Origin of the sequence: Collimonas antrihumi (genome assembly GCF_018304965.1) — a bacterium.
GTDB classification, from domain to species: Bacteria; Pseudomonadota; Gammaproteobacteria; order Burkholderiales; family Burkholderiaceae_D; genus Collimonas; species Collimonas antrihumi.
In genome coordinates this window covers 285,628-400,970 of sequence record NZ_JAGQED010000001.1, presented here as the reverse complement: position 1 = coordinate 400,970, position 115,343 = coordinate 285,628, and the positions used below count along the sequence as shown (strand labels likewise).

The 115,343-nt window shown below is 55.9% G+C and carries 102 protein-coding genes and 2 tRNA genes (1 of these 104 running past the window's edge); 41 read left to right on the top strand and 63 right to left on the bottom strand.

Annotated elements, in window-relative coordinates; genetic code table 11:
* From KHU29_RS01785 to KHU29_RS01765, 5 genes are all read left to right on the top strand, one after another.
* Positions 1-810: the 3' portion of a sensor histidine kinase gene (locus tag KHU29_RS01785; RefSeq protein WP_211450968.1), read on the top strand. Its footprint begins 600 nt before the window's first position; 810 of the gene's 1,410 nt are visible here — the last part of the coding sequence; its start codon lies beyond the left edge, outside the window; its stop codon occupies positions 808-810.
* A gap of 127 nt (positions 811-937) precedes the next feature.
* Positions 938-1,420, top strand: a complete 483-nt coding sequence (locus KHU29_RS01780; RefSeq protein ID WP_092412142.1) for a MarR family winged helix-turn-helix transcriptional regulator — start codon at positions 938-940, stop codon at positions 1,418-1,420.
* A gap of 130 nt (positions 1,421-1,550) precedes the next feature.
* Positions 1,551-3,068 (top strand): efflux transporter outer membrane subunit, encoded by a 1,518-nt coding sequence (locus KHU29_RS01775; RefSeq protein WP_246541334.1) that lies wholly within the window; start codon positions 1,551-1,553, stop codon positions 3,066-3,068.
* 68 nt (positions 3,069-3,136) lie between these two features.
* Positions 3,137-4,336, top strand: coding sequence for an HlyD/EmrA/EmrK family protein (locus KHU29_RS01770; RefSeq protein ID WP_211450966.1), 1,200 nt, complete (start codon positions 3,137-3,139; stop codon positions 4,334-4,336).
* Between the two features lie 73 nt (positions 4,337-4,409).
* Positions 4,410-5,987, top strand: a complete 1,578-nt coding sequence (locus tag KHU29_RS01765) for a DHA2 family efflux MFS transporter permease subunit (RefSeq protein ID WP_281416046.1) — start codon at positions 4,410-4,412, stop codon at positions 5,985-5,987.
* A 47-nt stretch (positions 5,988-6,034) separates the two neighbouring features.
* Here KHU29_RS01765 and tssJ read toward each other — a convergent pair whose 3' ends face one another.
* The 14 genes from tssJ to tssB all read right to left on the bottom strand — a co-directional run bounded on the left by tssJ (position 6,035) and on the right by tssB (position 25,949).
* A complete protein-coding gene (gene tssJ / locus KHU29_RS01760) occupies positions 6,035-6,565 on the bottom strand; it encodes a type VI secretion system lipoprotein TssJ (protein WP_211450965.1) in 531 nt (176 codons plus the stop codon).
* A gap of 14 nt (positions 6,566-6,579) precedes the next feature.
* Positions 6,580-7,671, bottom strand: coding sequence for a type VI secretion system baseplate subunit TssG (gene tssG / locus KHU29_RS01755; protein ID WP_211450964.1), 1,092 nt, complete (start codon positions 7,669-7,671; stop codon positions 6,580-6,582).
* Positions 7,668-9,443 carry a type VI secretion system baseplate subunit TssF gene (tssF, locus tag KHU29_RS01750; protein WP_246541332.1) on the bottom strand — a complete coding sequence of 592 codons (1,776 nt, stop codon included), beginning with the start codon at positions 9,441-9,443 and terminating at the stop codon, positions 7,668-7,670. Before tssF ends, tssG begins: the two co-directional genes overlap by 4 nt.
* Positions 9,444-9,453: 10 nt before the next feature.
* Positions 9,454-11,052 carry a type VI secretion system protein TssA gene (tssA, locus tag KHU29_RS01745; protein WP_425514440.1) on the bottom strand — a complete coding sequence of 533 codons (1,599 nt, stop codon included), beginning with the start codon at positions 11,050-11,052 and terminating at the stop codon, positions 9,454-9,456.
* Between the two features lie 7 nt (positions 11,053-11,059).
* The gene (locus KHU29_RS01740; RefSeq protein ID WP_211450962.1) at positions 11,060-12,079 is read right to left on the bottom strand and encodes a hypothetical protein; all 1,020 of its coding nucleotides are present in this window, start codon (positions 12,077-12,079) and stop codon (positions 11,060-11,062) included.
* 17 nt (positions 12,080-12,096) lie between these two features.
* A complete protein-coding gene (locus KHU29_RS01735; RefSeq protein WP_211450961.1) occupies positions 12,097-15,363 on the bottom strand; it encodes an ImcF-related family protein in 3,267 nt (1,088 codons plus the stop codon).
* A 363-nt stretch (positions 15,364-15,726) separates the two neighbouring features.
* The gene (locus KHU29_RS01730) at positions 15,727-16,017 is read right to left on the bottom strand and encodes a PAAR domain-containing protein (RefSeq protein ID WP_211450960.1); all 291 of its coding nucleotides are present in this window, start codon (positions 16,015-16,017) and stop codon (positions 15,727-15,729) included.
* A 102-nt stretch (positions 16,018-16,119) separates the two neighbouring features.
* Positions 16,120-17,370 carry a hypothetical protein gene (locus KHU29_RS01725; RefSeq protein WP_211450959.1) on the bottom strand — a complete coding sequence of 417 codons (1,251 nt, stop codon included), beginning with the start codon at positions 17,368-17,370 and terminating at the stop codon, positions 16,120-16,122.
* A gap of 11 nt (positions 17,371-17,381) precedes the next feature.
* A complete protein-coding gene (locus tag KHU29_RS01720; protein ID WP_211450958.1) occupies positions 17,382-18,437 on the bottom strand; it encodes a T6SS immunity protein Tli4 family protein in 1,056 nt (351 codons plus the stop codon).
* A gap of 75 nt (positions 18,438-18,512) precedes the next feature.
* The gene (locus KHU29_RS01715) at positions 18,513-19,583 is read right to left on the bottom strand and encodes a T6SS immunity protein Tli4 family protein (protein WP_211450957.1); all 1,071 of its coding nucleotides are present in this window, start codon (positions 19,581-19,583) and stop codon (positions 18,513-18,515) included.
* A complete protein-coding gene (locus tag KHU29_RS01710) occupies positions 19,583-21,169 on the bottom strand; it encodes an esterase/lipase family protein (protein ID WP_211450956.1) in 1,587 nt (528 codons plus the stop codon). Before KHU29_RS01710 ends, KHU29_RS01715 begins: the two co-directional genes overlap by 1 nt.
* 81 nt (positions 21,170-21,250) lie before the next feature.
* Positions 21,251-23,734: a type VI secretion system Vgr family protein gene (locus tag KHU29_RS01705; RefSeq protein ID WP_211450955.1), complete on the bottom strand. Its 2,484-nt coding sequence runs from the start codon at positions 23,732-23,734 to the stop codon at positions 21,251-21,253.
* Positions 23,735-23,852: 118 nt separating this feature from the next.
* Positions 23,853-25,397 (bottom strand): type VI secretion system contractile sheath large subunit, encoded by a 1,545-nt coding sequence (gene tssC / locus KHU29_RS01700; protein WP_211450954.1) that lies wholly within the window; start codon positions 25,395-25,397, stop codon positions 23,853-23,855.
* 39 nt (positions 25,398-25,436) lie between these two features.
* Positions 25,437-25,949 carry a type VI secretion system contractile sheath small subunit gene (gene tssB / locus KHU29_RS01695; RefSeq protein ID WP_211450953.1) on the bottom strand — a complete coding sequence of 171 codons (513 nt, stop codon included), beginning with the start codon at positions 25,947-25,949 and terminating at the stop codon, positions 25,437-25,439.
* 493 nt (positions 25,950-26,442) lie between these two features.
* Here tssB and tssK point away from each other — a divergent pair, with 493 nt between their 5' ends.
* The 6 genes from tssK to tssE all read left to right on the top strand — a co-directional run bounded on the left by tssK (position 26,443) and on the right by tssE (position 34,022).
* Positions 26,443-27,792: a type VI secretion system baseplate subunit TssK gene (gene tssK / locus KHU29_RS01690; RefSeq protein ID WP_211450952.1), complete on the top strand. Its 1,350-nt coding sequence runs from the start codon at positions 26,443-26,445 to the stop codon at positions 27,790-27,792.
* Positions 27,789-28,469, top strand: a complete 681-nt coding sequence (locus KHU29_RS01685) for a DotU family type IV/VI secretion system protein (protein WP_246541329.1) — start codon at positions 27,789-27,791, stop codon at positions 28,467-28,469. Before tssK ends, KHU29_RS01685 begins: the two co-directional genes overlap by 4 nt.
* Positions 28,469-30,148, top strand: coding sequence for an OmpA family protein (locus KHU29_RS01680; RefSeq protein WP_211450951.1), 1,680 nt, complete (start codon positions 28,469-28,471; stop codon positions 30,146-30,148). Before KHU29_RS01685 ends, KHU29_RS01680 begins: the two co-directional genes overlap by 1 nt.
* A gap of 57 nt (positions 30,149-30,205) precedes the next feature.
* Positions 30,206-30,691 carry an Hcp family type VI secretion system effector gene (locus tag KHU29_RS01675; protein ID WP_211450950.1) on the top strand — a complete coding sequence of 162 codons (486 nt, stop codon included), beginning with the start codon at positions 30,206-30,208 and terminating at the stop codon, positions 30,689-30,691.
* A gap of 172 nt (positions 30,692-30,863) precedes the next feature.
* Positions 30,864-33,605 carry a type VI secretion system ATPase TssH gene (tssH, locus tag KHU29_RS01670; protein WP_211450949.1) on the top strand — a complete coding sequence of 914 codons (2,742 nt, stop codon included), beginning with the start codon at positions 30,864-30,866 and terminating at the stop codon, positions 33,603-33,605.
* 9 nt (positions 33,606-33,614) lie between these two features.
* On the top strand, positions 33,615-34,022 hold the full coding sequence (tssE, locus tag KHU29_RS01665) for a type VI secretion system baseplate subunit TssE (protein ID WP_211450948.1): 408 nt from the start codon (positions 33,615-33,617) through the stop codon (positions 34,020-34,022).
* 110 nt (positions 34,023-34,132) lie between these two features.
* Here the strand turns inward: tssE and KHU29_RS01660 are convergent, their stop codons facing one another.
* From KHU29_RS01660 to rpsF, 7 genes are all read right to left on the bottom strand, one after another.
* Positions 34,133-35,143: an inorganic phosphate transporter gene (locus KHU29_RS01660; RefSeq protein ID WP_211450947.1), complete on the bottom strand. Its 1,011-nt coding sequence runs from the start codon at positions 35,141-35,143 to the stop codon at positions 34,133-34,135.
* 3 nt (positions 35,144-35,146) lie between these two features.
* Positions 35,147-35,773 (bottom strand): DUF47 domain-containing protein, encoded by a 627-nt coding sequence (locus KHU29_RS01655; RefSeq protein ID WP_014006461.1) that lies wholly within the window; start codon positions 35,771-35,773, stop codon positions 35,147-35,149.
* Between the two features lie 193 nt (positions 35,774-35,966).
* The gene (locus KHU29_RS01650) at positions 35,967-37,367 is read right to left on the bottom strand and encodes a replicative DNA helicase (RefSeq protein WP_211450946.1); all 1,401 of its coding nucleotides are present in this window, start codon (positions 37,365-37,367) and stop codon (positions 35,967-35,969) included.
* A 130-nt stretch (positions 37,368-37,497) separates the two neighbouring features.
* Positions 37,498-37,950, bottom strand: coding sequence for a 50S ribosomal protein L9 (gene rplI, locus KHU29_RS01645; protein WP_092432494.1), 453 nt, complete (start codon positions 37,948-37,950; stop codon positions 37,498-37,500).
* Positions 37,951-37,976: 26 nt separating this feature from the next.
* Positions 37,977-38,261 carry a 30S ribosomal protein S18 gene (gene rpsR, locus KHU29_RS01640; protein ID WP_038488337.1) on the bottom strand — a complete coding sequence of 95 codons (285 nt, stop codon included), beginning with the start codon at positions 38,259-38,261 and terminating at the stop codon, positions 37,977-37,979.
* Between the two features lie 33 nt (positions 38,262-38,294).
* Complete coding sequence (gene priB / locus KHU29_RS01635) at positions 38,295-38,639, bottom strand: primosomal replication protein N (RefSeq protein ID WP_343216015.1); 345 nt, start codon at positions 38,637-38,639, stop codon at positions 38,295-38,297.
* 62 nt (positions 38,640-38,701) lie between these two features.
* Positions 38,702-39,070, bottom strand: coding sequence for a 30S ribosomal protein S6 (gene rpsF / locus KHU29_RS01630; protein WP_038488331.1), 369 nt, complete (start codon positions 39,068-39,070; stop codon positions 38,702-38,704).
* Between the two features lie 371 nt (positions 39,071-39,441).
* On the opposite strand from rpsF, the gene lexA reads away from it, so the two are divergent.
* Positions 39,442-40,092, top strand: coding sequence for a transcriptional repressor LexA (lexA, locus tag KHU29_RS01625; protein ID WP_211450945.1), 651 nt, complete (start codon positions 39,442-39,444; stop codon positions 40,090-40,092).
* Between the two features lie 27 nt (positions 40,093-40,119).
* Here the strand turns inward: lexA and KHU29_RS01620 are convergent, their stop codons facing one another.
* Positions 40,120-40,896, bottom strand: a complete 777-nt coding sequence (locus KHU29_RS01620; protein ID WP_211450944.1) for an RNA methyltransferase — start codon at positions 40,894-40,896, stop codon at positions 40,120-40,122.
* A gap of 150 nt (positions 40,897-41,046) precedes the next feature.
* On the opposite strand from KHU29_RS01620, the gene KHU29_RS01615 reads away from it, so the two are divergent.
* From KHU29_RS01615 to KHU29_RS01605, 3 genes are all read left to right on the top strand, one after another.
* The gene (locus KHU29_RS01615; RefSeq protein ID WP_092351569.1) at positions 41,047-41,850 is read left to right on the top strand and encodes an inositol monophosphatase family protein; all 804 of its coding nucleotides are present in this window, start codon (positions 41,047-41,049) and stop codon (positions 41,848-41,850) included.
* Positions 41,851-42,014: 164 nt separating this feature from the next.
* A complete protein-coding gene (locus KHU29_RS01610) occupies positions 42,015-42,473 on the top strand; it encodes a VOC family protein (protein WP_211450943.1) in 459 nt (152 codons plus the stop codon).
* 307 nt (positions 42,474-42,780) lie between these two features.
* A complete protein-coding gene (locus KHU29_RS01605) occupies positions 42,781-44,127 on the top strand; it encodes a DEAD/DEAH box helicase (protein WP_211450942.1) in 1,347 nt (448 codons plus the stop codon).
* Positions 44,128-44,553: 426 nt separating this feature from the next.
* On the opposite strand, the gene KHU29_RS01600 is transcribed toward KHU29_RS01605, so the two are convergent.
* The 8 genes from KHU29_RS01600 to KHU29_RS01565 form a co-directional block, all read right to left on the bottom strand.
* Positions 44,554-44,630, bottom strand: a tRNA-Arg gene (locus KHU29_RS01600).
* A gap of 114 nt (positions 44,631-44,744) precedes the next feature.
* Positions 44,745-44,821: transfer RNA gene (locus tag KHU29_RS01595), tRNA-Pro, on the bottom strand.
* 332 nt (positions 44,822-45,153) lie between these two features.
* Positions 45,154-46,473: a phosphate regulon sensor histidine kinase PhoR gene (gene phoR, locus KHU29_RS01590; protein WP_211450941.1), complete on the bottom strand. Its 1,320-nt coding sequence runs from the start codon at positions 46,471-46,473 to the stop codon at positions 45,154-45,156.
* Entirely contained in the window at positions 46,470-47,168 is a 699-nt protein-coding gene (locus KHU29_RS01585) for a winged helix-turn-helix domain-containing protein (RefSeq protein WP_211450940.1), read from the bottom strand. Before KHU29_RS01585 ends, phoR (KHU29_RS01590) begins: the two co-directional genes overlap by 4 nt.
* Positions 47,169-47,238: 70 nt before the next feature.
* Positions 47,239-48,576 carry a phosphoglucosamine mutase gene (gene glmM, locus KHU29_RS01580; RefSeq protein ID WP_211450939.1) on the bottom strand — a complete coding sequence of 446 codons (1,338 nt, stop codon included), beginning with the start codon at positions 48,574-48,576 and terminating at the stop codon, positions 47,239-47,241.
* A 66-nt stretch (positions 48,577-48,642) separates the two neighbouring features.
* Entirely contained in the window at positions 48,643-49,488 is an 846-nt protein-coding gene (folP, locus tag KHU29_RS01575; protein WP_211450938.1) for a dihydropteroate synthase, read from the bottom strand.
* Between the two features lie 155 nt (positions 49,489-49,643).
* Positions 49,644-51,530: an ATP-dependent zinc metalloprotease FtsH gene (ftsH, locus tag KHU29_RS01570; RefSeq protein ID WP_211450937.1), complete on the bottom strand. Its 1,887-nt coding sequence runs from the start codon at positions 51,528-51,530 to the stop codon at positions 49,644-49,646.
* 136 nt (positions 51,531-51,666) lie between these two features.
* Positions 51,667-52,311, bottom strand: a complete 645-nt coding sequence (locus KHU29_RS01565) for an RlmE family RNA methyltransferase (RefSeq protein WP_211450936.1) — start codon at positions 52,309-52,311, stop codon at positions 51,667-51,669.
* Positions 52,312-52,342: 31 nt separating this feature from the next.
* On the opposite strand from KHU29_RS01565, the gene KHU29_RS01560 reads away from it, so the two are divergent.
* The gene (locus KHU29_RS01560; protein WP_211450935.1) at positions 52,343-52,813 is read left to right on the top strand and encodes a YhbY family RNA-binding protein; all 471 of its coding nucleotides are present in this window, start codon (positions 52,343-52,345) and stop codon (positions 52,811-52,813) included.
* Between the two features lie 160 nt (positions 52,814-52,973).
* Here KHU29_RS01560 and KHU29_RS01555 read toward each other — a convergent pair whose 3' ends face one another.
* From KHU29_RS01555 to KHU29_RS01535, 5 genes are all read right to left on the bottom strand, one after another.
* On the bottom strand, positions 52,974-53,435 hold the full coding sequence (locus KHU29_RS01555; protein WP_211450934.1) for a DUF4149 domain-containing protein: 462 nt from the start codon (positions 53,433-53,435) through the stop codon (positions 52,974-52,976).
* A gap of 96 nt (positions 53,436-53,531) precedes the next feature.
* Positions 53,532-54,008 (bottom strand): transcription elongation factor GreA, encoded by a 477-nt coding sequence (greA, locus tag KHU29_RS01550; RefSeq protein WP_092412172.1) that lies wholly within the window; start codon positions 54,006-54,008, stop codon positions 53,532-53,534.
* 218 nt (positions 54,009-54,226) lie between these two features.
* A complete protein-coding gene (gene carB / locus KHU29_RS01545) occupies positions 54,227-57,448 on the bottom strand; it encodes a carbamoyl-phosphate synthase large subunit (protein WP_211450933.1) in 3,222 nt (1,073 codons plus the stop codon).
* A complete protein-coding gene (gene carA, locus KHU29_RS01540; RefSeq protein ID WP_211450932.1) occupies positions 57,441-58,619 on the bottom strand; it encodes a glutamine-hydrolyzing carbamoyl-phosphate synthase small subunit in 1,179 nt (392 codons plus the stop codon). Before carA ends, carB begins: the two co-directional genes overlap by 8 nt.
* A 471-nt stretch (positions 58,620-59,090) precedes the next feature.
* Positions 59,091-59,498 carry a GlcG/HbpS family heme-binding protein gene (locus KHU29_RS01535; RefSeq protein ID WP_211450931.1) on the bottom strand — a complete coding sequence of 136 codons (408 nt, stop codon included), beginning with the start codon at positions 59,496-59,498 and terminating at the stop codon, positions 59,091-59,093.
* 324 nt (positions 59,499-59,822) lie between these two features.
* On the opposite strand from KHU29_RS01535, the gene KHU29_RS01530 reads away from it, so the two are divergent.
* Positions 59,823-60,389 carry a C40 family peptidase gene (locus KHU29_RS01530; protein WP_211450930.1) on the top strand — a complete coding sequence of 189 codons (567 nt, stop codon included), beginning with the start codon at positions 59,823-59,825 and terminating at the stop codon, positions 60,387-60,389.
* 189 nt (positions 60,390-60,578) lie between these two features.
* Complete coding sequence (locus KHU29_RS01525) at positions 60,579-60,938, top strand: hypothetical protein (RefSeq protein WP_211450929.1); 360 nt, start codon at positions 60,579-60,581, stop codon at positions 60,936-60,938.
* A gap of 64 nt (positions 60,939-61,002) precedes the next feature.
* Here KHU29_RS01525 and KHU29_RS01520 read toward each other — a convergent pair whose 3' ends face one another.
* The 8 genes from KHU29_RS01520 to pstS form a co-directional block, all read right to left on the bottom strand.
* Positions 61,003-61,932 (bottom strand): patatin-like phospholipase family protein, encoded by a 930-nt coding sequence (locus KHU29_RS01520; protein ID WP_211450928.1) that lies wholly within the window; start codon positions 61,930-61,932, stop codon positions 61,003-61,005.
* Positions 61,933-62,111: 179 nt separating this feature from the next.
* Positions 62,112-63,416 carry a phosphate regulon sensor histidine kinase PhoR gene (gene phoR, locus KHU29_RS01515; protein WP_211450927.1) on the bottom strand — a complete coding sequence of 435 codons (1,305 nt, stop codon included), beginning with the start codon at positions 63,414-63,416 and terminating at the stop codon, positions 62,112-62,114.
* An 83-nt stretch (positions 63,417-63,499) separates the two neighbouring features.
* Complete coding sequence (locus tag KHU29_RS01510) at positions 63,500-64,189, bottom strand: winged helix-turn-helix domain-containing protein (protein ID WP_092351539.1); 690 nt, start codon at positions 64,187-64,189, stop codon at positions 63,500-63,502.
* Between the two features lie 75 nt (positions 64,190-64,264).
* Positions 64,265-64,969, bottom strand: coding sequence for a phosphate signaling complex protein PhoU (gene phoU / locus KHU29_RS01505; RefSeq protein WP_211450926.1), 705 nt, complete (start codon positions 64,967-64,969; stop codon positions 64,265-64,267).
* A 105-nt stretch (positions 64,970-65,074) separates the two neighbouring features.
* A complete protein-coding gene (gene pstB / locus KHU29_RS01500) occupies positions 65,075-65,860 on the bottom strand; it encodes a phosphate ABC transporter ATP-binding protein PstB (RefSeq protein ID WP_211451128.1) in 786 nt (261 codons plus the stop codon).
* A 114-nt stretch (positions 65,861-65,974) separates the two neighbouring features.
* A complete protein-coding gene (pstA, locus tag KHU29_RS01495) occupies positions 65,975-66,856 on the bottom strand; it encodes a phosphate ABC transporter permease PstA (RefSeq protein ID WP_211450925.1) in 882 nt (293 codons plus the stop codon).
* Complete coding sequence (gene pstC, locus KHU29_RS01490; RefSeq protein WP_211450924.1) at positions 66,853-67,881, bottom strand: phosphate ABC transporter permease subunit PstC; 1,029 nt, start codon at positions 67,879-67,881, stop codon at positions 66,853-66,855. Before pstC ends, pstA begins: the two co-directional genes overlap by 4 nt.
* 172 nt (positions 67,882-68,053) lie before the next feature.
* The gene (gene pstS, locus KHU29_RS01485; RefSeq protein ID WP_211450923.1) at positions 68,054-69,097 is read right to left on the bottom strand and encodes a phosphate ABC transporter substrate-binding protein PstS; all 1,044 of its coding nucleotides are present in this window, start codon (positions 69,095-69,097) and stop codon (positions 68,054-68,056) included.
* A gap of 370 nt (positions 69,098-69,467) precedes the next feature.
* Between pstS and ppk1 the strand changes: the two genes are divergently transcribed.
* The 7 genes from ppk1 (at position 69,468) to KHU29_RS01450 (ending at position 76,221) form a co-directional block, all read left to right on the top strand.
* Positions 69,468-71,612: a polyphosphate kinase 1 gene (ppk1, locus tag KHU29_RS01480; protein ID WP_211450922.1), complete on the top strand. Its 2,145-nt coding sequence runs from the start codon at positions 69,468-69,470 to the stop codon at positions 71,610-71,612.
* Positions 71,613-71,645: 33 nt separating this feature from the next.
* Positions 71,646-72,104 (top strand): SixA phosphatase family protein, encoded by a 459-nt coding sequence (locus KHU29_RS01475; protein ID WP_211450921.1) that lies wholly within the window; start codon positions 71,646-71,648, stop codon positions 72,102-72,104.
* Positions 72,105-72,314: 210 nt separating this feature from the next.
* Positions 72,315-73,550: a polyhydroxyalkanoate depolymerase gene (locus KHU29_RS01470; RefSeq protein WP_211450920.1), complete on the top strand. Its 1,236-nt coding sequence runs from the start codon at positions 72,315-72,317 to the stop codon at positions 73,548-73,550.
* A 113-nt stretch (positions 73,551-73,663) separates the two neighbouring features.
* The gene (gene rsxB, locus KHU29_RS01465; protein ID WP_211450919.1) at positions 73,664-74,416 is read left to right on the top strand and encodes an electron transport complex subunit RsxB; all 753 of its coding nucleotides are present in this window, start codon (positions 73,664-73,666) and stop codon (positions 74,414-74,416) included.
* Positions 74,413-75,063: an endonuclease III gene (nth, locus tag KHU29_RS01460; protein WP_211450918.1), complete on the top strand. Its 651-nt coding sequence runs from the start codon at positions 74,413-74,415 to the stop codon at positions 75,061-75,063. Before rsxB ends, nth begins: the two co-directional genes overlap by 4 nt.
* Before the next feature lie 4 nt (positions 75,064-75,067).
* Positions 75,068-75,790 carry a VIT1/CCC1 transporter family protein gene (locus KHU29_RS01455; protein ID WP_211450917.1) on the top strand — a complete coding sequence of 241 codons (723 nt, stop codon included), beginning with the start codon at positions 75,068-75,070 and terminating at the stop codon, positions 75,788-75,790.
* A gap of 5 nt (positions 75,791-75,795) precedes the next feature.
* Complete coding sequence (locus KHU29_RS01450; protein ID WP_211450916.1) at positions 75,796-76,221, top strand: DUF1841 family protein; 426 nt, start codon at positions 75,796-75,798, stop codon at positions 76,219-76,221.
* Between the two features lie 126 nt (positions 76,222-76,347).
* Here KHU29_RS01450 and KHU29_RS01445 read toward each other — a convergent pair whose 3' ends face one another.
* The 3 genes from KHU29_RS01445 to KHU29_RS01435 all read right to left on the bottom strand — a co-directional run bounded on the left by KHU29_RS01445 (position 76,348) and on the right by KHU29_RS01435 (position 79,831).
* A complete protein-coding gene (locus KHU29_RS01445; RefSeq protein ID WP_211450915.1) occupies positions 76,348-76,701 on the bottom strand; it encodes a c-type cytochrome in 354 nt (117 codons plus the stop codon).
* 12 nt (positions 76,702-76,713) lie between these two features.
* The gene (locus KHU29_RS01440; protein ID WP_211450914.1) at positions 76,714-77,034 is read right to left on the bottom strand and encodes a c-type cytochrome; all 321 of its coding nucleotides are present in this window, start codon (positions 77,032-77,034) and stop codon (positions 76,714-76,716) included.
* 499 nt (positions 77,035-77,533) lie between these two features.
* The gene (locus tag KHU29_RS01435; RefSeq protein ID WP_211450913.1) at positions 77,534-79,831 is read right to left on the bottom strand and encodes a site-specific recombinase; all 2,298 of its coding nucleotides are present in this window, start codon (positions 79,829-79,831) and stop codon (positions 77,534-77,536) included.
* 155 nt (positions 79,832-79,986) lie between these two features.
* Between KHU29_RS01435 and KHU29_RS01430 the strand changes: the two genes are divergently transcribed.
* The gene (locus KHU29_RS01430; protein WP_211450912.1) at positions 79,987-80,841 is read left to right on the top strand and encodes an AAA family ATPase; all 855 of its coding nucleotides are present in this window, start codon (positions 79,987-79,989) and stop codon (positions 80,839-80,841) included.
* 39 nt (positions 80,842-80,880) lie between these two features.
* Positions 80,881-82,050, top strand: coding sequence for a vWA domain-containing protein (locus tag KHU29_RS01425; RefSeq protein ID WP_211450911.1), 1,170 nt, complete (start codon positions 80,881-80,883; stop codon positions 82,048-82,050).
* A 105-nt stretch (positions 82,051-82,155) separates the two neighbouring features.
* On the opposite strand, the gene KHU29_RS01420 is transcribed toward KHU29_RS01425, so the two are convergent.
* Positions 82,156-82,995: a response regulator gene (locus KHU29_RS01420; protein ID WP_211450910.1), complete on the bottom strand. Its 840-nt coding sequence runs from the start codon at positions 82,993-82,995 to the stop codon at positions 82,156-82,158.
* A gap of 304 nt (positions 82,996-83,299) precedes the next feature.
* Between KHU29_RS01420 and KHU29_RS01415 the strand changes: the two genes are divergently transcribed.
* The 3 genes from KHU29_RS01415 (at position 83,300) to parC (ending at position 88,726) form a co-directional block, all read left to right on the top strand.
* Positions 83,300-85,291, top strand: a complete 1,992-nt coding sequence (locus KHU29_RS01415) for a DNA topoisomerase IV subunit B (RefSeq protein WP_211450909.1) — start codon at positions 83,300-83,302, stop codon at positions 85,289-85,291.
* Positions 85,292-85,476: 185 nt separating this feature from the next.
* Positions 85,477-86,382 (top strand): lytic transglycosylase domain-containing protein, encoded by a 906-nt coding sequence (locus KHU29_RS01410; protein ID WP_211450908.1) that lies wholly within the window; start codon positions 85,477-85,479, stop codon positions 86,380-86,382.
* 25 nt (positions 86,383-86,407) lie between these two features.
* A complete protein-coding gene (gene parC, locus KHU29_RS01405; protein ID WP_211450907.1) occupies positions 86,408-88,726 on the top strand; it encodes a DNA topoisomerase IV subunit A in 2,319 nt (772 codons plus the stop codon).
* Positions 88,727-88,866: 140 nt separating this feature from the next.
* Here the strand turns inward: parC and KHU29_RS01400 are convergent, their stop codons facing one another.
* The 5 genes from KHU29_RS01400 to KHU29_RS01380 all read right to left on the bottom strand — a co-directional run bounded on the left by KHU29_RS01400 (position 88,867) and on the right by KHU29_RS01380 (position 92,681).
* A complete protein-coding gene (locus KHU29_RS01400) occupies positions 88,867-90,060 on the bottom strand; it encodes an aminotransferase-like domain-containing protein (RefSeq protein WP_211450906.1) in 1,194 nt (397 codons plus the stop codon).
* A gap of 163 nt (positions 90,061-90,223) precedes the next feature.
* Positions 90,224-90,682 (bottom strand): RidA family protein, encoded by a 459-nt coding sequence (locus KHU29_RS01395; protein ID WP_092412242.1) that lies wholly within the window; start codon positions 90,680-90,682, stop codon positions 90,224-90,226.
* Positions 90,683-90,829: 147 nt separating this feature from the next.
* The gene (locus tag KHU29_RS01390; RefSeq protein ID WP_211450905.1) at positions 90,830-91,708 is read right to left on the bottom strand and encodes a DMT family transporter; all 879 of its coding nucleotides are present in this window, start codon (positions 91,706-91,708) and stop codon (positions 90,830-90,832) included.
* Positions 91,709-91,767: 59 nt separating this feature from the next.
* On the bottom strand, positions 91,768-92,361 hold the full coding sequence (locus KHU29_RS01385) for a LysE family translocator (RefSeq protein WP_211450904.1): 594 nt from the start codon (positions 92,359-92,361) through the stop codon (positions 91,768-91,770).
* Positions 92,361-92,681 (bottom strand): DUF2917 domain-containing protein, encoded by a 321-nt coding sequence (locus KHU29_RS01380; protein WP_211450903.1) that lies wholly within the window; start codon positions 92,679-92,681, stop codon positions 92,361-92,363. The genes KHU29_RS01385 and KHU29_RS01380 overlap by 1 nt, the downstream gene beginning before the upstream one ends.
* Before the next feature lie 146 nt (positions 92,682-92,827).
* Here KHU29_RS01380 and KHU29_RS01375 point away from each other — a divergent pair, with 146 nt between their 5' ends.
* The 4 genes from KHU29_RS01375 (at position 92,828) to KHU29_RS01360 (ending at position 97,270) form a co-directional block, all read left to right on the top strand.
* Positions 92,828-94,306 (top strand): aminotransferase-like domain-containing protein, encoded by a 1,479-nt coding sequence (locus tag KHU29_RS01375; RefSeq protein ID WP_425514435.1) that lies wholly within the window; start codon positions 92,828-92,830, stop codon positions 94,304-94,306.
* 264 nt (positions 94,307-94,570) lie between these two features.
* Entirely contained in the window at positions 94,571-96,484 is a 1,914-nt protein-coding gene (htpG, locus tag KHU29_RS01370; protein ID WP_211450902.1) for a molecular chaperone HtpG, read from the top strand.
* A 153-nt stretch (positions 96,485-96,637) separates the two neighbouring features.
* Positions 96,638-96,856 (top strand): FitA-like ribbon-helix-helix domain-containing protein, encoded by a 219-nt coding sequence (locus tag KHU29_RS01365; protein WP_211450901.1) that lies wholly within the window; start codon positions 96,638-96,640, stop codon positions 96,854-96,856.
* 3 nt (positions 96,857-96,859) lie between these two features.
* A complete protein-coding gene (locus tag KHU29_RS01360) occupies positions 96,860-97,270 on the top strand; it encodes a type II toxin-antitoxin system VapC family toxin (protein ID WP_211450900.1) in 411 nt (136 codons plus the stop codon).
* Between the two features lie 53 nt (positions 97,271-97,323).
* Here KHU29_RS01360 and KHU29_RS01355 read toward each other — a convergent pair whose 3' ends face one another.
* Together KHU29_RS01355 and kbl are read right to left on the bottom strand one after the other, a co-directional pair.
* Positions 97,324-98,286, bottom strand: coding sequence for an NAD-dependent epimerase/dehydratase family protein (locus KHU29_RS01355; protein ID WP_211450899.1), 963 nt, complete (start codon positions 98,284-98,286; stop codon positions 97,324-97,326).
* A 24-nt stretch (positions 98,287-98,310) separates the two neighbouring features.
* A complete protein-coding gene (kbl, locus tag KHU29_RS01350; protein ID WP_211450898.1) occupies positions 98,311-99,546 on the bottom strand; it encodes a glycine C-acetyltransferase in 1,236 nt (411 codons plus the stop codon).
* A 92-nt stretch (positions 99,547-99,638) separates the two neighbouring features.
* Here kbl and KHU29_RS01345 point away from each other — a divergent pair, with 92 nt between their 5' ends.
* Entirely contained in the window at positions 99,639-100,229 is a 591-nt protein-coding gene (locus tag KHU29_RS01345; protein WP_092351750.1) for a helix-turn-helix domain-containing protein, read from the top strand.
* 190 nt (positions 100,230-100,419) lie between these two features.
* Here the strand turns inward: KHU29_RS01345 and KHU29_RS01340 are convergent, their stop codons facing one another.
* Positions 100,420-100,875 (bottom strand): outer membrane lipoprotein, encoded by a 456-nt coding sequence (locus KHU29_RS01340; protein WP_211450897.1) that lies wholly within the window; start codon positions 100,873-100,875, stop codon positions 100,420-100,422.
* 385 nt (positions 100,876-101,260) lie between these two features.
* On the opposite strand from KHU29_RS01340, the gene KHU29_RS01335 reads away from it, so the two are divergent.
* The 4 genes from KHU29_RS01335 to KHU29_RS01320 are packed head-to-tail and all read left to right on the top strand — an operon-like array spanning position 101,261 to position 104,580.
* On the top strand, positions 101,261-101,515 hold the full coding sequence (locus KHU29_RS01335; protein WP_211450896.1) for a hypothetical protein: 255 nt from the start codon (positions 101,261-101,263) through the stop codon (positions 101,513-101,515).
* Positions 101,512-102,279, top strand: a complete 768-nt coding sequence (locus KHU29_RS01330) for a prolipoprotein diacylglyceryl transferase (RefSeq protein WP_211450895.1) — start codon at positions 101,512-101,514, stop codon at positions 102,277-102,279. Before KHU29_RS01335 ends, KHU29_RS01330 begins: the two co-directional genes overlap by 4 nt.
* Complete coding sequence (locus KHU29_RS01325; protein ID WP_211450894.1) at positions 102,260-103,114, top strand: sel1 repeat family protein; 855 nt, start codon at positions 102,260-102,262, stop codon at positions 103,112-103,114. Before KHU29_RS01330 ends, KHU29_RS01325 begins: the two co-directional genes overlap by 20 nt.
* Positions 103,111-104,580, top strand: coding sequence for a radical SAM protein (locus tag KHU29_RS01320; protein ID WP_211450893.1), 1,470 nt, complete (start codon positions 103,111-103,113; stop codon positions 104,578-104,580). The genes KHU29_RS01325 and KHU29_RS01320 overlap by 4 nt, the downstream gene beginning before the upstream one ends.
* On the opposite strand, the gene KHU29_RS01315 is transcribed toward KHU29_RS01320, so the two are convergent.
* The 8 genes from KHU29_RS01315 to KHU29_RS01280 form a co-directional block, all read right to left on the bottom strand.
* Positions 104,577-105,326, bottom strand: a complete 750-nt coding sequence (locus KHU29_RS01315; RefSeq protein WP_211450892.1) for an SDR family oxidoreductase — start codon at positions 105,324-105,326, stop codon at positions 104,577-104,579. The genes KHU29_RS01320 and KHU29_RS01315 overlap by 4 nt on opposite strands.
* A 12-nt stretch (positions 105,327-105,338) precedes the next feature.
* The gene (locus KHU29_RS01310; protein ID WP_211450891.1) at positions 105,339-106,598 is read right to left on the bottom strand and encodes a phenylacetate--CoA ligase family protein; all 1,260 of its coding nucleotides are present in this window, start codon (positions 106,596-106,598) and stop codon (positions 105,339-105,341) included.
* 59 nt (positions 106,599-106,657) lie between these two features.
* Complete coding sequence (locus tag KHU29_RS01305; protein WP_211450890.1) at positions 106,658-107,461, bottom strand: ABC transporter ATP-binding protein; 804 nt, start codon at positions 107,459-107,461, stop codon at positions 106,658-106,660.
* 65 nt (positions 107,462-107,526) lie between these two features.
* On the bottom strand, positions 107,527-108,849 hold the full coding sequence (locus KHU29_RS01300) for an ABC transporter substrate-binding protein (RefSeq protein ID WP_211450889.1): 1,323 nt from the start codon (positions 108,847-108,849) through the stop codon (positions 107,527-107,529).
* Positions 108,850-108,916: 67 nt separating this feature from the next.
* Complete coding sequence (locus tag KHU29_RS01295) at positions 108,917-109,993, bottom strand: branched-chain amino acid ABC transporter permease (RefSeq protein ID WP_211450888.1); 1,077 nt, start codon at positions 109,991-109,993, stop codon at positions 108,917-108,919.
* A gap of 60 nt (positions 109,994-110,053) precedes the next feature.
* The gene (locus KHU29_RS01290) at positions 110,054-110,968 is read right to left on the bottom strand and encodes a branched-chain amino acid ABC transporter permease (protein WP_211450887.1); all 915 of its coding nucleotides are present in this window, start codon (positions 110,966-110,968) and stop codon (positions 110,054-110,056) included.
* Positions 110,969-110,989: 21 nt separating this feature from the next.
* Complete coding sequence (locus KHU29_RS01285) at positions 110,990-111,862, bottom strand: ABC transporter ATP-binding protein (RefSeq protein ID WP_425514434.1); 873 nt, start codon at positions 111,860-111,862, stop codon at positions 110,990-110,992.
* Positions 111,863-111,879: 17 nt separating this feature from the next.
* A complete protein-coding gene (locus KHU29_RS01280) occupies positions 111,880-113,847 on the bottom strand; it encodes an AMP-dependent synthetase/ligase (protein WP_211450885.1) in 1,968 nt (655 codons plus the stop codon).
* A 249-nt stretch (positions 113,848-114,096) separates the two neighbouring features.
* Between KHU29_RS01280 and KHU29_RS01275 the strand changes: the two genes are divergently transcribed.
* Together KHU29_RS01275 and KHU29_RS01270 are read left to right on the top strand one after the other, a co-directional pair.
* Positions 114,097-114,753 carry a Crp/Fnr family transcriptional regulator gene (locus KHU29_RS01275; RefSeq protein WP_211451126.1) on the top strand — a complete coding sequence of 219 codons (657 nt, stop codon included), beginning with the start codon at positions 114,097-114,099 and terminating at the stop codon, positions 114,751-114,753.
* 18 nt (positions 114,754-114,771) lie between these two features.
* Positions 114,772-115,266, top strand: a complete 495-nt coding sequence (locus KHU29_RS01270; protein WP_211450884.1) for a DNA-deoxyinosine glycosylase — start codon at positions 114,772-114,774, stop codon at positions 115,264-115,266.
* The last annotated feature ends 77 nt before the right edge of the window (positions 115,267-115,343 follow it).

Below are 115,343 nucleotides of genomic sequence, written 5' to 3'. Positions count from 1 at the left end.
TCGACTTCGGTGTCGCCGATCAGGCCTGGCCAGCTGCAACTGGAACTGCGGCCTATCGTCGAAGCCATCAACCAGACCATCCAGCGCCTGAACACACAGGTATCGGCACAAAAGCGTTTCATCACGGACGCCGCCCACCAATTGCGCACGCCGCTGACCTTGCTCGATTCGCAGATCCAGTTTGCCCGGCGCCTGAGCGATGAAGACCGGCGCAGCGAAGTGCTGCAAGCGATGCAGGAAAGCAGCCGCAACATGACCGAGCTGACCAACAAGTTGCTGCTGTTGTCGCAGGCGGAAGCATCCAATACCACGGCCTTCCTCCGGCAACCGGTTGATTTGATGGCGGTCTCGGCAGCTGTTCTGGAAGAGATCGTCGACCTGGCTCAGCGCAAGAATATCGACCTTGGACTTGAGACAAAAATAGAGCAGGCATGGGTGATGGGAAACGAAGCCTTGTTCACCGCCATGATGATGAACCTGGTCGATAACGCCATCCGCTACACACCCGTCAACGGCAAGGTCACCGTCGCCATCGCAGCGAGTCATGAGCAAGTCGACATCACCGTGAGCGACAACGGCCCGGGCATTCCGGCCGAAGTGCGCAGCCGCGTGTTCGAGCGGTTTTTCCGTAATGCGGCGCCGGGTCAGGATGGCACCGGCCTCGGCCTCGCCATCGTCAAGGAAATTGTGATTGCAGCACAAGGCACGGTGACGTTGGCCGCCGGCGAGCAGCAGCGCGGCCTGGTCGTCTTGGTGCAATTACCCGCCATTGCAAGCGGCCCGGATGAGGAAGCCGCCGGCAAGATCTGAACAATAGTTCTAGAGTGTCATCAGCAAGGAATTTTATTTTGCAGTATATTCTTGCCTAGGCAATGAATATTCGATGCACATTAGTGCATTAAAGCAAGTACCAAGCTGAAAATAAGTTGAAGACATCGTGAGCAATCCACCACCACTATTCACTCTGGACACCTATCAGATTGAAGAAAGCATAGGCTATCTGTTGGCGCGTTCGCGCGCCATGCTGGTCAAAAGCTCTGATGAATCCCTGGCGCAATACGGGATAACCCATGCACAAGGCGCTATTCTTTTGATGTTATCAACGGGAAAGTACTCAACCGCAGCCGATCTGGCGCGTGAGACATATACCGATGCTGCCTCTACCAAGCGCATGATCGACCGCCTGGTAGCGCGCGATCTGATCAAGCGTGAGCCATGTGCGCACGACAGGCGTTTGATGAAATTGCATCTGACTGCAGATGGCGTGGCGTTGTCGAAATTGATGCCGCAGGCATTTTGCGGCGTACTGAACAAACATTTTTCAGAATTCAGCGCGGAAGAAATCGGCTTTTTGAAATCGATGTTAAGGCGTTTGTTGGCAAGCAATGTTTCCAATGCCCCGCCAGAAAAAACACATTGACTATGCAAGATTAATTTATTCAATATTACTTTTAAACAAGCAGCCTTCGTGTGGTTATCCGTAGTTATTCGCAATCTTCGTAGTCACTCTGTCTTTGGCCGCTAAATCAAACCGTCACACCAATACCGACATGAACTCTCATCCATCTCCAGCCCGACGCAGCCTGCCGAAACTCGGCACCCAGCGCCTTGCCATCAGCGCCGCCGCTCTACTGCTGGCGGCTTGCGCCAATTTCAGCGGCATCCATAGTACTACCCACTCCAACAATCCGGACGACTATGCATCGACATCGTCCTTGCCTGGACAAGGCGGCATGTGGCCGGCTAGTTCCTGGGTCAGCAGCATTGGCGGCAGCCAGCTGCAGCAATTGGTCGATGAAGCGCTGGCAGGCAATCCAAATCTGCAAGCTGCCGCCGCCCGGATAGCCGCATCGCGCGCCATGGTGGAAGCGGCTGGCGCAACCGGCAAACCGCAGGTCGGCGCCAGTCTGTCGGTAACCCGCCAGCGTTTCACCGAGAACAGCATCTACCCGCCTCCATTCGGCGGCATGTATGTAACGGACTATGAAACCGCGCTGAATTTTTCTTACGAACTGGATTTCTGGGGCAAGCACAGCGCACAGTTGAATTCCGCGATATCGCAAAGCAAAGCTGCAGAAGCTGAACATTACGCAGCACGCCTGGCGCTGACCGCTGGCATCTCGAAAGCGTGGCTGCAACTGGGCCGCCAGTATGCGCAACTGGACCTGACCAATCAGCAGCTGGCATTGCGCGACAAGCTGGACAAACTGACGCAGCAACGCTTCGCCGCCGGTCTCGATACGCAAACCGATAATCAACAAAGCCGGCAACAAGTGGCTAACTTGCGTGCAGAACAGTCGCAATGGCAGGAAGCGATCGCGCTGACTCGCAATCAGATCGCGGCGTTGATGGGGCAAGGGCCCGATCGCGGCTTGAAAATCCCGGTGCCGACATTGCCCGCGGATAGCAGCATTGCCCTGCCTGACCAGTTGCCTTTGGGCCTGCTGGGACGGCGCCCCGATGTGGTCGCCGCGCGCTGGCAAGTCGAAGCCGCGCAAAGCGATATTAAGGTTGCCAAGACCGAGTTCTATCCGAACGTCAACCTGTCTGCCATGGCAGGCTTTTCCAGCCTCGGCTTTTCGCAGTTTCTGACTCAGGGCAGCAAGGTAGTCGGCATCGGTCCGGCGATCCATCTGCCGATCTTTGAAGGCGGCGCATTGCGCGCCCAGCTCAAGGGCCGGGTCGCAGCTTATGACGGCGCGGTGGCAACTTATAACCAGGCGCTGAATGACGCTTTCCACGAAGTGGCGGATAGCGTGCAATCGCTGCGTGCAGCTGAAATCCAGGACAAGAGTCAACAGGCGGCAGTCGATGCAGCCGAACGCGGCGTGAAACTGGCAGAGCAACGGCAACAGGTCGGCACCGGCAACATGCTGCAAGTGGTGAGCACCCAGATTGGCTGGCTGGCGCAACGTAAAACTGAACTTGACGTGCGCGCCCGCAGAGCCGATCTGCGCGTCAACCTGATCAGGTCGCTGGGTGGCGGCTTTGATGCTGCGGCCGAGGGGCTTAATCCTGCAGAAGCTAATGCAAGCACCGCCAGCCCTCAGGCAAGCACGGCTAACTGATAGCTGCTCACTGACAACTGCTAACTGATTCACCAAATAAACCGTTCACTTATTGCGAAACCCGCATCATGACAACACCAAATCAAACTCCGCAAGAACCAACCGCAGCTGCAGCCGCCGCTGCGCCGGCACCTGTCGCCGCCAACGGCAAACGCCGCACCCTGCTGATCGGCGTCACTATCGCGCTTATCATTATCCTGATCGCCTATGGCATCTGGTGGTTCATCTATGCCCGCCACTACGAAGGCACCGACGACGCTTATGTCGGCGGCAACGTGGTCCAGCTCACGCCGCAGGTTGGTGGTACCGTATTGGCCATCAATGCCGACGATACCGAATTGGTGCAGGCCGGCAAACCGCTGGTGGAACTGGACCAGGCCGACGCCAAGGTAGCGTTGGCTTCAGCCGAAGCCCAACTGGCGCAAACCGTACGCCAGGTGCGTACGCTGTTTGTCAACAACAACGCCTTGGCTTCCAATGTCACCGCCCGCACTTCGGAACTGGAACGGGCGCGCTCGGACCTGGCGCGCCGTTCGCAACTGATCAGCACCGGCGCCGTCTCCAAGGAAGAACTGGAGCACGCTAAAGTAGCCGTACAAGGAGCCGAAGCCGCGCTGCAAGCCACCCGCGAGCAACTGGCGTCGAACAAGGTATTGACTGATCGCACCACGGTCGACCAACATCCGAATGTGCTTAACGCCGCTGCCCAGGTACGCAATGCTTATATCAACCTGGCCCGCACCACGTTGCTGGCGCCGACCACCGGTTATGTCGCCAAGCGTTCGGTGCAGGTTGGCCAGCGCGTTGCCGCCGGCACACCGCTGCTGTCGATCGTGCCGCTGAACGCGCTGTGGGTTGACGCCAACTTCAAGGAAGTGCAGATCACCAATATGCGGATCGGCCAGCCGGTAACCTTGAAATCCGACTTGTATGGCTCCAAGATCGAGTACCACGGCAAGGTGGTCGGCTTGGCGGCCGGCACCGGCTCGGCTTTCGCGCTGCTGCCGGCACAAAACGCCAGCGGTAACTGGATCAAGATCGTGCAGCGGATTCCAGTGCGTATTTCGCTGGATCCGAAAGACCTGGAAACTCATCCGCTGCGTATCGGCGTATCGATGGATGTCACTGTCGATGTGGCACAGACCGAAGGCACTTCGCTGACCGCAGGCACCGCGCGCACTGCGCCAGCCTACACCACCGACGTCTTCGACAAGAGCGGGCAAGAAGCTGATGCACGCATCGCCAGCATTATCGCCGCAAATCATTAAAAATCACTAAGCTTCTGCCGGATGCCGTCGTCGCGACGGCATCCGCTACGCGAACCCTTACCGGAATGCCTTCATGAGTTCCCCAAAACCGGCGACGCCAGCGCGGCCGCCATCGCAACCACTGCCGCCGCTAACCGGCGGCAAGCTAGTCATGGGTACGGTAGCACTCTCGCTAGCCGTGTTCATGAACGTACTCGATTCGTCGATTGCGAACGTTTCCATCCCGGCCATCTCCGGCGACCTGGGCGTATCGCCGCAACAAGGTACCTGGGTCATCACGTCGTTTGCGGTCGCCAACGCGATCTCGGTGCCGCTGACCGGCTGGCTGACCCAGCGCTTCGGCCAGGTCCGCCTGTTTATCACATCGATCATCCTGTTCGTGCTGTCGTCCATCCTGTGCGGACTGGCTCCCAGCATGGAAGTGCTGATTGCGGCGCGGGTGCTGCAAGGCGCGGTCGCGGGACCGATGATTCCTTTGTCGCAATCGTTGCTACTGTCTAGCTACACTCCCTCCAAGAGCGGCATGGCCCTGGCGTTCTGGGGCATGACTACACTGGTGGCGCCGGTCATGGGGCCGCTTCTGGGCGGCTGGATTTCGGACAATTACACCTGGCCATGGATTTTCTATATCAATATCCCGGTGGGCGTGTTTGCCGCCTGGGCCACCTGGTCGATCTACCATAAGCGCGAGTCGGTGACATACAAGCTGCCGATCGATAAAATCGGCCTTGGCTTGCTGGTGATCTGGGTCGGCTCGCTGCAGATCATGCTGGACAAGGGCAAGGAGCTCGACTGGTTCAATTCCTCGACCATTGTGATATTGGGCGCGATCGCGCTGGTTGCGTTTATCTATTTCGTCATCTGGGAGCTGGGCGACGATCATCCGGTCGTCGACCTGACCCTGTTCAAAAGCCGTAACTTCAGCGGCGGCGTGATTGCAATCTCGGTCGGCTACGGGCTGATGTTCGGCGGCCTGGTGATCCTGCCGCTGTGGCTGCAAACCACGCTTGGCTATACGGCAACGCTGGCGGGTGAAGTGATGGCGCCGGTCGGGATCTTTGCCATCATCCTGTCGCCATTCATCGGCAAGATCCTGCCCAAGGTCGATGCCCGCTGGGTTGCCAGTACCGCGTTCCTGGTCTTTGCGATAGTGTTTTACATGCGCTCGCAATTCACCGAAAACGTCGACACGTTCACCTTGATGATTCCTACCGTCATCCAGGGCGCTGCGATGGCCATGTTCTTTATCCCGCTGACCTCGATCATCTTGTCGGGCCAGCCACCGGAAAAAATCCCGTCGGCGGCCGGCTTGTCCAATTTCGTGCGGATCATGTTCGGCGGCATGGGCACTTCGATCACCAGTACCTTGTGGGACCGGCGCACATCGCTGCATCACTCGCAACTGACCGAATTCACCGGCCCGCATAGCCCGGCATTTAACGACGCGGTAAATAACCTGACTGCCCAAGGCATGCCGGAACCGGCCGCCTGGGCCACTATCGAGCGCCTGATTACAGTGAAGGCCGCCACTCAGGGCGCCACCGATATTTTCTGGATCTCGGCGGTATTGTTCTTGATACTGATTGCACTGGTATGGCTGACCAAGCCTTCACGCTCCAGCGTTCCGGTCGACGCAGGCGGCGCGCACTAGGATTGAATACGGGCGATCAGGCTGCAGCAATTCTCATGTTGTTCTAATCATTGCTGCGGCCGCTCCTGCAACACATCATTTGCACCGATCAACTGGTTACCAAGCAATTCGAATTTAAGCGGTTCATCGGCCAGCAGCGTTTTTTTGAGCACTACCCGGCGCCAATCGGCGTCGACGGTGGCATCCCTGAAAAACACCGCTATTCCGATAAACATGGTGTCCCCCTGCATCGGCTGCGACAAGCTGGCAGCGCCGCCAGGACCGATGACCACGGCATGCGAATCCAGCAAATCCTGCGCCAGCACGGTCTTGTCGTTTTTCAACAAATCGCTATAGGTCGCCGTGTCAAATGCTTCGCGGTCCTTAAGCTGATAGACACGCGCCACCACTGACAACGATTTTTCCTTTTCATCCGGATTCAGCGCGTCGCGGGCTTTGAAATCAACGTTGAGCACTTTGACCTGCCTGAAGAAGACCGCACTGGCGGCGTTGGCAGTCGCGTCGGACACTGTCTGCCAAGCTCCGCAACCGGACAACATCAAACTGGACAATACGATAATGAGCGAAGTGAAACGCATGAAATTCCTCTGACTTATGCTGCCAGGCCAGAATAGCGGCCCAGCGAAATGGTGACGATCCGATCGCTCGCCGGCTTTAACAAAGTAGACCAGGCCAGGCGTGGCCGCGCCGCGGGACTGCCATCCGTCGCAGCTGCTACCTTACCCAGCGCCAGTTGCGGCACGGTCATGGATGACACCTCCATTCTTAATTCGGCATCTACCTTGTAGCCAAGATAAACGCGTAACAGCTTCAGCATGTCGTGATGTAACCTGGCATCGGGCAAAACGTCATTGGCTTGCGCTGCATCGGCAGGACGGATCGTGACTTGCACCGTTTGCGTCCGGTCCAGTACGCCGCGGCCGAGTACATGGCCATCGGCCAAGCCACGTGGCGCGGCGCCGCTGACGGCCTTGCTGCCCAAACCTTGCGGTTGTTCCAGGCGGACCCAGACCGGGTGAAACTCTTTTACCGTTACACCTGCGCCCGGTAACAGCTGGCGAATCACACCGGCCAGGCCGTCGGCGGTGCGCGTACGTTGCGTCAGCAAACCGAGCAAGGCCAGCAACCGCGCCGGCGACAAGCCTTGCTTGTGTTCCGCATTGCCTATCCCAAAGCCTGCCAGGCATAGCAGATAGCCCGACATTTCATCTTCGCCGCCGGGCCTGAAGCCGACCGGATAGCGGTACTTGCGCCAGCTGCGATAAAACAGCGTGGCGATCCGGTGGTTGAACATATCCAGAAACGCCGCCACCGCCTCGCTGCCTTCGCGCCGCAGCACGATATCTTCGATGAAGTGATGCGGGATGGCGGCGTTGACGCCATATAAGCCGAGGAAGGTGGTGCGCACCGATGGCGGCGCAATTGGCCGCTCATCGTCGAACTCGACTTGCGCCATTTCGGTGCTGGGGAAGCCGACTTTAGGCAAGGGCCGGAATCGCACCGGCTCAGACTCCGGCGTATCCTGGCGGCCGAGCAGCGGCTGCTGCGGCGCATGCAACTCTAGCAGCTGGCATAGCTGGAAAAAATTCATCTGCGGCGCACGTCCCAGCAGCTCGCGCATGAAAGGAGACAGCGCCGCGACGGCAAACGGATGCTGCCGGGTGAGGCCTTCGCTGATGATCATAGCGGCGCCGCCTCGCTCTTGCTAGCCGGCCAGGCGATGCGCTGCCCGGATGGCAAACTGACCAGCACCAGCTGGGTAAACAGATTCATGTCGGCATACAAAGCGAAGAAACGCTGGAGTAGCTCACCGAACAGGTACAGATCCCCTTCCCCGGAAAACGCGTGACTATCGAGCGTGACCTCGATTTGCACGCCACGTTCCAGGGCGCCGCCGCTGATCTGGCGCACGGCCTTGTGTGTCACTTGCTGGATACCGGCCAGACGGCGGCGATTCAATTCATCGTCAGTCCAGTCGTACAATGCCAGCGCCCCGCGCAACACTTCGGCATCCATCAATGAAAGGAAATTCGGCGCCAGGTGCGATAATACACGCCACTGGAAACGGTCGCTGGTTGGTGGATACAGAGGGAGTGTCGGCGCCGCCAGATTACGCACGGCGCTGACGTTGGGGACACTGCCGGTCAACATATTGATACCGGCCTCACGCAAGCCTTTACGCGGCAGCATGCCGTTGGTGCCGGTCACCTGCAGGGATAAGGCTTCTTCCGGCAGGTCTTCCATGGTTTCCCACGAATGGCCACCGAGAATCACCCAGGTATCGTACAGTCCCTTGACACCCTGCCGCACCCGCGTATGAAAAAACCGTTCCGGTGCTTCGTGGCGCAACATGCCGCCGCGATGGCGGAAGGTCGAAAACGGAACATAGGTATAGCGCTCGCCGGTCATGTGATCCAAAGCGGCCACCGACTCCACCGAATAAGTCTCCACATGCCTGCCGTGATGCAGTACCGGCAACACACGATATTCCGTCTCGTGATGGTTGATACGGATCGGTTCGGCATCGAGTTTGAACAGGTTGATGATAGGAGTGCAGAACAGGCGCACGTTGTCGGCTGAGAATCGCAGGTCGACTGGATAGGCTTTATCCAGCACTGCTTCGATTTCGACATATTCACAGCCCTTCGGCAGCTGTGTCAGGTCGATGCCGAACAGGTCGACGAACAGGAACTTCTCGGGGAACGTGAAATATTCGAGCATTAACTGATAACCGCCAAACGCGTTATCCGCTTTCGGCCACAGGCGGTCTTCGGCCGAGAAACCAGCCGCCGCAAAGCGCCCTCCTGGCAATGGCTGCAAGGCGCCGTCGCGCACGCCGGGAATGCCGATCCGGATGTCGCTGACCTGCCGGGTCAAGGCCAGATGCAGCGCCGAAGCTACCGGCCGATCAGCACTAAGATACAGCCGCAGCGACGGCGTCGCCATCTCGTCGAGACGGGCGTCCGCAGCAATCGCAAAACGCAGCCGGATAGCCGAACGACCGTCATGCAAGGTCGTCGCACCCGCCTCGCTCAAGGTAATCGGCAGCAGTTGCACCGGTTGCGTGGTGCGATAGGTGCATTGCGTGGCTTCCGGACCGATGGCGTCCGAACGTACCTCGATCCCGGGCGGCACCTGTTCCAGCTTTTGCAAGGTGGCCAGCTTGGGGCGTATTTCCAGAATCGACAGCGACGGAATCATCCGCAGGTAATGCGGCCATAGCAGGCTCACCAATCCTTCAGTCAACTCGGGTAATTCGTCATCTAGCTTTTGCCGCAAGCGCGCAGTAAGAAACGCAAAACCTTCGAACAAACGCTCGACGTACGGGTCGCGATCGCCGACCCGGTCCAGGTTCAGCAACCGGGCCCGGTCCGGGTGCGCTTCGGAGAATTCCTTGCCGGCTTCGCGCAGATAGCGCATTTCGGCTTCGTAGTAGCGCAGGATGTCGTCGTTCATGTTATCCACATTAAATAATTCCCAGCGCTTGCGCCGGGTCGAGCACAGTCAGCTCAGCCTGCAATTGGTCGACGCGCCGCGCCAATGACGGTTTATCGGCATCCTTGCGATTGGCGTTTTGTTTCAGTACCCGCAGCAAGTGATGTTTGACCTCGAATACCAAGGCTGGCTCCCAGCGCGCCAGATGCAGGCTCAGTGCCAGGCTGTCGAGCTGGATCAGCAGATGCAAGGCGGTCTCCTGCTTGCCGGCGTGATCGGCCAGACGCGCCATCAGCCAGCGCTGCAGGAATTGCTGGCGCTCGGATTGCATACATGAGTGCGGCAGGCTTTGCAGCCAGCCGAATGCGGCTTCCAGGCCTTCGCCGGCCAATACGTCGCGTGCCTGTGCTTCCATTTCCTGCCAGTGACCGGCGTCGCTTGCCGCACCATCGCCGGACAAGGCCAACGGCGCCAGCGCCTCCCCGGCCTCCAGATCGCGTACTACTGCGTGGCGTGCGATCCAGTTGAGCGTGGTGTCGTCGGCAAACGGCGTGCCATCGTTAAAGGCCAGCCGCTCGATCCCGCTCAGCCGTTCCAGCATCAGCGCGAAATCGGTGCGCAGCAAGTCGCCCCAGCCGGTGTAAGGCAGTCCGGCGTGCTCCAACGCCGTGTGTTGAAAATATTGCAGATCGAACCACAGATGATTAGCCCCTTCAGTGAAGGCGCCTTCCACCCGTTCGAGTAATTCATGCCATTGTTTTTGCAGCACCAGTCGCTTGAAATGCTGCCGTAACTCGGCGCGCGGTGCCTGCAAACGGGTACGCATCTGCTGATCAGACGGCGGCAGATCATGCACCGTATCCCAACGTACGCAGCGGATCAGGCGCGTCGACGACAGGTAGCCGCGCTCCTGATTCCTGAGAAATTGCGCCATTACCCGCGCCTGTTCCAGCAAGTCTCGGCTGGAACCGACTGCCGCTGCCGCCTGAGATGCGATTGGACCAGCTAGCGCAGCACCAGTTGTTGCGGCTGGCGCAGTCGGCAGCGTCACCTCGCCCGGTTCAAACCTGGATACCAGAGGCTGCAGATTGGGCCGCGCAGCTTCAGGCCATAGCGCGGTGCGGGTCACCAGCAAGTTCAGCCCTGCCATGGCCCGTTCCAGATCGACCGGCGCAAAATCTTCGTAGCGGGACAATTGATCGAGCAAGCGTGAATTGGCGAGCCATTCCAATGCCCCTTTACGTGCTTCGGGGCGAATCGGCAGCAATGCATCGCCAAAGCGGTCAACCAGAGCCGCCGTCAATTCGATGCCGTCGGCAAAACCGGCACTACCGTCCAGCCGCAGCCGGGCGAAGGTGTAATAAGCGGCCAACCGCAGATCCTTGCCGACCTCTTTGAACAATTGCTCGCAGGAGCGCGCTATCAGGCGGTCATCGACATTGGACAACTTGGTCACTTCGTCCTTAATGGCAAAAAATGCATCTTCGTAGCCAGGATCGCGGCCGACACCGCTGCCATTCTCCGCAGGCAAAGCTTGTAGCCAATCCTGCCAGGCACTCATGCGCTCTCTGAGCAGTTCGTCCGGATTGCGACTGCCAAACAGCTTGGTCAAAAAAGTGGAGAACAAAATGAATCCTTTACCTTGAAAAATGGAGTGCCATGGACATCTTCGGAGCACGCTTTGTTGCCTTATGTCGTTGCACATGCAGACGAGCACATTCCGGACACCAGCAATCTTTAGCGGAGCGCGGCCGAGCGGACCAGACATGGCCGTCTTCGCAGCGCCATTGCAATTTGGTCAGGTTGTTGCGGTACATCCGCGAAAGACAAACACCGCCATGTTGCCGCGCAATCGCTTGCATCGCGGCGATGCCGAGGCGCTGATTATCGTCAGCACATTGACTGCACCAGGTGCCAACTCTCAACTCGTTGTATTTCACGCTGAAGGTATGACCGTGCGCGCAACGGCATTGCATGCGACGGATACCATCCGTGTCTGGCATTTGCAACAGACAACGCCCGTTCCAGGCACGCGCTATCCTTTTTGCGTACGCCAATATCTTGCGATCCATGACGGCTGCGGTGACACGTAACCCGGTTAAATCAGGGGTCTCCTGCAACACCTCAAGTACCGTTGCAGGCGCATAGCTGGCATAGGCCGCTTTTTTCTTCGGCGTTGACAACGCTGCGACCCGGCGACAAGCCGGGCACCACTCTCCTCGTTCTATTTCCCTGAAAGGACGACGAAACAGATGTCCTTCACCGCAACGGAAATCCAATTTTTCCAACGTATTGCTGTAGCTACTTGACAGACACACGCCGCCTCGACTGGCACTGTATTGCTGAATCTTTTTCAACCCGTGCCGCCTGGCCTCGTGAAAACACTGCGCGCACCAGCCACCGTTGCGCAATTTATGCAGCGGCTTTTTGAAGCGATGCCCGGCATGACAAGTGAACTCAAGTGGCGTATGCGCACCAACATAGAGCGCAGAAATACACGTGCCCCGCCATGCACGGGCAACCCGTTTTGCGTAGGTGAGTGCGGCACCGCAACCGGCAGCCGTCAACGTCCTGGGCAACACCAACGGCTGGGCTAATTCCTGTTTAACCTTTTCTGGTATTTCCAATACAGTGCGGGAAAGGGATTTCTTTACCATGCTCGTTTTCACTCTGCTCACAGGGATGCTTTTCGTTTACCGGCCACGGGAGCAGGTGATACACCTTCGTTTGCGCCCTCTTTAGTTACGATCTTGCCCCCTTGGCCAGAAGCAAAAATCTGCTGCGGCAAGACAAAATTGCGCAACGCCAGCACATCAAGCGGACCGCCGCCAGCTTCGCTGCGCAACAGCATGCGCAGCGCCACACCGTCGCTGCCGCCGGCTTGCCAGGTCAGCAAATACTGGGCGCCGTCGACTTGCGTGACTTCAGCATGACTCAATAGACGGATCAAGCCAAAGCGGCCATCGGCATTGAGTTCAGAACGCAGGCCGCCGTTCTCGGTACGCCATTCCAGCCGGGAGTCCCCGGTCACGGCTTCACCGGGCCAGATCATCGGATGCCATTCCTCACGCTGGTTGAAATAGTGCAGGCTCTGGGCGCCGCTCTTCAACCGCATGTCGGTCACGCCACCGGTGGCGACCGGCTTCAACTCGAAGCGTACCTTGGCATCACCCTCAGGGAACAAGCGGTTACTGATGCGCGTCAAGCGATTGAGGCCTTCAATGAAATTCGGGTCCAGCCGCAATGCATTACCACCCGCCCCTTGGGTCGGTACCCATTGATCGCCTTGCCGTTCCAACATGCCGGCCAACTGGGTCGCGACGAATTGCGGAATCAGCCCGCCTTCGGCGCGTAAAAAACGTGCCAATTCCGGCAGCGATGCGTCGTTGTCGGCATCAACGAACGGATAGCGGCCGCTAAAGGCACTGTGCCACGCAGACACAATGGCACTACGCCAGGTAGCGTTGAGACTGGCGGCAGCCGGGCGCAGTACCACGCCCCAGGTCTGCTCCAGTGGCCGCTCAAATACGGCGCGGCCGAAACCGCTCCATTGCTCTCCCACGCTGGCGCCGACGCGGCTGGCATAGTCGCGGCTGTCGGTAATATCGGATGTCTTGCCTTGCAAGATCGATTGGGCGGTAGTGCGCGACATAGCATCAGGATCGCTGGACATCATGATTTGCTGGAGTTTCAGGCGCACCGCGGTGACCCGTTCCAGGTAACGCACCAAACTCATGTCGGTGCGGTGGCCCATAGCCGCGTTGGCGCTTGTGCTGCCGGCAGCGGCGCCGTTGCTGCTGCTCAGGCGCAGCAACGGTCCAAAAGCCGCAGCAAGCGGTGCGTCGTCGGCATTGAAGAGTGTCGCTTTGGACGGATCCGGATCCGTGCTACTCACCAGCTGCTTTGCTTTATTGACAAGGTTGTCCGACAGCGATTGCGATACAGTCCCGGCGCCGGCCTGGTAGGCAATCGCCTTGAACAACGCCGACAACGGCGAGCGCTGGGCGTCTGCCAGCAATGTCAACTGGTCGATGGTGCCGGATAAGGTACTGTCGTTTTGCCATTGCACGCTGTTGAGAAAAATTTCCCAGGCGCGCGCATAGTCGGCGAAATAACGGTGGCGCAAGGCTTCCTTCAACTCGCTGCCGGTAGCCTGCGTCTGGTCCGCGGCCGCACTGTCGGAGAGTACCCAGTCGTGATCGACATTGCGTTGCTTGTCAGCGTCATCGATGGCTTTGGAGATGCGCTCATCCCAGGCCGCCCGGGTAAATATGCCAGGCACCGTGGCGCTGGTGCTAAACAGGCCGCGGCTGCTGTTATTGCCCAACAGCGTCTGCAACGACACCGGCTGGTATTTGCTGCTGTTCTCATCAAGAATCGACTGATACTGGACATCGGTTGAATGCTGTAGTCCGATCACTGCAATCAGGGACTGCCGCGCCGATCCTGCCAATACGGCATCAGGCGCGATCGCCCAATCCTCATGGGCCGCCAGGTGATTGGCATGGAAAGTAATCAGGCGCTGCCTCAGATCGTGCCAGCCGCCCGCACTCAGAATCGATTGCGACGCCATGGCCGGCTGGCCGCTGGCTAGCCAATGCGGGATCAGAAAAGCCGGCTCGGTACGCTGCGGGTGCGCCAACATCAGATAGGCCTTCAGCTCGGCATAGGCCACCTTGACTTGCGCTTCACCGCCGTCGGCCAACTCCTGGTCGGACATGCCATTACGCTGCTGCAAGTTGGCTTCGAGCTGGTGTTGCAGCGGTGCGGTGAGGGTGCGTTGGCTTGCCGCCTGGTAGTGCGGCCATAGTGCGTTGAGCAATGGCATACTGTGATTCAAGCCGAAACGGGTGTACCACGGTGTGCCTTCCCGCTGTCGCACCTCCAATGTATCGATCTGCTTTTGCAGGGCGTCAAGATCCATCGCGGCGATCACCGGCCTTTGTATGCCTTGCAGGCGGGTGACGACTTCGCTGGCATCGGCTATCGATGTCCGATTGGATGCACCGGATATCAGGCTGCCGGCTATCCATAGGCCGAGCAATACTGTGACACCCCAGGCAGCGGTGGCGGATAGCGAGAAGCCGACGCTGCGACCTCGCACCTGGCGGCTGTGTGCAGCGATGGCTTGCCAGTGGATTTCTTGCCAGGGTGATGGGGACGAGAGAACAGCACTTTCCGTCTCTACCGCGATCATAGTCGGCTTGAACAGCGGTGCGAACAATACGCCATGCACGGCACTGCTACGTGCCCTGGATTTTGCAAGACGGGCGATCAGATCAGTCAGTGCGGTACGTTGCGTATTGACCATCCGCGACAATTGCACCAGATAAGGTTGCTGCAGCTGTTGCGCCAGGTGGCTGACGCCGCGTTCGGCCAAGCGGTGGCTAAGCGCACTCAGATCTGTATCGAGTGCATGCAAATCGTTGCCATGGCCCGACCAGGTGCAGCCGATGACTTCCGCAACATCGGGTTCCGCGCTGCTCACTTCGCTGGCGTTGAGCACATAGCTCGGTGCGGCCCAGCCAAGGGCGCGGCTTTGCAGATGTAATTGGTGTGTCAGCAAGTTACGATCAACAGTGATTCCGCCTTTATCGTCGCTGCGGATAACCGCCACCACGGCATCCACCGGCCGCCGCCGGCGGATACGGGCGATCTGCCTGAGCCAATCGATATCCGGAATATCGCCGGCATCATCCGTACTGCCGCGTTTACCGCCATAGAGCAGTACTGCGTGCGGTGTGATCGCCCAGCCATTGCGGCGCAGGGTTGGCGCAAGCTGGTCGATGGCCGTCGGCTCGCCGCACAATAGCAGCCAGCGGTCGCGGTAACGCCAGCGCCAGCCGTGTGTTTCTTGCAGGTGTTCCTTCAATGCGGCGATACGTTGCTTTAATGGATCAATTTCCGATAAATTTCCTTCTCCATCAACTGCTTTTGGCATTATTTTCGAACGCTCACGTAACCACCCTTTCAATCGCCGTGCCGCGGTCGCCGGCCTTGTGGCCAATCCCAAACTGCAGGCTGCGAAGAACACTATAAATACTACGCAAAGCGCAACGATCCAACCCGCACGTTGTTCGGGCGAGTGCAGGCCAAGTCTGTCGCCTTCGAACCAGATCAATACCCCTGGCATGACAACAAACACCGCAGCACATGCGATGTCAATCCAAAATTTTATGAGCATGGTTAAGGCGTAGTTAGCGCTTCATGGTGAAACAGTATTTGGCAACCAGACGGTCGGCGACGCTTTCGTATCCGATCAGATTTCCCAGGAACATTGCACGATAACGGCGTCATCCGATCGTCATACGTCAACAAAAGAATCACGCTGCGATGCGATCAGGCGAGGACTCGGCTCGCATTTGCATACGCACAAATCATCGCTAAGCGCACTCTGGCGGCCGTCGGGGCCAGTCATCGAATGACCTGGTCCGACACAGACAATCCGGCCCATCGTTTTACAGGCAGGACACCATACCGGAGCACCTTCATAGGCCTGTTCACGATTACCGATGGCATCCAATGGATCACCAACAGCCACCGTACCGTCCTTGGTAGTACGCTCACCTTTAACGATATCGAAACGTTTTGCCATTTTTTATTCCTCCCATCTACATCCACAACGCATCAACTGCGCACCAACCAACAAGAGGAAATGGCAAGCACATCTTCCATATGGATCAATATTTATCTCGTGCTATTTTTTTGCGACGCTGCAACAACAGGCAAGTTGCAGATTGTCCTGCTCGCCATGCGCCATGAGTTGCACGCCGGACTCTGCCTTTAGCGCCGCAACTGCGCAGGCTAGCCCAAGCCACGGCGCCGCACTCCCTGCTTTTCCAATACTATTGTCCAGATCGTTAAATGGCACCTGCACTTCGGCTTTCAGCATGCTGGCTGTCAACAAACCGGACCTGTCAACATCCATACCAGCTTGCCAAACGCGTGCGACCTCGGCCAGGTTGGATTTCCCCCATTTCAATGCATATTCAAGCACGTGAGCTATTGCATCGAACCTGCCCTGCATAGGACGATGAATCTGAGCGATGACAGGCAACCGGTGCTGCTTAGCCAACGCTACCGGCACAAGAAGTAACGCCACGCCTGCTTCTGCGCCGCCAGCAGGCGGTACTTTCTTCAACAGGTTGTTCAATTGGACAAAGACCAACAGTCGTACCTCCTGGCCTTCAGGCTCGTTGGCCGTATCAAGCCAAGTGTCAAGCATCATCAGGTCGGTAGTCACGGCCGCTTTGATCGTTACCGAGTCCGGCAATTTGTGCTCTCTCCAGCAACGCTGCCATTTTTCAGGAGCATCAACGGGAATCGCTGAACCACATAAATTCAGATGAACCGTCAGCCGCAATGAGGAAGGTAGAGCACGAATCGTATCGGCCACATCGGACAACAACTGATTGAATAACCACTCCGTCAGCGGTGCTTGTCGTTCCTCATCGTTAGCAGGTTTGACCTTCTGCTCCTTGATCAACGGCGCCAACCATCGCGCCTTCATCGGTGCAGCGTCAGGTGCCGGTGGTAACTGGGTTTCAAGACTGAGGGTTTCCGATAGCAGTTGATCAACGTCATTCTCCTTCTTATCAGTCGAATACCGATAAGCCGAAGCCAGCACACCAAGCGGACGGCTCGCGATGTCAAAAATCCGCATAGCGTGTTGCTCGCTAAGATTATTATCGTCAATCGCGTCTTGGCGATGGCCCAAATAAACACTGTAGCGGCGTAGCACCACTAAGGCAGCTGTACCGATCGGAAAGAGGGCCAGGTAGAACCAAAATCTAGGTGTCTGTGTCGATCTCCCTGCTGGCCACAACATCAGGACGGCAACAATACCCACCAGCATCAGGACAAAGAATACGATTGCCCAAACGAAGCGGGATGGCGATTCGTTTGGCACTTCCTTAAGCGGTCGCAGCAGTGAAAAATCAACAGTCATAGTCAACCCGTTCAAAATCCGTTAGGTCTAGGGCGCAACGTACGCGATACCACGTCCCACAGCGCCAAGGCTTCACTGTTGTTCAGGGAGGCCTTTTCGAGCGAATATTCCTGGATTAAATGATTCGGCCAAGCAGTCCTCATCTTTAACTCGACAAATGGTTCTAATTCGCTGCTCGCTCTTGAGTTTGCTTCCAGAGTAAATACATTGCCGAGTGTTCTCAGCGGCGTAGTACCTGCCAGTAACCACTCTTCTGCTTTCATATCCTGCAATTCCACAACACCTTTACTTACTGTCCTGCCGCCCGGTGTTGTTTTCAGTGCATCAGCGATCTGGTCGCCGCGTTGCAAAAGTGTGCTTGTGTCGTGCGAGTTCGTACTGGTATTCAACCCAAACGCGACATCCTGATTACCGAGGAGTGCAAACTGATTGCCAATTTCTTCGTTATCGCCAGCTTTACCCGGCCAGAATCCCCCCAGGAAACATACCCCTGGTTCAGTTGGAACATCATCGTCAGCGCGGCCACGAACTGTGTCGAGTAATTCAAATATCAGTCGCGTTTTTTGTGGGACGTTGTTGCCTATCACTTGTGAAGTCGGGTCGTCTTTGTAAGTCGACGTAGTCACATCAGAAGCCTTAATTTTCAAATGAATGCGATAACCTTTGTCCCATTTGTACCCTTCAATGATGCGACTGATATTCCCGGAGTATGTATCCTTCAAATGAATAAAATACCGTGTTCCCGGCCCCCATGCCGGACCGTTTGCGAACAGAAACTGATAGCCATCTTGATGCCTGGTAGCTTTCAACTCAGCTTCGCGCGCTGTTACTTCGTACAGGTACTCTTCCTGCGTCATTGCCTTGGCTTCGAAATTTACGCCCTGTATCTTCGCGCTCCCGGTTATCGATACATTGGCTGGCATATCAATCATGTAGCGCCCCACACACTGCGATTTCAGATTACTGGTCAGTTCGGTCACGGTTTGTTTCTCCTGTTCGCTGAGCGGGACGTTGCGCTGTTCACATGCGGCAAGGGTGAGTGTCAAACAGGCGAGCAAACCTGCCATGATCTGCCTCATATTTTTAGCAATATGTATTCACGGATGCGGAAAAGAACAATCGACGCCATAGCCAACCTTCTTTCAAAAGCCGTTTGGTCGCGGACGCAACGTGCGCGTTATCACATCCCACAAAGCCAAGGCTTCGCTGCTGTTCAAGGACGCTTTTTCGAGCGAATATTCCTGCAGTAAATGATTGGGTGATGCTGTGTGCATAGTCAACCAAATATAAGGCTCTTGTTCGGCGCTGGCTCGTGCATTAGCCTCTAAAGAAAATAAATTACCCAGGGTATGAAGATCAGTAGTCCCAGCCAGCAACCATTCTTCCGCTTTCATATTTTGCAGTTCCACAATACCTTTGCGCATCGTCCTGCCGTTTGGATCTGCTTTTAGTTCCGCATTGATGTCGTTGCCACGTTGCAAAAGTGTATTGGGTTCGTGCCCGTTGGTATTGCTTTGTAAATCAAACGCGACATCCTGATTGCCGTCGAGAACAAACTGGCTATTGATCTTTTCGTCATCCCCCGCTTTGCCCGGCCAGAATCCTCCCAGAAAACATACTCCTGGTTCAGTTGGAACATCATCGTCAGCGCGGCCACGAACTGTGTCGAGTAATTCAAATATCAGACGCGTTTTTTGTGGGACGTTGTTGCCTATCACTTGTGAAGTCGGGTCGTCTTTGTAAGTCGACGTAGTCACATCAGAAGCCTTAATTTTCAAATGAATGCGATAACCTTTGTCCCATTTGTACCCTTCAATGATGCGACTGATATTCCCGGAGTATGTATCCTTCAAATGAATAAAATACCGTGTTCCCGGCCCCCATGCCGGACCGTTTGCGAACAGAAACTGATAGCCATCTTGATGCCTGGTAGCTTTCAACTCAGCTTCGCGCGCTGTTACTTCGTACAGGTACTCTTCCTGCGTCATTGCCTTGGCTTCGAAATCTACGCCCTGTATCTTCGCGCTCCCGGTTATCGATACATTGGCTGGCATATCAATCATGTAGCGCCCCACACACTGCGATTTCAGATTACTGGTCAGTTCGGTCACGGTTTGTTTCTCCTGTTCGGTGAGCGGAATGTTGCGCTGTTCACATGCAGCAAGGGTGAGTGTCAAACAGGCGAATAAGCTTGCGATTGATTGTTTTATCACTAACAATCCTTGTATTCCAATGTGGTGCCCTTCACGTTCTGGGCTATCTTTGTGATCGCCCACAGTGCAAAAAGGCGTTGCGGCAAAAGTTTATAAGCGCCTTCATGCTCCACACCTGGATAAGGTACGCAGGCTTTCATCCGTTGTTGTGATGCGCGCCCCGAGCGTATCGGTACCGTGCCGTCACCGTCCTCGCCAGCATCTCTCACGCTAAATCCTGTCGCCATAGGCGTACCGCCACTGCGCTGCAGTAAGCGCTGTTCACCGGTGCCGTTGTCGCTTAGTACTTGTCCTTGCTGCATATGGTCAATCGCCGCAGCTGTACCCAGCCATCGGGTCGCGCTGGAAAGTTTTCGCTCCCAGACAACGTCACCCCATGCTTTGTGCTTCGCATCATTGCCATAGAAAGCGTAGGTGTGCTGGTGATATTGATTGGCGATTTTCATATGGAATTTTTTTACATCTTCATCAATGATGCTGACATAAGCCGCCCAATCTTGATCAAGAATTTTCTTGCCCTTATCTAAAGGATTGATTAATTTTTCATCAACCAATCCCCACCATTGGCCGCGCTGTTTGTAAATTTGGCGGTAAGGATCATCAGTAGTCGGCAACTCCACCACACGGTCACCGTCGACAATCTTGAGCCAGTTCTTCCCATATTCCGCGCTGGGCAGCAACTGCAGCGGCCCCGGCGACTGGGAAAAAACCGGCGTCACTGTTCCCGCATTCGGGCCGATGACGATGCCGGCGCCTCCCTCGGTACCTGCCTTTACCCGTTTGTACGCAGTGCCTGCACCCGTTGTCGGCATCACGCCATGGACAATGCCCAAGACTTTGTCTCGTTTGCCGCCATCCAGCACCTCTGAATAGTGGCGCGCCACCAGCCCCCCCATTGAATGGGTGACGATAATGACTTTATCGCAGCGATAACCGAATTTATCCCGATAATAGGCCGTGATTTTGTCGATTCTATCGGACAGAGTTTGGGCCGAGTCGGCGTTCGATTGCAGCCAGTTGTAACCGACCGCATGCACCGGAAACTGATATTTGCAGGACAGCGACCATTCTTCTTTGGTCAACAGATCCACACCGGGTGCATCGGCAACCAATTGTTTCATCAGGCTGGCGCGCAAGCCGCGACGTCCGTAATCCGTGCCAGGAGTAAAGACATCGTTCAAGGCATTTTCCAGCCAGACTAGCCATGTACCGTAGCTCATGTAGGAAACCTCTCCCCAACCGCGGCGTCGCAGCTCAGCTTCAGTTTGAACTGTACCGATTGGAATCTTGCCACCGGCATACACGGCCGTATTTTGGGGATCGAGCTTTTGTTTGCGCTTTCCCGGACCCGCAACAATCCAATCTTTCGCAGCTCCTACTGGACTATTAACTAGCCACACTGGTCTATTGTCAGAACCCTTCAAATTAGTCCCCATCACCCCCGGCACAAAGATCACAGGGATAACCCGGTCGGGCACCATATAGCACATGGCGGTGCTGTCGTCCGGGGGGGAGCCGATAGAGGTGTAATGGACTGATCCATCCTCGGCGATGACAGGAGGAATGATGCGGTTGATTGTGGCCATGCTGAATTGCTCCGGTTCTTATGCACGATTACAAGATGAGGGATTGGACGACACTATGTTTTGCATCCGTTCAATGGCGGATTACTCAGGATCAATACGTAACCGCACCGCCTCGGTAAAGAGCATTTTCTGCAGTCCTGTTCTACCTTCCCCGTCAGTTGCTCCGCAAATCACACTGCCATCATCGCGGACGATGGAAAATGTCCGATTGCGAACTGGGCTACTGTCGTGCGGCCATGCCATAGTGAACTCTTCGTCAAGCGGCGCATGCTTCCAACTGTTCATAGTTTCCGCCAGCGAACTCGGTCCCTGGCGCCGGAACGACGCAGACTTAACGACCCGATCACCACGCGTACCGTCTTCAATACCGGTCGCCGACATCCTGAAATACGATCCGCCGCACTTGAGCAAGAGTTCTTCCTTGGCCTCAATCGTGACGCGGCCATTGACGCTGGTTATGGTCATATTCTTGTTCGACAGGAGACTCATGTCGTCGCTCTGCGCTTGAATTTCAACTTTTCCCTTGCCTGCGAATAGCTTCATCCCGAGTTTCTGGGCAAAAAGAGACACGGCCTCTCCAGCCGACACGGTGAATTTCTTCAGCACGCCGATATCGGCATTTCCTCTCGCACTGGCAATCAAATTGCCTTGCGCAGCGAGTTGCAAGTGTTGACCACTGGTGAAAGCCATGCCAGCAGGGGCACTTGCCAGCAGAACCGCCTGTTGCAATTGATCCAGCCGGCTCTCCAGCAATTGCTTCTGTTTGTCTATTTCAGCGATATGGACTTGCGCAACCCGCGCGGCCTCCGATAAAGACTGCATCAAAGTCAGCGCCTCATCGAGTTGGATTTTAGCTTCCGACATATCCAGCTGTTGGCCGTTGGCCTTTGGTTGTGCATCGGCGGACAAGAATAATCCCTTGCCGCCACGGACACTCGCATGCAAATCGGTGCGGATTTCCAGGCCTTCGCCACGTTTTTTCCTCTTGGAATCAACCAGATGTCCAAGATTCAATTGGCTCTTGCCGTATTCGGTGGCCAGCTTGACGTGCTCTTCGCCGTCCCAATCTTCCAGCCGTAGCTTGTTGTTGCTTTGCGTCCGGATTTCATTCCTGCTCATCCAGCGTTTCTGATTGGTGATCAGATCGCTGTTCTGGCTGTCATGCATTGCATGGGAAATGTACGGCCGATCCGGATCCCCATCGTGAAACCCCACGGCAACCTCGGTACCGTCCAATAACGGAAAATGGAAACCCGTCTGCCGGCTTCCCGCAAAAGGCTTCGCCAGCCGCATCCAGCAACTGTTCAGACCAGCCGTCCGTGGATCACGATCAAAGTCGAACTGCACCATGTAATCGCCATCCTGGTTCATGTAGGCGTACGGGTAACGGTTCGGGGTGGCGATGCGGGCGCTGACGGTGCCGGCGATTTTCGGCCAGTCCGCTTCATTGAGCGGCAGTCGATATATCCGGCCCGAAGGAATCGCGGTGTAGCTGTTGTGATACGCGGTATCCCGCGCGCCATGGTGCGTGACTTTGATGATCAACTGGCCATATTCCGCATCCGGCAGGATTTTGTTGGACATCCGGAATACCGCACCCGGTGTCAGGCCCAGTACATTGCTTTTACCCAGATAGACGATTTGTGCCGACAACGCGGCTTCGTGGCGCAAGCGCCCTTCCCACTCTGCCTGCTCGGCATCCAGATGCAGCGTGCCCCAGGAATACGATTGACCGTAGGTGCCTTTGTCGTTACGCGCCAGATTGATTTCAGTTTCAATCGTTGCCGGTGCGGCCAAGCGGTTGTAGTCTCTGACGACAATCGATTCCGAAATGCCGGTGGTATGCGTTTCGAGCGCCTGCACCGCTTCAGCGCCGACGCTTTCCAGCCCGGCATGCGCGCTCATCGGCGCGGTCAAGGCTGGTTGACGCCGGTAATGGGTGAAATCATCGCCGAAATGCACGACCTCGCCCCACTCGCCGGCATCGATCCTGAACCAGATTCCACTACGGCGGCACAGCCGCTGAATGAATGCCAGATCGGATTCGTGCCACTGAGTAACGATCGGACGTTTCTCGTATTGGCGCAATAAGGTAAAGCTGAAATTGCTGTTGTCGCCGGCAAAGCCGTGTTCGCGCAGGATGCTTTCGATGATCTGCGGGAAAGTCTGCTCCAGGAACAGGCGGCAACGCTTGACGTTGCCCAACAGGGCCAGGCGCGACTCAAGAATCACTTGATAGGTAGTGACGTCTTTGCTGCTGTCGATCTGGTGGAAACCGGTGATGACGCCCTGAATCTTGCGGCCGGCGCCTAAATTCGGCAGCCCGGGCAAGGCTGGTGGATTAATCGAAAATACGGCCGGCATACCGAGGAAGCTGGCACGCGGCAAATCAGGAAGTGGATGGGTCAAGCGAATGACAAAGCGGTTGGGCTGGCCCAATTCTTCCGTGCCTTCAAAACCGACAACGCTAAGCTCTTTGGCAAGAACGCCGGCACGCCGCACTTCGAGCTTATAAGGCTGCAACACGCCGGATGTCAGTGATGACGCGATATCAATCAGATTCATGCATTACTCCCTGATGCGCGCAGCCGTGTCTCTCGAATGCGCTTTCTTACTTTTTTTGAGGGAAAAACGAGCGACACGCCTCATTCACGAGACATATCGCCCAATCCATCAGCCTCCGTCAGGACTTGGCTTTAGGCATCTGCGACACCAGCGACAAGCCGATGTCCATACCTTCGACCTGGAAGTGCGGCACGATGAACAGCTTGATGCGGAAGAAGCCGGGATTGTCTTCAATATCTTCCACGGTCACGTTGGCTTCACGCAGCGGATGCGAGGCTTGCAGATCGTCGCCCGGATCGGTCATCTCGGTAACGAGATTCTTGATCCAGTTATTCAGCTCGATCTCCAGCAGGCGGCGATCCTTGGTGGTGCCGATGTTTTCGCGCTGGATCAGCTTCAGGTAATGGGCGATGCGTGACAGCAGGAAAATGTATGGCAGGCGCGCATTGATGCGGCTGTTGGCAGTGGCTTCCTTGGTGTCGTATAGCGCAGCCTTTTGCGACGAGTTAGCCGAGAAGAAACAGGCGAAGTCGTGGTTCTTGTAGAACGACAGCGGAATGAAACCCAGGTTGGCGAATTCAAACTCGCGCGTTTCCGGGATCAGGACTTCGGTCGGGATCTTCGGCTGGTAGCCGGTGCCGAGGTCGTATAGGTGGACCGGCAAATCTTCGACCTTGCCGCCGGCTTGCGGACCACGGATCTGCACGCACCAGCCGTTCTTGATAAAACTGCCGACCATGTTGGCGGCGAAGGCAAACGACGCATTGACCCACAGATAGCGGCTGTGATCCGGTCCCTTGACGGCTTCCTGGTAGTTGAAGGCACGCACCGGCACGGTGTCTGGACCATACGGCAGACGGCCAAGCACGCGTGGCATGGTCAGGCCGACATACCGCGCGTCATCGGTATCGCGGAAGCTTTTCCATTTGATGTATTCGGCGCGGTCGAAATAGTTGGCGATATCTTGAATCGCCGCTACTTCTTCCATGGTTTCCTTGCCGAAGAAGGCCGGCCCGACGGAACCGACGAACGGCATGTGCGCCGCAGCGGCCACCTTGGATACGTTGCGCAGCAAGGCCATGTCTTGCGGCGAATTGCTGAACTCATAGTTGGAAATGATGGAGCCGATCGGCTCGCCGCCGGGGGTGTCGTATTCCTGGATGTAGGTGTGGCGATACAGCCCGCTCTGGATGACTTCCGGGGTATCTTCGAAATCCTGGTGCAACGCATCCTTCGACACGTCCAGCACTTCGATCTTGACGTTCTTGCGGAAATCGGTGCGGTCGACCAGGAAACGCAGACCGCGCCAGGCTGATTCGATTTGCTGGAATTGCGGTGAGTGCATCACTGCATCCAGCTGCCGGCTGATCTGCTGATCCAGATGGTCAATATGAAAATCGAGCAGGGTCTTGTCGAGGCGATCGACTTTCTTGCTGGCGTCCGCCACCATGTTGAGGAACACGCTGACCGCGCGGGCCATGCGTTCATCCGCCGGCGATTCTGACAGGACATCGTTGTCCTGGAAGGCTTCCAGCGGACGCGCCTTGTCGATCGGCTTCAGGTTGATTTTGTCGCACAGGGATTCGTAGACGCTACGATTTGCGAGAACGACGGTTTCTTTCGCCGTGGCGGCGCTTGCTTTTTGCGGTTCGTTTGCAGACATGTCGTTACCTTTTATCAGTTATCCAAATGAGCCGTCGGCTTAACCATGGCCGGGTTGCATCTCGATCGATGCGATGCGTCCCAGATCGGCGCGCAGGCTGCCGGAAAGCTTGTCGTCCTTGAGGATTTTTTCGAGTTCGCGGCGGAATTCGCCGTTGTCGAGCAGGTTCGATTTCAGGTCGCGCAGCAGATTGCGCATCGCCATCAGCGCCTGCAATTCAGGAATCTGACGCGCCACACTTTCCGGCGAAAAATCTTTCATCGACTTGAAATTGAGCGCAACGCTCATCTCTGAACCGTCGCCGGCCAGGGTGTTCTCGGCAGCGATCCTGGCTTCAGGATTGATGTCGGCCAGTACCGAATCGAAGTTGTTCTTGTTGATGTTGACCTTCTTGCGCTCGGCAAGGGGCGCGCTTTCCTTACCGGCACTGTAGTCACCCATCACCAGCAGTTTTAGCGGTAGTTCGACGCGCTTTTGCGCCCCGCCGGTGTGTAAATCGAGGGAAATATTTACCCGCGCTTTGGGGATTTCCCGTTGAAAACTTTCGGCCATCTTGCCTCCTGTGAGAAGTAAAACACATCGAAGAAATGGTCATTAGATGTCAAAATGAAAACGAATGTCAAATGGAAATTGTTAAATATGATAAAAATAATAATTATCTAGACAACAAGTAACTTTGTGGTTAAAAATATAAAACATTCTGATCGCATCAATATCGATTCGCGATCAATTCGCAACGAATAACATTCAATAACAATATCCCTTCTCGCATATTTTGTATGAAAAATCAAAGGCTTCACGAAATATTCCGCAACAAACCATGCTATCGGCAACACAACTTCGATCCATCGAAGACGCGCCCATTGACTGAGTAAGAATGAATTTGTGAGGCGTATTTACGCAGGAAAAATTATTTTAAATTGGCAATATTTAAGACACAAAAATCCTTCCCATTAACATCAAATTGTTAAATTAAATGCTTTATTATCAATTGTTGCAAATAAGAAATTTTCGACATATTTAGTTAAATACCCCACAGGAAATAATGCGGACATTCAAACCACTCTGGCATGAAGGCGTGATCCTGACGCCCCAGCATTTCCAGCAGCAAGAACTCTGGTCTCAATTCAGCGGACGCCAACTGGCGTCTTTGACTGTTGCGGAAGCCTGGGGCGTGGTCGACGTACGAATCGATGAGGAGACGCTCGCCGCCGGACGGTTGAAATTGAGCAGCCTGAAATTGCGCTTACCCGACAGCGCCATCATCGATACCTCGATTGCCGACGTGTTGCCACCAGCCCGCGATCTGGCTCGCGATATGCCCGCCGATCTGCAAGGTGCGGTAGTGGTCGCCGCCCTGCCGCTGCTCAATGCCGAAGGTGGCAACTGCCGCTACGACGAAGAAAAGCTAGCGCGGCCGCGGCGCTATTTCCGCGAGTTCGTCAAAGTGCCGGATTTATTCGGTGAGGGCGTCGAAGAACTATCGGTGCAACGTCACGCAGTGCATTTGCTGCTCGATTTCGAGGTACAGGCGGACGATATGGTTTGTCCGGTTGCGCGCATTTCCCGGACCGGTAACGGCCAGTTCGAGGTTGATCGAAGCTACGTGCCGCCTTGCTTGATGCTGTCGGCGCACGCGCGCCACACTGAGCGTATCGCGCGATTGACCGATATTTTACTGGCAAAAAGCACCGCCCTATCGAGCCGGCGCCGCGAACGTGTCGATCAGATTGCCGAATTCGGGGTTGCCGACGTTTCACTATTCTGGCTCCTGCACTGCATCAATACCCATTGGCCAGATCTGTCGTTTCTGCTGAGCCACCCCAATCAGCCGCCGGAAAAGCTGTATGCGGTACTTGCCCGCCTGGCCGGCGCGTTGATGACATTCTCGACGGGTACCACCCTGTCGGCGCTACCTGCTTACGACCATGGCCAACAAGAACAAGTTTTCAGCAAGCTGGAGTCGCTGATTCGAGAGTTGCTCGACGCCATCATTCCGTCACGCGTGATTCCGATCGGACTGACACAAAAGAGCCCAAGCATCTGGAGCGGCCAGTTCAAGGACGAGCGCTTGCTGGACGGCGCCGACTATTACTTGTCGGTACATGCGGCGTTGCCCGCCTTGCAGCTGATCGAACACATTCCGAAGCTGTGCAAGATCGGCAGTCCTGACGATATCGAGCACATTGTCAACGCCGCACTGGCCGGGATTCCTCTGCGGGCGGTGCAACGGGTGCCAGCAGCGATCCCGATCCGCCTGGAAAACCAATATTTTGCGCTCGACACCAGCGACCCGGCCCATGCCCGGATGCTGGCCGCACGCGCGTGCCAGATCTACCTGCCGTCATCAGTGCCTGACGCCTCGCTTGAACTGTTTGCGGTACTCACATCATGACCTCTTCGACTTCGACCGCCACTTCCGCCGTTTCCATACGCGCTTTGTTGCGCGACACCGCTCTGGAGGTTTCCTTGCTGGCGCAACGTGCGACACCGGACTCTATCGAAGTGCTGCGCGAGGACTGCCAGCAATTGGTCGCCTCCTTTGAGGAAGTGCTGGGACGACAGCAGGTTGCCATCGATGTCAAACAAGATGCGCTCTATGCGCAATGCGGCTTGCTCGACGAAATGGTGTTGCGTCATCTGCCCGTCGAAAAAAAATCGGAATGGGATGCAGAACCGCTGCAAGTGGAGCGATTTCAGAATCATGACGCCGGCGAGCGGATTTACGAACGTATCGCAGCCCGGATGCGCGAAACACCGCCCAATCTCGAACTGCTGGAGTGCTACAGCACCATCTTGGGCTTAGGTTTCAAGGGGCGCTATGCGCGCACCGGAAACGACGAACGCACCGCTTTAATGGCAGCCCTGGATGCGCAGATCGCCAAACTGCGCCCGATGTCCGATCAACGCTTGATTATCGACACCTCACGCACCAGACCCCTGGATTGGCTGTATCGGCTATCGCCCTGGGCCTTGGCCGGATTTGCCGCGGTGGCCACGTTGTTGCTTTACCTGTTGCTCGGCCAGTCGCTTGATCTGCAATTGTCCCATCTGTTGCAGCAAAAGCCGTAATGAACGACTTAAGCCTGGGTTATCCCTATCGAGCGATAACGGCGCTGGCAACCGCGCTTGCGCTCGTGCTGGTATTGGGCGTACTGAATCTGACGCCTGGATTGCAATGGACGCTGGCGGCGCTGATCTTGGTGGCGGCAATCGGCGTCGTTGCTTTCAGGACTGCACGCATCAAGCGCGCGCAGCAGCGCAGTGCCGAGATATTGGGACAATTGGGGACACTCACCGCCGACCTGCCGCGCAGCCTGCGTACACAGATGCCGTTGCTGCTGGTTGTGGGAGATGGTCTTGCGGAGTTATTCCTTGATGGGAATCATCGCCGTTTGGCCCATGTCGGCGATGGCGCCATCTGGGTGCGTGTCGATCGGCCGCAGGACATGTCGCGGCTGGCTGTGGTACTGCGTCAATGGCGCGACGGCCGGGCTCCTGACGGTATCGTGCTGGCGCTGGCTCCGGCCTTTTATGCAGACCAACACGCAATAACGCATTCATTACGACTGATTCGTCAAGCGAGCGGCGATACCTCACGGCTGCTAGGGACACGCATTCCCGGTTATCTGGCGGTGTATCAGCGGCTCACCAGCGCCCAGCACGAGACTGAAAATGCAACGCCGCAATGGTATGGTGTGTCGAGTGCCAAGCCAATCCTGGGCGCATGCGCTTTTGAGGAAGTAATCCGGAGCAGCGAGGCGGATGCACAGCGAGCCCACCCGGACGTTGTACCGGCTTGGCGCGCAGCAGCCTTGTCGGACATCGTCGACTGGACCCGCAGTATCGCCTTAACTGCCCTCCAGGATCGTAATCAACCAGCCGCCGTCTGGCCGTTGTTTGGCATCGGCTGGATCGATTGTGGTCCCAGCGCCAATCCGCGCGCGCCATGGAATCGGCATTTGCAAGAGCGTATGCATCTGACTCCGCCGGGTTTCGCCGCCAGCAACATCCGCTGGCCGCTCCCGCAAGCCTTGATCGCAGCACTGCCGCAACGAGTCTGGATCTCGCCGCGCATGCATGCGCTGGCCCATGCGCTCTTGTTGATCACCGTCGCTCTGGCGCTGGCCGGATGGGCGGCAGCCGCCAACAATCACGCCCTGCTGACACAAGCCGGCGACAACATTGCCCGCTTTACCGGCATTCCGGCGGCCAACGATGCCGCGCGGCGCGATGCGCTGGCCGCACTCACCGCCGATCGCGACAGGCTGGAACGCTATCAGCGCACCGGCCTGCCGCTAAGCCTTGGTTTTGGTATGTACCGCGGCGGCGGCGCAATGCCGGCATTGAATGCTGCGATTGCGTCTTACCAGCCACCCGCCCCCAAGCCGGCCATCGTCACTCTTGACAGCATGTCGCTGTTCGCCAGCAGCAAAGCCCAGCTCATGCCGGGCTCCACCCGCACCATGGTAGCTGCACTGGAAATGATCAAGGCGCATCCGGAGAATCGGATTCTGGTCGCCGGCCATACCGACAACGTTGGCGATCCCGGCAGTAATCAGCGCCTATCCATAGCGCGGGCAAGCGCGGTACGCGACTGGCTCACCGAAGCCGCCGACATGGCGCCGTCGCGCTTTGCAATTCAAGGATATGGGGATAGCCGGCCAATTGCCGACAATCAGACCGAAACCGGACGCGCGCGCAATCGCCGCGTCGAAATCACTCTGGTACCGGATTCTCCCGGAACCTGACCGTAGCGCCTCATCAGCGGGGCTTTTTAGCAACAGTGTTTATTACAGGAGTAAGGCATGGCAATTCCAGCATATATGTGGATCAAGGACGACGGCGGCGCAGACATCAAGGGCTCCACCCGTATCCAGGGTCGCGAAGGCAGCGTCGAAGTGGTTGAATTCAACCACTCGGTCGAAATCCCGACTGATGGCAATACCGGCAAACTGACCGGCACGCGCATCCACAAACCATTGATTATCACCAAAGAATTCGACGCCTCCTCACCGTATTTGTATAAGGCTGTCACCAGTGGCCAGACACTGAAATCGGTGGAGTTGAAATGGTATCAAATCGATGATTCGGGTACTGAAAAAGAGTACTACAACATGAAACTTGACGGCGTTAAAGTGGTATCGGTATCACCGGTGATGCACAACATCAAAGACCCTGCGCGCGAGAAATACAACCATCTGGAAAACGTCGCGCTGCGCTACGAAAAAATCACCTGGACGTACAAAGACGGCAACATCATTCATGCCGACAGCTGGAACGAAGGCCGCTAACCGGCTGCCGGCGTGATGCCCCGAGGACCAGGCGCCGGCGCTGGTACCGAGGAGCTTTGCCAATGCCGGGCGCATGAAGTGTCCGGCTTGCTATATGAATTTTTATCCGATCAGTCTCAATATCGCTCGTGTAGCGGTATGTATGAATACGAACGGTCTCAACAGGACTCACATGCCCCCACGCGACTCCACCCATCTGCTACGCAAGCTCAATCCACAATGCGCCAGCGCCCTGGAAGCGGCCGCCAGCCTATGCCACGCGCGCGCGCATGGCGAAATCACGTTGGAGCATTGGCTGCTGAAGCTGATCGAGCCTGGCACAGGAGATATTCCAACTATCTTGCGCCACTATGAAATCGATATAGATCAAGTGTGGGGTGCATTGCTGGCTTCGCTGGAACGGCTGCCGCACGACATGCGGGGCAAACCGGCGCTGTCGCATACTTTGATGGATGTGATGCAACGGGCATGGCTGGCGGCATCGATGGCCGACGATGCGCGCACCATTCGTTCCGCCCATATTCTGACAGCATTGGTGGATACGCCGCACTGTTTGCGTGCTACCGACGCCTGGCCGTTGCTGAGCATGACCTCGGCACAGATTCAGCGGCTGCATAGCGTTCTGGAGGCGCAATCAGTCGAGTCGCAGGTTGCCGATAACGACGAGAGTGCGGAGGCAGCCGAGATGACTCCGCCCTCCTCGGATGCATCCGCTGCCACGAACGCCAAACCAGCCAAGGCCGCCAATCGGACCACCGCCGCCAATAGCGAAGCGCTGACGCGTTTTGCGATTGACCTGACCGCCAAGGCCGGCCGCGGCGAGATCGATCCGATTTTTGGGCGTGACCGCGAAATCCAGCAAATGGTGGACGTGCTGGCGCGTCGCCGCAAAAATAATCCGATTCTGGTTGGCGAACCTGGTGTCGGCAAGACAGCCTTGGTAGAAGGCCTGGCGCTGCGCGTGGCCGAAGGGACAGTACCGGCCGTGATCCGTGACGTGCGGATCCTGACGCTTGATCTGGGACTGTTGCAGGCCGGAGCGGGTGTCAAAGGCGAGTTCGAACAGCGCCTGAAAAATGTGATCGACGAAGTGCAGCAATCACCGGTACCAATTCTACTGTTTATCGATGAGGCGCATACCCTGATCGGTGCAGGTAACAGCGCCGGCGGCGCCGATGCCGCGAATTTGCTAAAGCCGGCATTAGCGCGTGGTGAGCTGCGCACGATCGCTGCAACCACCTGGTCCGAATACAAGGAATATTTCGAACGCGATGCGGCGCTGGAGCGGCGCTTCCAGGTGATCAAGGTGGACGAGCCGGACGATGCCAACGCGACCTTGATGCTGCGTGGACTGGCAGCTCGCTATGCGGCGTATCACAATGTGCATATCCGCGACGAAGCCCTGATCGCCGCAGTCAAACTGTCGCGTCGTTATCTGACCGGACGGCAGTTGCCGGACAAGGCGGTGGACCTCATCGATACTGCGGCAGCGCGCGTAAAAATAGGACTCGAATCGCCGCCGGCCGAACTGGAACTGGCACGCGCCCAGATGGCTGCCATGGAACTGGAAATCGAAAAGCTCGGCGCCGATCAGGATGCCGGCCTGACCAATCTGCAGCAACGTCACGACGTGCTGCAAAACACATTAATGGAAGCGCGTACCGCTTTTGCGAGCCTGCAAGAACGCTATCAGGGCGAGCTGGTGCTGGTGAATGCATTGCGTCAATGTCGCAGCGAATTCAGGCAGTCCGGCGATCCGGCCGCGAAAGACACGGCGTTGACGGCCTTGAATGCCGCGCAGCAAGCGCTGGCCGTGGCGCAGGGCAAGACGCCGCTAGTGTTCGTGGATGTGGACGCGCAGGCGATTGCCCGGGTCGTTGCCGAATGGACTGGAGTCCCCGTCGGCAGCCTGGTGGAAGATGAGCTGGCTGGTTTGCTGTCTCTGGAACAGACGCTGGCGTCCCGCGTGGTGGCCCAGGACGAGGCATTGGCAGCCTTGGCCAGCAGCCTGCGTATTGCCAAGGCGGGCTTGAAGAATGAACATTCGCCATTGGGCGTATTTCTCCTGGCCGGGCCCTCTGGCGTCGGCAAGACTGAAACCGCACTGGCCCTGGCTGACCTGCTGTTCGGCGGCGAGGCCGCCTTGACCACCATCAATATGTCGGAATATCAAGAAGCTCATACGGCATCGCAACTGAAAGGTGCGCCGCCGGGCTACGTCGGCTATGGCCGCGGCGGGGTGCTGACCGAAGCGGTACGGCAGCGCCCATATAGCGTCGTGCTGCTCGACGAAGTGGAAAAAGCCCACCGCGACGTACTGGAGATGTTCTATCACGTGTTCGACCGCGGCACCATGCGCGACGGTGAAGGCCGCGAAATCAATTTTTGTAATTGCGTGATTTTGATGACGTCGAATCTGGGCAGCCAGGAAATCATGGAAATGACCGGCAATGATCCAGCCGCTTCTACTGCACAGTTGATGGAAGCCGTGCATCCGATCCTGTCAGAGCATTTTCAGCCGGCCCTGCTGGCTCGTTTCCAGCCTATCCTGTACCGGCCGCTGCAAGCCGGTGCATTGTCGACTATCTTACGCATCAAGCTAGATGCCATCGCCCTGCGCTTGAAACGCCAGTACGGCATTATTCTAAGTTGCAACGAAGGTTTGATCGACACATTGGCGCAGGCTTGCCTGTTGCGCGAATCAGGCGCGCGCAATATCGACAGCCTGCTCAATCAGCAGATCTTGCCGGTGGTAGCCCGCGAGCTGCTGGTGCGGCTGGCTGCCGGCGGCATGCCGGATGAAGTACGCTTGTCGCACTCGCCGGACGGCAATCTGGCGCTGGAGTTTTTACCGGATGACACGGCTAAAACTCAGCCGGCGGCGCTTGCGGCAACTCCTGACACGATCGGCTAAGAACAATATATGGCAACCGGACCGTCTTTATACGACATGCTGCTCGGACATATCGGTGACATACCACTTGCCGATTACGACGATAAAACGCTGGAAATCCTGAGCGTGATGGAGAATTTGCGGCGCATTCTGAACACCCGGGCCGGGTCGCTCAAGCACCTCCCCGATTTTGGCCTGCCAGACCTGACCAATGTCTATCGCAATCTGCCGGCATCCGCTCACCTGCTCAAGAAAGAGATGGAAGCAACCTTGCTGATTTACGAACCGAGGATCAAGGGTATCGAAATCGATGTGCTGCCAGCTGATCCTGGCATGGTCATCAGTTACATGATGACCTGCCATCTGCGTAAGCGAGGACTGGTCCGCTTCGGCACGCATTTCGAGCCGGAGGGGCGGACCTTGTTGCAGTTGCGGTGAGATGCATTAATGCTATTTTATTAAAAGCCGGCTTGCATGAGATCGCAAAATAAAAACGGGCGATACATATTTAATTATGTATCGCCCGTTTTGCTTTCGGATAGATCCGCTTACAGAATATGCTTGCCGATCCACCAGGCTATCGCTGCCATGAAGGCCGATGCAGGAATCGTCAGCACCCAGGCCCAAACGATATTCCCCGCTACGCCCCAGCGCACCGCAGAGACCCGGCGCGCCGCACCGACACCGACGATGGCGCCGGTGATGGTGTGGGTAGTCGAGACCGGCACACCCAGCATGGTAGCCAGGAACAAGGTGATGGCGCCGCCGGTTTCAGCGCAAAAGCCGCCTACCGGTTTCAGCTTGGTGATTTTCTGGCCCATGGTCTTGACGATACGCCAGCCGCCGAACAAGGTACCCAGGCTGATCGCGCTATAGCAGGAAATAATCACCCACCATGGCGGCAGTGCATCGCTCTGCTGCGAAAATCCGGTCGCAATCAACAGCATCCAGATGATACCGATGGTCTTTTGCGCATCGTTGCCGCCGTGGCCAAGGCTATACATGGAGGCCGATACCAGTTGCAGGCGGCGGAACCATTTATCGACCTTGCGCGGCGTCGAGCGCACGAAAATCCAGGAAACCAGCACCATCATGATGGAGCCGAACACAAAACCCAGCAGCGGCGACAACACGATAAATGCAATCGTCTTGATCAGACCGGCCGAGATCAGCGAACCGGTGCCGGCCTTGGCCACGGCAGCGCCGACCAGGCCGCCGATCAAGGCGTGCGAGGATGACGACGGGATGCCGTAGTACCAGGTCAGGATGTTCCAGCAGATAGCGCCGACCAATGCGCCGAAGACGACGTAATGATCGACCACATTAGGATCGATAGTGCCTTTGCCCACCGTCGCGGCAACGTGCAGCTGGAACACCGCAATCGCGATGAAGTTGAACAGCGCCGCCATGGCAACCGCCTGTTGCGGTTTCAGGACGCCGGTGGATACTACGGTAGCGATAGCATTGGCGGCATCATGGAAGCCGTTCATGAAATCGAATACCAGCGCCAGCGCAATAAGGAATACGAGAACGTAGATACTGATTTGAAGAGTATGCATGGATCAGGCGTTTTCTACGATAATGCCTTCGATGATGTTGGCCACATCTTCACAACGGTCGGTGACCGTCTCCAGCAGTTCGTAAATGGCTTTCAGCTTGATCAGGGTACGTACATCGGGCTCGTCGCGGAACAGTTTCGACATGGCGGCGCGCATCACGTGATCGGCATCCGATTCCAGGCGGTCGATCTCGACGCAGATGGCCAGGATTTCACGCGAGTTATCCATATTGTGCAGCAGGCCTACAGCCGCCTTGACCTTCTCGGCGCAGCCCAGGCACAACTCTGCCAGGCGTTTTGCTTCTGGCGTAATGGCCTTGATGTCGTACAGGGAAATGGTCTGCGCTGCATCTTCCAGCAAATCCAGAATGTCATCCATGCGCGTGATCAGCTGATGGATGTCATCGCGATCGATAGGCGTAATGAAAGTCTTGTGCAACATGTCGATAGCATGATGCGTGACCTGGTCGGCCTGCTTCTCTATGCCTTCGATCGCGTGCACGCGAATTTCCAGATCGTCGAAATTAGTCATCAACGCCACCATTTCTTTGGCGCCCTTGACGCATAGCTCTGCGTGCTGGTTAAAGAGCTCAAAGAATTTGCCCTCGGTGGGCATCAATCGTCCAAACATGTTTATTCTCTCTTCTGAGGGTTAAGCTGAATCTACTTACGGTACTAACGGTACTTCTTAATTTAAAGCAAACAAATGTCACGAAACTGAAATATATCAGGCTCGGGTTGCTAATACTAAACAGGCTTTGCTAGTTTTGCGTTATTGCAACAAAATCGCAACGAGGATTAGGTAACAAGTAATACTACGACAGTTAATCACCGCCGTACGGCGCGTCCAGGTTACCAACGTAATTGTCGAATTTGGTGTATTGACCGAGGAAGCTCAGCCGCACGCTGCCGATCGGGCCGTTACGCTGCTTGCCGATGATGATCTCTGCGGTGCCCTTTTCCTGCGAATCGGGGTTGTACACCTCGTCGCGATAAATAAACAGGATGACGTCGGCATCCTGCTCGATAGCGCCGGATTCGCGCAAATCGGACATAACGGGACGTTTATTAGGGCGTTGTTCCAGCGAACGATTCAACTGCGATAACGCGATCACCGGGCACTGCAGCTCTTTCGCCAGGCCCTTCAGGTTACGCGAGATTTCAGAAATTTCGGTAGCCCGGTTCTCACCGGCGTTATTGGCCGACATCAGTTGCAAATAGTCGATGATGATCAAGCCGAGCGTGCCGCACTGGCGCGACAGCCGGCGCGCCCGTGCGCGCAATTCGATCGAACTCAGGGCCGGGGTTTCATCGATGAATAACTGGGCATCGTTCATCTTCTGGATCGCATGCGTCAGGCGCGGCCAGTCTTCATCGTTCAGGCGGCCGGTGCGCAAGCGGTGTTGATCGAGCTTGCCGACCGAACCCAGCATACGCATGGCGAGCTGGGTGCCGCCCATTTCCATCGAAAAAATCGCTACCGGCAAACCGCTTTCGATGGCGACATTTTCGCCGATATTCACCGAGAACGCCGTCTTACCCATGGAAGGACGTCCCGCCACGATGACCAGATCGCCCTTCTGCAGCCCGGAAGTCATTTTGTCGAGATCGATGAAGCCGGTCGATACGCCGGTGATGTCGCTCTGGTTGTCGCGATTGTAGAGCTCGTCGATGCGCTCCACCACTTGCGTCAGCAAAGGCTGGATTTCCTGGAAACCCTGGGCGCCGCGCGCACCTTCCTCGGCAATCGCAAAAATCTTGGATTCGGCCTCGTCCAGCATTTGCTTGACTTCCTTGCCTTGCGGGCTGAAAGCCTGGCCGGAAATTTCATCGGCGACGGTAATCAGTTTGCGCAATACGCCGCGGTCGCGCACGATTTCTGCGTAGCGGCGGATATTGGCGGCGGACGGCGTGTTTTGAGCGAGTGCGTTGAGATAGCTGAGGCCGCCGACTTCTTCGGCCTTGCCGGTGCCGCTGAGCGACTCGTAGACAGTGATCACGTCAGCCGGTTTGCTGCCGTTGATCAGCTTGACCATGTGCTGGAAAATGATGCGGTGGTCGTAACGATAGAAATCGTCGGCATTCACAAAGTCGGCGATCTTGTCCCAGGCCGCATTATCCAGCAGTAATCCGCCTAAAACGGACTGCTCTGCTTCGATTGAATGGGGTGGTACGCGGAGGGAATCTAGCTGTGGATCGGACGGTGCTTTGGAAGGTGCTTTCATGGCGCGAATTATACCTGTTTCTACTATCCGTCTTGCCCCTGCTTCCCAAAAAAAGGACATAAAAAAAGCCGGGAATCCCCGGCTTTTTTAATACAACAACAACTATTTGCTAGCAGCGTATTGAACGTGCTTAGACGTGCTCGCCGATCACTGCGATAACGATGTCGACAACAACATCGGTATGCAAGGCAACAGCAACAGCGTGCTCGCCTGTGATCTTCAGCGGGCCGTTAGGCAGACGCACTTGCGCTTTTTCAACTGCGAAACCTTGCTTGGTCAACGCTTCAGCGATATCGAAGTTGGTCACGGAACCGAACAAACGGCCGTCAACACCCGATTTTTGCGAAATCTGCACGGTCAGGCCGTTCAGTTTTTCGCCTTGAGCCTGGGCAATCGCCAGCTTCGCAGCGGCGGCTGTTTCCAGATCAGCGCGTTTCGCTTCGAATTCAGCGATAGCAGTCGTTGTAGCACGACGTGCCATACGTTGTGGAATCAGGAAGTTACGTGCGTAACCGTCCTTGACACGAACAACTTCACCCAGATTGCCGAGATTAACGACTTTTTCCAACAGAATGACTTGCATGTTTTTCTCCTATTTCAAGTCGTCAATTAAGCGTTGTGCAGATCGGTGTATGGCAGCAGCGCCAGGAAACGTGCGCGCTTGATCGCAGTGTCCACTTGACGTTGATAGATTGCCTTGGTGCCTGTCAGACGTGCTGGCATGATCTTGCCGTTCTCTTGAACGAAATCTTTCAGCGTGTCGACATCCTTGTAGTCAACGCTAGCTACGTGAGCTGCGGTGAAACGGCAGAATTTCTTACGCTTGAACAGCGGGTTTTGTTGTTGACGCTTGTTTTTCAGTTTGCTTTTATCGAACTTTTTACCGAATGCCATTTTTGGCTCCTGTATTCAAATTTTGCTTAATAATCAATCTGCAATTTCAGCTTTGTTTCCCGAGGAAGCATTTGCTTCTATTGCAGCGAAATCCGTGATGTGAAATACCAGGCTTCTACCGTTGCGACTCTTGCGTGCCATGAATCCCGTGAACCAGAATGTGTTACCCAATTGCGCCTTGCTGAATCTTCCCGAAATCTCGCCTACGGCCAGCGCGGCAATTTCGAATTCAATCAAACGTTTGATACCTGCTTCAATCGGTTCCGAGCGGTGCTGCAATATCGCAGATACGATCGGGATGCCTGCCGGGGTGTAGCGTATGACTTCACGTTCGGCAACTTCGGCAACCAGTTGAAACACGTTATTGGGTTGATCCACTCCTGACGGACTCAAGGCGAACTTAATCGTTTTGCAATGAACGCTGGTAGCTAGCCGTTAAATCAGGCAGCCGGTGCTTCAGTACGATGGCTCTTGGCAGCATCTTCCTTCTGCACAGCCTTCATCATTGGCGAAGGACCGGTTTCGGCCTTCTTCAGCTTGACGGTCAGGTGACGCAATACTGCATCATTGAACTTGAAGCCGGTTTCGATTTCAGCCAGAGTTTCGCTGTCGCACTCGATGTTGAGGCAGACGTAATGTGCTTTAGCCAGTTTCTGGATCAGGTATGCCAGTTGGCGGCGGCCCCAGTCTTCCACGCGATGTACGGTGCCGCCACGAGTGGTGACGATACCTTTGTAGCGTTCGATCATTGCAGGCACTTGCTCGCTTTGATCTGGATGGACGATAAATACGATTTCATAATGACGCATGTAAGCTCCTTTTGGACGGATTGAAGAATCGCCCACCTCGGCGTCAAGACGAGTGTGGGAAGAGGAAAACCAGCAATAGTACTCGCAATTGCAACAAAACTCAACGCTTTCAGATGCTTAGGCCGAAGTCGGATCAAGAATGTGGTTAAAGGATACGTAAGGGATACGTGTGGGATACGTAAGGAATAGCTAAGAAGCGGCCTAAATGCATCAAATTGTCTTGCATTTGCACAAATACTGTACAAAAATACAGACTGTTGTTATGCACAGCATTAACCAGGCGCATTAGCGCAGCTCTTGCTCTTTTTTTGCTCCTTTTTTTTGCTGCTTTTTCCAGCACCACCCAGCATTTTCTACGCCAAATACACGCCATGATCAAATTGACCGCACGTCAGCAACAAATCCTCGATCTGATCAAGGACGCCATCGAAAACACCGGCTTCCCGCCGACGCGCGCTGAAATCGCCACCGAACTGGGCTTTCGCTCGGCCAATGCGGCGGAAGAACATCTGCAGGCGCTGGCGCGCAAGGGTGCCATTGTGATCGCGCCCGGCACCTCGCGCGGAATCCGGCTTACCGAAAGCGTCCACCGCAACCAGGGAACGCAACTGGCACTGCCACACCCTGCCCTGATGCAACTCAGCCTGCCGCTGGTCGGACGAGTCGCCGCCGGATCGCCGATCCTGGCACAAGAGCATATCCAGGCCAGTTATAACGTCGACCCCGCCTTGTTCAGCGCCAAACCGGATTATTTATTGAAGGTGCGCGGCATGTCGATGCGTGACGCCGGCATCCTGGATGGCGACTTGCTGGCAGTAAAAAAAGCCGACAGCGCCCGCAACGGCCAGATCGTGGTGGCCCGCCTGGGTGACGATGTCACGGTCAAGCGCTATCAAAAAACCGGTTCCGTGATCCAGCTGCTCCCTGAAAATCCTGATTTCGAGCCGATTATCGTGACATCCAAACAAGAGGATTTCGCGCTGGAAGGATTGGCGGTCGGGCTGTTGCGTAGCTGGTCCTGATCGATCGGGGAGCCAGACAGGTCAGATTCAGGATCGATCGAGACGGCGCCGCTTGGTCAATATCTGACTGGCGATGCCGCGCAAGATATTGACCTCTTCAGTTTCCAGCTGAGTACGCGAAAACAAACGCTTCAAGCGCGGCATCAATTTTTTCGGGCTGGCCGGATCGAGAAATTCAATCTCTACCAAGGCTTTTTCGAGATGCGCAAACATGCCGTCGATATCGGCCAGACTGGCTGCATTCCCTTGAAAACCGATTTCCGCGCCAGCTACCGGCGGCAATTCTTCGCTCGCCGCGACCCGGCATTCATAAGCCAGCACCTGCACCGCCTGCGCCAGATTCAGCGATGAGTACTCTGGGTTGGCGGGAATGTTCAACAGCACATTGCATTTTTCGACAATCTCGTTAGGCAAGCCATAACGCTCGCTACCGAATATGACTGCCGCGTTCAGGCTGACATCGCCGGCGAGCTGGATCGCCAAGGCGCGCGGCGCAGTCAACGGCGGAGAAAATTCGCGCTGACGGGCGCTCAGCGCCGCGGCAAAGTTGCAACCTTCCAGCGCCTGCTCCACGCTATCGACGATCCGCGCTGCTGCAAGAACGTCTTGCGCGCCGCTGGCAAATGCAACGGCTTCGTCACGCTGCAACACATCGGGAAAACGCGGATTCACCAGGATCAGCTCGGAAAATCCCATGGTTTTTATAGCGCGCGCAGCCGCGCCGACATTGCCGGGGCTGCTGGTCTCAACCAGCACAAAGCGCAGGCGCTTGAAAAGAGACGTGTCGATTTTTGCCTGATTCATTTAAAATAGCGCCATTACGTGGACTTTCTTTACCAAAAGTTGTTTATTTATCAAAATACTCAGCTGAAACGTCCGCCTCGTTCATTATCATTCATATAGGTGGTCCTGTTCCCGGTTGGCACAGTGCCGCCATTTTAACGGAACCCGACCATGCATCCAATGCTCAATACGGCCATCAAGGCCGCCCGTAACGGCGCCAAGGTAATCTCGCGCGCCTCTTTCGACCTCGATCTGCTGAAAGTAACAAAAAAACAGCATAACGATTTTGTCACTGAAGTCGACCAGGCCGCAGAAGCGGCGATCATTGATGTATTGAAGAATGCCTACCCGGACCACGCCATCCTGGCCGAAGAATCCGGCGCTTCCGCCAACCTGCACGACGACAACGAAAACGTCTGGATCATCGATCCGCTCGACGGCACAACCAATTTCATCCACGGCTTCCCGCAATACTGCGTCTCGATCGCATTGCAACACCGCGGCCAGATCACCCAGGCCGTAGTCTACGACCCGACCCGCAACGACTTGTTCACCGCCACCAAAGGTTCCGGCGCCTATTTGAATGAAAAGCGGATTCGCGTCGGCAAGCGCGACAAGATTGCCGATGCCCTGATCGGCACCGGCTTTCCGTTCCGTGAAACTGAAGGCCCTGCGATGGACGAGTACATGAAAATGTTCCGTATCATGACGCAAAGCTGTGCCGGCCTGCGCCGCCCTGGCGCCGCCGCCCTCGACCTGGCATATGTCGCCGCCGGCCGTCTTGACGGCTTCTTTGAAAAAGGCTTGAAGCCTTGGGATATCGCTGCCGGCTCATTGCTGATCAGCGAATCGGGCGGGATTGTCGGCGATTTCACCGGCGAATCCGATTATTTGTACAAGGGTGACGTGCTGGCGGGCAGCCCGAAGGTATTTGCGCAAATGGTTGGCTTACTGTCACCGTTTGCCAAAAAATAAATTCGTCGCTAGTTAGTGGTATGCGCAAGGGGGAAATCCCCCTTGCCGCCGATAGCGAAAAACTCTTCATTTTGTCATTTCAACTGCGTAGGCCAGAGACTACAATTCATGCGCATCAGCGTAATTGGACACTCTCAACGACCATCTCACGCAGGAGAACAATAATGGCAGTCAAACCAATTCCGGACGGCTACTCATCCGTCACCCCTTATCTCGTTGTAGACGGCGCCGCCAAGGCCATCGCGTTTTATCAAAAAGCCTTCAACGCAGTGGAAGTACTGCGCATGGAAATGCCCGATAAAAGAATCGGACACGCAGAAATTAAAATCGGCGATTCCCACATCATGCTGGCCGACGAATGCCCGGAGATGGAAATCCGCAGCCCGAAAGCATTGGGCGGAGCCGGCGTCAGCATTGTACTATACGTAGACAATGTGAATGCACTTTACCCGCAGGCAATCGCCGCCGGCGGAACCGAGCTGCGGCCACTGCAAGACCAGTTTTACGGCGACCGCTCAGGCACCTTGAAAGACCCTTTCGGGCACGTCTGGACCGTAAGCACGCATATCGCCGATTATTCAGAAGAAGAAATACGCGAGCGCGCCGCTGCCGCCATGAAATGAGCTGCCTGATCGACCTTTGCCGGGCGCATCAGCTCTAATTTGCCCTATTGCGATCCGCTTTGCTCACCAAGCGGATCGCTAATACCAATTTTATGTGCAGGGCCCAATAACACACCGGAATTGCTTGCCTGTAGCGCGCCATTGTTATACTCTCCGGCGACACAGCACATTCTCCAGTCAAATGCTGCTGTTAAGGGGGCTGACAGCCTCCCGGGAGTCGAAACGGCTCCAATCTCCTCTAATCCCGTTTGCCTGCGACTGGCGCCTTATAAAAGGCGACAGGCCGATATTATTCTATTGAGTTGTCATGTCTTTTTCTGAACTCGGCTTGTCCGAAGCCATCGTTCGTGCCGTAACCGAACACGGATACACTACCCCTACCCCGATCCAGACCCAAGCTATTCCTGCGGTATTGGCGGGCGGCGATTTGCTGGCAGGCGCCCAGACCGGTACCGGCAAGACCGCCGGTTTTACCTTGCCTGTGCTGCATCGCCTGTCGACCTCCGCTACCAACCCGACCGGCAGCCAACGTCCGATCCGTGCCCTGGTGCTGACACCAACGCGCGAACTGGCGGCACAAGTCGAAGAAAGCGTTCGCCTCTACGGCAAATATCTGAAGCTGACCTCCGCCGTAATTTTTGGCGGCGTCGGCATCAATCCGCAAATCAAGCTGCTCAAGCATGGCGTTGATATCCTGGTGTGCACCCCGGGCCGCCTGCTGGATCACATGCAGCAAGGCACCGTCAATCTGAACCAGGTGGAAATCCTGATCCTGGACGAAGCCGACCGCATGTTGGACATGGGCTTTATCCGCGACATCAAGAAGATTCTTGCGGTACTGCCGAAGAAGCGCCAGAATCTGCTGTTCTCGGCCACCTTCTCGGACGAAATCAAGATCCTCGCCGACAATTTGCTGAACTCGCCGGCCATGATCGAAGTAGCGCGCCGCAACTCCACAGTCGAAGTAATCCAGCAAAAAATTCACCCGGTCGATCGTGATCGCAAGCATCCGCTGCTGGCGCATTTGATCAAGACCCATCAATGGTCGCAAGTGCTGGTATTTACCCGCACCAAGCACGGCGCCAACAAGCTGGTCGAGCAACTGGAAAAAGACGGTATCAGCGGCATGGCGATCCACGGCAACAAGAGCCAGTCGGCGCGCACCCGCGCGCTGGCCGAGTTCAAGGATGGCAGCCTGCAGGTGCTGGTAGCAACCGACATCGCGGCGCGTGGCATCGATATCGATCAATTGCCGCACGTGGTCAACTATGACCTGCCTAACGTGCCGGAAGACTATGTCCACCGGATCGGCCGCACCGGCCGCGCCGGCGCCACCGGTGAAGCGGTATCGCTGGTGTGCGTGGATGAGCACCAGATGCTGAAAGACATCGAGAAGCTGATCAAGCGCGAATTGCCGAAAGAAGTGGTTGCCGGTTTTGAACCGGATCCTAATGCGCGCGCGCAGCCGATACAACTGCGTAGTGGCGGCGGCGGTGGCAATCGTGGCGCCGGCGGTGGTGGCGGACGCGGACGTTCGCAAGGCGCTGCTCCAGGCGTTAAACCAGGCCAGGGCCCTTCCCGTGGCCACGGCGGCGGCACCGGGACGCAAGCACGTCCTGCAGCCCCACGCCGCTCGGGTGGGCGCGGCCGCTAAGATTGATCAAGCAAACCAAGCTTCGCTAAAACCAGTGCGATGCCGCATCAAGCGGCATCGCCAAATACCCCGCACAACAACAGCACTTCCCAGACATGAACGCGATCCGCAGCGGATTTAGACGTCATGCAACCCTCCCGGATTCAGTCACACAGCCCTCCCCTGGTCGAGACGATGATGAGCGCTCTCCGATAATCTATCGAGGCCGATGCGCGTCAAAAAATATCAATAACACATCGCGGTATTGGCGGGACGAATCAGCGAATAAGCGAATAAGCCAATAAGCGTGCGCCCAACTTGAATGAGAGAAAATTTCGGAAAAGTAAAACGAACAGAAGAAATCCGCGAGCATGTTTATGTCGCAGACGAAATATTGCAAATATGGAATTTGACTACAGGAAAGTGCGGTGAAGAGAGGCAGAAAACTGGTCCGGCCGGAGGGAATCGAACCCCCAACATTTCGGGTAGAAGCCGAATGCTCTATCCAGTTGAGCTACGGCCGGATTCATGCGCCAAGTGATGCTTTGATTCCGATCGCAAGATCTTCAAGTGCCGTGATTAATTTTCATCAACCACAAATGAAAAACGGGCTGTCCGAAGACAACCCGCTTATTTTTTGGTCGGAGTACAAGGATTCGAACCTTGGACCCCCTGGTCCCAAACCAGGTGCGCTACCGGGCTGCGCTACACTCCGAGAAGCAAGATAATAAACAGTATTCCGATTTTTGTCAAATTTTTATACAGGAAAATTTTGAAATTTTGCTGCAAAAACCAACCCAATAACGGTACCGCCAAAAGCTTATCTGCTGAAAAACTTGAGAGACGGATTAGACCAGATTTCAGAAAAATATGCGAGAAAAAATCGCATATTTTCGTAAAAATTTATCTCTTCTTTTACTTCTGCTTAAAACATCAGCAAAACAATGAAAAAACGCGCTGCATTATCCGAATCACGCTTCAAAATTGTTTTTGAAATTGCTTGTGAAATTATTTAGGAATTATTTCCAAACTAATTTCCAAACTCACTCAGTCCTGCCGCAACGCTATTTGCGCACGCTGAAAGATCACTTTAAAACGACTGCCCTTGCCATATTCCGAAGTGATTTCAAGGCGACCTCGATGACGCAGCAAAACATGCTTCACGATCGCCAGGCCGAGCCCGGTTCCTTGCGTAGCGCGCGAGCGCGTTTTGTCGACGCGATAGAAACGTTCGGTAAGCCGGCTCAGATGTTCCGCTGCAATGCCGATGCCATCATCGATCACGGTCAAACTTGGACACTCGTTTTCCATGCCCCAGCCAACTTCGATGCGTCCACCGTCCGGCGTATAACGAACCGCATTCGAGAGCAGATTGGCAAATGCGCTTTCCAGCTCATCGTGATTGCCTTTGAGATCGATTTCCTGCGCTTGCAAAGTGATGTGGTGCTTACCGCCGGATAAGGCCCTGGCCTCCTCCACTATGCGGTTCAGCAGCGGCTTGATGCGCACCGTATCGCCGGATGGCTGCTGCACCAGAGATTCGAGACGGGTCAAGGTCAGCATGTCTGCCACCAGTCGTTGCATGCGCTGCCCTTGCTCGGCCATCAGATGCAACTGGCGCTGGCGGGTTTCCTCGCTCATTTCGCTACTCAGCGCATGCTCCAGAAAGCCGTTGATGACCGTCAGCGGAGTACGTAGCTCGTGCGATGCATTGGCGATGAAATCGCGCCGCAAGGTATCCGTTTTTTCATTTTGGGTCACATCGTGAGTGACCAGGATCTGGCGCCGGCTTTCGAAGGAAATCAGTTGCACCAGAATTTTTCTATCGTGATGCATGAACGGCAGTGGTTGCTCGAAGCGGCCCGACAACATGTAATCGACGAAATCGGGAGAACGTATCAGGTTGGTCAGCAAGCGCCCCTCGTCACGCTTCAGATCCAGGCCCAGGTGGCTTTGCGCCGCCGGGTTGCACCACTCCAGATGCATCACGCCGTCGACGATCACCACGCCGTCCGGCAGCAAACTCATGGCTTGCCGAAAACGCGCCAGCCATTCCGCCATCTCGGTGCGTGAGCGTTCATCCTCCAGCCGGATGTCTTCCAGCGCGGCGAATGCATGCGCCCATAAGCCCCAGGTTTTCGGCCGCCGGGCGCCAACCGGAGCATCCATCCAACACTCGATCTGATACAGCGACCACATCTGCAGGAACAACAATACCGCCAGCGACAAACTAAAGAACACCAGTCCGATGACGGCGCCGCAAATGGCCGCAACCGCCACGGCAACCAGCGCCAGCAAACCAAACCAGAGCAGCGCCGGCACCCAGAATGCGCGCGCGTTGCGGGTGCTGGCCACAGCTCCTGTCACGCTGCGGGCTCGGCGTTGAGTTTGTAGCCGACGCCGCGCACGGTCTTGACGTAATCGGCAGCAAGGCCAAGCGATTTACGCAGGCGCATGATGTGCACGTCGACCGTGCGCTCTTCGATGAAAGTATGATCGCCCCAGACTTTATCGAGCAATTGTGCGCGCGAAAAAATACGGTCCGGATGCGCCACGAGGAAACGCAGCAATTTGAACTCGGCCTGATCCAGTTCGATTTCCTGGCTATTGACGGTGACCTGATAACGATCGGTATCGATCTGAATCAAACCGTGGCTAAGCAGACTTTGCCCGAGCTCCGGTATCTTGCGCCGCAACAGCGCTTGAATCCGCGCGATCAACTCCTTGGGTGAAAACGGTTTGGTAACGTAATCGTCGGCGCCGGCATTGAGTCCGCGCACCTTGTCCTCATCCATGCCCTTGGCAGTCAGCATGATGACCGGCAAGGTGGCGCTACGCGGCTGGCTGCGCCATTCCTGCAATAACGCCAGGCCGGAGGTATCGGGCAGCATCCAGTCGAGCAGCACAGCCTTGGGCAAGATACCGGTGATCGCTTGCCGCGCCTCATTGGCGCTATACGCAATCTCGCAGGAAAAGCCGGCGTCATCGAGCGTGAACCGCAATAGTTCGGCGATGCCGGGTTCATCTTCGACAATCAAAATGTGGGTTTGAAATTTCGACATCGGCAATTAACTCTATTCAGTGGGCAGTCGACAATTAAGTTGACAATCAAGTGCGCGCTCAGGCGGACATTCAGGCAGACACCTTATCGGCAATCCGGCGCGCCATCGTTTGCGCCAGATCGGCATTCTTGGCTTCAACCATGACGCGTATCAGCGGCTCGGTCCCGGAAGCCCGAATCAACACGCGCCCGTCATCGCCGAGCTCCTGCTCAACAGCTTCTTTCTCTGCCACCATCGCCGGACTTTTTTTCCAGTCGAAGCCCGCGCTCACCTTCTTGTTGATCAAGGTTTGCGGATAAAGCGCGATATCGGCGGTCAGTTGCGCCAGCGTTTCACCATCGCGCTTGAGCGCGGACAAGACCTGCAAGGCCGATACGATGCCGTCGCCGGTAGTATGCTTATCCAGGCACAGAAGATGGCCCGAGCCTTCGCCGCCGAGGTTCCAGCCGCGTTCTTTCATCACTTCCAGCACGTAGCGGTCGCCGACGTTGGCGCGGGCGAACTCGACGCCCATTTTCCGGAACGCCACTTCCAGCGCCATATTCGTCATCAAGGTGCCGACCGCACCTTTTACCGGGCCGGTCTTCAAGCGATCCTTGACCATCACATATAGCAGCTCGTCGCCATTATAAATGCGGCCGCTGGCATCCACCATTACCAGGCGATCAGCGTCGCCGTCCAAGGCAATTCCGATATCTGCATGATTGGAGCGCACCGCCAGCGCCAGCGCGTCCGGCGCAGTGGCGCCAAAGCCGGCATTGATATTGAAACCGTTCGGCTGGTTGCCGATAGAAATGACTTCAGCTCCCAGTTCATGGAATACGTGCGACGCAATATGATAGGCCGCGCCATGGGCGCTATCGACCACGATGGTCAGTCCGCGCAAGTCGAGCTCGTTGGGGAAAGTGCTTTTACAAAATTCGATGTAACGTCCGGCAGCGTCATCCAGGCGCTTTGCCTTGCCCAGCTTATCGGAGGCCACGCACTCCATCGGCAACTCCAGCGCATCCTCAATCGCGGTTTCCACCGCGTCCGGCAATTTGTTGCCCTGTGCCGAAAAGAACTTGATACCGTTATCTTCATACGGATTATGCGATGCTGAAATCACCACGCCGGCCGACAAACGCAACGCGCGCGTCAGGTAGGCAATCGCCGGCGTCGGCATCGGCCCGGCCAGCATCACGTCGACGCCGGCGGCGGCAAAACCTGCTTCCAATGCAGCTTCCAGCATATAGCCCGAAACCCGGGTATCTTTGCCGATCAGCACAGTCGGCTTGCCAGCGCCTGATTTCGCCTGCGCCAGCACTTTACCGGCAGCGTAACCCAGCCTCATCACAAAATCCGGTGTAATCGGCGCTACGCCGACACGCCCACGCACGCCATCGGTACCAAAATATTTTCTTGTCATCTCAGCTTTCATTCAAATTCTCTAGTCAATCACTGCCATATTGCTGCTTGCGCATTACGGCTTACGTTATGCCCGCTGCGCCGCCTGCCAAACCTTGAGCGCGTCCACCGTCTCGGCCACGTCATGCACCCGGACCATCTTAGCACCCTGCGCAACCGCCGCCAAAGCCGCCGCAAGGCTGCCCGCGAGGCGTCGTTCCACCGGTTTGCCGGTCAGTTCTCCCAGCATGGTTTTACGCGAGATTCCCGCCAGCAAAGGCAAATCCAGCGCACGTTGAATATCGCCCATGCTTTGCAACAAGGCAACATTATGCGCCAAGGTCTTGCCAAAGCCAAAGCCCGGATCGATGCTGATGCGATTTCGCGCTATCCCGGCCAATTCAAGCACAGCCACCCGCTCTTGCAGGAAAGCGCTGACTTCGGCCACCACATCCTGATATTCAGGCTTGATCTGCATGGTTGGCGGATCCGCCTGCATGTGCATGATGCACAGGCCGCAGTCGCTGTCGCCAACCGCCTCCAAGGCGCCTGGAGCACGCAAGCCGTTGATGTCATTGATCAGGTCGACGCCGGCGGCAAGCGCCTCGCGCATTACGGCCGGCTTGTAGGTATCGATGGAAAGCGGTTTGCCGCAGTCGCGCAGAGCGTAAATGGCCGGCATGACCCGGTCCAGCTCTTCTTCCAGCGACAGCGCCGGGCTGCCAGGACGGCTCGACTCGCCACCTATGTCGATGATATCGACGCCGTCCGCAATCATTTGTTCGGCATGTGACAAGGCAAATTCAAGCGACTGAAATCGGCCGCCATCGGAAAATGAATCGGGCGTGATGTTGAGGATGCCCATCACCAGTGGCCGCGCTTGCGGCGTATTGACCGGGAGCCGATAACGGCCGCATTGGAAATATTCTTGCATATTGAAAAATGGATTTGAAGAATGGATTTAAAACGCGCGAAGATAAATAAAAAGGGCGAGGATTGCTCCTCACCCTTGCTTATAAAGTTTCACAAGCTACGTTTCACAAGCTACGTTAGAGCCTGTTGACCTTGCAGCAGGCGCACCGGACCGGATCAGGCCGGTGCGGTAGCAGTCGGCGAGACGCCGCCGGACGAACTGTCGCTAGGCGCTTTCCGGACCGAGCTGCCGGCTTTCGGCAGGCGTGGCTCGAGGCCTTCCATGATGTCATTGATCTGATCGGCATCGATGGTTTCCCAATCCAGCAGGGCCTTGGTCATCGCTTCGACCTTGTCCTTGTTTTCCTCTAACAGACGGCGCGACAAGGCATATTGCTGATCAAGAATGCTGCGAATCTCGGCATCGACTTTTTGCTGAGTCGCTTCCGACACCGTCTTGGCTGACATGCGGCCAAAGTACGCGTCCTGCTCGGTATCTTCGTAGACCATGGTGCCCAGGGTCTCAGACATGCCGTAACGCGTAACCATCGCCCGTGCCAGCTTGGTGGCGCGTTCAAAGTCGTTCGAAGCGCCGGTCGACATCTGGTGCATGAAAATCTCTTCTGAAATACGGCCGCCGAACAGGATGGCGATTTCTTCCAGCATCTTGTCCTTGTACATATTGACGCGGTCATGCTCAGGCAATTGCCAGGTCAGGCCAAGGGCAAAGCCGCGCGGCATGATGGTGACCTTGTGCACCGGATCGGCTTTCGGCAGCAGCTTGGCTACCACCGCATGGCCGGATTCGTGATACGCCGTATTGCGACGCTCTTCCTCGCGCATCACTGCAGACTTGCGCTCAGGGCCCATGACGATCTTGTCCTTGGCATCCTCGAAATCCTGCATCTCTACCAGACGCTTGGCGCGACGGGCGGCAAACAGGGCCGCTTCATTGACCAGGTTGGCCAGATCGGCGCCCGAGAAGCCAGGTGTACCACGTGCCAGGATGTCGGCTTTGACATCGGTGGAAATCGGTACCTTGCGCATGTGAACGTTCAGGATCTGTTCGCGGCCGCGGATATCCGGCAAGCCAACCACCACCTGGCGGTCGAAACGACCCGGACGCAACAGCGCTTTGTCGAGCACATCGGAACGATTGGTGGCAGCGATCACGATCACGCCGGAATTGGCTTCGAAGCCATCCATCTCGACCAGCATCTGGTTCAGCGTTTGTTCGCGTTCGTCATTGCCACCGCCCATGCCAGCGCCACGATGACGGCCGACTGCATCGATTTCATCGATAAAAATAATGCAGGGAGCATGCTTCTTGGCGTTTTCGAACATGTCGCGTACCCGCGATGCGCCCACACCGACAAACATTTCAACGAAATCGGAACCGGAAATAGTGAAAAACGGTACTTTGGCTTCGCCGGCAATCGCACGTGCCAGCAAGGTTTTACCAGTACCCGGAGGACCGACCATCAGCACGCCATGTGGAATCCGGCCGCCCAGCTTCTGGAATTTGGTCGGGTCGCGCAGGAAGTCGACCAGTTCGGACACTTCCTCTTTGGCTTCATCGCAGCCGGCAACGTCGGCAAAGGTCACCGAATTGCTGTTCTCATCCAGCATGCGCGCTTTCGACTTGCCGAACGAGAATGCCCCGCCCTTGCCGCCGCCCTGCATTTGCCGCATGAAGAAAATCCAGACTCCCAACAACAGGATCATCGGGAACCATGAAATAAAGATCTGCTGCAGGAACGATGGCTCTTCCGGCTGCTTGATCTCGAATTTGACGTTGTTGTTGACCAGGTCGCCGATCAGGCCGCGATCCAGCGATGTAATGGCAGTCTTGACTTTCTTGCCGTCCGAAGTAGTGGCAACAATGCTGCGATCTTCAATCGTGGCATCGGTGATATGGCCTGACCGTATTTCGCTGATGAGGTCGGAATAGGCAATCGGCCCTGCGCCGCTAGCCAGTCCTCGCCCATCGAACTGCTTGAATACGGTGAAAAGCACCAGGGCGATGACCACCCAGATGGCGGCTTTGGAAAACATGTTGTTCACTAGAACTCCTTGGACGCGCTGCGCGCCTGACATAGGTACAGCTTCGAGGTATTCCTTAGATTTTACTCGGAATGGGTACGGCTTGCTAGATTGGATATGTGGCCGCACCCATGATAAATCAAGGAAAATTTGTTAATTACCGTGGATTCTTCAATATCTTTCCAAGCAAGAAGATTTCTGACGATTTATCACGGCTGGCTTTCGGTTTTCTGGAGGCTACGGTTTTGAATTCCTGACGAAATTTCATCAACACTTCATTGTAACCGGTGCCGTTGAAACATTTTGCCAACAAAGCGCCGCTTGGCTTCATGTGTTGTTGCGCGAATTCAATGGCCAAATCGATAATTTCTTCGACCCGGGCCGCGTCCGAGATAGCGATGCCGGATAGGTTGGGCGCCATGTCGGACAGCACCAGATCCACCTTACGCCCCTCCAGCAAGCGCTCCAGCTGGCGCAAGCTGTCCGCTTCGCGGAAGTCGCCCTGGATGAAATGGACGTCGGCAATCGGCTCCATCGGCAAGATGTCGAGACCGATGATCATGCCGTGGATGCCGCCGCCGTCCTGGCCGGCCAGCTTGTTACGAGCATACTGCGACCAGCTGCCCGGGGTGGATCCGAGGTCGACAATGATCTGGCCAGGCTTGATCAGCTTGTCCAGTTCGTCGATTTCTTTTAGCTTGTAAGCAGCCCGCGCACGATAGCCTTCTTTCTGCGCCAGCTTCACGTAAGGATCGTTAATGTGGTCGTGCAACCAGTTTTTGTTTAATTTCTTCTTTGCCATTCGCGTAGAATACCGTTTTTAAGGAATTTTTATGTTGAAACTTACATCTGCCGAGCGTAGCGAGCTCCGTTCCCAAGCCCACGGACTGGATCCGGTGGTCCTGATCAGCGAAGATGGCTTAAAACCATCCCTGATGAAAGAGATCGATGCCAGCCTGAACGCCCATGGCCTGATTAAAGTGCGTGTATTCGGTGATGATCGCGAGGCACGGATTGCCATCTACGAAACCATTTGCGAAAAACTCAGCGCAGCGCCGGTACAACACATCGGCAAACTGCTGGTCCTGTATCGCCCGCAAAAGGATGCTGCCAAAGAACGTAGCGAAACGCGCGGCAAAGGCATGCGTGAAGTAACCATCGTCAAACCAAGCCCAAGCGGCACCAAGCGGCCATCGGTGACCAAGGTCATGGTAAAAGGCAATGAACGCGTAACCCAGGGCGGCAACATCAAGCGCGCCAAACCGCGTCAGAAAAGCAGCAAGAAATCGGCTTTGGGTCGTTGATGACTGCGGCTGCGGCAGCAGCAGCGGCAACCACAACAACGCAACGCTAAGGGGGCCGCATTTCTTTGCGGCGGCGCCAGGACCGATCCAGATCCTGCAGTGCCTTCCCCTCTGTACTTCCCAGTAACCGGCTGATTGATGCCGGCTTACATCTAGCCATCTAGCGCAAGCTACGCAAACGCAAAATCAACCCGACTCCCAACAAGCTCTGAATCAGGAAGATGCCGCTGGCTACGCCATGCAAAATCCCGAACTGCGTCCTGGCGCTGTCGCTCATCACGCCGCCGGTTGCCACAGAAGCTTCACGCAAACTGGCCATGAATGGCTGGATACCGAAATAACCGACCAAGGTACAGGCCAGCATCGCCAGTGTCAGCTTCAGCAATGTCTTGCGCAGCGGTGCTGCATCGTCATAGGTTCTGTAGCTGAACAACAGGATCAAGGCTACGCCGCAAGCTATCGTCAGCCATGCTTCGATCCGGAACAGGCTGCCGGCGATGGTGCCGGCCAGCACGCGGTCGGGCAAGGTGGCGAACAACGTCGGCGCGACCAGATAACCAACCGTCCACAGACTACCCACCCATAGGGTGGCGATTAACAATCTGAGTCTTACTACAAGCATTGCCACTCCCGGGTTTCTGATCAAGCTACTTGAATCAAGCTACTCCAATTACTCTCAAGGCATCAGCCGCATGCGGCGATGCCCTACGTGCCTGCTTCAGATGTAGCGAACTTCCAGAATTTCATATTCGCGGATGCCGGATGGCGCTTGTACGCCGACCACGTCGCCGGCGGTCTTGCCGATCAGCGCACGAGCGATCGGCGAGGTCACGGAAACCTTGGACAGCTTGATATCGGCCTCATCGGTGCCGACGATTTGATACGTTACCTTATCGCCCGACTCCAGGTCTTCCAGATCGACCGTAGAGGCAAACACCACGCGCCCGTCCGCATCCAGGGTTGCCGGATCAATAACCTGCGCAGCTCCCAGCTTGCCTTCAAGATCGGCAATCCGGCCTTCGACGAAACCTTGCCGCTCTTTCGCCGCGTCATAATCCGCGTTTTCCGAAAGATCGCCATGCGCGCGTGCTTCTGCGATGGCCTTGATGACAGTTTGACGCTCTTTGGTTTTCAAATGATGCAATTCATCTTTCAACAATTGCGCGCCATGCTTGGTAAGAGGTACTGAGCTCATAGGGATGGTACTCAACAAATATAAAATAAGGTTTATGACGCAGGGTCTATCACGCACACAATAAAAGGTCACGGAGGTCAAAACGTACCGAAAAAAGGGTGCGCTTATGACCTCCGCAGGAACTTCTATAGCTAAATTGTACGTTTCGGCGGCTTCCAGACACACCAACGCATCCCGGAAGCGATTCAGGATGTGCCTAGGCACATCCTGATTTGACCTTAGTGTAAGGTTTTATGCAGCCCTTGTAAATCATAGACATGCAACTCGTCCAGATGACGCATGCCCTCGACCGCGGCTTCCGCACCGGCAATCGTGGTATAGGTCGTGGCGCGGGCCGCCAAAGCCGAGATGCGGATCGCCCGCGAATCGACAATCGCGCTACGCTTTTCTTCGACCGTGTTGATCACCAATGAAATCTCATTGTTCTTGATCATGTCGACCACGTGCGGACGTCCTTCGACCACCTTGTTGACGGTTTCCACAGGAATCCCGGCAGCGCTGATAGCCGCCGCGGTACCCTTGGTCGCCACCACCGTGAAGCCGATCGCCACCAGATCCTTGGCAACCTGCACTGCACGCGGTTTGTCGCTGCCCTTGACGCTGAGGAACACCTTGCCCGAACTCGGCAGCTTGACGCCAGCGCCGAGTTGCGACTTGACGAACGCCTCGCCGAAAGTCTTGCCAACGCCCATGACTTCACCGGTCGATTTCATTTCCGGGCCGAGAATGGTGTCGACGCCTGGGAACTTGACGAACGGGAATACCGCTTCCTTGACGCTGAAGTATTTCGGCACGACTTCTTCCTTGATACCTTGGCTGTCGAGCGACTGGCCGACCATGCAGCGGGCGGCAATCTTGGCTAGCTGCAAACCGGTAGCCTTGGATACAAACGGCACGGTACGCGAGGCGCGCGGATTGACTTCCAACACAAACACGACGTCCTTGCCATCGATCTGCTGAATCGCAAACTGCACGTTCATCAAACCAACCACGTTCAAGCCCTTGGCCATCAACGATGTCTGGCGCTTGATCTCTTCGATGGTTGCCTGCGACAGCGAGTAAGGCGGCAGCGAACAAGCCGAATCGCCGGAGTGCACGCCAGCCTGCTCGATATGTTCCATGACGCCGCCGATAAAGGTACGCTCGCCGTCAGACAGGCAGTCGACGTCGACTTCGATAGCGTCGTTCAGGAAGCGATCCAGCAATACCGGCGAATCGTGCGAGACCTTGACCGCTTCGCGCATGTAGCGCTCGAGATCGCGTTGCTCATGGACGATTTCCATCGCGCGGCCGCCCAATACGTAAGATGGACGCACCACCAGCGGATAACCGATTTCCTGCGCCAGGCGCAATGCATCTTCTTCAGTACGCGCAGTACGGTTTGGCGGCTGACGCAAGTTCAGGTCGTGCAACAGCTTCTGGAAACGCTCGCGGTCTTCGGCAGCGTCGATCATGTCCGGCGAAGTGCCGACGATAGGCACGCCGTTGGCTTCCAGATCCAGCGCCAGCTTCAGCGGTGTCTGGCCGCCATACTGCACGATTACGCCGTAAGGCTTTTCCTTGTCGACGATTTCCAGTACGTCTTCCAGCGTCACCGGTTCGAAATACAAACGGTCCGAAGTGTCGTAGTCGGTCGATACGGTTTCCGGATTGCAGTTGACCATGATGGTCTCGTAGCCATCTTCGCGCATCGCCAGTGCCGCATGGACGCAGCAATAATCGAATTCGATACCCTGGCCGATGCGGTTAGGACCGCCGCCCAGCACCATGATTTTCTTTTTGTCGCTCGGATTCGATTCGCACTCTTCCTCGTAGGTCGAGTACATGTAAGCCGTATTGGTCGAAAATTCGCCGGCGCAGGTATCCACCCGCTTGTAGACCGGACGGATATTCAAGGCCAGGCGCTTGAGGCGCACAGCGGTATCGGTCGTCTTCAGCAGCTTGGCCAGGCGGCGATCGCCAAAGCCCTTTTGCTTGAGACGGAACAGCGTGTCGCGGTCCAGCGCTTCCAGCGTCTGGCTTTTTTCCAGCCACAGTTCGATATCGACGATTTCCTTGATTTGCGACAGGAACCATGGATCGATATGGGTCAGCTGATGCACTTCTTCCAGCGTGAAACCTTGGGCGAACGCATCGCCGACATACCAGATACGGTCCGGGCCAGGCTCGCCGAGTTCTTCTTCGATAACTTCGCGGTCCTGCGTCTTTTCGTTCATGCCGTCGACGCCGACTTCGAGGCCGCGCAAGGCTTTCTGGAACGATTCCTGGAAGGTGCGGCCGATCGCCATCACCTCGCCCACCGATTTCATCTGAGTCGTCAGGTGATCGTCGGCAGTCGGGAATTTTTCAAATGCAAAACGCGGAATCTTGGTGACCACGTAATCGATCGAAGGCTCGAACGATGCCGGTGTCGCGCCGCCGGTAATTTCATTGCGCAACTCGTCCAGCGTAAAGCCCACCGCCAGTTTCGCGGCGATCTTGGCGATCGGGAAACCGGTAGCCTTGGAGGCCAGCGCCGAAGAGCGCGATACGCGCGGATTCATTTCGATCACGATCATGCGGCCGTCGGCCGGATTGACCGAGAACTGCACGTTGGAGCCGCCGGTATCGACACCGATCTCACGCAATACCGCCAGCGAGGCGTTACGCATGATCTGGTATTCCTTGTCGGTCAGGGTCTGGGCCGGCGCTACCGTGATCGAGTCGCCGGTATGCACGCCCATCGGATCCAGGTTTTCGATCGAGCAAACGATGATGCAGTTGTCCGCCTTGTCGCGCACCACTTCCATCTCGTACTCTTTCCAGCCGATCAGCGATTCTTCAATCAGCAGTTCCTTGGTCGGCGATGCTTCCAGGCCGCGGCGGCAGATGGTTTCGAATTCTTCGGCATTGTATGCAATGCCGCCGCCGGTGCCGCCCATGGTGAACGAAGGACGGATGATGACCGGGAAGCCGAGTTCCTTCTGCACACCCCAGGATTCATCCATGGTGTGGGCGACGCCGGAACGGGCCGAACCGAGGCCGATCTCGGTCATCGCTTCCTTGAACTTGGAGCGGTCTTCCGCCTTGTCGATCGCTTCAGGCGAAGCGCCGATCAATTCGACATTGTACTTTTCCAGGATGCCGTGGCGATGCAAATCCAGTGCGCAGTTGAGCGCGGTCTGGCCGCCCATGGTCGGCAGGATCGCGTCCGGCTTTTCCTTGGCGATAATGCGTTCCACCGCTTGCCAGGTAATCGGCTCGATGTAGGTGACATCGGCCATTTCCGGATCGGTCATGATGGTGGCCGGATTGCTGTTGACCAGGATTACTTTGTAACCCTCTTCGCGCAGCGCCTTGCAGGCCTGTGCGCCGGAGTAGTCGAACTCGCAGGCCTGACCGATTATGATCGGGCCAGCGCCGATAATCAGAATGTTTTTTATATCACTACGCTTAGGCATTTTTATTTTTCTCCAACATCGTTTGACTCATCATCTGAATGAAACGATCGAACAAAGGGGCGATGTCATGCGGGCCAGGCGATGCTTCAGGGTGACCTTGGAAGCAGAATGCCGGCTTGTCGGTGCGGGTGAAGCCCTGCAGCGAACCGTCGAACAGCGATACGTGCGTCACGCGGCAATTGGCCGGCAGGGTTGCGCCGTCCACTGCAAAACCGTGATTTTGCGATGTAATCAGCACTTGCTTGCTATCCAGGTCCTGCACCGGATGATTGGCGCCATGGTGGCCGAACTTCATCTTGAGCGTCTTGGCGCCGGATGCCAGCGCCATGATCTGATGGCCGAGGCAGATGCCGAAAGTCGGAATCTCGCGCTCGATCAATTCCTTGACGGCGGCAATCGCGTAATCGCATGGCTCCGGATCGCCAGGGCCGTTGGACAGGAAAATGCCGTCCGGATTGAGCGCCAGGGCATCGGCAGCCGAAGCTTGCGCCGGCAATACAGTGATCTTGCAGCCGCGTTGCGCTAGCATGCGCAGGATGTTGAATTTGACGCCATAATCAAATGCCACCACATGATACTTGGGCGTGATTTGCTGGTCGTAGCCGCGGCCGAGACGCCATTCGGTCTCGCTCCAGCTGTAAGCCTTGGTAGTCGACACAACTTTGGCCAGGTCCATACCGGCCAGGCCGGGGAAACTGCGTGCCAGTTCCAGCGCCTTTGCGGTGGCGACAGCGATGTCAGGCTCGCCGGCGACGATGGCGCCGCCCTGCGCACCTTTTTCGCGCAAAATGCGTGTCAGCTTGCGGGTATCGATGCCGGCGATGGCAACGATATTCGACTCTTGCAGGTAGGCATCGAGTGTCTGTGTGGAACGGAAATTCGACACCAGGCGTGGCAGATCGCGAATGATCAGGCCGGCGGCGTGAATTTGGAAGGATTCGACATCCTCTTTATTAACGCCGGTATTGCCGATATGCGGATAAGTGAGAGTGACGATCTGGCGGCTATAGCTTGGATCGGTGAGGATTTCCTGGTAGCCGGTCATGGCGGTATTGAATACGACTTCACCAGTCGTATGACCAACGGCGCCAATTGAAATACCTTTGAAAATCGTCCCATCTGCTAGCGCGAGGATGGCCGGTACGGTGAGGCCAGAAAAAAATGGCTGCAAGGGGTAACTCCTGATGTTGTTACCGCCGCTGCGCTGCGCCAAACGACCGCTATGAAACCCCAAACAGTGACAGTTTGGCGGCTTTAAATAGTCTTTTTGGGACGAGATGGATGGTGGTATGCGCTACGGCGGAGTAAATTGGGCTAAACCCTGCAATTATAGCCGACAACAGCTTGCCCGGCAATCTGGTCAGACGCGAAGCTGAGGATTTTTGTATAAATAATTACGAAATAATCATGGGAAATCACGAAAAATCAATGACCATGATTTAATTGATAACAATACTGACAATCCACGCCCCGGTTACCAGTTTAACTCCCCATTCAACTACCAATAATGGTCAGCTTGCCAGTTCGGCATTTCGAACCTGCAAGCTGCTTTAATCCTTGCTCGAAAAAACACGGCTGCCGTCGCCGATCCGCGCCAACGCAGCGCCAGCCAGCGCAGCTAACCGTATTTCTACAATCCGGCTTAAGCGCCCAGTGCAGCAATACCTGCCTTGGCGATTTGCACATCTTCGCTCGACTTCACGCCGGACACGCCAACCGCGCCGAGATATTCACCGCCAACCAGGATCGGTACGCCACCCTCCAGCAAGCCTTCCAGGTTTGGTGCGGTGATGAACGAGAAACGGCCATTATTGATCATGTCTTCGTAAATCTTCGATTCGCGCTGACCCAAGGCTGCAGTCTTGGCCTTGGCCGGGGCGATATGGGCCGAAATCGGCGCGCAGCCATCCATGCGTTGCAACCACAGCAGGTGACCGCCGTCATCAACGATCGAAATTGTGACGGCCCAACGGTTCTTGACCGCCTCAGCCTCAGCAGCTGCCGCAATTTTCTTTACATCGTCGAGTGTCAAAACTTGTTTCGATTTCATTTTTGCTCCTTGTGAAATAACTGAATATTGTACTTTAGTGCTCTGCAATAGGCATCTGCATCGACCGTTTTGCCGGCAGATTATTTCTGGCGCGATATTTTTGGCTTAATACTCGCCCCAACACTTCGACCCGATCCCTTGGTCCGATATTTGCTCTACAGAAACCTCAATCGCGGGAAAATTCCTGCTATTTTCAGGATTTGCCCGACTTCAATTATCACAATGACATGATACAGTGCCGTTCAGTCGCCTGCCAAATTTGACAGGTATCTCTTATTCACTTACATTCGTGCGATCGTAATGTCCCAGAGCCCACCCATAACGATGTCGATCAAAGAAGCCTTTCCCCTATTCCAGACATTTGCACTTGCTTTCGCACTGATCGCCATGCTGTTTCTGTGTACACCCGCGCGCGCTTCCGATATCACCGACATCGATCCGCGTCCGCAAGCAAGCAGCGCCCTCAGCAAGCTCCAGCAATTTACCGATCGGGCGTCGGACCTGGCTGTGAGCGCGATGGGCATGATCGGCATTCATTACAAATATGGTGGCAATAGCCCGGAAAACGGCCTAGATTGCAGCGGTTTGGTACGTTATGTATTCAAGGATGCCTGGGGCGTCAACGTTCCCCGCACTGCCGCGGAATTGAGCCGCAGCGGCGAAAAGGTCGACAAGCAGGATTTGAAGCCGGGCGACCTGGTGTTCTATAATACGCTGCGTCGCAGCTTCTCGCACGTGGGTATTTACCTGGGCGACAATAAATTCATCCATGCTCCGTCCTCCGGTGGCAAGGTGCGTATCGAAAGCATGGATCTGGCTTACTGGAAATCGCGCTTTAATGGTGCGCGTCGGATCAATGATCCGGAACCGGATAGCTACAGCCATCAATAATCGATGTTGTTGTCCTTCGCGGGGTGCCCGTTTTTTTTCCTGACGCCTCGCCGTCTAACATACGCAATCTACCTAAAATGGCTCGTTATCGAGAGTCCACTTCCCGCACAGCGATAAAATGAAAAATGCCATGCTCCGCAAGATTTTTTTTGCAGGGCGGCGTTTTCATAGGTAAAGGATGCCTCTCAAATGATGAACCCAAGTCTGTCACACCTTGACAAGCCACAAGCGCGTGCTGATAAAAACAGAAGAGCGCACGATGATCGTGGCGTGGAACGCGTAGCCACGCTGGAAGCTAGATTCGATGCGGTGTTGCCTACCTTGGCGACACGAGCGGACATACACGCGACGCGGGCGGACATGCAGTCGATCATGAGCGAAATCCACAAGGTTGCAGGCGAAACGCACAAATGGATGCTGGCGACCGTTATCGGCTTGTTCATAGGGTTCGGCGGCCTTTTCCTGGCCATGAGCAATGCTCTCAAGCCCGAGCCACAGCAACCTGTAGTGATACAGTTGCCGACAAATCTGCCGCAGGTCTCCAGTTAGAAAGCACGCGTGGGCATAGCTGCCCACCCTGCGGAGTTGTTTCCGGATACTGTATTTGCCGCATTTACTCTTCGCGCTTTTCCTTCAATTTCTTCTTGATAACCGCCATCTGCGCCATTGCCGCCTGTTCACCGGCCAGGATCGCGGTATTACGCGCGGCAAAATCGTTACCCTTCATCGCACCCAACTCCGGACGGATGACAATATCCGCGTCTTTCAGCTCATAACTGTTAATAGTTTGCCCCATGATGGCAAAAGTTTGCAGCAATACGTCGACCGAGCTTGAGGCGGCCTGAGCCTCCGGCGAGGCGGAAATATTCACGGCAATCACAAAATCGGCGCCCATTTCATGCGCAAAACGCACCGGCACCGGCGACACTAGGCCGCCGTCCACATACTGACGACCGCCGACATTCACCGACTGGAAAACACCCGGCACCGCCGAAGACGCCCGTACCGCTACACCAGTGTTACCGCGGCGGAACAGGATGGGTACACCGCTATGCAAATCAGTGGCAACCGCGCCAAACGGGATTTTCAGTTTCTCAATCGGCACATTGTGGACCGTCTTGTTGACGTAGTTCTGGATCGCTTCACCCTTCAATACGCCGCTGACCTTGGCAAAAAACGGTACAGACCAATCCGAAATTGCGGCCTCATCCATTTGCAACGCGATCTTTTGCAACGCAAAGCCGTTATTGCCGGCGGCATACATTGCACCGACCACACTACCGGCGCTTGTGCCGACTACGATATCCGGCACTATCCCTTGCGATTCCAGCGCCTTGATCACGCCGATATGGGCGAAACCGCGGGCAGCACCGCCACCCAATGCCAGGCCGATCTTGATCGGTTTGGCGACTTTTGGCGGCACAACGGGAACCACTGCCACTGGCGGTATCTGCGGCGCAATCGGATTGCTGCCGCAGGCGGCCAGCAAAGCGCATAAAACAAGACTAAGTGTGTAAGTAGGCAGTAAGCGCGGAAAAGACATGACAATGGGGGAGCTTGGATGGAGGGGCTTGAATGAGAAACGCGAGCGCTGTCAATCATCGACAACGGTCGCGGCCGGCGACACGGGTCTTCACTGGTCTTCAGTATGTCGCCGCAGAATTGTAGCTGATGTTGAAGACTCCGGCCGCTTTGGCAATACTTCGGCCACGCTCAACCGTTTCAGGCTTTCGCTGTAGCAACTATTGAAGCTGCAGGCAAGTTGACGGTAAATGCACTGCCCTCGCCCGGTCGCGATTCAACCCCCAGCGTGCCGTGGTGGCGCAACAATACGTGTTTGACGATGGCCAGGCCGAGACCGGTGCCCTGGGTTTCTCGTGAGCGGCTCTTATCGACCCGATAAAACCGTTCAGTCAGCCGCGAGATATGCTCACCGCTGATACCGATGCCGGAATCCTTGACCACCAGTTGCGGCCCTAATTTGCCGTTTTGCCAAATAATCTGGATTTTTCCATCAACCGGTGTGTAACGGACAGCATTGGAAATCAGATTGCTGAATGCGCTACGCAGTTCGTCCTTGCTGCCGGTGACGTCGGGTCCGTCGACCGCCAGGGAAAACGTGTGCTTTCCCGCAGACAGTACTTCAGCTTCCAGCAACAAGCTTTGCAGCATGGCTCGCATGTCTACCGGCTCGGGACGCAAGGGGTAATCGATCGATTCCAGTCGCGTCAAGGTAAGCATGTCGCCGATCAGGTTTTGCATGCGATGGCCCTGCTCCGTCATCAACTGCAAATGGGCGGCACGGGTCTTCTGGTCGAGATCCGGTTGTGCCTGCGCGATCTCCAGAAAGCCGTTAATCACCGTCAATGGCGTGCGCAGTTCATGCGAGGCGTTGGCGATGAAGTCACGCCGCATCATGTCGATTCTTTCGGATTCGGTGGCGTCGTGGGTTACCAGGATCTGGCGGCGATTTTCAAACGGAATGATTTGCACGATAAGCTTACGTTCGCGCAAGCTCAACGTCAGCGGCTGATCGTAGCGGCCGAGGATGATGTAATCGATGAAGTCCGGTGTGCGAATCAGATTAGTAACCCGCATTCCCTTGTCGCGCCCGTGCTGCAGACCCAGATGCCGCTCGGCGGCCGGGTTGCACCACTCCAGGAACAAGACGTCGTCCATGATGACGACGCCGTCCGGCAATAAATGCATGGCCTGGCGAAAGCGCGCCAGCCATTCGCTCAGTTCAGTCTGATGTTTTTCATCGTCGCGCCGCAAGCGGTACAGGCGCGAAAAAATATCGGTCCACGCCCCCCAGCCGTCCGGCAGTTTCTCGCTGCGCGGATTATCCAGCCAGCCGCTCAGCCGGAACAGGTAATGCAGTTGCACCACCACCGCAATCGACATCAAGATCAAGCCCAGCACCAGGCCGGGCACCGCGCCGAACAGGCCCCAGACTACGCCGGAGATGACAAAGATCAGCAAGATCCGCAGCATTGCCGGGATCCAGAACAACATCTGTGGATTCATAAATCACTATTTTGCGAGGGAGGCAATGTTCATCGCTGCGAGCCCCTGGTGGCGGCCGGCGGTCCGGGCTTGAAATTATTGCACTATTTTGCTGAAAGCATGTAGCCGACACTACGCACGGTACGAATCAGGTGCTCCGACTCCCGTAACGCCTTGCGCAAGCGCAGCACATGGACATCCACGGTGCGCTCTTCGATGACCACGTGGTCACCCCACACCTTGTCCAGCAACTGGCTGCGCGAGAAGACCCGGTCCGGATTGGCCATGAAAAATTTCAGCAAACGATATTCGGCGTGGCCGATATCGATCTTCTGGTTTTCCAGGCATACCGAGCAACTGGCGGGATCGAGCGACACCGACCCGGCCGACATCATGCCAGGGACTTCATCCGCGCCTTTGCGCCGCAATAAAGCCTTGACGCGCGAGGTCAGCTCACGCGGCGAAAACGGCTTGGTCATGTAATCATCGGCGCCGTTGTCGAGGCCCGAGATCTTGTCCTCTTCCATGCTCTTTGCGGTGAGCATCATGATCAGCATCGACTGCAGCTGGCGATCGGCGCGCATTTGCGACAACAGGCGCAGGCCGCTCTGGTCTGGCAGCATCCAGTCCAACAGCACCAGATGCGGCGTGCGGCGCTGGACGAACTCCCAGCCGTCGGCGGCGGTATGGACAATGGATGGGTTCCAGCCAGCTTCCTTGATCGTGAAGCCAATCAATTCGGCAATCGCCGGCTCATCTTCGATAATCAGGATGGATGTTTTATCGGCTGCCATTTTTTAAGACACGGTTAAATTTACGCTTCGGTTACGTTTCGATTCCGCATCGATTCCGCATCGATTACGCTTCGATTACGCATCATCACCGAGTTGACTGGCGGCGTAATCGGTATGACGGATATCCTTGCCCTCGACAATGTAAATCACGTACTCGGCGATGTTCTTGGCATGGTCGCCGATACGTTCGATCGCCTTGGCTACCCATAAGGTATCCATCGACGCCGAAATCGTGCGCGGATCTTCCATCATGAAAGTGATCAGGTTGCGCATGATCGAACGGAAATCACGATCGATCACCACGTCTTGCGCGATCAGCCTGGTGGCCTGTTTCTCGTCCAGGCGCGCCAGCGCATCCAGTGCATCGTGCAACATGTCAGCTGCGCCGCTGCCGATAACGCGCACGGTTTCCGTGTGATCGATGGTGCCGACGCCGCGCTTGTGCAGGTGAATTGCCGTGCGTGCGATTTTCGCCGCCTCGTCGCCAATGCGCTCGAGATCGGTAATCACCTTGATGGTCGCCATCACGGTCCGCAAATCGTTGGCTGTAGGCTGGCGGCGCACGATCAGATGGCTGCAGGCATCGTCCAGCTCGACTTCCAGGCGATTGACCTGATCGTCATCCTTGATGACTCTTTCCGCGGCATCCAGGTTGCCGGTGCGGAAAACGTTAAGCGCTTCCTGGAACTGGCGCTCAACCAGTCCGCCCATGAGCAACACTTTGGAACGTATGGTTTCCAAATCCGTGTCGTACTGCTTCGAAGAATGTTCGCCGGTCATCTGATTTCTTTCTTTTCTCTGTTCTCTACAATTCAATGTGCATTTCAGCTGCATTCGGCTGAATACAGCTTATGCATGTCGCAATTTCCGCAAGAAAATTTGCGCTTAGCCAAAACGGCCAGTGATGTAATCCTGTGTTTCCTTGCGCGCCGGATTCATGAAAATCTGATCGGTCTCGCCGAATTCCACCAACTCGCCCAGATACATATAGGCGGTGTAATCGGAACAACGCGCTGCCTGCTGCATGTTGTGCGTGACGATGGCGATGGTGTAATCCTGCTTCAGTTCGCTGATCAGCTCTTCCACCTTCGCGGTCGAAATCGGATCCAGTGCCGAGGTCGGCTCGTCCAGCAGCAAGACATCGGGGCGCACCGCAACGCTGCGTGCGATGCACAAGCGTTGTTGCTGTCCGCCGGACAGGCTCAGGCCGCTCTTGTTCAATTTGTCTTTAACTTCACCCCACAAGGCCGCCTTCGACAATGCCCATTCGACGCGCTCGTCCATTTCGCCCTTAGGCAGGTTTTCGTAAAGGCGAATCCCGAAAGCGATGTTGTCGTAAATCGACATCGGAAACGGTGTCGGCTTCTGGAACACCATGCCAACCTTGGCGCGCAGCATGTTCAGATCCTGCCCCGCTTCCAGGATATTGCGGCCCGCGTACATGATCTTGCCTTCCGCACGTTGGCCCGGGTACAGGTCGTACATCCGGTTCAAGGTGCGCAGCAAAGTCGATTTTCCGCAACCGGACGGCCCGATAAACGCGGTCACTTTCTTTTCATTGATATGCAGGTTGATATTCTTCAAGCCCTGGAAATTACCGTAGAAAAAATCCAGCTTGGAGATTTCTATGGTTGGCGGCTTAGTCGACTGCATCGCTTGCATCGACTGCATATCGAGATGATTCAATTTGGTAGAAGTTTGCATGTTATTGATCAGTGAGTGATCCAGTAAGTGCACATTAAGGACGGCAATCCGAATGATTAAAGATAAGCACGGGTAAGCGCGTTAGCCTGGAATTTTCTGACTGAACAATGAACGCGATACGATGTTCAAGGCCAGTACGCTGAAGGTGATCAGCAAGGCGCCGCCCCACGCCAGCGGCACCCAGTTGTCGAACGGGCTCATCGCAAACTGGCTGATGACTACCGGCAGATTCGCTATCGGCTTATTCATGTTGGTGCTGAAGAACTGGTTATTCAGTGCTGTGAACAACAGCGGCGCCGTTTCTCCGGCAATCCGCGCCACCGCCAGCAATACACCCGTTACCACACCAGCCTTGACCGCACGCAGACGCACCAGCAATGCCACTTTCCAGCGCGGCGCCCCCAAGGAAAATGCTGCTTCACGCAGGCTGCCAGGCACCAGTTTCAGCATGTTGTCGGTAGTCCGCACTATCACCGGAACGGCAATCAGGGACAGCGCAAAAGAACCGGCCCAGCCTGAGAAATGGCCCACCTTGGCGACATAGATGGCGTAGACAAACAATCCGATCACGATCGATGGCGCCGATAGCATGATGTCGGTAACAAAGCGCGTCACTTGCGCCAGCTTGCTTTCCTCGCCATATTCAGCCAGGTAGATACCGGCCAGGATGCCGATCGGGGTACTGACAACCGTCGCCATACCTACCATCATCAAGCTACCGATAATCGGATTCAACAAGCCACCGGGGCCTGAGCCGGGAGCCGGCGTATTTTGCGTCAGGATGCCCAGGTTGAGCGCGCCAAAACCCTTGATGACCAACGTCGCCAGAATCCATGCCAGCACCGCGATGCCCAAAGCCATCGCCAGGAAAGACAAGATCATGCCGAAACGGTGCATCAGCAGACGTTTACGATAGACCGGATTGACTAAGGGGTTCGGCTGGATATCAGCAGAATTATTCATTTGGCACCTTCTTTACGGGACATGCCCATCAACATGATTTTAGCGATCGACAACACGATGAAGGTAATCACGAACAAGATCAGGCCAAGCGCAAACAAAGCCGATACGTGCAGCGTGGTGGACGCTTCAGCGATTTCATTGGCCAGCGTCGAAGCGATACTGTTGCCCGAAGCGAATAACGACCAGGACAGCCGCTGCGCATTGCCGATCACGAAAGTGACAGCCATGGTCTCGCCTAAAGCGCGCCCCAGCCCCAGCATGACGCCGCCGACGACGCCGGTTTTAGCATACGGCAGCACCACTTTGCGTACCACTTCCCAGCGCGTGCAGCCCAGGCCGTAAGCCGACTCTTTCAGTACCGCAGGGACAACCTCAAACACGTCACGCATGACGGACGAAATAAATGGAATGATCATTACGGCCAGAATCAGACCGGCAGTCAGCAAGCCTATGCCCATTTTGGGACCGCTGAACAACGTGCCGATCAGCGGCAGCTGGCCGAGCGTATCCGACAGGAACGGCTGGCCGTACTTGGCAAATAAAGGTGCGAATACAAACAAACCCCACATACCGTAGATGATGCTCGGCACGCCCGCCAGAAGCTCCACGGCCGTACCCAATGGGCGGCGCAATTTTGCCGGACAGATTTCTGTCAGGAACAAGGCAATCCCGAAACTTACCGGAAAGGCGATCACCAGAGCAATGAACGAGGTCACCAAAGTGCCGACGATGGCAATCATCGCGCCATAATGGTCGTTGACGGGATCCCACTCGACGGTGGTGATGAAGGATGGCCCGAACTCGCGGAATACCGGCCAGGCACCGATCGCCAGGCAGACGATAATGCCAAGCAAGACCGCCAGCACGAGCAGCGAGAATATTAGCGTGACCTTGTGGAACAGGAAATCCTGGATGCGTTGCTTACGCATCGTGGCAAGCAAGCTCTGATGCGACAAACCCGCATCTTCAGCGCTGATTGACTGGGGTGAGATCGATTGTGCCATGACAGGAATATTTGCACTCATGAGTAGCGATATCCGATGAAGAATAACATGCGGCAGCGATAACTCCAGCGGAGCCACGTGTGCTCGACGGACCGGAGATGTTTCGCGTGAAGATCAGATGTATCAAGAATATTCAGCGAGACGGAGCTGATCCAGCCAACTCCGCCTCAGCGTACAACCAGCTACTTATTTATTACCAAACCGCTTTACCGGCGTTGTCCTTGATCTGGGATTTCCAGGACTCTTCCACCAGCTTGATCACGGAAGCAGGAATCGCTACATAATCCAGCTCAGTAGCGGAGGCGCCACCGTTCTTGTATGCCCAGTCAAAAAACTTCAACACTTCCTTGCCCTTGGCGGCATCTGCCTGGGTTTTGTGAATCAGGATGAAAGAAGCGCTGGTGATAGGCCAGCTGGTCTTGCCGGCTGCGTCAGTGAAATCTACTGCGAAACCTGGGGTTTTAGCCCAGTCGGCGCCTGCTGCTGCTGCCTTGAAAGTTTCGTCGTCAGGCTGCACAAAACCACCGTCACGGTTTTTCAGCTGGGTATGCGACAACTTGTTTTTCTTGGCATAAGCATATTCAACATAGCCGATCGAACCCTTGATCTTTTGTACGTTGGCAGCGACGCCTTCGTTACCCTTGCCACCGACGCCGACTGGCCACTTGACAGCAGTACCGGCGCCGACGACGCTCTTGAATGCCGGGTTGGTCTTCGACAGGTAGCTGGTGAAGACAAATGAAGTACCCGAACCGTCAGCACGGTACACCACGGTGATGTCTTCAGCCGGCAATTTCACGCCTGGATTGAGGGCAACGATTTCAGCTGCATTCCACTTGGTGATCTTGCCCAGGTAGATGTCGGCCAGCACCGGACCGGTCAATTTAACCTGGCCTGGGGTAACGCCATCCAGATTCACGACTGGCACCACGCCACCCATGATTGCAGGGAATTGCGCCAGATTGTCAGCATTCAGGTCTTCAACCTTCAATGGCATGTCGGAAGCGCCGAAATCCACTGTCTTCGCTTTGATTTGCTTGATGCCGCCGCCGGAGCCGATCGATTGGTAGTTCAGGCTGGTGCCGGTTGCGGCTTTGTACGATTCAGCCCATTTCGAATAGATCGGGTAAGGAAAAGAAGCGCCTGCGCCGGTGATTTCCGCTGCCATGACTGAAGAAACCGCCAATGTCGAACCCATTGCAAGAACGGCTGCTTTAACGAAGTGATTCAATCGCATTTGTTACTCCCTTGTTGACTGTAGATGTGGTGTGCCCAAGTCCAGACTGTTGTGAAATTCATCTCATGGGCAGAAAGCAAATTTCACAACAGTCCCTAAGACAGGGCGAACTCTAACCAACATTTATGACAGCTTTATGACGAGAGAAAAATGAATGCAAATGTCATTAAATCATCAAAAAATCCGGCAATAAATTGCTAACAAGCCACTAACAAGCCGTATGTTGTCATGCGGAATTTTTTGTGATTTAGCCGCCGGAAGGTACATAGCCAAATTGCCTAAAGCCCTGCGGCACTTCCATTTTCTTCATCAAGCTGTCATATTCCCTGCATACACTGCGCCGTAACCATCAGACCAGTTGCCTGATTTCATGAACAAAAAAACCAAGTCGGACGATGACACCAAGCACCCCAGCGCCAGATTAGGCGCCAACCCAAGCTATCTGAACCGCGAATTATCGCAACTGGCCTTCAACCGGCGCGTCATGGCCCAGGCTGAAGACCGGCATATCCCATTGCTGGAGCGATTGCGATATTTATGTATCGTAAGCAACAATCTTGACGAATTCTTTGAAGTCCGCATCGCCAGTTTGTTGGCCAACAGTCAGATCGACGGGGAAAATGCAGAATCACCGGCGCTGGCCGCAGCGCTTCAACGCACCAGTGAAGAGTGTCACCAGATCGTCGATCGCCAGTACGCCATCCTGAACCAGACGATTTTGCCGCAGCTATCGGCCGGCGGTGTCCACCTGCTACGACACAGCGACCGCAATGAAGAACAACGAGCCTGGGTAAAATCCTTCTTTGAGCAGGAAATCCGCCCTCTGCTGACCCCCATAGGCCTGGATCCGGCCCACCCCTTTCCTCAGGTATTAAACAAGAGTCTCAATTTCATCGTCGAAATGGCGGGCAAAGATGCGTTCGGACGCAGCACCTCGATTGCCATCATCAAAGCACCACGCGTATTGCCGCGGGTAATTAAACTGCCCGATGCACTATCGCCCAATGGTGCCTCGTTCTGCCTGCTGTCGTCCATCATCCATGCCCATATAGGCGATCTTTTCACCGGCCGCCAGATATTGGCGTATTCGCAATTCCGGGTAACGCGTAACAGTGAGCTGTGGGTCGACGAAGAAGAAGTCAAGAATCTGCGTCAGGCGCTGCAAAGCGAACTGCAGAGCCGCCAGTTCGGGGTTGCGGTCAGGCTGGAGGTGGCACGCAGCTGTCCGCCGCACCTGGCGCAGTTTCTGCTCGATCAGTTTGGCATCGCCGCCAACCGCTTGTACGCAGTCGATGGCCCGGTCAATATGGTGCGCCTGTCAGAAATGATTGACCAGATCAGCGACGCCAGCCTGCGCTTCCCTTCATTTGCGCCAGGTTTACCGCTGCGACTGGAGAACGGCAACGATATTTTCGACCAGTTGAAACAGAAAGATGTGCTGTTGCATCATCCGTTCCAGTCGTTCCAGCCGGTAGTCGATTTTGTCCGCGGTGCGGCATTCGACAGCAATGTGGTGGCAATCAAGCAAACCATTTATCGCACCGGCATGAACTCCGACCTGATGGAAGCGTTGATTATTGCCGCACAGCGCGGCAAAGAAGTCATGGTGATCGTCGAACTGATGGCGCGCTTTGACGAGGAAGCCAATATCAACTGGGCCGACAAGCTGGAACGCGCCGGCGCACAAGTGGTATATGGGGTAGTCGGATTAAAGACCCATGCCAAGCTGTCGCTGGTGCTCCGTCGCGAGCCTGGCAAGGACGGTCACGGCGAACTGCGCTATTACGCCCACCTCGGCACCGGCAACTACCATCCGACCACCACCAAGCTTTACACCGACTTCGGCTTGCTTACTTCAAACCAGAAGCTGGCTACCGAAGTCAATGAAGTCTTCATGCACCTGACCAGCCTGACCAAACCCAAGAAGATGGATTACCTGTGGCTGGCGCCGTTCCTGCTGCAAAAGGAAATCATCCGGGCCATCCACAATGAAGCCGAGATTGCCCGCAAAGGGCGGCCGGCGCAGATCGTCGCCAAGATGAATGCGCTCCTGGACGAATCCGTCATCCGCGCCTTGTACGATGCTTCTGCGGACGGCGTCAAGATCGAATTGATCGTCCGCGGTGCTTGCGCGCTCAGGCCTGGTGTTCCCGGCCTGTCCGAGAACATTCATGTGCGCTCCATCATCGGCCGCTTCCTGGAACACAGCCGTATCTATTATTTCCGTAACAACTTGCAGCACGATGTCTACCTGGCCAGCGCCGACTGGATGAACCGCAACCTGTTCCGGCGCGTCGAGGTGGCTTTTCCGGTACTCGATAAAATGCTCAAGAGAAGAGTCATCAACGAGGGGCTTACACCATACTTAAAAGACAACATCAATGCCTGGATTCTCGGCGCCGATGGCAATTGGAAAAAAAACAAGCCGCATCGGACACAGAAGCCATACGGTGCGCAACGGCATTTGATGCTGGCCCTGGGCGCGCTGTCACCGGCGCATTCCTCAAGTAAGTAATAATAAACATGCAGAAATACGCAAGGACACATCATGGACTTGATTCTATGGCGGCATGCAGAGGCGGAAATCGGCGAACCTGACCAGGGCCGCGCCCTGACGGGCAAGGGACACAAGCAAGCCTGGAAAATGGCAGATTGGCTAGACCATAACCTGCCACACACTTGCAAGATCATCAGCAGTCCGGCCACCCGCACGGTGCAAACGGTGGAAGCGCTCGGCCGCAAATTCAAGACCCACCCCGGCCTCTCCCCCGACTGCAGCGCGCAGCAACTGCTGGCGGTGGCGAATTGGCCAAACAGCCGCGAACCGGTGTTGATTATCGGCCACCAGCCGACGCTGGGCCAGGTTGCCTCCTTGCTGATAGCTGGCCAGATGCAAGAGTGGTCGATCAGGAAAGGCAGCGTCTGGTGGATCGCCCAGCGCGAGCGCGGCGATATCACCACCAACTATCTGAAAGCGGTCATGGCGCCGGATTTGATTGCCAAGTAAGGATCGGCAAGTAAACCTCAGCCGAAAAACCCTCATGCCGTGGTAGCGGTAACCTGTTATATTTGCGAGCAAATCGTTTACACTATTTTATTGCTTGCCGCCGTTGTCAAACTACAGGAATTCTGCGATATTTCCTTACATAAGATAAAATAACAGGTAAGTTGCATTTTAAACAACTTACGTTGTACTGGATCACCCAAGAGGCAATGCATGCTTTATCAATTTCACGAATTCCAACGGTCTTTAATTCATCCGCTGGTGCAATGGGCCGACGCCGGCAGCAGGCTCTTTACCGATCCGATCTCGCCGCTGGCCCATACCCCGTTCGCACAACGTATCGCCGCCGGCTACGAACTGATGTACCGTCTCGGCAAGCAATATGAAAAGCCTGAGTTCGAAATCGACAGCACGCTGATCAACGATAAACAAGTCGGGATAATCGAAGAAGTTGCTGTCACGCGGCCGTTTTGCCGCCTGCTGCATTTCAAAAAAGACTTGAGCAACAAAGAATTCTCCGCTCTCAAGCAGCCGACTGTGCTGCTGGTCGCTCCATTGTCCGGCCATCACTCAACGCTGCTGCGCGATACCGTGCAGGGCCTGCTGCCGAAGCACGATGTCTACATCACCGACTGGACCGACGCCCGCATGGTGCCGGCCAGCGACGGCGCCTTCCATTTGCATGACTATATTTATTACGTGCAGGATTTCATCCGCCAGCTGGGTCCGGACCTGCATGTGATTTCAGTCTGCCAGCCGACCGTCCCTGTATTGGCCGCGATTGCGCTGATGGCCAGCGCCAAGGATAGCCATCTGCCGAAGAGCATGACCATGATGGGCGGCCCGATCGATCCGCGTAAATCGCCTACCGACGTCAACAACCTGGCCACCGAAAAGCCGTTCAGCTGGTTTGAGAACACCGTCATTTATAGCGTTCCGTCCAACTACCCGGGTTTTGGCCGCAAGGTATATCCAGGCTTTCTGCAACATGCCGGTTTTGTCGCGATGAACCCAAGCCGCCATGCCCAAAGCCATTGGGATTTTTACATGCACTTGCGCGAAGGCGACAACGAATCGGCCGACAGCCATCGCAAATTCTATAACGAGTACAACGCCGTGCTGGATATGCCAGCCGAGTACTACCTGGATACCATCAAGACCGTGTTCCAGGATTTCGCACTGCCCCACGGCACCTGGGAAGTCGAAGGCAAGCTGGTGCGGCCGCAGGATATCAAGACTGTCGCCCTGCTGACCATTGAGGGCGAACTGGACGATATTTCCGGCTCCGGACAAACCCAGGCTGCGCATGATTTGTGCAGTTCCATCCCGAAAGCCAAAAAGCAACATTTCACTGCCGAGAAATGCGGCCACTACGGGATTTTCTCCGGCCGCCGCTGGCGTGAAGTGATTTGTCCGAAAATTACGACCTTTATTAAGGACAACGCTTAACTTCGTCTGCCGAGTACGATAAATCCGCTGCAAAAGCCGTTCCTTCACCAGGAACGGTTTTTTATTTGGCGCGCCGCCTTGGCGCACCGCCGGTTTACTCGGATAATAGCGGCATGTTGTCATCATCCAGTTCCCCGCCGCCAGTGCCGGCCTTGCCCTCACCTTCCCTCGCCGACCGCATTGAAGCGCTGCTGCCGCAGACCCAATGCACCAAGTGCGGCTATCCGGCTTGCCGTCCTTACGCCGAAGCCATCGCCGACGGCAGCGCCAGCTACAACCAGTGTCCGCCGGGCGGCCAGCAAGGCGTGGCCCGGCTGGCGCAACTGTTGCAGCAACCGCTCATCCCGCTGAATCCGGCCAATGGCGTCGAACGTCCGCGTCCGCTGGCAGTCATCGATGAAGCGGCCTGCATAGGCTGCACGCTTTGCATCCAGGCTTGTCCGGTCGACGCCATCGTCGGTGCCGCCAAGCAAATGCACACGGTGATCAACGACTTGTGTACCGGCTGCGATCTGTGCGTGCCCCCTTGCCCGGTCGATTGCATCACCATGGTCGATGTCAGCGGAGCGGATACCGGCTGGAACGCGTGGACCCAGCAACAGGCTGATGACGCCCGCGCACGGCACGATTTCCATGTAATCAGGCTGGTACGCGAAAAGCGCGAAAACGATGCCCGCCTGGCGGCCAAGGCTGCCGAGAAACTGAAGGCAGTCGCAGCCGAATCTGCTGCAACGCCAGAGCAGCAAGCTGAACAGCTGCGCAGGAAAGCGATCATCCAGGCAGCTATCGAACGCGCCCGCCTGAAGAAAGAACAACAAGCCCAGCAGGAAATCAAGGACAACAAAAACACCAAGGACGTGCCATGAACGCCGAAAAACGCCGGGAAATTTTTACTCGCCTGCGCGCCGCCATGCCGCATCCAACCACCGAACTGGAATACACCTCGCCGTTTGAACTGCTAGTCTCGGTGATCCTGTCGGCGCAAGCCACCGATGTCTCAGTCAACAAGGCGACCCGCAAGCTGTACCCTGTGGCTAATACGCCGGCGCAAATCTATGCGCTCGGCGTCGACGGCTTGATTCCGTACATCCAGACCATAGGTTTGTATCGCACCAAAGCCAAGAACGTGATCGAAACCTGTCGTATGCTGGTTGCATTGCATGACAGCCACGTGCCGCGCAGCCGTGAACAACTGGAAGCCTTGCCGGGTGTCGGCCGCAAGACGGCCAATGTGGTATTGAATACTGCGTTCGGGGTACCGACGATTGCTGTCGACACCCATATCTTCCGGGTTGCCAACCGTACCGGCATCGCGCCCGGCAAGGATGTCGATGCGGTTGAGCAGAAGCTGATGAAACTGGTGCCCGCCGAATTCCTGCTGGACGCCCATCACTGGCTGATCCTGCATGGCCGTTATACCTGCATCGCCCGCAAACCGCTATGCTGGAACTGCAACATTGCCGACCTGTGCGACTTCAAGGCTAAAACACCATTGCCGGAAAAAGGGATATAAATCCATGCAACAACCTCATTCCCATTCTCATTCCCACTCTCATCCGCATACCGAACATCATTTCGAAGCCAGCGACACTGTGCGCGATATCGTCATCGGCATGGCCGACGGCCTGACCGTGCCGTTTGCACTGGCAGCCGGCATCAGCGGCGTCGCCGTCGGTATCGACATCGTGGTCACCGCCGGCGTTGCGGAAATCGCTGCCGGTTCGATCGCCATGGGCCTCGGCGGCTACCTGGCCGGACGCACCCAGCGCCAGCACTATTACGCCGAACGCGAGCGCGAAGAGCAGGAAATCCTCAATGTGCCGCATCGCGAGCGCAAAGAAGTGATCGATATCATGGCGCAATACGGCGTCACGAAACAGGAGTGCGAACCGATGCTGGCCGGACTGGAACGTAATCCGATAGCATGGCGCGACTTCATGATGCGCTTTGAACTCGGCCTGGAAGAACCACGCCCGGCCGCAGCCAGAAAAAGTGCCATGACTATCGCACTTTCATATCTGGTTGGCGGCCTGATTCCGCTGGCGCCATACATGCTGATGACCTCGATTCCGAAAGCTCTCGCTGCTTCCACCGCGGTCACTCTTCTCGCGCTGTTTATCTTCGGCTACCTGAAAGGCAGCGTGACCGGCACCGGCGCGCTCAATTCAGCACTGCAAACCCTGATGGTGGGCGGCCTTGCCGCTGCCGCCGCTTTCGGCATCGCCAGACTGATCAGCTAATCATCATGTTCAATCCATCCCAAGACGACGTACGACGTTTTTTCTGCGAAACCTATCTCAAACATAAGGCCGGAGAAATACTCACGCCGCTGGAAGCCATCGCCAGCGACTGGCTGCAGCAGCATCCCGAGTATGCCGACGACCTGAAAGATGTAGAAGCCGCGCTGAGCGCCGATTACTCGGTCGAAAACGGCCAGACCAATCCTTTCCTGCATCTGTCCATGCATCTGTCGATCGCCGAACAGATCTCGATCGACCAGCCACCCGGCATCCGCGCCGCAGCCACCGCTTTGACGCAGCGCCTGCAATCGGAGCATGAAGCGCACCATCACATCATGGAGTGCCTGGGCGAGATGATCTGGAATTCGCAACGCAGCGGCCTGCCACCGGACGGCGCCGCCTATATCGATTGCGTCAGGAAGCGTGTGTAGCCTGCCTGCATGCATGCAGATGAATGAAAAAAACCACGCAATTACGATTGCGTGGTTTTTTTGTTATCCGGCGACGGGTAGAGCTTACTTGTGCAAACTCATTTACGCAATCTTACTTGCGTAATCTTACTTACGCAGTACCAGCGTTGTCGGCAGGCTATGCAGGTAGGCAGCGATATCTTGCACTTCCTGATGCGACAAGGCCTTGGCTTGGCCGCCCATGATCGCATTGCTGCGGCCATTAGGACCGTCGCTACCACGCTGATAGGCAATCAAGGCATGCTGCAGGTAATCTTGCGGCTGGCCGGCCAGCTTCGGATAGCTAGGATCGATCGGGGTATGGAAATCGGCGCCGTGGCAGGCTGCGCAGGAATATTTTTTCACAGCGGCTTCACCTGCTGCGATATTTCCGGCTGCATGAGCATTCAGAAATGCGCTAGTGGAAAGTAGAAACACCACGCCAGCAAAAATCTTTTTCATTGTGTGGATCCCTTATTTCTGCTGCGAATAATATGCTGCAATATCCGCCATGTCTTGTTCGGACAGGCTGGCTGCGATACCGCGCATGGTTGGCATCTTGCGCTCACCCTTTTTATAGGCATTTAGCGCACTCACAATATATTTCGCCGACTGGCCGCCAAGCATAGGCACTTGATAGACTTCCGGGAAGGTAGCTTTATAGCCGGGGATGCCATGGCAGCCGATACACATTGATACCTTGTTTTCAGCTGCCTTAGCGTTGCCGACCACGTCCGCAGCTGCGGCCAGGTTGGCAATACTCGCGAGCGCGAGAAGTGCAATTAGTTTTTTCATATTAGCTGGGTAATTTGTAGCGAAACCGGTTTAAGGAACTACGCCAAACCTGTGCTGCGGCCGCAATTCCGGCGCGACGATACTCACTGCACTGCTGCACAGCTAAGCGTCTCCTGCCGACCCTGCACCGCTCACTACGGTTTTTCGTGGTCCCTTTTATTGCGAACTTGCCGCGAATATTGCCTTAAATACTGCAAGAAATACAGCACAGGCAACAGATATAGTCCCTATACCTTGCTGCGTATATCGCCGCGTTACTGCCGCGGTAGTGCCGTATTACTGCCGCATCACTGCCGTATTTACTAAAAGGTAGCCTTGCCGACGCCGACTGCCGTCGCCACCCCACACCAAAACCGGTTAATTTTACCCCAAGAAACATGCACAGTCCACGCCCGGCAACGGCAAAATCGCAACCCGCGACGATCTCGCGACAGTCGTTTACTGCGGGGTTGGCTGGTTTTGCCGGCGCTATCCGATGCTGCCGGGTACGCCGGCCGCCTTATCCATGACGCCTGCCGGGCCGGCGCTGCGGTGCGGGGGATGGCTCCGGCGGCAGCGCAGGCTCGGAGCGTTCAGGGGCTTCGCCGCTGACGGTATCAACGGTATCTGCCTGTAGCGGAGATGATTCCGGTATCGATACCGCCGATTCGAGAGCCGGTTCGGGAGCCCGCTCCGGAAACAGGAAGGAACGCGGCGAAGCGCTGAAACGGCGCAATACCGCCCGGAATACCAGCCGCCTTATACGCGCCGGCACGTTACGTGCACGCAAGGCCATGGTCAGTGCACAGGCAAACGACACGCCGACATTCAACACGCCGATACTGACAATCCCGGCTATCGCCAGCCAGAATTGCGGCGCCGCCAGCACCTGCCAGCCAAGACTGCTGGCGGCGGCAGTCAGCGTACCCGTGGCCAGCGTCACATGACGCACATCCAGCGGCAAACCGAAAAACTGCGCCAGGACCGGCGTCATCCCCAGCAGCAAGCCAAGCGAAACATTACCGGCAATCTGCGCCACATTACGATCCAGCCAGCCAGCCCAGCGCTCGGCCCGCATCGCTCCCAGCACGAATACCAGGCGCCGCTGATGGGTCAGCGCTTCGCGCAGACGGCGCAGTGCAAACCAGTTGTCGGTAAAACCCGACACCAGGCTCGACAACCATAGCAAGATCCCGGTGAAAGCGGCAAGCAATGGCGTCGGGCCGATTACGGACAGGCTGTGCAGGCTGGCGCCGGCATGGTCCGCCGTCATCATGGGTGCATCGGTTGTCAGCATGATGAGGCCGGATATCAACAGCATCACAGGAACAACCCCCATCAGATTGCCGAACACGGCGGCGGCTTGCGAGCGCAGCAACAAGGCGATTTCGCTCAACAGCGCGCGCAAACCCTCTACCGTATCCAGTTGCCCCATCTTGGAGGCCAGCACCGGCGCCGTCACCGCCGGCTGTTTGGTGGCCAGCACGCCGCCCACGGCAGAGATGAGCATGAAGCTGGCGGCATAATTCAGGGAAGCGAATATCCCTTCAAAAAACCGGGCCGCACCGACCGTCGAGAGCAGCGATTTTCCGAGCACCGTAAACGCCGTAATGACACCGCCGCGGCCTGCGGCCTTGAGCATGGTCCGGTATTCCTTGCTATCGCGTGCAATGTAATGCTCGCCATGATCGGCGTTGCGCTCGACCATCTTGCGCGCCAGTAAAGAGAAGCTGCGCCGTATCAATCCGCGCACCGAGGAGCGTTGATGATGCGCGGCGATCAGATCGCCTAGAAGAGCCTGGATCTGCCCGGCTCCGGGTTGTGAGCCGGGTTGTGAGCCTGATTCTGAGCCCGCCTTTGAGTCCGCGCTTGAGCCAGATTCCGTACCCTGGCTGTCCGTGTTGTAAATCGCCGAGCGCAGATCGGTCAGCAACGCCATCCGCGTCAACTGCGCACGCATGCGCTCGACCCGGTAGACCAGGCTGACCGACACGCCATGCTCGTCAAGGTGGGCGTAAATCCTGTCCGTCTGCGCCTGGCAGACGGCAATCAGCATACGCACGCTGCGCAAGGCGGCTTCGTCCCTTGGGCTGACGTATAAATAGGTTTCCAGCTCGCGCCGCAAGACCATGAACGGGGTTGCCTGCAACGGCATCTTGGGGTCCAGCTTCTGGCGAAACGCCTTGCTGATGCCGTCCGCCAGGATCATTGCAGCCAGATAGACCAACGCTTCATCGATCTGCTGCTGATAGCTGTGCGCGATACCGTCATCGGCGATCAGCTTCCAGATTTTCGCCACGCTCCGGGTATCCAGCGCCAGCAGCCAGTCGGCATCTTCCGTGGTGGGAAACAAGGCGGTAAACAAGGATGACAAATCCGCCTCGAACGGCGGTTTCGGTAGCACCAGCTTGATGGCGTGTTCCGTCAGCTCGCTAAAGAACGCGGGTTCATTCGGCAAGCCGGTGGCGCAAAAAAGCTCAGGCCCGGCAGCCTCGCGCATGGTTTTCTGCAACGTGGCCTGCACTACCCGGCGTACGTCGCGGTTACCATCCAGCCACTCCAGCAAAAAAGCCAGACGCAGTTGCTTGACTCGCAACCTGGCGTCGTCGTCAAGCATCGACACCGTGGGGACATGGCGCAGCCATTGGACAATATCGATAATCCAGTTAGCGCGCTCTTGCCAGGAATAAAATGGATTGGCGCGGCGCATCAAAGCGTCGACTTGCGTGGCGTACTGCCGGCTATCGGTTTGCAGGTGCCGCTCGCCATGTCGAAACCGGCGCCACATTACCCGCAAGCGGAGAAACAGAATTTTCATTGGCTAATCTTTTACAACGGTGAGGATGTGGTTATCTGTTCATCAAGACAACCCTTCTTGAGTTGAGAGCCTGGCCAGCCAATCGGCCATCTCGTTTATACTCGACCTTATATACTCGGCCTTACTTCCTAATTGCTTCCTCATCACTAACGACAATGCGACCAGAGACACGTTTTGAAAGTTCCCCCGGCTACGTCGCCACCGACGACCTGAAACTAGCCGTCAATGCAGCACTGACATTGCAAAGACCACTGTTGATCAAGGGTGAGCCGGGTACCGGCAAAACCATGCTGGCAGAAGAAGTGGCCGCCGCTTTGAACATGCCGTTGCTGCAATGGCATATCAAATCAACCACGAAAGCACAGCAAGGCTTGTACGAATACGATGCCGTATCGCGCCTGCGGGATTCGCAACTGGGAGACGCCAGGGTCAAGGACATTCACAACTACATTGTCAAAGGCGTCCTGTGGCAGGCATTTAACGCAGACGAACAAGTGGTGTTGCTGATTGATGAGATCGACAAAGCCGACATTGAGTTCCCTAACGATTTGCTGCGCGAACTCGACCGCATGGAATTTTACGTTTATGAAACACGTGAAATGGTGCGTGCCAAGCACCGTCCGCTGGTCATCATCACCTCGAATAATGAGAAAGAATTGCCAGACGCTTTCCTGCGCCGCTGTTTCTTCCATTACATCAAGTTCCCCGACAAATCGACCATGCAGGATATCGTCAACGTCCATTTCCCGAATCTCAAAAAAGACATGCTGGCGCAGGCGCTGGAAACCTTCTACCAGGTACGCGATGTGGCGGGACTGAAAAAGAAACCGTCGACCTCGGAACTGCTGGACTGGCTCAAGCTGTTGCTGGCGGAGGACATTCCTCCGGAAGCCTTGCACAGCAGCGACTCCAAGGCCGTGGTGCCGCCGCTGCACGGCGCCTTGTTAAAAAATGAGCAAGATGTGCACTTGTTCGAACGCCTGGTGTTCATGGCCCGGAAGAATAGGTAACTGCGATAGATAACGGTCATAGATAAAGCAAAGCACGCCATGCTGATTGATTTCTTCTTCACCTTGAAAGACGCCAAAATTCCGGTGTCGATTAAGGAATTCCTGATTCTGCTGGAAGCGCTGCAGCGCAACGTCATTGCGCCTACGCTGGATAATTTTTATTATCTGGCGCGAACCACGCTGGTCAAGGATGAGGCCCATTTCGATAAATTCGACCAGGCTTTCGGGCGCTACTTCAAAGGCATCCAGACCGTCTTCGAGAAAAACGCCGAAATCCCGTTGGAATGGCTGATCCAGCGCATCAAACGCGAATTGACGCCGGAGCAACAGGCGCAGCTGGAGAAATTCGGTTACGACAAACTGATGGATCGCCTCCAAGAACTGCTTAAAGAACAGAAAGAGCGGCACGAAGGTGGCAATAAATGGATCGGCACCGGCGGCACTTCGCCGTTCGGCCATGGCGGCGCCAATCCGGAAGGGATCCGCATCGGTGGTAGCGGCGGCAATCGCACTGCGGTCAAAGTCTGGGATGCGCGCGCTTACCGCGATTACGATGACGACCTCGAACTGGGCACACGCAACATCAAGATAGCCCTGCGGCGATTGCGCAAGTTCGCGCGCGAAGGTATAGCAGAAGAGTTGGCGCTGGACGATACCATACGCGCTACAGCCAACAATGCCGGCTACCTCGACATCAAGATGCGGCCCGAGCGCAAGAACAATATCAAGGTGCTGATGCTGCTGGATGTCGGCGGCACCATGGACGACCATATTGCCCGTACCGAAGAATTATTTTCTGCCGCCAAGACCGAATTCAAGAACATGGAGTTCTTTTATTTTCACAATTGCGTCTACGATTACGTCTGGAAAAATAATCAGCGCCGCCATGCCGAGCGCTTCCCGACCTGGGATATCTTGCGCAAGTACACGCCGGACACCAAACTGATCTTCGTCGGCGATGCCACCATGAGCCCATATGAAATCCTGCAGCCTGGCGGCTCGGTCGAATATAACAACGAAGAAGCCGGCGCCGAATGGTTGCAACGGTTCACCAAGGCTTTCCCCAAGTTCATCTGGCTCAATCCTGAACCGGAAGGCTTGTGGCAATATCGCCAGTCGGTGGAAGTGATCCGCCAGTTGATGAGCAACCGCATGTTTCCGGTGACTATGGATGGCCTGGAACGCGGCATGCGCCTGTTAAGTAAATAAGCGGCAAACCACCTGCAAATAAAGCCGATACGAAATTGTGGTTCGCGGCGTTGCTGCTTGCAGTTACTGTACTTTCTGCTGTTTCCGCGGTTTCCGCAGTGTCTTTTACCGCCGCAACGACAAGAATTTCCCCAGCGCCAGCAATATCTGCGACTGATCCAGGTGCCTGCTCAGAAAACCGTCGCATGCGGCCTGCTGCGCCCGCACATGGTCGTAGGCGAAGTCTTTGTCAATCAGGAAAATAACCGCAATCCTGGTGCTTTCATGCTGTTGTTTGATGCTGCTGCACAAATCATAGGGATCAAACCGCGTCAGTTGCGGATTGATCAGCACCACCGAGATGCTTAGCTGCGTATAAACCTCTGCGGCCGCCTCGGGACTGCCGACCCACTCGACCGGCACCACATGATCGGCCATGGTAACTGCCAGGTCGTCGCGAAACGTCGATTGTTCATCAATCACCAGGATACGATCGCTCTGCGGGGATTTGCTACGCATACGCTCATATTCAAGCGGGTCGGTCAAATCCAGGTCGAGACGTTCACGCCGGCGACGTTCCGGCAGACTGTTGAGCAATGCTCCATTAGCGCGATTTTGCTTGGCAAGCATAATCAAGCGCCGTTCGATCAAGGTATCCAGCGCGTCGAACAATTTCAGCCAGCGTATCGGCCGCTCGACGGTGGCAAACGGCAGTTCCACCTGAGGTGCGCCCACCAGCAAGACTGGCCGCAGGTTGTTCGGTTCCATATCGGCCAGGGTCGCCAGGGCTTTCAGATCGTCGGCGTTCACCAGATACAGATCGGGCTCCTGCAGGCTGTCTGCGGACAAACGGTAATATTGTCTCGGGCGGTTTTGCTCGACCGAAAAAGTGGCGTCGAAAATATTGATTTCGCGCGCAGAAAATCCAATGAATCGGATGGCAAATGGTGCGTTATGGTTTTTCATTTTTTATGCTCCCCTGCTGCGCGAACGCTGGCAAAAATATGATACCAGTGTCTTTATGTAACTTTTATTTTTATCAACATACTGTGCAAAACAACAACATTTTATTGCCAACCATCAATAGAATGGGCGATTCATCCCTGACGTCTTTGATTGATATATTTCATTTAACGCACCTTGCATGCGCAAGCGAACGGCTTTTTCATTAGAATGCGCAGGGATAATAACGAGTAATCTATGCATCGATTGACAATGCGTCTCAAATTAGCCTCAAACCAATAATTTATATTTAACTCATCCCAACTGAATGGCAACCAAAAAATCACCGCAATCTGACTATAGCGAATCATCGATCCGTGTACTGAAGGGCCTGGAGCCGGTCAAGCAACGCCCGGGCATGTACACCCGCACCGAAAATCCGCTGCATATCATTCAGGAAGTGATTGACAATGCCTCGGACGAAGCTCTCGGCGGATTTTGCAAGAATATCCTGGTCACACTGAATACCGACGGCAGCGTCAGCGTCGAGGATGATGGCCGCGGCATTCCAGTCGGCATGCATCCGGAAGAGAAAGTTCCGACGGTAGAAATCGTATTTACCCGCTTGCACGCTGGCGGCAAGTTCGACAAAGGCAGCGGCGGCGCCTATTCGTTTTCCGGCGGCCTGCACGGGGTCGGCGTCTCGGTCACCAACGCCCTCTCCTCACGTCTGGAAATCACGGTCTGGCGCGAAGGCGGCATGCATCACATGGTGTTTGCCGATGGCGATGTGATTGAAAAATTGAAATCGCAACCACTCAGCCGTGAAGACAACAAGAAATCGGGTACTCGCGTCACCGCCTGGCCGAATCCCAAATATTTCGACTCGCCGGCGATCTCGCAACCGGAATTGCAGCGCTTGCTGCGCTCCAAAGCGGTGCTGCTGCCTGGCGTCAAGGTCACGCTGCTGAACGCCAAGAACGGCGATAGCCAAACCTGGCAATACGATCAAGGCTTGCGCGGCTATCTGATGGAATCGCTGGCGCAATCCTCGAATGCCGAGCCACTGATTCCCCTGTTCGAAGGTGAGCAATACGCCAATGCCGACGCCGAAGGATTTGCCGAAGGCGAAGGCGCGGCCTGGGTAGTCGCCTGGACCGAGGACGGCGCCATCGTGCGCGAATCCTATGTCAACCTGATCCCGACTTCAGCCGGCGGCACCCATGAATCCGGCTTGCGCGAAGGCTTGTTCGGTGCCGTCAAAAGTTTCGTCGAAATGCATTCGCTGCTGCCTAAGGGCGTCAAGCTGTTGCCGGAAGATGTGTTTGCGCGCGTCTCATTCGTCTTGTCCGCCAAGGTGCTGGACCCGCAATTCCAGGGCCAGATCAAGGAACGCTTGAATTCACGCGATGCGGTGCGGCTGGTGTCCACCTATACCCGTCCGGCGCTGGAACTGTGGCTGAACCAACACGTTGAATACGGCAAGAAACTGGCCGATCTGGTGATCAAGCAGGCCCAGAACCGCCTGCGTTCGGCACAAAAAGTCGAAAAGAAAAAATCCTCCGGGGTTGCCGTGCTGCCTGGCAAACTGACCGATTGCGAATCCAGCGATATCACCCGTAATGAACTGTTCCTGGTCGAGGGCGATTCCGCCGGCGGCTCGGCAAAAATGGGCCGCGACAAGGAATTCCAGGCGATCCTGCCGTTGCGCGGCAAGGTGCTGAATTCCTGGGAAACAGAGCGCGACCGGCTGTTCGCCAACAATGAAATCCACGATATCGCGGTCGCCATCGGCGTCGATCCTCACAGCAAAGCCGACACCATCGATTTCAGCGGCCTGCGTTATGGCAAGATCTGCATCCTGTCCGATGCGGACGTCGACGGTTCGCACATCCAGGTGTTATTGCTGACCTTGTTTTTCCGCCACTTCCCGCAATTGATCGATCGCGGCAATATCTGCATCGCCCGGCCGCCACTATACCGGGTCGATGCTCCGGCACGCGGCAAGAAGCCGGCGCAGAAGATTTATGCCCTGGACGATGGCGAGCTGGAAGCCATTGAAGATAAATTGCGCAAGGACGGCGTCAAGGACACCGCCTGGTCTATCTCCCGCTTCAAAGGCCTGGGCGAAATGAATGCCGAACAATTGTGGGAAACCACGATGAATCCGGATACGCGCAGGTTGCTGCCGGTCACGCTCGGCAATTTCGACCTGGAAGCGTCGGAGAACCGCTTCAATATGCTGATGGGCAAGGGCGAAGCTGCGGCACGCCGGGCCTGGATCGAAGAGCATGGGAATGAGGCCGAGGCGGATATTTAAAGGTATTTAAAAAATTTCCCTTTAATAACTATGGCGCCTTTATCGGTGCCAGCCATCCGTATCGGCAAAACGTATTATCATGGTCGGAGTTTTACGCGGCTATACTGCGCAGTTGTACGCATCACCGCTTCTGTAGCTCAACTCAGCTTGCCGCTCATCCGCAGCTCCGACCACTTAAAGTAACAATGAAGCAACTCCGCCATCATTTGAGCCGATTTTTCACAGGTACTCTGCTGACGCTCGCACTACTGACCACGGTCGGCAGCGCGCGCGCGGATATCTTCGGCTATATCGATGCGGATGGCATGGGACATTTCTCGACTGAGAAACTGGATAACCGTTATCAACTTTTCATCCGCGGCGACGGCTTTTTCGACTCATCCCAGCTAGCCCCCGGCAGCGTCAAGCCGCTCGATCCGAAGGTGCGTAGCAGTCCGCTGTTTCGCTACCTGTCGCAACATCCGAATTTGAAAAAATACGAAGCGATGGTAGACCAGGCAGCGCAAGAGTTTGCGCTGGAGCCAGCGTTGCTGAAGGCGGTGATGGCCGCTGAATCCGGCTTCAATCCCGGTGCGGTATCGCCGAAAGGCGCGATCGGCCTGATGCAAATCATGCCGGCCACGGCTGAACGCTATGGCCTGACCGGCGACAACAAAAAACCGATTCAGCAAAAACTCACCGACCCGCGTACCAATATCCGCCTGGGCGCGCGCTATCTGCGCGATTTGCTGAAGCTCTATCCGGCCCAGCAAGAGCTGGTGATTGCCTCTTACAACGCCGGCGAAGGCGCAGTACAAAAGTACAATAACAAGGTGCCGCCGTATCCTGAAACACGTATGTATGTACAACTGGTGCGGCAATTTTATCAATTGTACAAACCGGCATTTGGACAGCCGGCTGATGGCAAGGTTGACGGCCGGGTTGACGGCCGGGTTGACAGCCGGGTTGACAGCCGCACTGCCGGCATGAAGCGCATCCGCCTGGTGATCCCCGGGCGCAGCAACATGCCGGCCGACATGCCGCCGGTAGCCGCGACACCTATTCCGCCAGCTGTAGCAATGCCCGCAGCGGCAACACCTTTTATCGAATAAATACCAGAATAAACACCGACTCTCCATGACCGACCAAAACGATCTGTTTGCTACGCCAGATGCACCAACCCCGGACGCTGAATCCTTAACCCTTGCCACTTTCGCTGAACGCGCCTACCTCGACTACGCCATTTCGGTAGTCAAGGGACGCGCCTTGCCCGATGTCTCCGACGGCCAGAAGCCGGTGCAGCGCCGCATCCTTTACGCGATGAGCGAACTCGGCCTGAACGCCGCCGCCAAGCCGCGCAAATCGGCGCTGGTGGTCGGCGATGTGCTGGGTAAGTTGCATCCGCACGGGGATCAATCGGTGTATGACGCCCTGGTGCGCATGACCCAGGATTTCTCGCTGCGTTATCCGCTGGTCGACGGCCAGGGTAACTTCGGTTCGCGCGACGGCGACGGCGCTGCGGCGATGCGTTATACCGAGGCACGCCTGACGCCCATCGCCAGATTGCTGCTGGAAGAAATCGACATGGGCACGGTCGACTTCCAGCCCAACTATGATGGTTCCACCGAAGAACCGAAACTGCTGCCGGCGCGCCTGCCCTTTGTATTGTTGAATGGCGCCTCCGGAATTGCGGTCGGTCTCGCTACCGAAATTCCATCGCACAATTTGCAGGAAGTCGCCAAGGCAGCGGTTGCCTTGATCCGCAACCCGAATTTAAGTCATGTCGAACTGATGCAAATCATTCCCGGTCCCGATTTCCCCGGCGGCGGCCAGATCATTACCTCTGCCACTGCAATTTCGGAGATGTACGAAAGCGGACGCGGCAGCCTGAAGGTGCGCGCCACCTGGAAAATCGAAGACCTGGCACGTGGCCAATGGCAGGCCGTAGTCACAGAATTGCCGCCTGGCGCTTCCTCGCAAAAGATCCTGGAAGAAATCGAAGAGCTGACCAATCCGAAAATCAAGCTCGGCAAGAAAACCCTGACGCCGGAACAGCTGGCGCTCAAGACGTCCATCTTGTCGGTACTCGATACGGTACGCGACGAATCGGGACGCGATGCGCCGGTGCGCCTGGTGTTCGAGCCGAAATCGAAGAACCTGGACCAGACCGAATTCACCAACATGCTGTTGGCCCATACCTCGCTGGAAAGCAGCGCCTCGATCAATCTGGTGATGATCGGCGGCGATGGCCGTCCGCGCCAGAAGGGCCTGGGCATGATCTTGCGCGAGTGGATCGCCTTCCGCTTCACTACCATTACCCGCCGCTCGCAGTTCAAGCTGCAAAAAATCGAAGACCGCATCCATATCTTGGAAGGCCGCGAAGCGATCTTGCTGAATATCGACAAGGTCATCAAGATCATCCGCGAATCGGATGAGCCGAAGCCGGCGCTGATTACGGCGTTCAACCTGTCCGATCGCCAGGCCGAAGACATCCTTGAAATCCGCTTGCGTCAGCTGGCGCGCCTGGAGTCGATCAAGATTCAGCAGGAACTGGCTGAGCTGCGTAATGAAAAAGCGACGCTGGTCGACTTGCTCGACAATCCGGCGTCGATGAAACGCCTGGTTATCAAGGAAATCGAAGCCGACCAGAAGCAGTTTGGCGATGCCCGCCGTACGCTGATCGAAGCAGCGGAAAAAGCTGTGGTGGAAACCAGGATCGTCGATGAAGCGGTGACTGTCATCATTTCTCAAAAGGGCTGGGTGCGGGCGCGTACCGGCCACGGCCATGATGCCAGCCAGTTCGGTTTCAAAGCCGGCGATACCTTGTACGGCGCGTTCGAATGCCGTACCGTCGACAACCTGCTGACCTTCGGCTCCAACGGCCGCATCTACTCCGTATCGGTGGCGAGCTTACCCAATGCGCGCGGCGACGGCGTGCCTATCACTACCCTGATCGACCTGGCTAACGGCAGCAGCATACTGCACTATTTTGCCGGCCCATCCGATCTGATGTTGCTGCTGGCCAGCTCAGGCGGCTACGGTTTCACCGCCAAGATCGGCGATATGCTGAGCCGGGTGAAAGCGGGCAAATCGTATGTCACGCTGGATGAGGGCGATCTACCTTTGCCGCCGCAGGCATTGACCAGTGGCGCCAGCGCCATCGCTTGCCTGTCGGAAAAGGGCCGGTTGCTGGTGTTCGGCCTGGACGAATGCAAAACGCTCAGCAATGGCGGCCGCGGTGTGATCCTGATGGAACTGGAGAACAACGAGAAATTGCTGGCGGCACAGCCGATCAGCCAGCGCGGTGTGCTGGTGACTGGCATCGGCCGTGGCGGCAAGGCGCAACAAGTGGCTCTGTCGGCATCGGGACTGGCGCCGCATATCGGCAAGCGGGCGCGCAAAGGGAAAATGCTGGAATCGAAACTGAAACCGTCGACGCTGACTGCGCAGACCTGAAAATGAAAAAAGCCGGCTTGAAGTCGGCTTTTTTCATTTGGCTACGTATGCCATGTAGGGTGGGCAGGATTTTCTGCCCATGCAGAGATGCAACCATCCGCGTGGGCGGAAAATCCTGCCCACCCTACGCAACTGCAGAATCAGATTTTAGAAGCGATCAGCTTACCCAGCCGCTCGATCCCTTCGCGTATCTTTGCCGGCGGCACGGTCACGAAACTCAAGCGCAAGGTATGCTGTTCCGGCGTGTTGCCGTAGAACGGCCCGCCCGGCACAAACGCTACATGCTGCGCCACTGCCTCGTCCAGCAATTTCATGCTGTCGATATGCTTGGGCAAAGTCACCCAGATAAACATGCCGCCTTCTGGCCTGGTCCAGCTGGTGCCGGCCGGGAAATAGGTCTTCAGCGCATCCAGCATGGCGTCGCACTGATCCGAATACAACTTGCGGATAGTCGGGATATGCTGATCGAGGAAACCGTCCTTGATAGTCTGGTACACCACCATTTGCGTCAGTTGCGCGGTATGCAGGTCGGTCGCTTGCTTGGCTTGCTCCAGCTTCTCGATCAGCGGCCGCGGCGCTACCACGTAACCCAGGCGTATCCCCGGCGTCAGGATCTTCGAGAAGGAACCCATGTAAATCACCCCGCCCGGATTCATGCTCAGCATCTTCGGCAACGGTTCGGTGCGATAGCTGAGTGCGCCGTAAGGATCATCTTCGATCAGCGGCAAGCCGAGACGCGCGCAGATGTCTACCAGGGCGTGACGGCGCTCTACCGACAAGGTGCGGCCGGTAGGATTCTGGAAATTAGGCAATGCATATAACATGCGTGCGCCCTGCCTCAGAGTCGCCACGGTTTCAGGGATCAGGCCACCGTCATCGGCAGGCACCGAGACGAACTCAGGACCATACAGGGAAAAGGCTTGCAAAGCACCCAGGTAACTAGGCGTTTCCACCAACACCTTGCTGCCTTCGTCGATCAATACCTTGCCCAGCAAATCCAGGCCCTGCTGCGAACCGGAAGTCATCATGACTTGATCCGCCATGATCTTGACGCCGTTGGTCGACAAGGAATTGGCGACCCACTCGCGCAGCGGACCATAACCGTCGGTAGGACCGTATTGCAAAGCAACCTTGCCTTGTTCCGACAGCACTTTGTCAAACGCTACTTTCAATTGCTCGACCGGGAAAGTGGCCGGCGACGGCAGGCCGCCGGCGAAGGAAATGATTTCCGGGCGCATGGTGATCTTGAGGATTTCACGGATCGCCGAGCTTTGCAATTTCTGTGCGCGCTGCGAAAAATGCCATTGCAGCGGTGTTGGATTTTCGATTTTCATACAATTCTCTTCAAGTGATCTTATTCTGAGTGACTGTTGTCAATTGCCCGGCCTGAGCCGAAACTCAAACCGGATTGCAACAGCCCGTGGATTTTTATGATCTGCCGTCTCCTGGGCTGGCAGCGGATAGCGCTACCAGTGTTACGCCACTGCGTTTCGAGGACTACTCCAGTTCAGCAATCATTTCAATTTCCACGCAGGCGCCCAACGGCAGCTGTGCTACACCAAATGCGGAACGGGCATGCTTGCCTTGCTCGCCAAACACTTCGCCGATCAATTCGGAGGCGCCGTTGGTAACCAGGTGCTGTTCCGTGAAATCAGGCGTTGAATTGACCAGGCTCATCAGCTTGACGATGCGTTTGACACGCTTCAAATCGCCGCCGCAAGCTGCTTGCAAAGTAGCGATCAGATCGATCGCAATGCTGCGTGCCGCCAATTTGGCTTCTTCCGTAGTAGTGTCCTTGCCCAGTTGGCCGACCCAGATCTTGCCGTCTTTCTTAGGCAAATGACCGGACAGGTAAACCGTGTTGCCGCTTTGGGCGTACATCACATAAGCGGCAGCAGGCGTAACTACCGCAGGCAGCGTGATATTCAGGGCTTGCAACTTTTCATATACAGACATCTGACACTCCGAAAAAGAGATCATTTGCCGGCGCTTTTGGCGTCAGCAGCAATGACGGGATAAATGGGATACAGCCGGTTCAATCCCGGCCAATGTGTGATTATCTCACCTACCGCCAGGTTTGCGAATGCCCGGCTTTATATTTTGCTATGCCGCTTGCCGCCGCACCGCCATCTTGCGGCCAAACGCCACCACCACCAGCACTGTCAAGGCAAACAATATATTGCTGCTATCCAAAGCCTCGCCCAGTATCAATGCGGCTCCCAGCAGCGTCAGGAACGGCTGTAATAGTTGCACCTGGCCAACCCGTGCAATGCCGCCCAGCGCCAAACCCTTGTACCAAAAGAAAAAACCGATAAACATCGAAAACAGCGACACATAGGCGAAGCCCAGCCAGGCCTTGGGCGAAGCGCTGACGCCGTACTGCCAGCCCAGCCAGAGTGTTATCGGCAGCAAGACTGGCAATGCCATGACCAGCGCCCAGGCAATCACCTGTTGCCCGCCCATGGTTTGCGACAAGCGTGCGCCTTCCGCGTAGCCCATGGCGGCAGCCACCACTGCCGCCAGCAAGGCCAGGTCTGCAACTTGCAAACTGCCGCCGCCCTGGCTCAGTGCAAAAATAACAACGATAGCGCTGCCGACCACGGCGGCAATCCAGAATCCCACCGAGGGCCGTTCGCCAAATCGCAAGGCGCCAAACATGGCCGTCGCCAGCGGCAGGATGCCGAGCACGATGGCGCCGTGTGCTGCCGGCACATAACGCATCGCCACCGATGAAAACAGAGGGAAGCCGATCACCACGCCCAGCGCGGTCAGCGCCAGGGCTTTCCATTGGGTGGTAGTCGGCAGCGGCGCTTTCAGTTTCCACAGCAGTAATATCGAACACAGCGCAGCCACCACCGCCCGGCCGAATGCGACAAACACCGGATTCAGCTCTGCCACCGCCATCCGGGTAAACGGCAAGGTCAGGCTGAACACCGCCACCCCGACCAGCCCCAGCCACATGCCCTTCGATTCGTCCGTCATGCTGCCTGTCTTTCGTGTGATTTTTTCGCGTTGTTTTTGAATTGTTGTCAGAGCCTGGATCAGAGCCAGATCGATACTGCGGAATAAATCGTCAGTACCACCATTACGGTACAAAACACACGTTGCCACAAGGGTTGCGCCAGGTAACGCCGCAATACCGAACCGGCACCGGCCCAAATACCCACGCACGGCAGGTTGATGATACAGAACACCATGCAATAGATGGCAATAGACAACCAGATCGGCTGCAGCGGCGGCAAAAATGCGGAAGCGCTGGTGATGCCCATGATCCAGGCTTTCGGATTAGCGGCCTGGAATGCCGCCGCCCCAAGGAAGGTCATCGGCTTATGGTTGGCGCCGACCTCTGACTTGAACGACATGTTGCGAAGCTTCCAGGCCAGGTACAGCAAATAGGCCGAACCCAGGGTTTTCAGGATGACGTGAATCGATGGCAGCGCCAGCACCAGGCCACCGATACCTGCAGCGCACAGCACCAGCAGCAGGCCGAAACCGAAGGTCACGCCGAGTATGTGCGGAATCGTCCGGTTGAAGCCGAACATGATGCCGGACGAGGTCAGCATGATGTTGTTCGGCCCCGGCGTGATCGACGACACGAAGGCAAATATGGCCAGCGGCAGCAGCGTCTCCAACATCACGACACACTTGTAGCAGGATGGAAACCGGGTCCGCGTAAACGCGCGAGCAAGGCGCGCAACAGGTTGGTCGTGGCGCGTTGCGACTGACCGGCCAGGGTGATGCGGCTGTTTCCCGGATCGGACTCGACCACCACCATCCGGCCCGGCAGCAAGGTCAGCGAGCGGCCGGCGTGCAGCCAATGGTCTTCCGGCTGCCCTTCGAATGTCACCCAGACGCGGCCGCTGACTACCCGCAGGATCAATTCGTTGTCAGTGATACCGGATAGCGTGCTGCCGCCCGACAAGTTATGAGACTGTTGTTCGAATAGTGTTTGCATCGCTAACTCGCTTTCGAAGGCTTGGGGAGCCGTTGTGGGGTTGTAGCATTCTTGATTTAGGTCTATGCTAAGCTACAAAACCAATACAGTACCAATACAGTTAAGCAAGTAATTCCTGACATTGTCCCGGCGAAATTACCAATACAGTGACCAACACAACCCCTCCACGCAAGGTGAACAGCAGCCAGCTGCCCGCTCCGACCCCGGCTGCTCAACAACTGTTGTCGCGCGATAGCGACACCTCTCTGGTCGAGCAGATCGTGCGCTCCATCGAAACCCGCATCAGCGACCGCCTGTTGCGTACCGGCGCCCGTATGCCGTCGATCCGCCAATTTGCCGATAGCCACAGCGTGTCGCGCTTCACGGTAGTTGAAGCCTATGACCGGCTGGTAGCCAAGGGTTGCCTGGAATCGCGGCGCGGCTCGGGCTTCTATGTGCGCGAACGCTCGCCGCTGCTGGCTGACCGCGGCAGCAATTCCGCCAGCGACAAGCAGCCGCAGCTGATCGATGTAGTCTGGCTGGTGCGCAATATGCACCAGCAGGCGCCGAACAAAAAAATGCCCGGCTCGGGCATGTTTCCCAGCGAATGGCTGGATGCCGACCTGATCGCCAACGCCTTGCGCAGCATCAGCCGGCAAAATCCGGCGCAATTGCTTTCCTATGGGATTCCGCAAGGCTTCTTGCCGCTGCGCCAGCAACTGCAGCTGAAAATGGCCGAGCTTGAAATCGCCGCCACGCCGGAACAATTCGTCACCACTACCGGCGTCACCCAGGCGCTGGACCTGGTGGCGCGCCACTTTACCCAGCCTGGCGATGTGATTTTTGTCGATGATCCATCCTGGTTCCTGATGTTCGCCTCGTTTGCCGCGCTAGGCGCCAAAGTGGTCGGCGTGCCGCGCCTGGCCGATGGTCCGGATATGGTGAAGCTGGCAGAACTGGCGGCGCTGCATAAACCCAAGTTGTATGTGCTGGTGTCGGTATTGCACAATCCGACCTCGACTTCACTATCGGCAGCCAAGGCTTTCCAGATCCTCAAGCTGGCTGAAGAACATGACTTCATGATCGTCGAGGACGATATCTATTGCGACATGCATCCCGGCTCCGCCATCCAGCCGGCGACCCGCATTGCGTCGCTGGACCAGCTCAACCGCGTGATCTACATGGGCGGCTTCTCGAAAACGCTCTCACCTAACCTGCGCTCCGGCTTTATCGCCACCTCGCTCGAACTGGCGCAGCATTTTGCCGACCGCAAGATGCTGACCAACCTGACCAGCGCCGAAGTCGGCGAACGGGTGGTCTATAAAATCCTGTCCGAAGGGCACTACCGCAAGCATCTCGACCGCTTGCGCAACAAGCTCGATAGCGTACGCGACCGCACCATCCGGCAAATGGAAAGGATCGGCATGACGGTCGACATCAGCACCCCGGCCGGCATCTTTGTTTGGGCCGATACCGGCCACGACACCAATGTGATGGCGGAAAAGGCCTTGGCCGAGGGCTTCCTGCTGGCGCCCGGCGCCCTGTTCTCGCCCAGCCAGCTGCCCTCTTCCAGAATGCGGATTAACGTGGCGGCGATGTCGGATCCGGCGATCTGGCGCTTCCTGGAGCATGAATGTGGCAAATAAGACAATAATTTACATCACATCCCCCACAATCCTCCCTTGAAAACTCCCGATTGAGCCCCCATTTCGACTAACATCAAGCGTTTTATCTGTAGTGCAGCATATGCATTTTGATAAAACCGTAGCCATGTCGTCCCCGCGCACGCGGGGATCCATTTTAAATTCACCATGGATTCCCACCTTCGCGGGAATGACGGCGATTCTAATTAATGAGTTACGTTCTTACTTATTTATTTATTATTCATTTTTATTTATACAGAGGAAACAATGGCCGTATCCGAAAAGCAAACCCTTGGTTTTCAGGCAGAAGTAAAGCAGCTGCTGCAATTGATGATCCACTCGCTGTACTCCAACAAGGAAATTTTCCTGCGCGAGCTGGTGTCCAATGCATCCGATGCCGCCGACAAGCTGCGCTTTGAAGCGATCAACAACGGCGCTCTGTTCGAGAACGATCCGGAACTGAAAATCAAAGTCACTTTCGACAAGGCCGCGCGCACCATCACGATTTCGGACAACGGCATCGGCATGAGCCGCGATGAGGCCATCTCGCACCTGGGCACCATCGCCAAATCCGGCACCAAGGAATTCTTCTCGAAACTGTCCGGCGACCAGCAAAAAGATGCTGCCTTGATCGGCCAGTTCGGCGTCGGCTTCTACTCCGCTTTCATCATCGCCGACAAGATCACCGTTGACACCCGCCGCGCTGGCGCCAACGCCACCGAAGGCGTGCGCTGGGAATCCGAAGGCGCCGGCGATTTCAGCATCGAAGCAATCGACAAGCCGTCGCGCGGCACCGATATCACCCTGCATCTGCGCGAAGGTGAAGACGAGTACCTGTCGGCCTGGAAACTGAAATCCATCATCCGCAAATATTCCGACCATATCTCGCTGCCAATCGTGATGCAGAAAGAGGAATGGGACGAAGAAAAGAAAGAAACCGTCGTCAAGGACGAATACGAAACCGTCAACCAGGCCAGCGCACTGTGGGCCCGCAACAAATCCGACATCACCGAAGAACAGTATGTCGAGTTCTACAAGCATGTCTCGCACGATTTCGAAGCGCCGCTGACCTACACCCACAACCGGGTTGAAGGCCGCAGCGAATACACGCAACTGCTGTACGTTCCAAGCCACGCACCGTTCGACCTGTGGGATCGCAACAAGCGCGGCGGCATCAAACTGTACATCAAGCGCGTCTTCATCATGGACGATGCCGAGCAGCTGATGCCGGTCTATCTGCGCTTCGTCAAAGGCGTGATCGATTCCAGCGACCTGCCGTTGAATGTGTCGCGTGAAATCCTGCAAGAGTCGCGCGATGTACGCGTGATCCGCGAAGGCTCCACCAAGCGCGTGCTGAGCTTGCTGGAAGAATTGGCGAACAGCGACGACCAGGCGCAAAAAGACAAGTACGCCACATTCTGGAAAGAATTCGGCCAGGTCTTGAAAGAAGGTATTGGCGAAGATGCCGGCAACAAGGAAAGAATCGCCAAGCTGCTGCGCTTTGCGTCGACCACCAACGACAACGATGTCCAGGCCGTATCTTTCGCCGACTATATCGGCCGCATGAAAGAAGGCCAGGACAAGATTTACTACGCCACCGGTGAAACCTATGCCGCGGCCAAGAACAGCCCGCACCTGGAAATTTTCCGCAAAAAGGGTGTCGAAGTCCTATTGCTGACCGATCGCGTCGACGAGTGGATGCTGTCTTTCCTGCAGGATTTCGAAGGCAAGGAACTGGCATCGGTAGCCAAGGGCGGCCTCGATCTCGGCACATTGGAAGATGAAGCCGAGAAGAAGCAGCACGAAGAAACCGAAACCCAGTTCAAGGACCTGGTTGAAAAGATGAAGACCGCGCTGGCCGACAAGGCCAAGGATGTGCGCGTCACCTTCCGCCTGACCGATTCGCCAGCCTGCCTGGTGGCCGATGAAAATGAATTGTCGGGCAATCTGCTGCGCATGTTGAAGGCTGCTGGCCAGGACGCTCCGGATTCCAAGCCGATTCTGGAAATCAACCCGGATCACCCGCTGGTGCAACGCCTGAAGTACGAAGAAACCAAGTTCGGCGACTGGTCGCACATCTTGTTCGATCAGGCCTTGCTGGCTGAAGGCGGTGCGTTGGCTGATCCGGCAGGGTTCGTCAAGCGCCTGAATGAAATGTTGCTGGGCATGGCGGGTAAATAAGCCAGGGGAAATTCCTCTATTGCCGTTCGCGGGTAGTAAAAAGGGCTGGAAGACATAATTGTCTTCCAGCCCTTTGCTTTACGCCGCAATGATTGCATTGATAGCACTTTAAGACTAAACTGCTATCAATGCAATCATTATCAAGGTACCATCATGGCAACAAATCTAGTGGTGAGAAACGTGGAAGAAGATATCGCACTTGCGCTTAAGCAACTCGCAGCATCCCACGGCCGTAGTGCCGAAGCGGAGCATCGAGAAATTTTACGGGCGGCACTGCAACGCCCAAAGCGGCAATCGCTCGCGGAAGTATTGTCGCGCATGCCGAATGTCGGAGAAGATGCGGATTTCAACTCTCGCAACATCCAGGAGTAAGGCATGTACCTGGTTGACACGAACGTTATCAGCGAAACCCGTAAAGGGAACAAAGCAAATCGGGGCACCCAGGAATTTTGGCATTCAGTCGATCCGGATACGATCTACCTCTCAGTGCAGACAATAGGTGAAATTCGCCGCGGTGTTGAGAGCATCAAGAACCGCGGCGATACAACACAAGCCAACGCTCTGGAGCGATGGCTGAATACGCTTGTCACAGAATATGCAGATCGCATCCTGGTTTTTGACGAAGATTGCGCCCAGGTATGGGGAAAGTTAATGTCGCCCAGTAATCAACATCCGATCGACAAGCAAATTGCTGCAATTGGATTGATTCATGGGCTCACGGTCGTCACCCGTAACACCGTTGATTTTCTCGGTACAGGGGTGCGTCTGATGAATCCATTTTCGTAAAAATAAAGGCTGCGCACCGCCTTTATCCTCACCACTTTGAGCGTCGGATCACATCAGGCCGCTTGCTCCTGAGTTACCTGCTTACGCGCAGCCAGATGCACCAGCATGTCGTCGACCATATCGGTCAAGCTGTATGCAGGCAACCAGGACCAGTCTTGCCGCGCCTGCGAATCGTCAATCGAACGCGGCCATGCATCCGCAATCGCCTGGCGGAAATCCGGTTTGTACGCGACCTTGAACGATGGATAACGCTGCTGGATGATATCGACCAATTCCCGCGGAGAAAAACTCCATGCCGCGAGATTGTATGAACCGGCAACTTTCAGCTGCTCTTTCGGCGCACTCATCAATTCGATGGTGGCGCGCACGGCATCCGGCATGTACATCATCGGCAACGTGCTATCCACATCGAGGAAGCTGGTGTAGTCATGGCCGGCGGCGGCGGCAAACAGGGCCTGAATGGCGTAGTCGGTGGTGCCGCCTCCGGGCTCGGCCGAGTAGCTGATCAGCCCCGGATAGCGCAGGCTGCGAATATCCATTCCGTATTTCTCCGCGTACCAGGTGCACCAATGCTCACCGGCCAGTTTGGAGATGCCGTAGACGGTTTTCGGATCCATGGCGCCGACTTGCGGCGCATTGTCGCGCGGCGTCGACGGGCCGAATGCAGCAATCGAACTAGGCCAGAACACTTTTGACAGCTTGGCCTGGCGCGCTACTTCCAGCACGTTCAAGAGGCCGGTCATATTCAGGTTCCAGGCCCATTCCGGATGCTCTTCGCCTTTGGCCGACAAGGCTGCCGCCAGATGATAGATTTCCCCGATGTCGTGTTGCCGCACTACTTCGGCCAGGCGCTTGGCGTCGGTCACATCCAGTTTTTCGTATGCCAGTTCCTGATGCCGGCCCAGGGCTTGTATATCGCTTGCCACAACTTGCCTGGCGCCGTGCAGCTTGACCAGTGCAGTCGTCAGTTCGGTGCCGATCTGGCCGTTGGCGCCGATTACCAATATTTTTTTCATGGTTTGTCTCTTGAATTCTTCTCTTCAGTTCTTTAGCAGACCAAGCTCTTCACCGGCTTGCCGGAAGATACTCACTGCGCGCTGCAATGTCGCCTCATCGTGGACCGCAGACATCTGCACCCGAATCCGCGCCTGGCCTTGCGGCACGACCGGATAGAAGAAACCAACGGCGTAGACACCAAGTTCATACAGGCGCCGCGACAGATTTTGAGCAACCACAGCGTCATACACCATCAACGGCACGATCGGATGGGTGCCCGGTTTGATCTCGAAACCGGCTTCGGTGATGGCCTTACGGAAATAAACGGTGTTGCGCTCAAGACGGTCGCGTAATTCAGTCGACGCTTCCAGCAGATTAAGCGCCTCGATCGAAGCGCCGACAATCGCCGGCATCAAGGTATTCGAAAACAGGTAAGGCCGGGACCGTTGCCGCAACAATTCGATCACCTCGCGCCGGCCGGCAGTGAAGCCGCCGCTGGCGCCGCCCAGGGCTTTGCCCAAGGTGCCGGTAATCACATCGACCTTGCCGAAGATACCGCGCGCTTCATGCGTGCCGCGTCCCCGGGCACCCATGAAGCCAGTGGCGTGGCAATCGTCAACGCCAAGCAGTGCATCGTATTTGTCGCACAGTTGGCGGATGACGTCGAGCTGCGCCACCGTGCCGTCCATCGAAAACACGCCATCGGTAAACACCATGGTAAAGCGGGCATTGTCGGCCTTGGCTTGCTTCAGGCAGCGTTCCAGATCTTCCATGTCGTTGTGGGTATAGCGGTAGCGCTTGGCTTTGCACAGGCGGACGCCGTCGATAATCGAGGCATGGTTGAGCGAATCGCTGATGATGGCATCCTGCTCTCCCAGCAACGGTTCAAACAAGCCGCCGTTGGCATCGAACGCAGCTGCATACAGAATGCAGTCCTCGGTGCCCAGGAACGCCGACAAGCGCTGTTCCAGCTCGCGATGAATGTCTTGCGTGCCACAAATGAAACGCACTGAACTCATGCCGAAACCGTGGCTATCCAGGGCTGCGTGCGCGGCTTTGATCAAGGCCGGATGAGAAGACAATCCCAGGTAGTTGTTGGCGCACAAGTTGATCAATTCGCCACTTGAAGTGTTGATCTTGCCGCCCTGCGGGCCAAGGATCAAACGCTCAGACTTCAACAGGCCGGCGGCTTTGATCCCTGCCAATTCATCCTGCAGATGCGTGTAAAACCCGGGAGAGCCGACGTTCGTGCTTGCATCTGTACTTGTAGTTAGTGTCATTTTCAGCCTCGATCTTATATAATATATCGCTCTAATTCGATATATCGAACACGAATTCCACGATAATGCACAAAAACGAGGTTGTCAACCAGATGAGCAGTAATACGGTTAAAAATTTGGAAGATGCACCGCCGAAGGTAGGCGATACCTTGGTCAAGCTGCGCCAGGCCGACGGGCTTTCGCTGGATGCTTTGTCGAAACGCGCCGGCGTCTCCAAGTCCATGCTATCGCAAATCGAGCGCAACCAGGCTAATCCCACGGTTGCCGTGGTGTGGCGCCTGGCCAATGCCCTGGGCGTCCCTATTTCGCTGCTGGTGGACGGCAACCAGGCCGCGCCGGCATCGATAGAAACCTTGCCCAGCCATGCCACACCATCGCTGCGGTCAAGAGACGGCCATTGCGTGCTGCGTATCCTCGGCCCGATCGAACTGGCCGGCCAGTTTGAATGGTATGAGCTGTCGGTGGAGCCTGGCGGTTGCCTCGATTCAGAAGCGCACGAGCCGGCTTCGCGCGAACACCTGACAGTCTTGTCCGGTATATTGGAAGTCCAGAGCGGCAGCAACATCACCAAGATCAAAGTGGGTGAAACTGCACGCTATGCGGCGGATCGCCCTCATTACATCAAGAATGTCGGCAAGAATGCGGCGACTGCTTTGCTGGTGGTGATTCATAACGGGCAGTAAGCATCGCAATCGGCGGATGGAAAAAAGGCTGGAAGACAATCTTGTCTCCCAGCCTTTTTTTAAATAACCCAGTAAAACGTGTTGCTGCCATCCGCTGCGTCGCCCCCGCGAACGCGGGGATCCATTTTAAGGTCAACATGGATTCCCGCCTTCGCGGGAATGACGGGGTCGCCCAGACGCCAATTTAAATCTAATGCGTTACCCGGGTAACCCCACCCGACGACAACAAACGAACGCGGTCGCCTACATTGAAGCGTTCGTCAGCATCCTGGGTAATCGCACGCAACTCGCCGTTACTCAGACGCACGGTAATTTCCAGCCCCGGGCGCTGGTTCAGGTTGTTCTGCACCTGGTTGCCGGCAATCCCGCCGAGCACCGCGCCCACAACGCCTGCCGCGAGCGAGCCGTTGCCCTTACCGATGAGCGAACCGGCGGCGACGCCACCGAGCGCACCACCGGCCAAGGTGCCAGCGCCGTTGCCGTCGCGGCTCTTGTCGATGGTCACCGGACGCACCGAATCAACTACCGCCATACGCACCGTTTGCTCGCCTTGCGCCTGGCTGCTGCTATAGACATTCGCCGAATTCGGCGTCACGGCGCAACCACCCAAGGCCACCAACGCGGCGACTACGATCAGATTCTTCATTCTTGATAACTCCATCATAAATTACTCACACACAAAAATTGCCGCAGACAAATAACCCGCGAAGCGCACCGACAGAGGGGTTGCCGAGCCAGGCAGATTGCAGCGGCGTAATTTGCAACACTGGATTACCTTTTCGCTAACATTGCACATTTTATCAATTTTTGCGGGCAACCGGAGTTTTGCCGAAAAAGCCCGGGCAGTCTTGCAAGTCATACGCGATCTGCGCACTGACAAAGTCGACAAGTTTGCCGTTGTCCAATATTTGATTAGAGCAATCGTACGCTTGTCATGTCTTGCTTATGAAGCGATGCATAAAATTGCTTTTAAACAACTGCAGACTATATAATCACTCTTCGCTGCCAAACTCAATTCCAGCAAGGCCCCCATGAAGACATTGTTCAGAGCACTTAGTATTATGTTTTTTTTAGTACTGATGGTCGGCTTTGGCTTATGCGGTTTGCTAGGGATTGCTTCTGGAATTCACTTCAAAACCAATGGCAATGACCTGTCTATTTTGCTCCTTGGATGCGCAGGGGTAGGAATCAGTATCGCGCTGTGCTTCGTTATATATCGCATTGCCAGATATGGCAGCGTGTTTCGGCTTGCAAAGAAGTCAGATCAAGACAAATCCGAACAATGAAAACAGTCGTCTTTTCCAGCACGACTGCACATCTCATCCATCTGGTTTTTGAATGGGCGGCCATCGCATCCGGCGTCCAGCTATATCGCTGGCAACGTGCCCGTCAAGGCCTCTCTGGCATCCTGGAGCCGGGACAATACGCCGTCATCATCGGCTGCATACTCGGTGCAGCGATCGGGAACAAGTTAGTGTTCTGGATGGAGTTCCCTCAGTTATGGGCGTCATCTTCTTTAGACATCAATCTCTGGATGTCTGGACAATCTATCGTCGGTGGTTTGCTGGGTGGGCTGTGTGGCGTAGAGATTGCCAAGAAACTGATCGGCTCACAGCGCTCAACGGGCGACAATTTTGTCTTGCCATTGATGTTGGGCACTGCCATCGGGCGCATTGGTTGTTTTCTGGCAGGACTGCACGACGGCACTTATGGCGTACCCACCCATATGCCCTGGGGTGTCGACTTTGGTGACGGCATCTCTCGTCACCCTACTCAAATGTACGACATTCTCTTTGTATTAATTTGGGGCGGCGCCATTTTGTTTTTTCAAAAACGCTGGCGCGAAAGTCCGGGCCTTGTTTTCAAATTTTATCTATCGGGTTATTTACTGTGGCGCTTACTGGTCGATGGCATCAAACCGGTTCCCTATGAATATGCCGGCGGTCTTAGCGGCATACAGATCATGTGTTTACTGGCCTTACTGTGCTACCTCCCGTTTGTAATCAAGCAATTCTTGAATTTTAAAAAAAATGCGCCTCTTTTCCAGTGATCGATCACGTGCAGCGTTATTGATAGTGAGTTTAAGTTTGATTGGCGGTACGGGTTGCATCACTGCCTCCATCGTCAACAGCGTGCAACAAAAAAATGCACAGCGGGCCAGTGCAGAAATGCAGAAAACAAAAATTGAAGGATATAAAGTAGCCGCCAGCCGCGGTGATCTGGAGGCCACGACACAACTTGGATTGGAATATATAAATGGTTCACCAAATCTGGAAAGAGATATCCCAACGGGCATCTCTTTACTTGAACAGGCGGCAGCCAAACAATATGGTCCTGCGGAATATGCCTTAGGCTGGCTTTTACTCAATGGTTCCAATCGACAGTACAACGGCAGAACTCTCAGCGCAGAACAATTACCTCCAGACCCCTCGCGCGGAATAGAATTATTAAAACGATCGTCCACACGCTCTTGCAGTCCTTCACCTGTGTTTTTCAATCGCTTTTCTGCGTTTGACGTCAGCGACATATATCGCAATAGCGGGACTAATAACGGAATTAATAGCGGAATTAATAGCGCAATTATCAGGCAAGACATGCAACAAGCCGACCTTTGGCTTGCCCGCAGCATCCTGGACTGTAAATATCCATTCCACACCACGATTAAATACAAATTTTTAGGCTCAACAGAAGCTGGTACAGCCGCTAAAATTAAAGCGTTAGCTTTTCTCCTGATGCTACCGGCCAGCGACACCCTCACCAAACTGCAAGCATCCATGTCTCCGGCAGACATACAGGCGGCGCAAGAAAAAATGGCAATGCTACGCCAGGCTGCCCTCGAATCAAAACAACAATATCCCGCACCGCCTTACCCGAGCCAACGATGACGCGCAAAATACGGCCTTACCTTTTTTACGACACGACCACTTCGGTCTGTTCAACCTGCCTGCATCCGGTTGAAGCCAAGATCATCTTCAAGGATGACCATGTCTACATGGACAAGTGGTGTACTGCACACGGCAGCGAACGCGTGCTGGTCAGCGATGATGTCGAGTATTACCGGTTGTGTCGCGAGGTGTTCGTCAAACATCCTGAAATGCCGCAAACGTTTAACACCAAAATGGAATACGGCTGTCCTTATGATTGCGGCCTGTGCCCGGATCATATGCAGCATTCTTGCTTATCCATTGTTGAGATTACCGATAATTGCAATTTGAATTGCCCCGTTTGTTATGCCGAAAGCGGCACTCATCGGGAACAGCATAAGCCCTTGGCTGACGTCATCAAGATGCTTGATGCGGTTGTGGCCAATGAAGGCGAGGCTGATGTCATGCAATTGTCCGGCGGCGAGCCCACTTTACATCCGCAATTCTGGGAAATTCTGGATGCCGCCAAAGCACGACCCATCAAACATGTGATGGTTAACACCAATGGCATCGTGTTGGCGCAAGATCCTGAGTTCGTGCAACGTCTCGCAAGCTATGCGCCAGGAATAGAAGTGTATTTGCAATTCGATTCCATGCGCGCAGAAGTACATAAGGTATTGCGCGGCGCCGATTTAAGCCGTATCCGATTACAAGCATTGAAAAACCTGAATGCGGCCGGCTTATCCACCACTTTGGTTGTGACGCTGAAAAAAGGTTTGAATGACGATGAGATTGGCGCCATTATAGATTTCGCCTTGACGCAACCGTGTGTCCGCGGCGTCACCTTGCAGCCGATTCAAGATGCTGGCCGCGTTGAAAATTACGATCCGCGCCTGCATCGCCTGACCGTTTCAGAAATACGACGGAAGATCGCAGAACAAACCAGCGTATTCACCTTGCAAGATATCGTCCCGGTGCCTTGCAATCCCGATACGCTGGCAATGGCCTATGCTCTCAAAACCGATGAAAAAACTGTCCCGCTAACACGCTATCTCGATCCGCAATCTTTAGTCGAAGGCAGTGGCAACACGATAGTTTTCGAGCGCGACGAAGCGCTCAAGAAGAATATGAAAGACCAGATATTCAAGCTGTTTTCGACCAACCATTCCCCGGAATCGCAAGCCAACTGTCTTTCTGAATTAATGTGTTGTCTGCCTTTGATTTCTGCACCACAGACACTGCGTTACGACAATGTGTTTCGGGTCTTGATTGTGCAATTTATGGATGCATATTCTTTGGATGTCCGCGCCTTGAAAAAATCTTGCATTCATTTTGCCCAAGCTGATGGAAAAATGATTCCATTTGAAAGTTACAACCTGCTCTATCGCGACGACAAACGGCTAACGGCCATCCGCAAAAGCATCGCGCAACAGACCACCGGCAGACGTACCTCCGACCGCATTCCAATCATGCCGCTCCATGCCTAACGGCCGCCGGCGACATCGACAAATGTACCGGTCGAATAGGATGCCTCGTCCGACACCAGCCACATGATCGCGCGCGCCACTTCCTCGGCGCTGCCGCCGCGCCGCATCGGCACCGAATCTTTCACTCGATCCACCCGGCCGGGTTCACCGCCGCTGGCATGAATATCGGTATAGATGACACCGGGCCTGACTGCATTGACGCGGATACCCTGATCGGCGACTTCCTTCGCCAGGCCGACCGTCATGGCGTCGATCGCCCCCTTGGATGCTGCATAATCGACGTACTCTCCCGGACCGCCAAGCTTGGCCGCCATCGATGACAAATTGACGATCGTGCCGCCGTGGCCGCCAAAATGGGTAGACATGCGTCGTACTGCTTCACGCGCACACAAGAAACTGCCGACGATATTGGTGGCGAACACCCGCTGCAAACGGGCCACATCCATCTGATCGACACGCATCTGCCGCTCCAGGATGCCGGCGTTGTTGACCAAGGCGGTCAACGCGCCGAGTTGCGCATCTACCGTTTGAAACAGGTTCAGCACGTCAGCCTCGACCGCAACATCGCCGGCCACCGCCAACGCTTCGCCGCCAGCCTTGCGAATCGCCTCCACCACCGACTCGGCGGCGCTGCGGTTATGGACATAGTTGACGCACACTGCGTAGCCGCGCGCTGCGGCCAAATGGGCAGTGGCAGCACCGATCCCGCGGCTAGCGCCGGTAATTACAATCACTTGCTTCGACATGCGCCGCTTCCTTCACTCGTATTTGCGGGCATCCTCGATGACTTTACCGTCATTCGGCAAGCTGCCCGGCGCGACAAACAAAACCTCGCCGCGTAGTTTAGTCACTTCGCGCAAGCTGTCGGCAATCCGCTCTGCTGCGTGCGTTGCTGTACCAGTAGCCACAGAGGACAACTCGCAATGCAACGTCATCACGTCGTTCGCCATCGCGCCACTCACAACCAGGCGCGCTTTCGATATCTGCGGATGACGTTTGAGCACCTCCGCCAATTGCGATGGATGGACGAACATGCCACGCACCTTGGTCACCTGGTCGGCGCGCCCCATCCAGCCCTTGATGCGGGTATTGGTGCGGCCGCATGGCGAAACGCCCTCCAGCACCGCCGACAAATCACCCGTGGCGAAACGTATCAGAGGATAATCCGGATTGAAAGAAGTCAGCACCACCTCGCCGACTTCACCGGCTGCCACCGGATCGCCGGTGCCGGGCCGTACGATTTCCAGGATCAGATCCTCATCCAGGATCATGCCCGGATTGAGCCGGCCGTTGCTGAGCGACTCGTAAGCGATATTGCCGATGTCGGCCGACGCATACAATTGCAGCACGTGCGGCACACCGTTATCGTGGAACCATTGGCGCAACGATGGCGGCAAGGCTTCAGCGCTTAGCAGCGCGCGTTGCAGGCTGCCGATATCGGTGCCCATCTCGCGCGCTTTTTCGATAATGATCTTGAGGAAAGAAGGTGTGCCTACATAAGCATCCGGACGCAATGCCGCCATCGCCTGCACCTGCAGTTCCGTCTGTCCTATGCCGGCCGGGATCACGGCACAGCCGAGCTTGCTGGCCGCACCTTCGACCATGAAGGCAGCTGGCGTGAAATGGTAGGCGAAACAATTTTGTATCAGATGGCCGGCGCGCAATCCCAACGCCCGCATCGGCCGCGCAAAGCGCCACCAGTCCTGGCTATATCCCTCCGGATCGAAAATCGGCCCAGGTGAAACATAGAGACGCCGCAGTTGCCGGTGCGGGGTTGTCGTCAAACCGCCGAACGGCGGCTCTTGCGCCTGCAAATCGTGCAAATCCGATTTGCGCGTAATCGGCAATTGCGCCAACGCGTGGCGATCACGGATATCGGCTGCGGATACGCCGTGCAGAATGCGCCCCCAGCCGGTTGCGCCTTGAGCGCGCGCCACCAATTGGGGCAGGCTCGCCATCAGGTCCGCCTCGCGTTGTTGAGGTTGGCGCTGCTCAAGAGGATCGAGAATGTCAGACATGGCTGGCCTGTATACGTGGGCGGAAAGCGACATGGATAGTGATCGGAAAAAGGAAAAGGTCAGGCCAGCCAGCGTTTGCGGCGACGATAAAATTTCATGTCACGGAAATTCTTGCGCCCTGCGGCCGATACGCCCAGATAGAACTCTTTCACGTCTTCGTTGCTGGCCAGCTCGTCGGCGGCGCCTTCCATCACCACCCGGCCGTTTTCCAGGATGTAGCCGAAATCGGCATAACGCAACGCCACCATGGTGTTTTGTTCGGCCAGCAGGAAGGACACGTTTTCCCTGCGGTTCAAGTCCTTGACGATCTCAAAAATTTCCTCAACCACCTGCGGCGCCAGGCCCATCGAAGGCTCGTCCAGCAAGATCATCGACGGCTTAGCCATCATCGCCCGCCCGATCGCCGTCATCTGCTGTTCGCCGCCAGAGGTGTAACCGGATTGCGATTTGCGCCGCACCTTCAGACGCGGGAAATAGTCGTAGATCTTTTCCAGCTCCTGTTTGACCTCGGCATTACTGATGTTGCGAGTGTATGCACCGGTCAGGAGATTTTCTTCCACCGTCAGATGGCCGAAGCAATGGCGCCCTTCCATCACCTGGATCACGCCGCGCTTGACCAGGTCGTTCGGAGTCAGGCGGTCGACCCGCTCGCCGTTGTATTCGATGCTGCCTTTGGTGACATCGCCACGTTCTGCCGACAGCAGATTGGAAATCGCTTTCAACGTCGTGCTTTTGCCGGCGCCATTGGCACCCAGCAAAGCGACGATTTTCCCTTGCGGCACCGCCAGCGACACGCCTTTCAGCACCAGGATGACGTGGTCGTAGATCACTTCGATATTATTGATGTTGAGTGCTGTACCCATGCTTCCCTCAGCTATGCAATGAAAGACGCGTCGGCGCCTGAATTGAGCGCCGACGCTGACGCTATTTACTTCATGCAGGCGGGCGTGATGCCTTTTTCTTTTGCATACTTCGCAGCGGAAGCCTTGAACAGCGGGTGGATCAGGTTCTTGTTGCCTTCGATCCAATCGGATACCAGCACCCACTTGCTGCCATCCCATTGCTGGACCTTGATCTTGCCCGAGCCCTCGTGGTTATCGCAGGAGGTCTTGATTTCAGGCAGCAGGCCGGTAGCGCCAAGTTGCTGCAGGCGGGCGTTGGTGATGTTCAGATTCTCCAGGCCCCAGCGCACGTCTTCGCCGCTCATAACCTTGCCTTTGCCGTACTTGGCTTGGGCGGTCCGTATCGCTTCCACGGTAGCCAGCGCCGCCGATACGCCCCGGTTATAAAGTATCGAACCGATCTTCGCCTTGTCCTGCATATTTCCCTTGCCGGCGCCGTACACCACTTTCTCGATATCGGCTATCAGCGGCACGTTTTTACCGGAAACATTCCAGGTAGCGCTCAGATAGCCCTTGGCGGCATCGCCGGCCGGGACGGTGTCTTCCTCAGACCCGGCCCACCATGAACCGATGATCTTGTCGCGTGCAAAGCCAACCTTCTGCGCCGCTTTCAAGGCGGTCTGGTTCATCACGCCCCAGCCCCAGAAGATGACGTAGTCCGGATTTTCCTGGCGGATTTTCAGCCATTGCGCGCCCTGCTCGTTGCCGGGATGGGCAACCGGGATCTGCACCACTTTGAACTTGCCCAACGTCGCCTCGGCTTCCAACGCCACTATCGGCTCCTTGCCGTAGGCCGAGTCGTGGTACAGGAAAACGATCTTCTTGCCCGCCAGCGAACCGCCGTTTTTACTTGCCAGGTATTTCACGATCGCCGAAATCTGCATCTGGTAGGTAGTCACCAGCGGAAAAGCGTACGGAAACACCGAACCGTCGACCGCGTCGGTCCGGCCGTAACCTACCATCAGCAGCGGCACCTTGTCTTCCGCCGTCTTGTCGATCAAGGCGTACGCGATGCCGGTCGCCATGGCATTGATCGCGGTACCTTTGGTGACAGGATTCTTGCCTTTCAGCCGTTCGTAACACTCGACACCTTTGGCGTTGTTGTATTCGGTTTCGCATTCTTCCCACGACAATTTGACGCCGTTGATGCCGCCTTCTTTCAGGTTAACGTAGCTCAGGTAGTCGATATAGCCGCCGTAATAGGACTGGCCGTTGGTGCCGTAAGGGCCGACCCGATAGCTGGGAATCGCAATGAATTGATCGGTTGCCTGCGCCATCGCCGGCAACGCCGGCGCCAGCAGGCAAGCTGCAGCGGCGACAGCGAGCATGATTTGTTTAATAGTTTTCATTATCTGGTCTCCTGGTGCTGGTTATCTGAAATCTGAACTCGGGACTACTTAAAACCTTTCGTACCAATCAATGCGGGAACGGCCACAGGCGCAGTTTCTCTTTGGTGATCTGCCACAGGCGCGCCAGCCCGTGCGGTTCTACAATCAGGAAAAAAATGATCAAGGCGCCAAACAGCATCATCTGGATATGCGACACCGTGGCATTGGTAAATGGCAGATGCAGCCAGGTGGCCAACGGCGGCAATACGTTATCCAGGAAAATCGGCAGCAGCAGGATAAAGGCGGAGCCAAGAAAAGCCCCAAGGATGCTGCCGACGCCGCCGACGATAATCATGAACAGGATGCGGAAAGACAAATCCAGAGAGAAGCCATCCGGCTCCACCGAACCCAGGTAACAGAAGGCATACAAGGCGCCGGCGACACCGCAGAAAAAGGAACTGACGGCAAACGCCAGCAGTTTGGTCGGCATCAAACGAATACCGATCACTTCCGCGGCAACGTCCATATCGCGCACCGCCATCCAGGCGCGCCCGGTGGACGAACGCACCAGGTTCTTCGCCAGCAGCGCCATCACGCAGACAATCGCCAGTACGAATAGGTATTTTTTTACCGGTGTGTTAATGGCGATGCCGAACAGGTCGATCTTTTGCGCACTGATCACGCCGGACGAACTTTCGTTGGAAAACCAGGGGAACTTGGTCAGCGCCCAGACCACAAAAAATTGCGCAGCCAGCGTTGCCACCGCCAGGTAGAAGCCCTTGATACGCAGCGACGGCAAGCCGAACAAGACGCCGACGGCAGCCGCGCAGCAACCCGCCAGGATGAAGGACAACAAGATCGGAATACCCTCCACCCGCAGCTGGAAGTTATAAGCCGCGTAGGCACCCACCGCCATGAACGCGGCAGAGCCCAGCGATAGCTGGCCGGCGTAACCGGTCAATATGTTCAAGCCCAGCGCCGCCAACGCAAACACCAGGAATGGGATCAGGATGGCGGAAAACCAGTACTCGCTGCCGATCATGGGGATGCCGACAAATGCAACGGCCAGCAAGATGGCCATGCCGATGCGGTCCTGCCGAATCGGGAATATCTGGCTATCCGCGATGTACGAGGTTTTAAACTGTCCGGCCTCACGATAAAGCATGGCATGTCTCCGTTCGAATTCTTAGGTTTCTGTAGGTGCTCAAAACATCATGCATAAAGGTCAAACTCGATCGATATGCCGCTCGCCGAACAAACCTTCCGGCCGCACCAGCAGGAACAGCAAGGCGAACACATAGGGGAACCATCCTTCTATGCCACCGAAATTGCCGCCAAACATGTCTTGCATCACCGGCGGGATATAGATCTCGGCCAATTTTTCAGATACGCCGATGATCAGGCCACCAGCGATCGCCCCCGGAATCGAAGTAAAGCCGCCGAGTATCAGCACCGGCAACGCTTTCAACGCGGTCATCGTCAGCGCGAACTGCACGCCATTGCGCGACCCCCACAGCAAACCGGCAACCAGCGCCACAAAACCAGCCACGCCCCAGACGATGACCCAGATATGGCGCAAGGGAATCCCCAGCGAGAGCGCCGCCTGATGATCGTCAGCCACGGCTCTTAACGCGCGGCCGACCTTGGTTTTCTGAAAAAACAGCGCCAGCAGCAGTACCAATCCGATCACCATGCCGGAAGCGAACAGGTCGAATTTGGAAATCCCGATGCCGAAACCATCCATGATGGAAGCAATCGGCTCATCCACGATACCCAGGTTGATCGCCCGCACCTCGCTGCCGAACAACATCGGCCCCAGCCCTTCAAGGAAAAAAGCCAGCCCGATGGTTGCCATGAATAACGTAATCGGCGGTTGGTTGACCAGCTTGCGCAGCACCAGCCGTTCGGTCGCTACAGCCACCACCAGCATCACCAGGAAAGCGCCGACAATCGCCGCCCACATGGGCAAACCCTTGTCCATCAGGCCGACCACTGCCAGCGCCGCAAAATAGACCATCGCGCCCTGGGCAAAATTGAACACGCCGGAAGCCTTGTAGATCAACACGAAACCTAGCGCCACCAGCGAGTACATCAGGCCCGAAAGCAGGCCGCTTAGCGTCACCTCAAAGAAAAATTGCATTGCCGTCTCCGTTAGTGATGACTAGTGAGAACTACCGAGGTAGGCTTTGATGACTTCGGGATTGTTCATGACTTCGTCAGGTGTGCCGTCACCGATTTTCTTGCCGTAATCGAGCACCACGACACGGTCCGAGATATCCATCACCACCCCCATGTCGTGTTCGATCAGGACGATGGTGGTGCCGAACTGTTCGTTGACATCCAGGATGAAGCGGCACATATCCTGTTTTTCTTCGACGTTCATGCCCGCCATAGGCTCGTCCAGCAGCAACATGCTTGGCTCCGCCGCCAGCGCACGCGCCAGCTCCACCCTTTTTTGCAAGCCGTATGGCAAACGTCCAACCGGTGTTTTGCGGATGTGCTGGATTTCCAGGAAGTCGATGACTTCCTCGACCTTGCGCCGATGCTGTACCTCTTCATTGCGCGCCCGCCCCCACCAGATAGCATTGGCCAGGAAACTGGAATGCATTTTGGTATTACGGCCAGTCATGATGTTATCAAGCACCGTCATACCCTTGAACAGAGCGATATTCTGGAAGGTGCGCGCAATCCCCTGCCGCGCCACCGTGCTCGGATTCATGCTGTGCCGCGGCACGCCGTGAAATACGATGCTGCCCTTTTGCGGATGGTAGACGCCATTGATGACATTGATCATCGAGCTTTTCCCGGCGCCGTTAGGGCCGATGATGGCGCGGATCTCATGTTCCTTCACATTGAACGAAATATCGGTGAGCGCCTTGACGCCGCCGAACGACAGCGAAATATTCTGCAGATCCAGCACCACTTCGCCGATGTTACGGCCCTTGCCGGTCGCTTGCGGTTCCGGATCGTGCAGCGTTGCACCAGGCAACGCAGTTTCCACCGGGAAGACTTCCTCCGTGACATGTCTTTTCATGATCGCACTCATAGTTATCAGGCCGCTTTATCAATGGTGGCGAAAGTCTTGGCGTCGACGATCTTCAAGTCGGCTGCGATCATGCCTTGCCGGCCGTCTTCGAACTTGACCTGGGTTTCTATGTACTGCGATTGCCTGCCGCCATACAGGGCGTCAATCAGCACCGCATACTTGTTGGCGATGAAGTCGCGCCGCACCTTGCGGGTGCGCGTCAACTCATCATCATCGGCATCCAGTTCTTTGTGCAAAATCAGGAAGCGGTGAATCTGTGAAGCGGCCAACAAAGGATCCTGCACCAGGTCGGCATTGACTTTCTCAACGCAGTCGCCGATCAGACCGTACACCGCCTGCTGTGCGGCGAGGTCGGTGTAACTGCTGTAAGCCAGGTTGCGGCGCTCTGCCCAGTTGCCGACTGCATCCATGTCGATATTGATAAACGCCGTGCATTGCTCACGCTGATTGCCGAACACCACCGCTTCTTTAATGAAAGGGAAAAATTTCAATTTGTTTTCTATGTACTTTGGCGCAAACAAGGTGCCGCCAGCCATCTTGCCGACATCTTTGGCGCGATCGATGATTTTCAAATGGCCGTCACCGTCGAAAAATCCGGCGTCGCCAGTATGGAAATAACCGTCGGCGTCGATCGCTTCGGCGGTGGCATCCGGCCGCTTGAAATACGCTTTCATCAAACCCGGCGAACGCACCAGCACCTCGCCCTTGCTGTCGATATGCACCTCGACCCCCTTCATCGGCCGGCCCACCGTATCCAGCTTGACGTCGCCGGAAGGCTGCATGCAGACGGTGACGCAGGTTTCGGTCATGCCGTACAACTGCTTCAGGTTGATGCCCAGCGAACGATAGAAATCGAACAGGTCGGGACCGATGGCCTCGCCGCCGGTATAGGCGACCCGGATCCGCGACATGCCGAGTACATTCTTCAGTGGTCCGTAGATCAGCAGATCGCCGATCCGGTACAACAAGCGATCGGTGAGCGACACATCCGGCTTTTTATCGAGTATCCGAATCCCGACCCGCCGCGCAATACCCATGAAGGCGTGGAACATCTTGCGTTTTATCCAGCCGGCGTCTTCGATCCTGATCATCACTTGCGTCAGGATATTTTCATAGATGCGCGGCGGCGCGAAATAATAAGTCGGCCCGATCTCGCGCAGGTCCATCATCACGGTATTCGGCGATTCCGGGCAATTCAGGCAGAATCCGGCGACATGCGCTTGCGCAAACGAATACAGGAAATCGCCAACCCAGGCCAGCGGCAGGTAACACAGCAGATCGTCATGCTGGTTCAACTGATCGAACTCAACCAACGTCTGGGCCGTGGTGATCATCGCCGCATGCGTATGGCAAACACCTTTCGGTTTGCCGGTGGTGCCGGAGGTATACAGGATGATGGCGATATCGTCGGCCCGTCCGGCATTGACCTGGCTCATGAAGAAATCGGGATGCATCTGGTCAAAAGCCCGGCCCATCTCTGCCACCTTGGCAAACGTTGTCAGTTCCGGCTGATGATAATTGCGCATGCCGCGCTCGTCGTCGACGATGATGCGGCTGATCCGGTGCGGCGCCAGTGTCTGTTTGATTTCAAACACCTTGTCGACCTGCTCCTGGTCTTCGACCACCACGAAATCGATTTCAGCATCGTCCATGACGTAAGCCATGTCGGCCGCAGGCGCATCCTGATACAACGGCACCGGCATGCCGCCCAGGCATTGGGCAGCAGACATCGCCCAATACAGCCGCGGGCAGTTATTGCCGACAATCGCCAGGCTCATGCCGCGCCGGAAGCCAAGCGCTGCCAAACCGCAGGCAAAGGCCCGGACTTCCTCGGCAACCTGGGCCCAGCTCGTCGCCTGCCAGATGCCAAGATCTTTTTCCCGGAACGCCGGCTGCTGCGGGCGTTCCTTGGCATGCTTCAGGAGCAAACCTGGAAATGTCTCTGCTCCTGGACGTTGTGTTGTCTCCACCATCGCCCCCACCTTTTTTATATGGCCCCACGGCGTCGATTTCGATGCCGTGGATACCTGTCAGTGTCAAGTCAGTCTGAGCCGGCATGCTTACGTCGCACTTACTAGTGTAGTAGTGTCATGCCGGTTATTCGCTGCTTTATGCGATGATAGTAGTGTGAGTCGAGAGATGGGGTTGTCATCTCGCAGACAATTGCCGAATTTTCGATATTGCAACGCATCATAATGATTATAGAAACCTCGATTAAAGACATGCTGGCCAAGACCATGTGGGCACGATCGCTTACCAGCGAACAATTGACGCGGGTTGAAGCCGAGATGTTCAGCCGCAAGATTTCGAGCGGCGCTTTTGTTTGCCACAAGGGTGATCCGGTCACGCATTGGATTGGCGTGCATGAGGGATTGCTAAAAATGAGCAGCGTTTCCCCCGAAGGGAAAACGGTGTCCTTTGCCGGCATGGCCAACGGCGGCTGGCTTGGCGAAGGCTCATTGCTCAAGAGCGAGCCGCGCAAATACGATGTGGTGGCGCTGCGCGACAGTCAGCTGCTGTACATGCCGAAAGCGACTTACCTATGGCTGCTCGACAACAGCATCCAATTCAATCGTTTCCTGGTCACGCAGCTCAATGAACGGCTGGCGCTGTTTATTTCGCTGGTGGAATACGACCGCATGCTGGAGCCGGATGCACGCGTTGCGCGTTGCCTGGCGGCGCTATTCAACCCCTACTTGAATCCTGGCATAGGCCGCGAGCTGCAAATTTCCCAGGAAGAAGTCGGCAATCTTTCCGGCGCCTCGCGCCAGCGCGCCAACCAGGCCTTGCAGGTACTGGAAAAGGCGGGATTGTTGAAGGTCGATTACGGCAGCATCACCATTCTTGACCTGGACGGCTTGCGCCAGTTCCACTCCTGACAAGCTGACACCGCAGCAATGACCCGTAAGCGCAGCTTTCCGCCGGTAGTGGATGAGCAGGTCCGCATCCTGATACTGGGCAGTTTGCCAGGCAACGTGTCCCTGGCGCATAGCCAGTATTACGCGCATCCGCAAAATCGCTTTTGGAAATTGCTTTCCGAAGTGACCGGCGCCGACCTGCCGGAGCTGCCCTATCCGGACCGGCTGCAAACTCTTTTGAGCAAACACATCGGTTTATGGGACGTGGTGGCCGAAGCGCGGCGCGACGGCAGCCTGGATAGCAATATCCGCGACCATGTGCATAACGACCTGCCCACCTTGGCCGCCACGTTGCCGCAATTGACCACCATCGCCTTCAATGGCGGCATCGCAGCCAAACTCGGGCTCAGGGCGCTGGGCCAGCTGGCTGCACGTTATCGCATCGTGCAGCTTCCCTCGAGCAGCCCGGCTTATACCCGGCCATATGCGGAAAAGCTGGAAGCCTGGCTGGTGCTGCAAGATTGCCTCGATTGAGCCTGTACGCTTCGATAACAATCCCGCTACGCCTATAACATAAGAAAGCGACTCAACTTTGGGCTTATTGTGGCTGC

What these genes read in the sequence shown, in the direction of transcription:
- KHU29_RS01355 (WP_211450899.1), bottom strand. Translation starts at nt 98,286, where the DNA reads ATGAAAAAAATATTGGTAATCGGCGCCAACGGCCAGATCGGCACCGAA.
- KHU29_RS01650 (WP_211450946.1), bottom strand. Translation starts at nt 37,367, where the DNA reads ATGAAAGCACCTTCCAAAGCACCGTCCGATCCACAGCTAGATTCCCTC.
- KHU29_RS01320 (WP_211450893.1), top strand. Translation starts at nt 103,111, where the DNA reads ATGACGCGCAAAATACGGCCTTACCTTTTTTACGACACGACCACTTCG.
- KHU29_RS01475 (WP_211450921.1), top strand. Translation starts at nt 71,646, where the DNA reads ATGGACTTGATTCTATGGCGGCATGCAGAGGCGGAAATCGGCGAACCT.
- KHU29_RS01295 (WP_211450888.1), bottom strand. Translation starts at nt 109,993, where the DNA reads ATGCTTTATCGTGAGGCCGGACAGTTTAAAACCTCGTACATCGCGGAT.
- KHU29_RS01675 (WP_211450950.1), top strand. Translation starts at nt 30,206, where the DNA reads ATGGCAATTCCAGCATATATGTGGATCAAGGACGACGGCGGCGCAGAC.
- KHU29_RS01510 (WP_092351539.1), bottom strand. Translation starts at nt 64,189, where the DNA reads ATGGCAGCCGATAAAACATCCATCCTGATTATCGAAGATGAGCCGGCG.
- pstB (WP_211451128.1), bottom strand. Translation starts at nt 65,860, where the DNA reads ATGCAGTCGATGCAAGCGATGCAGTCGACTAAGCCGCCAACCATAGAA.
- KHU29_RS01270 (WP_211450884.1), top strand. Translation starts at nt 114,772, where the DNA reads ATGACCCGTAAGCGCAGCTTTCCGCCGGTAGTGGATGAGCAGGTCCGC.
- KHU29_RS01280 (WP_211450885.1), bottom strand. Translation starts at nt 113,847, where the DNA reads ATGGTGGAGACAACACAACGTCCAGGAGCAGAGACATTTCCAGGTTTG.
- KHU29_RS01415 (WP_211450909.1), top strand. Translation starts at nt 83,300, where the DNA reads ATGGCAACCAAAAAATCACCGCAATCTGACTATAGCGAATCATCGATC.
- parC (WP_211450907.1), top strand. Translation starts at nt 86,408, where the DNA reads ATGACCGACCAAAACGATCTGTTTGCTACGCCAGATGCACCAACCCCG.
- KHU29_RS01680 (WP_211450951.1), top strand. Translation starts at nt 28,469, where the DNA reads ATGAACGACTTAAGCCTGGGTTATCCCTATCGAGCGATAACGGCGCTG.
- KHU29_RS01275 (WP_211451126.1), top strand. Translation starts at nt 114,097, where the DNA reads ATGCTGGCCAAGACCATGTGGGCACGATCGCTTACCAGCGAACAATTG.
- KHU29_RS01525 (WP_211450929.1), top strand. Translation starts at nt 60,579, where the DNA reads ATGATGAACCCAAGTCTGTCACACCTTGACAAGCCACAAGCGCGTGCT.
- KHU29_RS01455 (WP_211450917.1), top strand. Translation starts at nt 75,068, where the DNA reads ATGCAACAACCTCATTCCCATTCTCATTCCCACTCTCATCCGCATACC.
- KHU29_RS01330 (WP_211450895.1), top strand. Translation starts at nt 101,512, where the DNA reads ATGAAAACAGTCGTCTTTTCCAGCACGACTGCACATCTCATCCATCTG.
- KHU29_RS01385 (WP_211450904.1), bottom strand. Translation starts at nt 92,361, where the DNA reads ATGTTGGAGACGCTGCTGCCGCTGGCCATATTTGCCTTCGTGTCGTCG.
- KHU29_RS01730 (WP_211450960.1), bottom strand. Translation starts at nt 16,017, where the DNA reads ATGGCAAAACGTTTCGATATCGTTAAAGGTGAGCGTACTACCAAGGAC.
- KHU29_RS01705 (WP_211450955.1), bottom strand. Translation starts at nt 23,734, where the DNA reads ATGAATCTGATTGATATCGCGTCATCACTGACATCCGGCGTGTTGCAG.
- kbl (WP_211450898.1), bottom strand. Translation starts at nt 99,546, where the DNA reads ATGACACTAACTACAAGTACAGATGCAAGCACGAACGTCGGCTCTCCC.
- phoU (WP_211450926.1), bottom strand. Translation starts at nt 64,969, where the DNA reads ATGACCGGCGAACATTCTTCGAAGCAGTACGACACGGATTTGGAAACC.
- KHU29_RS01285 (WP_425514434.1), bottom strand. Translation starts at nt 111,862, where the DNA reads ATGAAAAGACATGTCACGGAGGAAGTCTTCCCGGTGGAAACTGCGTTG.
- KHU29_RS01615 (WP_092351569.1), top strand. Translation starts at nt 41,047, where the DNA reads ATGCATCCAATGCTCAATACGGCCATCAAGGCCGCCCGTAACGGCGCC.
- KHU29_RS01770 (WP_211450966.1), top strand. Translation starts at nt 3,137, where the DNA reads ATGACAACACCAAATCAAACTCCGCAAGAACCAACCGCAGCTGCAGCC.
- KHU29_RS01360 (WP_211450900.1), top strand. Translation starts at nt 96,860, where the DNA reads ATGTACCTGGTTGACACGAACGTTATCAGCGAAACCCGTAAAGGGAAC.
- KHU29_RS01565 (WP_211450936.1), bottom strand. Translation starts at nt 52,311, where the DNA reads ATGGCAAAGAAGAAATTAAACAAAAACTGGTTGCACGACCACATTAAC.
- glmM (WP_211450939.1), bottom strand. Translation starts at nt 48,576, where the DNA reads ATGACAAGAAAATATTTTGGTACCGATGGCGTGCGTGGGCGTGTCGGC.
- KHU29_RS01310 (WP_211450891.1), bottom strand. Translation starts at nt 106,598, where the DNA reads ATGTCTGACATTCTCGATCCTCTTGAGCAGCGCCAACCTCAACAACGC.
- KHU29_RS01685 (WP_246541329.1), top strand. Translation starts at nt 27,789, where the DNA reads ATGACCTCTTCGACTTCGACCGCCACTTCCGCCGTTTCCATACGCGCT.
- KHU29_RS01365 (WP_211450901.1), top strand. Translation starts at nt 96,638, where the DNA reads ATGGCAACAAATCTAGTGGTGAGAAACGTGGAAGAAGATATCGCACTT.
- ppk1 (WP_211450922.1), top strand. Translation starts at nt 69,468, where the DNA reads ATGAACAAAAAAACCAAGTCGGACGATGACACCAAGCACCCCAGCGCC.
- KHU29_RS01435 (WP_211450913.1), bottom strand. Translation starts at nt 79,831, where the DNA reads ATGAAAATTCTGTTTCTCCGCTTGCGGGTAATGTGGCGCCGGTTTCGA.
- pstA (WP_211450925.1), bottom strand. Translation starts at nt 66,856, where the DNA reads ATGAATAATTCTGCTGATATCCAGCCGAACCCCTTAGTCAATCCGGTC.
- lexA (WP_211450945.1), top strand. Translation starts at nt 39,442, where the DNA reads ATGATCAAATTGACCGCACGTCAGCAACAAATCCTCGATCTGATCAAG.
- tssG (WP_211450964.1), bottom strand. Translation starts at nt 7,671, where the DNA reads ATGATCATCAGCGAAGGCCTCACCCGGCAGCATCCGTTTGCCGTCGCG.
- KHU29_RS01440 (WP_211450914.1), bottom strand. Translation starts at nt 77,034, where the DNA reads ATGAAAAAACTAATTGCACTTCTCGCGCTCGCGAGTATTGCCAACCTG.
- KHU29_RS01725 (WP_211450959.1), bottom strand. Translation starts at nt 17,370, where the DNA reads ATGACTGTTGATTTTTCACTGCTGCGACCGCTTAAGGAAGTGCCAAAC.
- KHU29_RS01765 (WP_281416046.1), top strand. Translation starts at nt 4,410, where the DNA reads ATGAGTTCCCCAAAACCGGCGACGCCAGCGCGGCCGCCATCGCAACCA.
- tssE (WP_211450948.1), top strand. Translation starts at nt 33,615, where the DNA reads ATGGCAACCGGACCGTCTTTATACGACATGCTGCTCGGACATATCGGT.
- carB (WP_211450933.1), bottom strand. Translation starts at nt 57,448, where the DNA reads ATGCCTAAGCGTAGTGATATAAAAAACATTCTGATTATCGGCGCTGGC.
- KHU29_RS01720 (WP_211450958.1), bottom strand. Translation starts at nt 18,437, where the DNA reads ATGGCAGGTTTGCTCGCCTGTTTGACACTCACCCTTGCCGCATGTGAA.
- KHU29_RS01390 (WP_211450905.1), bottom strand. Translation starts at nt 91,708, where the DNA reads ATGACGGACGAATCGAAGGGCATGTGGCTGGGGCTGGTCGGGGTGGCG.
- htpG (WP_211450902.1), top strand. Translation starts at nt 94,571, where the DNA reads ATGGCCGTATCCGAAAAGCAAACCCTTGGTTTTCAGGCAGAAGTAAAG.
- KHU29_RS01395 (WP_092412242.1), bottom strand. Translation starts at nt 90,682, where the DNA reads ATGTCTGTATATGAAAAGTTGCAAGCCCTGAATATCACGCTGCCTGCG.
- KHU29_RS01445 (WP_211450915.1), bottom strand. Translation starts at nt 76,701, where the DNA reads ATGAAAAAGATTTTTGCTGGCGTGGTGTTTCTACTTTCCACTAGCGCA.
- KHU29_RS01315 (WP_211450892.1), bottom strand. Translation starts at nt 105,326, where the DNA reads ATGTCGAAGCAAGTGATTGTAATTACCGGCGCTAGCCGCGGGATCGGT.
- KHU29_RS01430 (WP_211450912.1), top strand. Translation starts at nt 79,987, where the DNA reads ATGCGACCAGAGACACGTTTTGAAAGTTCCCCCGGCTACGTCGCCACC.
- KHU29_RS01560 (WP_211450935.1), top strand. Translation starts at nt 52,343, where the DNA reads ATGTTGAAACTTACATCTGCCGAGCGTAGCGAGCTCCGTTCCCAAGCC.
- KHU29_RS01325 (WP_211450894.1), top strand. Translation starts at nt 102,260, where the DNA reads ATGCGCCTCTTTTCCAGTGATCGATCACGTGCAGCGTTATTGATAGTG.
- KHU29_RS01605 (WP_211450942.1), top strand. Translation starts at nt 42,781, where the DNA reads ATGTCTTTTTCTGAACTCGGCTTGTCCGAAGCCATCGTTCGTGCCGTA.
- tssH (WP_211450949.1), top strand. Translation starts at nt 30,864, where the DNA reads ATGCCCCCACGCGACTCCACCCATCTGCTACGCAAGCTCAATCCACAA.
- KHU29_RS01710 (WP_211450956.1), bottom strand. Translation starts at nt 21,169, where the DNA reads ATGGCCACAATCAACCGCATCATTCCTCCTGTCATCGCCGAGGATGGA.
- pstC (WP_211450924.1), bottom strand. Translation starts at nt 67,881, where the DNA reads ATGAGTGCAAATATTCCTGTCATGGCACAATCGATCTCACCCCAGTCA.
- KHU29_RS01655 (WP_014006461.1), bottom strand. Translation starts at nt 35,773, where the DNA reads ATGTTTGGACGATTGATGCCCACCGAGGGCAAATTCTTTGAGCTCTTT.
- tssB (WP_211450953.1), bottom strand. Translation starts at nt 25,949, where the DNA reads ATGGCCGAAAGTTTTCAACGGGAAATCCCCAAAGCGCGGGTAAATATT.
- KHU29_RS01520 (WP_211450928.1), bottom strand. Translation starts at nt 61,932, where the DNA reads ATGTCTTTTCCGCGCTTACTGCCTACTTACACACTTAGTCTTGTTTTA.
- rpsR (WP_038488337.1), bottom strand. Translation starts at nt 38,261, where the DNA reads ATGGCATTCGGTAAAAAGTTCGATAAAAGCAAACTGAAAAACAAGCGT.
- KHU29_RS01450 (WP_211450916.1), top strand. Translation starts at nt 75,796, where the DNA reads ATGTTCAATCCATCCCAAGACGACGTACGACGTTTTTTCTGCGAAACC.
- tssF (WP_246541332.1), bottom strand. Translation starts at nt 9,443, where the DNA reads ATGAACGACGACATCCTGCGCTACTACGAAGCCGAAATGCGCTATCTG.
- KHU29_RS01420 (WP_211450910.1), bottom strand. Translation starts at nt 82,995, where the DNA reads ATGAAAAACCATAACGCACCATTTGCCATCCGATTCATTGGATTTTCT.
- tssJ (WP_211450965.1), bottom strand. Translation starts at nt 6,565, where the DNA reads ATGCGTTTCACTTCGCTCATTATCGTATTGTCCAGTTTGATGTTGTCC.
- KHU29_RS01400 (WP_211450906.1), bottom strand. Translation starts at nt 90,060, where the DNA reads ATGAAAATCGAAAATCCAACACCGCTGCAATGGCATTTTTCGCAGCGC.
- KHU29_RS01290 (WP_211450887.1), bottom strand. Translation starts at nt 110,968, where the DNA reads ATGCAATTTTTCTTTGAGGTGACGCTAAGCGGCCTGCTTTCGGGCCTG.
- KHU29_RS01735 (WP_211450961.1), bottom strand. Translation starts at nt 15,363, where the DNA reads ATGCCAAAAGCAGTTGATGGAGAAGGAAATTTATCGGAAATTGATCCA.
- KHU29_RS01610 (WP_211450943.1), top strand. Translation starts at nt 42,015, where the DNA reads ATGGCAGTCAAACCAATTCCGGACGGCTACTCATCCGTCACCCCTTAT.
- KHU29_RS01410 (WP_211450908.1), top strand. Translation starts at nt 85,477, where the DNA reads ATGAAGCAACTCCGCCATCATTTGAGCCGATTTTTCACAGGTACTCTG.
- KHU29_RS01555 (WP_211450934.1), bottom strand. Translation starts at nt 53,435, where the DNA reads ATGCTTGTAGTAAGACTCAGATTGTTAATCGCCACCCTATGGGTGGGT.
- KHU29_RS01660 (WP_211450947.1), bottom strand. Translation starts at nt 35,143, where the DNA reads ATGCATACTCTTCAAATCAGTATCTACGTTCTCGTATTCCTTATTGCG.
- KHU29_RS01300 (WP_211450889.1), bottom strand. Translation starts at nt 108,849, where the DNA reads ATGAAAACTATTAAACAAATCATGCTCGCTGTCGCCGCTGCAGCTTGC.
- greA (WP_092412172.1), bottom strand. Translation starts at nt 54,008, where the DNA reads ATGAGCTCAGTACCTCTTACCAAGCATGGCGCGCAATTGTTGAAAGAT.
- rplI (WP_092432494.1), bottom strand. Translation starts at nt 37,950, where the DNA reads ATGCAAGTCATTCTGTTGGAAAAAGTCGTTAATCTCGGCAATCTGGGT.
- pstS (WP_211450923.1), bottom strand. Translation starts at nt 69,097, where the DNA reads ATGCGATTGAATCACTTCGTTAAAGCAGCCGTTCTTGCAATGGGTTCG.
- rpsF (WP_038488331.1), bottom strand. Translation starts at nt 39,070, where the DNA reads ATGCGTCATTATGAAATCGTATTTATCGTCCATCCAGATCAAAGCGAG.
- KHU29_RS01775 (WP_246541334.1), top strand. Translation starts at nt 1,551, where the DNA reads ATGAACTCTCATCCATCTCCAGCCCGACGCAGCCTGCCGAAACTCGGC.
- KHU29_RS01345 (WP_092351750.1), top strand. Translation starts at nt 99,639, where the DNA reads ATGAGCAGTAATACGGTTAAAAATTTGGAAGATGCACCGCCGAAGGTA.
- KHU29_RS01740 (WP_211450962.1), bottom strand. Translation starts at nt 12,079, where the DNA reads ATGGTAAAGAAATCCCTTTCCCGCACTGTATTGGAAATACCAGAAAAG.
- KHU29_RS01470 (WP_211450920.1), top strand. Translation starts at nt 72,315, where the DNA reads ATGCTTTATCAATTTCACGAATTCCAACGGTCTTTAATTCATCCGCTG.
- KHU29_RS01535 (WP_211450931.1), bottom strand. Translation starts at nt 59,498, where the DNA reads ATGAAATCGAAACAAGTTTTGACACTCGACGATGTAAAGAAAATTGCG.
- folP (WP_211450938.1), bottom strand. Translation starts at nt 49,488, where the DNA reads ATGCAAGAATATTTCCAATGCGGCCGTTATCGGCTCCCGGTCAATACG.
- rsxB (WP_211450919.1), top strand. Translation starts at nt 73,664, where the DNA reads ATGTTGTCATCATCCAGTTCCCCGCCGCCAGTGCCGGCCTTGCCCTCA.
- nth (WP_211450918.1), top strand. Translation starts at nt 74,413, where the DNA reads ATGAACGCCGAAAAACGCCGGGAAATTTTTACTCGCCTGCGCGCCGCC.
- KHU29_RS01530 (WP_211450930.1), top strand. Translation starts at nt 59,823, where the DNA reads ATGTCGATCAAAGAAGCCTTTCCCCTATTCCAGACATTTGCACTTGCT.
- tssK (WP_211450952.1), top strand. Translation starts at nt 26,443, where the DNA reads ATGCGGACATTCAAACCACTCTGGCATGAAGGCGTGATCCTGACGCCC.
- KHU29_RS01585 (WP_211450940.1), bottom strand. Translation starts at nt 47,168, where the DNA reads ATGTCGAAATTTCAAACCCACATTTTGATTGTCGAAGATGAACCCGGC.
- KHU29_RS01340 (WP_211450897.1), bottom strand. Translation starts at nt 100,875, where the DNA reads ATGAAGAATCTGATCGTAGTCGCCGCGTTGGTGGCCTTGGGTGGTTGC.
- phoR (WP_211450927.1), bottom strand. Translation starts at nt 63,416, where the DNA reads ATGAATCCACAGATGTTGTTCTGGATCCCGGCAATGCTGCGGATCTTG.
- KHU29_RS01620 (WP_211450944.1), bottom strand. Translation starts at nt 40,896, where the DNA reads ATGAATCAGGCAAAAATCGACACGTCTCTTTTCAAGCGCCTGCGCTTT.
- KHU29_RS01425 (WP_211450911.1), top strand. Translation starts at nt 80,881, where the DNA reads ATGCTGATTGATTTCTTCTTCACCTTGAAAGACGCCAAAATTCCGGTG.
- KHU29_RS01380 (WP_211450903.1), bottom strand. Translation starts at nt 92,681, where the DNA reads ATGCAAACACTATTCGAACAACAGTCTCATAACTTGTCGGGCGGCAGC.
- tssC (WP_211450954.1), bottom strand. Translation starts at nt 25,397, where the DNA reads ATGTCTGCAAACGAACCGCAAAAAGCAAGCGCCGCCACGGCGAAAGAA.
- KHU29_RS01305 (WP_211450890.1), bottom strand. Translation starts at nt 107,461, where the DNA reads ATGGGTACAGCACTCAACATCAATAATATCGAAGTGATCTACGACCAC.
- KHU29_RS01335 (WP_211450896.1), top strand. Translation starts at nt 101,261, where the DNA reads ATGAAGACATTGTTCAGAGCACTTAGTATTATGTTTTTTTTAGTACTG.